Below are 110,756 nucleotides of genomic sequence, written 5' to 3' on the forward strand. Positions count from 1 at the left end.
GTGATGTACCCCATCCACAGCTATGGCAGCGAAGAACAGAAAGAGCGGTGGTTGCCTGACATGGGAACTGGTGACGCCATTGGCTGTTTCGGTCTGACGGAACCAAATCACGGGTCGAACCCGACGGCGATGGAGACGTACGCCGAAAAAGACGGCGACGAATACGTCCTTAACGGGGCAAAAACGTGGATTACGAACTCCCCCATCGCGGACGTGGCAATCGTCTGGGCACGCGACCGCTCGGCCGAAGACACCCCTGTCCGCGGCTTCTTGGTCGAAACTGACCGCGACGGCGTGACGACGAACAAGATCGACGAAAAACTCTCGCTTCGTGCCTCCATCACGGGCGAAATTGGCCTCAGTGACGTGCGCATCCCGGAAGACAACGTCCTGCCGGGCGTCTCCGGTATGAAAGGGCCACTCTCCTGTCTCACGCAGGCGCGCTACGGTATCGCGTGGGGTGCAATCGGTGCCGCCCGCGACTCGTTCGAGACGGCGCGTCAGTACGCGCTCGACCGCGACCAGTTCGGTGGGCCAATCGCGCGCTTCCAGCTCCAACAGCAGAAGCTCGCGGAGATGGCCACCCAGATTACGACCTCCCAGCTGCTCGCGTTCCGACTCGCGGAGCTCAAAGAGCGCGGCGACATGCGTCCCCAGCACGTCTCGATGGCCAAACGCAACAACGTCCGGATGGCCCGCGACCAGTCTCGGATTGCTCGTGAGATGCTCGGTGGAAACGGTATCACGGCGGATTACTCGCCGATGCGCCATATGGCGAACATGGAGACTGTCTACACCTACGAGGGAACCCACGACATTCACACCCTCATCCTCGGCCATGACTTAACGGGTATCGCTGCCTACGAATGACCATCCATGGTTGGTGAAGCAAAGAATCCAGAGACGAACACCGGGCCGTTGGACGGCGTGACCGTCTTAGACGCCTCGCGCGTGCTCGTCGGACCGTTCTGTACGATGCAGTTGGGCGACCTCGGTGCAGACGTCATCAAAATCGAACGCCCTGACGGCGGCGACCAGACACGCGGCTGGCATCCGCCGACATACGGTGACTCAGAAGAGAGTGCCTACTACCTGAGCGTCAATCGCAACAAGCGCTCGATGACGCTCAACCTCGCGAGCGAAGACGGCCGCGAACTGTTCCGTGACCTCGCAAGCGAGGCAGACATCGTGGTCTCGAACTTCCGCGTCGGCAAGATGGAAGACTGGGGTCTCGATTACGAGACGCTCCGAAAGGAGAATCCGGGCCTCGTCTACTGTGCGCTCTCGGGGTACGGCGAGTGGGGGCCAGACCGCGACCGCCCCGCCTACGACCTCATCATGCAGGCAGAAGGTGGGCTCATGAGCATCACCGGCGAAGAAGACGGCGCACCCGTCCGCGTCGGCGTCGCCATTGCGGACATCGGCGCGGGGATGTACGCCACCCAAGCCATCCTCGCTGCGTTGCTCGAACGTGAACTCGGCGATGGCACGGGCCAGAAAATCGACGTCTCGCTGCTCGACGGGCAGGTGGCGTGGATGAGCTACATGGCCTCTAACTACTTCGCCACCGGAACCCCGCCGGGACGCATGGGGAGCAAACACCCGACGATTGCGCCGTATCAAGCGTTTCCAACGAAAGACGGCTACGTTGTCATCGCGGTTCCCTCGCCAAACCTGTGGCCGAAGTTCTGTGCGGCCATCGACCGCGAAGACCTCGTCGACGACGAACGCTTTTCGGACAACGCCTCGCGTGTCGAAAACCGTGAGGTGCTCGATGCGTTGTTAGACGAGGAGTTCGCGCAGTTCACCACCCAAGAAATCCTCGGCACGATGGACGACTTTGGCGTCCCCGCGAGCGACGTAAAGGATATGGAAGACGTGTTCGAAAACCCGCAAGTCGAAGCCCGCGGGATGCATCAATCGGTTGCCCACCCGACCGCAGGCGACGTCGAAATGGCTGGCAGCCCGATGCACCTCTCGAAGACGCCGACAAGTATCCGCCAGCATCCGCCGTTGCTCGGCGAGCAGACCGCAGACATTCTCAAGGAGTACGGCTACACCGACGCGGACGTCGAACGGCTTGAAACCGACGGCATCATCTGAGCGCCACCGTCTTTCTCTTTCTTCGCGCGCGGAAAGTAACATTATTTGATGAGACGAGTACGGCCGACACAGGTTGCCCCCATTATAGTGTTACTGGCCAGTAATACTGCCCAATAACACTGCCCAATATTTGCAGGAGGTTGCGCCCGGTTTGCAGCCTCATTCGAGTGTTACCGTGAACCCCCACTCAGCCGATTCTTGCGCTGCGGTCTCCATCGACTCGGTCGGCACAACGTTGTAGCTGGTGGTGAAGTGGAAGTTTCCGACGGGGAGGCAGCCCTCGCCTTCGGGCGCTCCGTAGAGGTCAACCTTCTCCGAGATGGATACACCGGGGTCTACGGTGCGCGTTCGGTACTCCTCGGTGACGGCGATTGGCTCGTTGAGCCGCCAGCAGCCGGGCTTTGCGTCGTACCTGTCTGCCGCGGGCAGGAGCATCAACTGATTGTCGTCGTCCATTCTGTACTGGAAGAAGATGGCGCGTCCCTCGCCAACGGTGAGTTGCTCGTCGCTCGTGTTCGTGAGCGTGACCTTGAGCTGAGGTGGTGCATCCTCGGTCGCAACATCGTGGGTGACGCTCACGGCGAGTTTGAGCGGGAGGGCCGGTTGTGTATCAGTGGCGTGGAGGAAGAGGCCGGGACCACCTGTCCCTGCAGGCCGGGTTCCGCCTGCACCGTTGTCAGTGGTGTCGTTCGACCCGGGCATGCCGCCGTCGGTGCTGGTCGGTTCGGTCGTGTTTGGGTCAGCGTCGTTCGAGACACAGCCAGCGAAAAAGCCGGTGACTGCAAGCCCGCCAAGGCGGAGCAGCGAGCGTCGTGTTGGGGACATGCTGTATGAAAGGACAGTTTGAGCATTAACTGTCGTGTAGGCTCAAACACCTCTTTGGTACATGGGTCGCCGTGACCAGTACTGTTTTTGCGGTACGAGCAAGAAGCCTGAGTATGCTTCACGCACGCGGGCCACTGCTCTCTGTCGATGTGGGAGCGAAAACGACCGAGGAAGTGAACATCGACGACGCACTCACCCAGTTTATCGGCGGGCGGGGTCTCGCAACGCGACTCTCTCATGAGCGCACGCCGTTCGACGCAGATCCATTCGGCCCCGAAAATCGGCTTTACTTTACGACCGGGCCGATGCAAACCTCGAATATGAGTTTCACCGGGCGGATGAACGCGACCGCAATTTCACCGCTCACGAACGGGTTGCTCTCTTCGAATGCGGGCGGGTTCGTCTCGCGCAACTTCGGCGCAACGGGCTACAGCGCCGTCGAATTCGTCGGTCAGAGCGACGAGTTGCTCGCCGTCCACATCACCGACGAGGGCGTTACCTTCGAGGAGGTTCCTGACCTCGAAGAAGCGACCGTGAGCGAGACGGACGAGTACATGGCCGAACACCACGACCTCGGCGAAGACCAACTCTGCGTCATCGGCCCTGCAGGCGAAAATCGCGTCCGCTTTGCGTCCATCATGACCTCAGAATCACGCGCGTTCGGCCGCGGGGGTCTCGGCGCGGTCATGGGTGCAAAAGGCATCAAAGCCATCAGCTTCGACGGTGACTCCACGCCAGACATCGAGATTTCTGCGACGCAGATGGATATCCACCGCGAGGCCGCCACCTCAGACCACATCATGAAGCGACAGGGGACGACGAGCGTCACCGACCTCGCAAACGAGGTGGGTGCGTTCCCGACGAAATACTTCGCAGAGACCTCCTTCGAGGGAGCGAGCGGCATCAACGGCGACGCAGTCGAGTCAAAAAAGTACAAGAAAGGAACCTGCTCGTCGTGTGCGTTTGCGTGCAAACTCCCGACCAAAGACGAAGAAGCGGGTGTCGAAACCGAAGGCCCGGAATTCGAGACGGTGATGTCCTTCGGTTCGAACGCGCTCGTAGACGACATCGTTGACGTGATGAAATCGAACGAACTCTGCGACGAGTTCGGCGTCGACACCATCAGCGCTGGAGACGCAATTTCCGCGTACCTCGCCGCGAACGACGAGTTTGGCAACGTCTCACTCATCCACGAGTTAGTCGAGAAAATCGCCTATCGTGAAGGCGATGGCGACCTGCTCGCGGAGGGCATCGACCGCTTCCACGAAGAGCTCGGCGTCGAGAACTGGACGGTCAAAGGCATGGAATTCCCCGCCCACGACGGTCGCACCCTGAACGGACAGGGACTCTCCTTTGCCACCGCAAACCGCGGCGCAGACCACATGTACGCGACGTTTTACGCGCTCGAATACCCACTCGTGTCGCATAAGGACGCGCTCCCACCGGAGGGATTCGAGGGCAAACCAGCCGCACTCATCGAAAAGGAGAACGTCATGGCGCTGAACGACAGCGGCATCGTCTGTAAGTTCTCGCGCGGGTCGATGAGTCCAGAGCGCTACGAAAACCTCTTCGATGCGAGCTACGACGAGTTGCTTTCAGTCGGCAGTCGCGTGGTTGAACTCGAACGCCACTTCAACAACCAGCGTGGCTTCTCGCGGGCTGACGACGTACTCCCCTACGAGTTAGACGGCTTCGACGCGGCGCTCTCTGAGTACTACGAACTTCGGGGCTGGGCGGACAATGGCGTCGTGCCCGACGACGCAGTGACCGAATTCGTCGCGTAGAAGCGTGCGTTTTTGTAGTCGCTCGCCCAGAGCATGACCCATGCCTGAATCATTTGCCGATACTCTTCCGAACAATCCCGTCCCGGCGAGCCTCGCTGACGATTTAGAAGCCCTAGACGGTATCGAACAGTGCGTCGCCGTCCGCGGAAATTTTGAGGGCGAAGAGCTCGCCTATCAGTTGCTTATCAACATCGTCGACAGAGGCCTGCTCGCGCTTCATTTTGACGACGACGGGGGGTGGCAAGTGGTGTACGATTCGGCGGATGAAGACCCTGACAGTATCGAATCAGACGAAACCGTGTATCGCCACGCACACAACGCACTCTACGAACTCGCGCCAGCGGATCCTGATTCGAACCACTACGAAACGACGCCGACGTTCTGGTCGCCGCCAGAAGACCAGTAACTATGTCTGTCGCCCGTCCGCAGCCAACCATCCTTCGACTGCGCCTTTGAGGGCGCCAGTCGTGCTCCCAATGTTGAGGAGTTGATAGCCGGTTTTCGCCTTCTCGTTTACGTCGTCCATTCCAAAGCCGAGGCCGCCAAGTGGAACGCCAGCTTCGACGGCTGCTGTGCGGATGGTTTCGACAGCTTCGGTCACGACTGCGTGGTCTATGTCACCGGGATGCCCATAGGCAACTGAGAGGTCGAGCGGCCCGGCGAAGACGAATCCCAACGCTGGAACCGCGAGGATTTCGTCGATGTGTTCGACGGCTTCGCGGGTTTCGATGGTCACGCCAATCACCGTCTCCGTGTCTTCGCTTCCGACGTAGTCCGCTGCAAGTCCCCATCGTGCGGCACGCGGACTTGCAAGTCCGCGCTCGCCCGCGGCGTCGCGGTAGCGAAATTGTGTCGCGCTAACAGCGTCTTCGACTTCTTCGACTGTCTTCACGCGCGAGAGAAACAAGTTTCTCGCGCCGACATCGAGCGCCTTTCGAATCAAGCCAGGTTCCGTCGAAGGAAGGCGGACGAGCAGTTCGGTGTCAACCAATTCCGCCGCACGAAGCAGTTCGGTCAACCGTTCACCGTCCCACGGGCTCGGGCCACCGTGTTCGAAATCAATCCACACGAAGTCAAGGCCGAGTTCGCCGTAGAACTCGACCAGCGTCGGGCTGTATGTGTTATCGAGAATCCCAAGAGCAACGTTCCCCGATTCCAACGTCTTGCGGAGGGTGTTCTGTCGAAGCGTCTCCATACATCCTCCTCGTTGACTGGGGAGAAAACTCTGCGTCTCGCCGTGGATACCAGCGGCTCACTCCCATTGAGGTGCTTGGGCGTAAGGTCGCCCAAGCTGGCTGCTGGTATCCTACGTCAGCAACCAACTGGTCGTTTGCAGTGGCGAGGGAAGTACGTTCTGAAACTCACGCGAATAGGTAAATGGAGACAATCTTGGACGCGACAATTCAATATAGCAAAATACAGTTTATGCGTTGGTATGGGGACAAACCTATTCGAAAAATTTCGCCACTTACAGTCACACCACCGCCAAAATGAGGTGGGCCGAAGAATTTGGGCCAACGATCGCGGCATGGTGAGCGTGTAAAGAACCCACAGTCATTTCGGCGCACCGTTTTGCTGCAATTCGTTCTCCGCGCCTGACAGGCGTTCTGTGCGAATTCTCGGTATGGCTGTACGCTGAGCCGTATTTCCGGCTGTGATAAGATACAGGCCGCCTTGTACGGCCAATTTTCTGCCGTGTTGTCCGAGAACTCGACTCGCCGTCTACGGGTTGCGCCACCCCCTCGGACGGTGCTTTTGCGTATTTTGTGTTCTCCGTGTAGAGCAGCTGGGTTGGATGGCTCTTTTGGAATCGTTTGCTCGTAACCTCAATCTCACAGTCATCCTCCTGCGCCTGTTGTGTGCATTGCTGCTGCGGGTGTGTTGGTAGACGCTGAACCCATTGAACTGCACTCTGGACCACTGTGGCGCTGTGTGTGCCCATCTATAGCGTGTCGACTGGCAAAGCGTCCGTACGCGTCGAGTTCGTTGTAGTTTGCGAGTGGCCACTCGAAAGACCGCGAACCACGTTCACGCGTTCAATAATAGTCTGCAATCGCAGAGTGTAGAACCACTGAGAAAATCCCTTGTCCCATGCTAGCAATACACATGATATGCAAACCCACAACCTTAGTCCACTCAGTGAAATCTCGGCTGGTCGAACACACACAGATGCTGAACGGCTGAGTTTTCGGGTGGCGTGGCTGACAACCCACTTCACAGCCGGGAACTCTAGGACCCCATCCTACGCACGAAACTCCGGGGGTTTGCATGGTGAGAATGCACCTCCGTGATAACCGGCCAATTTCGTCCATTTGAGCCGAAAATTGGCAGTATTTCCCCTTCCCAAAGCCGGCAAATATCGATAGGTGTAAAAATATAATTATTCAGATATATGGGCGGAATTTCGTATTTTCTCAAGAGTATTACGGACGCATATTTCACTCCCCATTTCCTCTAATTTCAGTCCGACAGAAGCAGCTTGTTCAGCGCTCGATTTGGGTGGGCCATAGGTCGGTATTTGTGAATGTATTACCCACTCATCAAGCGGCATACTGTGGGTACAATAGCGACCGGTTTGAACCGTGGTCCCCAGCCAAACTACCATCTATTTGATACAGTAATTTATTTGTGGTGACTGCCACATTTGGGCCAATATACTGATCTGTAAAGCTCGATCAGTTCCACTCTGAATAATTATGTTGGAACGATACCAACGCAATTATAGAATTTATAGCCAGTATTGTGGACCTAATTGAGTGAATATGGAGTCCCAAATATACGGATTAAATCATATTTCGACCTCTATTTGAGTGCCATAGCTCATGATAAGATACTTTATCCAGGTATGTGGGGATACACTGATTAGGGTGGCGTGAGTGTTCAAAAGTAATGACTGATGTCGAGGCCGACACCGAGCGAACGGTGGTCAAAACGTATCTGCCATCCTACCAGAAAGAAATTTGGCAGGAACATGCAGCCGAATTAGACATGAGCCAGAGCGAGTACGTGAGAGCCATGGTACAGGCCGGGAGAAAGGGGTTCGAAGCTGACCCTTCGGAAGCCCGTTCTACACCCTCAAACCCTGGGGGTGATGGGCTCGAAACACGCATCCTCTCGCTCCTCGAAAATGGGCAATATTTGTCGTGGGATGGGCTCGTCGAAGAACTATCAAATTCGTTTGAAGACCGGCTCGAATCGGCGCTCGATTCACTCCAGCAAGCCAATCGAATCCAGTACTCGGGACGCCACGGCGGATACACCATTTCTGGAGGTATGAATGGGCGTCAGTAACCAGACCGACGCGACAGCAGACCCGGTGGGATACTTCCTCCAAGACATGGTCTATCACGGCAAAAGCGAACGGACGAGAAACGCCTACGAACGGGTATTACGGGAGTTTGAGGCGTTTTTAGCCGACGGGTCGCGCAATCCGCGCGGCACGGCCATCACCCCCGCCGACGCAGGCCAACGCGACTGCATGGCGTGGGTACACACCATGCGCGGGCGGCTCGCAGAGAGCACGGTCGCCACCTACGCTTCCTACCTCCACCGGTTTTACGCCTATATGACCCAAGTCGGAGCGTTCGATTCGAACCCCATGACCCTCGTCCGTGAAGAGATGGACGAACGCATCAACAAGGACCCGACGCGCCGCGAGATCACACTCCCCGCAATGCGTGAGTTCGTCCAAGGACTTGGCCACCCGCTCGAACAGGCGGTTGTCGTCACGCTGCTCAAAACTGGGATGCGTGTTGGCGAACTCTGCAACGTCGATTGCAGGGACATTCACATCGAAGACGAATGGGTGAAATCAACATACGATAGCTCGATTCGAGTGGCAATCGAAGCGCGTCCGAACTCGTTGTTCGTCGCCAGTGAGCCGTCTCGCGGACTGGTCGTAAACGGCGAAAAACGCACCGCGTCGAACAAGCGCAAACGAGATACGGTGATACCAATCGACGCGGAGCTGCGTCGCGTGCTGAAACGCTGGCTCGCAATCCGGCCAGACGCGGCGTCTTCGGCCGCTCCACTCTTCGTGAGCACCGGTGACGAATGGGGCAAGCGACTGACTCCCGAGATGGTGCGCGCGATGGTCAAAACCCATGCACGAGAGGCCGGTTGGTACCGCTCAGGCGGCGGTGCAGAAGAGAACGTCACGCCCCACTACTTTCGCCACTTTTTCACCACGCACCTCCGGGACGCAACGGGCGAGCGCGGCGTCGTGAAGTACCTCCGTGGCGACGTCGCAGAAGACATCATCGACACCTACACCCACAACTGGGGCGACCGCGTGCGCGAGGTCTACGCGGAAAACATTTATTCGTTGCTGTAGACACAACACAATTTGACCGTTGGTTGTGCGACGTGTAAAGTGCATGTTGCTATATCGAAACTACCAATGTGGCCACCGCGAAATAGTTAAAATATCAGCATAAGTGGGCGGGTTACTCTCGGTGGGGTTGAGCCAATCTATTTGCGCTGTGTCATTGATAGCCATACAATGACCGGGCGATACCCGACGAAACGACCGATTGACGCGGCGGTTGCGGGGAGCGACACGGAATTTGACCCACCCGCCGAACTGCTCTCGATGCCGTGGATAGACATTCATAACCATGCGCACACGCTCTCGTGGGGAGACCGCGAGAAGTTTGCATTGAGCGGCTGTGAGCAAATGGTGATGATGGCGGCGGCGTACTACTGGCTACCGTACAAACCAGTCGCGGCCGACGACGTGCGATTTCTTTGGGACGACGCGCTCAACCGCCTCGCACAGATTCGCCAGTCGCACCTGTTCGACGCGAAACTCGGGATTGGCATTCACACGGGCACGCGCGTCAAGGATGTTTCCGAATTACTCGACTTGATGCCCGACTACTGCGCGCTTGACGAGGTTGCTGCGGTAGGAGAAATCGGGATTACTGCCTCTCAGCACGTCGACGGCTGGAGGCTTGCCGAGCAAAAAGAGATGATGCGCCGCCAGTTTGAGATTGCTCGGGACGCGAACCTCCCCGCAATCGTCCACACACCCGCAGACCTCGATGGCGTAGACATTCCAGACCGCGTGCGCGGCGGGCTTCCGGGCTACGAATTAGACCTCTCGATGCAACAAGACCCCGTGCTCACCGGGGAGAACGTGAAACTGCAAGCCACTGAACTCGACATTGCGCTCAAAGACGAGGCAGGGTTGCCTGACGACCAAATGGTCATCTCCCACGGCGACCAGCAGATTGCGCCAACTGTGCTCGAAACGACCGATTGCTACCTGAGTTTTACCGTGAGTTACCCGTGGCTCTTGGGTGTCACCGCAGAGGATGTCGCGGCGGTCATCAAAGAGTACGGCTCGGAGCGCGTGCTCATCGAAACCGACAGTGCTGGTATCCTTCGCGGTGACGTGTTCTCGTTCAAGCGGACACTGTTCGAACTCTACCGCCACGGATTGTCTGAAGAAACCATCAAACAGGTTGCTTACGACAACCCGAAATCCCTACTCTCGTGAATTTCACCGGGTGAATGGCTGTATTCGTGCATTTCCGCGACAGCCTTTTTGCGTTCAACTCCCAATCAGTTACAAGTGTTTTTGCGGTCGTTGATTCGTTTTCCTCCGACGAGCGCGCACACGACCTACCCATGAGTGACGTAGCAATTCGCTCGTATTCGAGCGACGAGACACCTGTCTCGACAGAAGTGAAGAAACGCACCGTCGAACTACTCGCCTGCCCCGAATGTGGTGGCCGCCTCGTAGCCGACGCAGAACACGGCGAGACTGTCTGCACCGAGTGTGGACTGGTCGTCACAGAACGCAAGATAGACCCCGGCCCTGAGTGGCGCAACCGAAGTGATGGCGAGCAAACCGACGCAAGCCGCGTCGGCGCGCCAGCCACGAATCTGCTCCACGACAAGGGGCTTTCGACCAAGATTAGCTGGCAGAACGTCGATGGCTACGGCCAGACGCTCAACTCGCGCCAGCGAAAGCGAATGAACCGCCTTCGCACGTGGGACGAACGCTTCCGGACGCGTAACCACGGTGAGCGCAATCTGATGCAGGCACTCGGTGAAATCGACCGGATGGCTTCCGGGCTTGGCCTCAGCAAAGAGGTTCGCGAGACAGCCGCCGCTATCTACCGACGCGCACTCGAAGCCAAACTGCTTCCGGGCCGCTCAATCGAAGGCATGGCAACCGCTGCGGTTTATGCCGCAGCACGCATCGAAGGGAGTCCACGGAGCATCCCCGAAGTAGCGGTCGTGAGCCGCATCGACGAAATGGAGTTCAAGCGGACCTACCGCTATCTCATCCGTGAACTGAATTTGGGCGTCACACTCGCAAGCCCCGACGACTACGTCGGCCGGTTCGCCTCGGCGCTCTCGCTCTCGGAGGCGACCGTCGCACAGGCCCGCGACCTCCTGCGAAGTGGCGAAGAACAGAACCTCCATGTGGGCAAGAGTCCGACCGGCCTCGCCGCGGCCGCGGTGTACGCCGCTGCCCTCCTGACGAACGAAAAACTCACCCAAGACGAAGTGAGTGCCGTCGCAGACGTGAGCACCGTGACCATCCGCGTCCGGTATCAAGAACTCCTCGAAGCGGCCGGGAAGACAGCCTAAGCCACTGGTTCTTGCCATCTCTTTTTGGTCTGTTCTGTCGTATCTACAGAAATGGAACTCTCGGCGGTGGCGGTGGATATCGGGACGCGCTCTCCCACCGTCCTCCTCAATCGGGCTGACGCGGCGGAGATGGGTGTCCGGGCGCTTGATAGGGTACAACTCCGTCACGCAGACCGCACGTCGATTGGCATCGTTGAGGTGACCGACGGCATCGTCGCTCGCGGAACGCTCGGTGTGACGCGCCGTCTTGGCCATATTTCAGGAACTGTTGACGTGACGCTCGCCCCGCGGCCCGATTCAGTCTCGTTCATCCGCAAGAAGTTAGACGACATTGAGCTCGAACACCACGAACTCAGGACAATTATCGAAGATATCGACGCAGACCGACTGAACGACGTAGAACTCGCTGCCTACGTCGCGGCGACGTACACCAACGGGCTCTCGCTCGCAGAGACCCTCTCGCTCACCGAACACATGGCAGCCGTGGGCGAATCGCTCGCGTGGGACGACGCAGTCATCGCGGACAAACACTCGATTGGCGGCGTTGCCGGGAACCGTATCACGCCAATCGTCGTCTCCATCGTCGCCGCCGCGGGCGTGAAAATCCCCAAAACCTCCTCACGGGCGATCACCTCGCCTGCAGGTACAGCGGACACGATGGAGGTGTTCTGCCCGGTCGAATTTTCGCTTGCAGAGATACAGGAGATTGTCGAGCAGACGAACGGCTGTCTCGTCTGGGGCGGGGCAGTGAATCTCTCACCCGTGGACGACAAAATCATCCGCGTTGAGACACCGCTCGCCATCGACCCACCCGGCCAGATTATCGCCTCCGTCCTCTCGAAAAAGAAGAGTGCCGGCTCTACACACGTCGTCATCGACATCCCTTACGGCGAGGGAGCGAAAGTGCGTGACCTTCCGGACGCACGCGAACTCGCAGAGGATTTCAAACGAGTGGGCGAACACATCGGTCTCACCATCGAATGCACCATCACCGCCGGATCTGCACCAATTGGTCGGGGAATCGGCCCTGTGCTCGAAGCCCGCGACGTACTCGCTGTTTTGCAGGGAAACGGCCCTGAAGAACTCAAACTCAAGAGCCTCAGACTCGCAGAAATCCTGCTTGGATGTTGTGAGTGTGACGAGAGTGCGAGCGAGTTACTCGACTCTGGGGCCGCCCTCACAAAATTCCGTGAGATTATCGGCGCACAGGGTGGCGACCCAACTATCGAAAGTGCCGCCCTCGTTCCCGGCCAAGAAACAGTCGAGGTGCGGGCAGACCGCTCCGGCGTCGTGACTCACATCGACAACGCGCTCGTGAGCGACCTTGCACGCCGTGCGGGTGCGCCAAAAGACGTCGGTGCGGGCATCCGCCTCGATTGTGCCGTCGGTGACACGGTGACCAAAGGCCGGTCGCTGTTCACCATCTACGCAGAGCGTGGCGAAAAACTGGCAGACGCGCAGCGACTCCTTGCACACAGCGAACCGGTTCGCGTGCGGAGTCGAGAAGAAGCGTTGGTCGAACGAATTTAACCGAGAGAACCGTTCTGTCTGCATTCTGCCACTCTTTTTGGCAAACCTAAACTTCAAGTCTGGGTAGCGATTCCGGCTAGCCAATGAGTACACACGAAGCCGAGGCGTTCACCTTCGACGACCTCGCCGTTGTGATGGGATCGTACAACGAAGCTGACGCGATTGCGGCGGTCTGTCGCGACATCAACGACGTCACCGACGAACGAGCGGAAATCGTCTGCGTCGACGGTTCGTCAGACCGTACCCCTGAAATCGCCCGCGAACACGGCGCAACCGTCGTCGAACAGGAGCCACAGGGCTACGGCATCGCCGTGAAAGAAGCGGTCGAAACGCCAGACAGGCCCGTCGTCGTCACAACCGACTGCGACGACACGTACCCAATGGCCAGATTACCGGACTTCCTCGACAAAATCAACGAGGGCTACGACGTGGTCAGCGGCGACCGCCTCTACTACGGCGCAGACGCGATGCCCGCGTTCAATCGCTTTGGCAATGAGGCGTTCGCGCTGCTCGCAAGTACGCTCATGGGAAAGCGCGTCCACGATACGACGACTGGCATGCGCGCCTACCGCCGCGACGTGATTCAGCAAATCGAGTGGACCGAGAACACCGGCCTCTCCGCAGAACTGCTGATGCGCCCGCTCATGCGCGACTACCGAATCTACGAGCTGCCCATCGAGTACCACGAACGCGCAGGCGAGACGAAGCTAGACCCACTCTCTGGCGGGGCAGCGATTGCAAAATCCATCGTCAAGGTCGCGGCCGAAGAACACCTGCGGTAATCACGCGCTCGTCGCGTTCGTCTCGAAGGAGACGCCAGCGATGTAGTCGTCCGCGCCCGGCAGATACGTGCCCTCGTACCCGCAGTTTGCCTGCAGGCGACAGACGCGCTTTTCGGGCGGCCAAATGAGTTTGACGGAGTCCTTTTTCGGGTCTGCAGCAATCGACACTGCCTGCCGGTAGGTCACGGTCGAACCGCCGGGCTGGACGAACGTCACCGAGAGCACGACCTCGTCGGTGTCGGCGAGGGCGACCGTGTTGTTTTCGCCCCCACCGAACCGCCGGAGCTGTTCGTTTTGGATGCTTGCGTTCTCGGGCGTTATCGTCCAATTGAGTGCGAGCGTGCCGTTCAACTCGCCCTCGTAGGCGTATTGGACGACTTCGCCGTCGGATTCGAGGCGCACCGTTGCTGACTCTGCGGCGGTCACCACGCCCACAGCAGTTTGGAGGCGGTGTGCAGAGCCGTTTCGAACGGCGAGGGGCTGAATCGCCGGGGTCACCGGTTCAGGGTCAGCCGTCCAGTCACCGCGGAAGGTGTAGCGGTAGAGGTTCCGGTCTGTGTACCGCCCGATGACCGCGAAGTCGTCTTCCGGCGCACTGTCGATGGCGTACACCGCATTTCCGTCGAGGTGGGGCTGATTTCGCAGCGACTGGAACGGGTGGTTGAGCCAGTCGCCGTACGGCGTGGCGACGAACACGAGCGCGTTGTCGAACTGCTGGGTTTCGAACGGTTCGTAGGCTGACTCGTAGCGTTCGGTGTAGCCGCGATTCTCCGAGACGGGGTCTGCGAGAACGGCCATCTCGGCGGAGGCGACGACGGGCACACAAATGACGAGCGCGGTGAGAAGTACGGCGCGGGCCGTCTTCGCATCGAATCGAGAGCGGACTGTTTCGCGGGCGAGGTCTGCGATGAACAGTGCGCCTGCCGCCCCGAAGACGGCAATCGGGAGGAGCAAGTCGAAGTGATAAAACGGCCCGAACTGTGCGATGAGGCCGTCCGTAGGCGTGTCCATTCGCCCGAGGATGTTCAGGTTGCCCCAGAAAAAGACGTTGCCAGCCGTAATGCTCACGAACAGCGCAGCGAGCATCCAGCGAAGCGTCCCGTCGGTGAGACTCCACGGATTCACCGAAATATCGTCTCTGCCCACGCTTGAGCCGACGCCGAGCGCGACGAGCGCCGTGCCGAGAATACCGGCGGGGAGCCAGCGCGTGGCAAACTCCCAGAGGACGTGGGCGTTGGCTTCGATGGCGAGCGAGGGGCTGTAGATGCGCTCGTAGCCGAGCAGTTCCTTGCGGCCAAAGCCGATGCCGTCGAGCGGCGCGAACGCCTCGAACGGGAAAATGAACGGCGAGCCGGTGACGTGGGCGTTGTAGGCAAGCGCGAGCGCCACGCCAGCGCCGCCGAGGACGCCGATGACGGCGTTTCTGAACGTGACGGTGAGCAGGGGTTCACCAGCAGGCAGCGAGACACCGATGGTTGAAATCGCGTGGAAGATGAACGGCGCGGCGAACAACATCGCAGTAAACGGCCGTGAGAAGAAGGCGAGGCCGATGGCCACGCCAGCGAGGGCGGCGTAGGCGTAGCTTCGGCGGCGAATCGCGCGGACGTAACCGAAGGCGAACAGCAAATTCAAGAAAAACGTCGGCGCGTACGGCAAGAACACCGACGAGGAGATGAGAAACAGTGGGCTTGCGAGGAGGACGACGATGGCAACGAAGCTCGTGCGCGTATCGAACGCTTCTCTCGTGAGGAGGGCAACGAGAACTGCAGAGCCAACGGCAATCAGTGCGAGACTGATGCGTGGCTCGCCAAGCGCCATGCCGACCGCGAACATTGCGGCGGGGACGGGGGCGTATTTGGGGTACAGTCGAAAACCGTCTTGGACGAAAAACCACGGGCGGAAGGCGTCAGGCAGCGGGGTGGCGAACCAGAGTTCGCCAGAGAGCAGGAGCTGCGCCTGTTGGAGATACACACCTTCGTCGTGGTTCGACGAGTGGTACGGAAACAGGTCTGTGGCGATGGCGAAGATGACGACGCCGACGAGCGCACTGAGGAGGGCGAGTGCGAGGGACGTGAGGACGGCCCGTTTCAGTTCGGACGCATCTGCGTACTTCCCTGGGGGCGCATCGGGTTGGGAATCGTCGGCTGGTGTCGTATCGTGGGGGGACTGGGTTCGGGGCTCCCGGTTAGTCATCCGCCGGACTATCGACCCTCCAGCGGCTGTCAGGTGGGAACCACGCGAGGTCGTGGTCAGCCGCGAGCGAGACGGTTACCGGCATCCCGAGAGAGACGCGGGCATCGTGATTATGCATACACTCAAGTACGTCTCCCGTTTCGAGTTCCACCCGATATAGCACTGTTGGCCCAAGGTAGCGACGGTAGACGATATGACCGCCCGCCTGCGATTCGCTCGCTGGCCGGGCGACGAGGTCGTCGGGACGTACGAGCACGTCGATTTCCGTCTCGTCGTACTCCGTGACGAGGCCGTGGATTTGGTCACGTGGAATCGTCCCGATACCCGTCTCGACGCTGTCGCCGGAGACGGTTCCAGAGAGGAAACTCGCGTGGCCAAGGAAGCCCGCGACGAACCGCGACTCTGGGTGCTGGAACACCTGTTCAGGGCTGCCGATCTGTTCGAGTTTCCCGTCGTTCATCACCGCAACGCGGTCTGAGATGGAAAAGGCCTCTTCCTGGTCGTGGGTGACCGAAATCGCAGTGACGCCCGCCTCTTTGATGATGCGTCGGACTTCCTCGCGCATCTCGACACGGAGGTCTACGTCTAAGTTCGAAAACGGCTCGTCTAAGAGGAGGATTTCTGGTTCGGGGGCGAGCGAGCGCGCGAGGGCGACCCGCTGTTGTTGCCCGCCTGAAAGCTGGTCTGGCGTGCTCTCGCGGTGGGTGGTGAGGCCAACGAGGTGGAGGAGTTCCTCGACACGCTTCTCGCGCGCCGCTTTCGGCATGTCCTTGAGGCCGAAGGCGATGTTCTCTGCGGCGGTGAGGTGGGGAAAGAGGGCGAACTCTTGGAACACGACGCCAATGCCGCGCTCTTCGGGTTCGAGGAATCCGCCGTTTCCAGCGACGACCGTGTCGTTTAAACGAATCGTCCCGTCGTCCGGGCGGGCGAGTCCAGCAATGAGGCGGAGCGTTGTCGTCTTCCCACACCCCGACGGGCCAAGTAGGGTGAGGATTTCGCCTTCGCGGACGGAAAACGACAGGTAGTCTAAGACGCGCTCGCTGCCGAAGGACTTGCCCACGTCATTGAGTGTGAGCACGGCCCGGTCTGAAGGTTCATCGAGTGGTTCATCGACTGAGATATTTCTTGGTGCAAAATCGCTATTTGACATCGTATCCCTCCATTGCGAGCATCACGAGCATCGACAGCGCCGAGACGACTACGAGCACGAGCGCGGGGATGGCCGCGTGCCCGAAGTGACCGGAGGCCTGTGCCGACCAGATGTGCGTGACGAGCGTCTTGAAGCCCGTTGGCCGCAAGAGCAGCGTCGCGGGCAGTTCCTTCATCGTCGTCAAGAAGACGAGCAACGCCCCGCCAAGTAAGCCGGGCGCGACGAGCGGCAACGTCACCTCGCGGAACGCGGCCACCGGTGAGCGTCCGAGCGTGCGGGCGGCGTCAGAAAGCGTCGGGCTGACTTGTAAGAACCCAGCGCGCGTCGAACCGACGGCCTGGGGCAGGAAGCGCACGACGTAGGCGAAGATGAGCAGCGGGAACAAGATGAGTTCTTGCTGGTAGAATTGCCCGCCGTAGCGCGCGCCGAAGTAGACGAGCGCGAGACCCATCACGACGCCCGGGACGGCGTAGCCGACGTAGGAGGCGCGTTCGATGAGCCACGACGCCCGCGAGCGGTGGCGCACGGCGAGATAGGCAATCGGGAGTCCAGCGAGCCCGGCAACGAGTGCGGCCACCGCCGAAACGCCGACTGAGTTAAACGCGTACTCCCACTGGAACGCAAGCGAGGCAGCAGCAGATTCAGAGCCACCGCGAATCAGCCACGCCGTGAGAATCCCGACGGGGACGACGAGCGCGAGGCCCGCAACGCCGAGACAGAGTGCGAGTGCGGGCCATTTCCACGCGCCAAGGTGAACGAGCGCCCCGCGCGTCGAGGTACCACTCGTCGAGATGGTGTCGCTCCCACGCACGCGTGACTCGATTGCGAGAATGACGAACGTCACGACGACGAGTTGGAGCGACAGGAGTGCGGCGAGGTCTTGGCCGAACGTCGAAAGCGAGTTCTGCTCTGCGTAAATCACCTTCGTGAACACGTCAAAGCGCATGATTGCGGGCGTGCCGAAATCAGAGAGCGTGTAGAGAGCAACGAGGAGCGCACCGGCGGTGACCGCCGGACGAATCTGTGGAATCGTTACCCGGCGAAACGCCTCCGTGCGTGAGTGTTTGAGGGTGCGCGCGGCGTCCACGAGGCGGGCGTCCATCGTCTTCAGTGACGCCCGCGTGGAGATAAACACGTAGGGGTAGGTGTACAGCGTCATCACGAGCGCCGCGCCGGTAAACCCATAAATTTCGGGGAGTTGTTCGATGCCGAGCGGGGCGAGCAACGATTGGAGTTCTCCTCGTGGCCCGAACGCGGAGACGAAGGCGAACGCGCCGATGTAACTCGGAACCACCAGCGGCATCGAGAGTGCCACCGTCCAGAAGCGTTTGAACGGCAGATTCGTCCGCACCGTGAGGTACGCGAGCGGGACGGCGATGACGATAGAAGCTGCCGTGACGACGGCAACGAGCAGCGTGCTGTTCAGAAACACCCGGAGGGTCGTTTCACGGGTGAGCAAGTCGAGTGCAGTCGTGCCGCCGACTTCGAGGGCGTTTGCAAGAATCCAGACGAGCGGGAACACGACGGCGGCCGCGATGGCACCAGAGAGCAGCGTGAGGCCGAGCGGTAGTGACGACTCACCGCGCTGCGAACTGGGGAAGAGCGAATCTGTCTCTGGAGCCATAAGCTGGTTAGACGCTGATGCCGACTTCGCGCATCAAGTCGAGCGTTGGGCGAATGTCGGACAACTGCGTGAGGTCAAGGTCTGCAGGTGGATTGAGTTCGTCGATTGTTGGGAGGTCGCCGACCGGTTCGACGTCGGGGATGAGTGGATACTCGAACGTCGTGGTTGCGAAGTACGCTTGGGCTTCAGCAGAGAGCAGGTGGCGCACGAAGTTCGCGGCCAGTTCCGTGTCTTCTGCGGTGTCCACGACCGCCGCGCCGGCGACGTTGAAGATGGCTCCGGCGTCACCTTCGGTGAACGCGGTTGCGAGTGGGGCGTCTTCGCGGTCTGCGAGCACGCGCTGGATGTAATAGTGGTTCGTAAAGCCAGCGTCAATTTCACCGTCTGCGACGGCGAGCGCGATGGCGAACTCGTCTGTGTACTCCTCGACACCGAGGTCGACCATGCCCTGAAGCCACTGTTTCGTGGCTTCCTCGCCGTTTAAGATGCGCATGGCCGTGACGAACGCTTGGAACGAGCCGTAAGACGGAGCCCAGCCCATGCTGTCGGCCAGTTGTTCTTGGTCGGGGAACGCCATAATGTCGGTCGGAATGTCCGATTCGCTGAGCGACTCCGTGTTGTACGGAATCGTCCGCGCGCGCCCAGAGGTGCCGACCCAGTTGCCGCTCGGGTCGTGGAACTCTTCGCGCACCATGTCGGTGACGTCGCTCGGGAGGGGCTCGGTACGGTTTTCGTCCGCGAGGAAGCCAAGCGACCCGGCGTTGACGGAGAAGAACACGTCTGCGGGACTGTTCTGGCCCTCGTTTAGAATCTTCTGGACGAGCTGGCTCGACCCTTCGTACCGTGGCTGAATGTCGAGGTCGGGGTAGAGGTCTTCGATGTAGGCGATGAGTTCGCCAACGAGTGCCTCGCCGCGCCCGGAGTAGATAGTGAGTTCGCCAGCAAGGTCTGGCATGTCCTGCATCGACGTGCCGCCTTGAATCTGGTCGCCGATGCGCCCAGAGCCGATCTGGCCGAACTCGGGAGTTTCGGTGGCGTTCGCGTCTTCACCAGAAAGGAACTGTGTACAGCCGGCGAGCGAAGCGACCCCGACGGCCGCACCAGCAGACTGCAAGAATCGACGTCGGGACGTGCCCAGTGTTCGACGGCCAGCACCGCCGGCGTCGGACGTGTCTCTCGAATCCATTATTACTAATTTAGGGCCGCCTAAATCACTTTAACCTGCCGGTTCGGGGTCAGTCGTCTGCGACGGCTTCGACGGCCTGTTTTGGGTGGGACTCGCCGAGTTCTGCGAGGCAGTCGAGCCAGTCGTGCATGTACTCGCCGACGAAGTTGAGGAAGTCGCCGTTGTTCCACTGGTCGAACTCGCCGTCTGCGAGAGTGTCTGCCATCGCCTCGAACGCTTCTGCGTAGGAGTCTGCGTCCTCGCCGACCTCGTCTACGAGTTCCCAGACGTGCTCGTTGAGTTCGAGCGCGGGAACTTCGTTGTTCAGGTCGTCGAACGTCGAACGTGGCGCTTTGTTGTGCTCGCACAGCGGGAAGCCGTTGTAAATCTCGGTTCCCATGATGTCGCAGGCGCGCTTGAGGAAGACGCCGCTCCAGATGTCGTCAAAGCGCCCGACGTTCCACTCGTTGTCGTCCATTGGGAGCTGGTAGAACGCGGGGATAACCTCGCGGCGGAAGGCGAGATTCATCGAGCAGACGGTGAGGTAGTTGTCGCGGGCGGCAACAAAGTCGTTGGAGAAGTCTGCATGCCCGGTTCGCGTCTGGGCTTGCCCTTGTAGGTCACCGTCCATGAGGATGCGCACGGCGTCTAAGTCAGGGACGTTCGTCCAGAGGCCTTGTGAGGCGACGACGTCTGAGATTTCGGTGGTGTCGGTCTTGACCGTCTCGTTCATCGCGGCGTACGGGTAGCCACGCGGGTACAGGCCGTGTTCGTCCGCGTTTTGGTAGAGGACGTTTACCCACTGGGTGTCAGACTGGACGCGCTCGATGTCGCCCTCGTAGTCGAGGTTGGCCAGGTGGCGACCGAAGAAGTCCTCCTCCGGGTGTGGGAGGGTGTCGTCGTCGATGAAAAAGCCGAGGTCGTACTGCGGGTTCGCCCACATGTAGAGCAGGCCAAAGCTCGTCTCTGCGTGGCTCGCAGCGGGGATGATGTGTGAGTAGTCACCGATATCGTGGGCGTCGTACCACTCCTCGCGGCGAGAGCCGTCGAACACGTCTCCGGACACGCCTTCGTCTTCGAGCATCGCTTCCATGGCGTCAGTGTCACAGAAGTCCTCTGTGACGAGCAGGAGATGGAGCCTGTCTATGTCGAACTCGTGTTCGCGTGCGTTGTCAAGATACGCCCGGACGCACTCGTACTCGCGGATAGTTGGGATGATGACACAAATATCGGTGGTCATTGGTCGGTTGAATCTATCTTTTTAGGTCGCCCTAAAGTACCTATCGTTTACTCGCGTCTTAGTATGTCATCACTTAACATGCTAGACGAAATGTGAAAAACGACGAGTTTTCCTGTGATAGACCGTTGCTTGGTGAACAAACCCATACTATTCTGACACACTCCACATATATAATCCCATATTAGGATAATGCTTATCCCTCTATCACGGAACGCTTTGAATAAGGGGAACGGGAGTGAGGAACAATGATAAATAGATGGTTCCAATTTGGAACGTCTCCCGTATCAACCCACCTGGAGATTACAAAATGGATCTGGAACACCAAACATGCGTTGTAACCGGTGCCTCTCGGGGTATCGGCCGTGGGATTGCTGTTGAATTAGCCAGCGAAGGGGCAAACGTCGTCGTGAACTACCGCTCTTCAGAGGGCGAGGCGTACGACGTCGTCGAAGAGATTGAAGAAGCCGGTGGGACGGCCATCGCCGTCCAAGCAGACGTTGCGAACATCGACGAGGTCGAAGCCATGCGCAAGAAGGTCACCAACGCCTTCGGTCCGGCGACGGTGCTCGTGAACAACGCGGGCATCACGGTGGACAAGAAGTTCACCAACATGACCCGCGAAGACTGGGACCGCGTCATGGACGTGAACTTAGGCGGAATCTTCAACTGCACGAGCGTCTTCTTCGACGACATCACCGACTCCAAAGACGGCCGCCTCATCAACATCTCAAGCGTCGTTGGCCAGCAGGGGAACTACGGCCAAGCGAACTACGCGACCACGAAAAGTGGCCTGTTCGGGTTCACCCGGACGATTGCCCTCGAAATGGCGCGCTCGCGGGCCACCGCGAACTGTGTCGCACCTGGTTTCGTCAAGACAGACATGCTCGAAACGGTTCCAGACCGTGTCCAAGAGAAAATCATCCAGCGCATTCCGCTTGGGCGCTTCGCCGAAGTAGAAGACATCGCGGGAATGGTTTCGTTCCTCGCGAGCCCGAAATCCTCGTACATGACGGGCCAGATTCTCGGCGTGAACGGCGGCATGGAGTGGTAGGCAATGAGTGGGGACGAGGGATCTGGGGCTGGGGAGCTTCAGAAACGACGAGAGCAGGCGGAAAACGGCGGCGGTAAAGAGCGCATCGAAGCCCAACACGAGAAGGGAAAGCTCACCGCACGCGAGCGTATCGACTACTTCCTAGACGACGGAACGTTCCACGAGTTTGACCAGTTCGTCGAACACCGATGTACGAACTTCGGGATGGACGAGCGGACGCAGGCCGGAGACGCGGTCGTGACGGGCTACGGCGAGGTTGATGGCCGGAAAGTGCTCGTCTTCGCCCACGATTTCACCGTGTTCGGTGGCTCTGTGAGCGAAGTCGTTGGCCAGAAAATCGCCAAGGCGATGGAACACGCCATCAACAACGGCGTTCCCATCATCGGCCTCAACGACTCCGGCGGCGCACGGATTCAGGAAGGCCTCGACGCACTCGTGGGCTTTGCGAAACTCTTCAAACTGAACACGAAGGCTTCGGGTGTCATCCCACAGATTTCATCGATTATGGGGCCGTGTGCGGGTGGAGCGACCTACTCGCCTGCACTCACCGACTTCACTGTCATGGTGCAGGACACGAGCCACATGATGATTACCGGCCCCGAGGTCATCAAGACCGTCACGGGCGAGGACATCACGATGGAAGAACTCGGCGGGGCAGGAGCTCATTCAACGAAAAGCGGAGTTGCTCACTTCGTCTGCGACGACGACAAAGAGGCGCTTGACCACATTCGCGCACTGCTCTCGTACCTCCCGTCGAATCACTTAGAAGACCCACCGCGCGTCGAGTCATGGGACGACCCAAACCGGACACTCGATGACATCCTGGACATCGTTCCCGAAGACCCGAAAAAACCCTACGACGTGCGCGACGTTGTAGACCGCGTTGTAGACGAGGAGTCGTTCCTCGAAGTCCAGCCTGCGTTCGCGCGCACGGTCGTCACCGGCTTTGCGCGCATGGACGGCAAGCCAGTCGGCATCGTCGCCAACCAGCCAAAAGTCAACGCGGGCACGCTCGACATCGACTCGAGCGAGAAGGCAGCCAGATTCGTGCGCTTTTGTGATGCCTTCAACTTCCCCATCATCTCGCTCGTAGACGTGCCCGGATTCATGCCGGGAACCGAACAGGAGCACAACGGCATCATCCGTCACGGCGCGAAACTCATCTACGCATACGCAGAGGCAACGGTGCCGCTGCTCACCGTCATCACGCGCAAAGCCTACGGCGGCGCGTACATCGTGATGGCCTCGAAGTTCCTCGGCGCGGACGTGAACTACGCCTGGCCAGAAGCTGAAATGGCCGTGATGGGGCCACAGGGCGCGGTAAACGTCCTGTTCAGAAAGCAGATTGCGGCCGCAGACGACCCGGATGCAGAACGCGAACAGCTCATGGAGGATTTCCGCGAGGAGTTTGCGAACCCGTACGCCGCTGCGAAACGTGGCTACGTAGACGATGTGTTGCACCCGCGCGAGACGCGAACGCGGCTCATTGCCGACCTCGACTTACTCGAACGCAAGCGCGTTGACAGCCCGGACAAAGCACACGGAAACATCCCACTATGACCACGCAAATACTCCAACACCCAGCGGAACTCGAACTCCACGGACGCGACAACCCGCGTCCTGAGCCAGCACCAGTAGAACAGCAACCACCGAAACCGGAACTGCCGCCCATCGAGCTTGAAGATGGACGGACGATTTCGGTCCCGGACAACGCCACGGATGCCGAGATGGCGGCGATTGCAGCCGCTGTGAGCGCACACCTCTCAGCAGAGGATACGGCTCGCACCGAGGCAGAACAGCCGACGTCGGAGAGTAACTGGTCGGTTGCCCGGCGGCTCACGGTGGGCCGTGAAGCACGCCGGTTGCCACATGCAGCGAGCGGTGATGCGTGGAAACTTGCGGGCCGTCTGCACTGACCACGTCACCGAAACACACACAGTAATTCACTGATTCAGTCACATACATGGACGTCGCAGTAATCGGGGCGTCGATGACCCAGTTCGGGAAGCGCGAGGGCTGGATCCGCGACCTGCTCGCGGAAGCCGGCGAAGCGTGTCTCTCTGACGCGGGCGTCGCCCCCACAGACGTAGACCACCTGTACGTATCGAATATGGCGAGCGGCGAGTTCGAAGGCCAAACTGGCGTTCCGAACATGCTGGCCCACGACCTCGGCGCGATGCCTGCCTACACCGCACGCATCGACCAGACCAGTTCCTCTGGCGGCGCTGGTATCTACCACGCGTGGCAGTCGGTTGCCTCGGGTACAAGCGAGATGACGATGCTCGTTGGCGGCGAGAAGATGACCCACCGTTCGACGGCCGAATCGACGGACATCATCGCCTCAATTACGCATCCCGTCGAGTACAAACACGGCCTGACGCTGCCGAGTTTCGCCGGTCTCACCGCCCGACTCTATCTCGACAAATACGACGCACCGCGCGAGAGTCTGGCGAAGGTCGCAGTGAAAAATCACAAAAACGGCGTGGACAACCCCCACGCCCAGTTCAGGAAGGAAGTCGATTTGGAGACGGTCATGGAGTCGCCACTCGTGGCCGACCCGCTCCGTCTTTACGACTTCTGTCCCATCACCGACGGCAGCGCCGCGCTCATGTTCTGTCCCGAAGAGGTCGCCAAGGAGTACACCGACGAGTACGTCGTCGTCTCCGGTGTTGGCGGCGCGACGGACACGCACGTCGTCCACGAACGCGACGACCCGACCGTCATGGGCGGGGTCGTCGAAAGCGGAAAACAGGCCTACGAGATGTCCGGCTACGGCCCGGAGGACATCGACGTGGCCGAACTCCACGACATGTTCACCATCCTCGAATTCCTCCAGAGCGAAGGCCTCGGCTTCTTCGAACCCGGCGAAGGCTGGAAGGCAGTCGAAGAGGGCGTCACCGAACGCGACGGCGACCTCCCAGTCAACACCTCCGGTGGTCTCAAATCGAAGGGCCACCCGCTCGGTGCATCGGGCGTCGCGCAGGGCTATGAAATCTACAAACAGCTCATGGGAGAGGCCGGAGCACGCCAGGTCGAAGCCGATGTCGGCCTCTGTTGTAACGTCGGCGGCTTTGGAAACTGTGTTATCACCACGATCATGGAGGCCCGCCAATGAGCTTCGACGCCTACCGTTGTCCGAATGGGCACATCACGTACCCGAGCCACCCACTCTGTCCGGAGTGCGGTGAGAAACAGACGGAAACGGTGGACCTCACCGAGGAGACGGCGACCGTCATCACGTGGACGACGAGCACGGCAACGCCACCCGGTGTCGAGGCGCCGAACACGATTGCCGTCGTGGAGTTCGACGTCGAGGGCGAGACGGTTCGCGCCATCGGACAGGCCACGACCGACGAAATCGAGATTGGCGACGAAGTCCGTCCCGTCTACGCAGACCAACTCCGCGAACCCGGCGCGGGTATCCGTGAGCCGGAGAGTCAGGAGTGGGATGGGTACCGATTCGAACCTGTCCTGTAAGCGACGCTTGTGTTGCGGAAGACAGGTTTGAGTCGGAGATTTCGAACCTGTCCTATAAGCGGTTCTCGTCTGCACTGACCACTATTTCTTTGCCGTCGTCCGTCGTCTTTGAGTCCATGGAGCCACGTCTCAGTGTTGTCACGCTTGGCGTCGAAAATCTCGACCGTGCAATCGAGTTCTACCGCGACGGGCTTGGTCTGCCACTCGAAAACCGCGACCCAGACAGCGACATCGCGTTTTTCACACTCGGTCCGACGCGACTCGCGCTCTACCCGCGTGAGTTGCTCGCAGAAGACGCGACCGTGTCGCCAGCAGGCGAGGGATTTTCAGGGATAACGCTCGCGCACAACGTGCGGTCTGCGGAGGCAGTAGATGCGCAACTCGAAGAGGCAGTCGATGCAGGTGCAACGCTCGTCAAACCCGGCCAAGAGGTGTTTTGGGGTGGCTATTCGGGCTACTTTGCTGACCCTGACGGGCACCTCTGGGAAGTCGCGTGGAACCCGTTTTTCGACAGCGACTAACTCAGGTTGCGGGTTGGTGTGGCTGCGCAGATTCGTCGCGGTCGAGGTCTGCTTCGAGTCGGTCGATGAACTCACTGATGGAGACGGCGTGGTCGCCTTCCGTATGCGGGAACACGTCCACCAACTCGTCGCCATCGTACACGGCAAGACACAGCATCGGGAAGATGAGTTCGCTCGTATCTTCGCCGGTGAACCAATGCGATTCGTGAACGTTGAAGTATGGAGCGAGGCTCACGTTATGGTCGTGCGCCCAGCTATCGAACTCGGCGTAGTGCGAAAGTGCCTCGCGTGCTCGCTCGTCTTCATCCGTGTCGAGCCCGACGCGCATGGGCCACTCGTGGAGATCTACGTGCGTCCCGTTCATCCGTTCGAGTTCGGAAAGCCGCTCGAAAATGTGGTCTTGTGAACGGCGCGCTTCGTCCGGCGCTGGCGCTCTGTAATACAGTGCTAATCGGTGGGGGGGTAGGTTCTTCATACTGCGCTCCTGAAACCGGTGGTTGTTCGACGTTGACTTGCAAATGGTAACACACCCCGTAGTTATGAAGATTTTTTCTCCGACAGCAGTCTATCCGTTCAGCTATCAGTTTTCATCATCTTCGTCATCGACGGCGTCTAACTCTTGGCGTATCGTTTCTAGCTCCGACTCAATTTCCTCGTCTGCGAGGGCATCCTCTAGGTCGTGTGGCCCCTCGTCCGGCTCTGGAGCGTCGTCCGATTCGACCGGGATGACGATGGGCTGGTCGCCGGCGTCTCTCGGTGAGGGTTGTCGCGGCGTTGGTTCCGTGCGTCCGGAGTCTGCCAACCGTTCGTCGATTTCGTCTCTGAGCGCGCGGGCTTCAGTGAGCAGCTTTCTCGCTTCTGGATTCTCGGGGAGTGCGCCCTCTTCGAGGGAGACTTGAATCTCAGTTAGCGCGCGTTCGAGGCGATCTATCGCATCTTGGCTCACGTCACGAGCACGCGACGATGCATCTTGCGTCGAGTCGGACGCCTCGAGCCCACGGTTCGTGACGTGGATGAGTTCTTGGACGAGTTCAAGCGCGCGGATGTTCGCTTCGAGGACGGCAATCGCCGTCGGAATCGCAAACTCATCGGTAAACGAGAGAAGTCGTCGCGGCGACGGTGGTCGTGGAAGGCCGCGTCGTGTGGTTGGTTCGAGAGCGGTTCTGAGTTCTGCAAGCGTCGCTTCGAGGTCGTCAATCAGGGGGGAGACCTCGTCCCGAGCGTCGTATGACATACCTTCTCATATGGCGTGCACATGGAAAAAGGTGGCAACTCGGTGAATCGCTTCTGAAACGCTCCCACAATCTTTATTAGCAACTAATTCCACTTAATATGAAAGATGTCGAGAGAGGGAGGAACTGGTCTGACGGAAACCACTGCCATCACGCAGGCACTTGCCGCGCTCAAGCGCAGAGGGAGCAGCATTTTGCTCGTCGGATCGGGCTGTGAAAGCGCCCACCACCACGCGTGTCAGCGCCTGCTGGGTGACGATCCCACAGCATCCCGTCGCAGACTGTTCGTATTCACAGACAGCCCGATTGATGTAGACCGCCGCCTCCCAAGTGGTAACTGGGGACCTGACTCGCTCAAAGTCATCGACTCTGCGGTGCTCACCCGGAGTGCAAGCACAGCGACGGCAAGCACTTCTACGCCCGTTTCGACGACAACGGTTGATGAACGCGACCTCGCCGGACTTGGCCGCGCCATCTCTGAGGACATCGAGACGTTCGAACTGCTCTCTGATGGCCTCGACCCGGCTGAGTTGCGCCTCTGTGTGGACTCGCTGGTCCCGCTGCTCGCAGACCACGACGACGAATCCGTCTTCTCGTTTCTCCACGCCCTCGAAGGCGAACTCCATCGCGTTGGCGGCATGGGGCACTTCCACCTGCCGCTCGCCTACGATTCTGAGGCCGTCCAACTCATCGAACCACTGTTCGATGCGGTCATCGAGACACGCTGTGAGGGCGACGTCGAATATCAGCGCTGGCACTTAGAAGACGGCAGCCTCTCGACCGACTGGCTCGCACTGTAATCGGCGCTGTTCTGTTCTCCGTACACTATCGCGTTGAGCGCGAGGTCTCCGTGCTGGTGCCTTCAAAGCACCGTAGAGGGTTCGCCGTCGAGCTCAGTCATACTCATCGAAACCTTGGAGCGAGAACTCTTCTGGTTGGTAGCCCGCCCGGTCGACGACGGCGTCGGAGACGATAATCGGGCAGTCAGCGCGCAGTGCGATGGCGATGGCGTCACTTGGGCGAGCGTCGAAGACGAGTTCTCGACCCTCGCCGCCGACGTACTGTTCTGCGTCGATTTTCGCAAAAAAGGTGCCATCCGCGAGGTCGTCGATGCGCACTTGGTCGATTGCGCCACCGAACTCAGCTATCATATCCACGAGGAGGTCGTGGGTCAGGGGGCGTTCGAACTGCCGCCCGCGCATGGCGAGTTGCATCGATTGGGCTTGGTCTGCGCTCACGTAAATCGGGAGCAACTCGCCTCTCACTTCGAGGACCACCGCAGGTGCGCCGGGACCTTCATTCCCCACACTGACCCCGACGCCCCGAACGACGGCTCGATGAGTCATACCTCGTGATACGACTCCCACCGTCAAAAGCGATAGTGGTTGTCTCACACAATGTATCCGCTGTGTCACCGTTTGCCTGACTCCCCTGTTTCCCCGAGAACTGTCCGGTCACGAAGGCTCTGCCGCCAAGGCAGTACCTTTAGGAGTTGCCTCCCACATCACGAAATATGCACGAACGCGCCGCCCAGTTCGCGGCTCGCGCCGCAGAGGAGTACGGGTTCGAGGTTGATGTTCACGAGTTCCCCGAGGGGACGAAAACGGCCGCGGATGCGGCAGATGCCATTGGCTGTGCCGTTGCCCAGATTGCGAGCAGTATCGCCGTCGTCGCAGACGGCGACCTGATTGTCGTCGTCACCTCTGGCGCAAACCGCGTCGATTTCGAGAAAGTCGCAGACTTACAGGAAGTGCCAGAGGGAACGGTCCGGATGGCAAACGCAGACGAAATTAAAGACACACTTGGCTGGTCTATCGGCGGCGTGCCGCCATTTTGCCATTCGACGCGTGTCCCGGTGTATCTCGACGAGACGCTGCTCGGCCATAACGAGGTGTGGGCGGCGGCGGGGACGCCAGAGACGGTGTTCCCAATCGACCCAGACACGCTGTCTTCATTTTCGGACGCCACGGTCGCAGACGTGCGAACGTAACCACCACCTGCGCTTATTTGCCCGCGCGTCAAATTCCCAACCACTAGATGGGAACGCTATCGACACTGTTTGCACCAGAGCGAATCGCCGTGGTTGGTGCGACCGAACGCACTGGGTCCGTTGGCCGCGCCATCACCGAAAACTTGCTCGCAGCGTATCGCGGTGAGACCGTCCCGGTCAACCCGCGCGCCGACACCGTCTGCGGCGTAGAAAGTTACGAAACAATCGCAGCCGTCCCCGGACAGATTGACCTCGCGGTCGTCGTCGTGCCGCCAACCATCGTCGTAGCGGTGGTCAGAGAGGCCGCCGAGGCGGGTGTCGAAAACGTCGTCGTCATCACCGCAGGCTTCTCTGAAACCGGTGGCGAGGGTGCGGCGCGCGAAGGAGAGCTCACCGCAGTCGCAAACGAGTACGACCTCAACCTCGTCGGTCCGAACAGCCTCGGCATCATCTCGACCGGCGTCGGGATGAACGCCACCTTCGGCCCGGATAACGCGCTTCCCGGGTCGATTTCCTTCATGAGTCAGTCGGGCGCGTTCATCACGGCTGTCCTCGACTGGGCAAACGACCGCGACATCGGCTTTCGCGACGTGGTTTCACTCGGGAACAAAGCTGTCCTCTCAGAGGCGGACTTCATCCGCGAGTGGGGCGACGACGCGGGAACGGAGGTCATCATGGGCTACTTAGAAGCCATCGAAGACGGTGAGGGGTTCATTCAGGCCGCCCGCGAGGTGACCCAAGACACACCAATCGTGCTCGTGAAATCGGGACGTACCGAGGCAGGCGCACGCGCCGCCTCCTCGCACACCGGCGCGATTGCGGGGAGCGAGCGCGCCTACAAAACCGGCCTTGAACAGGCGGGCGTTCTCCGCGTCGAAACCGTCCAGGACTTGTTCGACTTTGCGGGGATTTTGAACGGCCAACCGCTCCCCGAACGCGGCGATGTGGCGATTGTCACGAACGCTGGCGGCCCCGGCGTAATGACGACCGACGCGGTGGGCGACTCGTCGCTCTCGCTCGCCTCGTTCACGCAGGACACGCTTTCCGCACTCACGGAAACGATGCCTGCAGAAGCGAACATCCACAACCCAATCGACGTGATCGGCGACGCCGACATCGGGCGCTTCGAGACGGCCATCGACCTCGCGCTCGCAGACGACCGGGTGGGCTGTGCGGTCATCCTCACCTGTCCAACGGCCGTCCTCGATTTCGACGCGTTCGCAGAAAGCGTCGTCTCGCTGCAAGCAACCCACGAAACGCCGATTTCCGTCTGTTTGATGGGCGGCGATTCGACACGCGAGGCTGCGGCGCGACTGAACAGTGCAGGGATTCCAACGTACTTCGACCCGGCGCGAGCCGTCCGCAGTCTCGATGCACTTTGGCGGTATCGGCAGATTAGCGAGCGCGAGTACGTCCCACCGAAGACGTTCGACGTAGACCGCGAGCGCGCCCGTGAAATTCTCGACGCGGCGGCCGAACGCGGTCAACCACAACTCGGAATCGAAGCGATGGAGTTGCTCTCTGCCTACGGGATTCAGACGCCTGCTGGCGCAGTCGTGGACTCGCCCGCAGACGCCGTCACCGCCGCACAGGACATTGGCGACCCCGAAGTCGTCATGAAAATCGTTAGTCCGGACATCCCGCACAAATCCGACATCGGCGGCGTGAAAGTCGGCGTACCGCTCGAAGACGTGTACGATGCCTACGAAGACCTCGTCACCCGCGCCCGAGAGTACCAGCCGGATGCGACGATTCTCGGCGTTCAGGTACAGGAACTGGTGGCGCGCGAGGAAGCGACCGAAACCATCGTCGGAATGAATCGCGACCCACAGTTCGGCCCGCTTGTCATGTTCGGGCTTGGCGGTATTTTCGTGGAGGTCTTAGAAGATGCCACGTTCCGGGTCGCCCCCGTGAGCGAGCGCGATGCAACCGCCATGCTTGACGAAATCAAGACGGCACCGCTCTTGCGTGGCGCTCGCGGCCGAAAACCCGTTGACCAGCAGGCGCTCGCAGAGACCATTCAACGGCTCTCACAGCTCGTGACCGACTTTCCCGAAATTCTCGAACTGGACGTTAATCCACTGCTCGCCACGCCCGAGGGGGCAACGGCACTCGACCTCAGACTCACTATCGACCAATGAACTCACTGCTCATCACGTCAACCGAAGAAAGCACCGGCAAAACGGCCATCGCCCTCGCGCTTGCGACACTCGCGTCCGCGCAGGGTGCGTCCGTTGGCTACATGAAACCCAAAGGCACACGCCTCCAGTCGAACGTCGGGAAAATCCTCGACGAAGACCCGATGCTCGCGCGCGACCTGCTCGATTCAACGGACGACCTCGCAGAAATGGAGCCGGTCATCTATTCGCCAACGTTCATCGAAAACGCCATCCGCGGGCAAGAAGACCCGGACGCACTCAGAGACCGCGTCGCGGAGAACTTCGCCCACCTCGCCACAGATCGCGACCTGATGGTCGTCGAAGGCGGCGGGAGCTACACGACCGGTGGTATCATCGGACTGACCGATGCCGACGTGGCAAACGTCCTCGATTCGAAAGTGCTGTTGGTCGCGACCTACCGCGAACCGGGCGACGTAGACGACGTGCTCGCGGCGGCTGAAAGTTTCGGTGACCGACTCGGCGGCGTGCTGTTCAACGCCGTCAAGGACGCAGACTACGACCGCGTCTCGACGGACGTGGTGCCGTTTCTCGAAAGCCGCGGGATTCCTGTTTACGGTGTGCTCCCACGAAAGCGCGAACTCGCCGGGCTCACCGTTTCAGCCCTCGCCAAAGAACTCGGCGCACAGCTCGTGACGCCAAACGTGCCCACCGACGGCTACATCGAGCGATTCGTTGTCGGTGCCATGGGTGCAGAGGCCGCGCTCAGTCAGTTCCGACGGACGAAAGCCGCGGCGATGATTACGGGCGGCGACCGCACCGACATCCAAACGGCGGCCCTCGAAGCACCGGGCATCACGTGTCTGCTGCTGACTGGCGGGTTCCAGCCCCCGGGAGCCGTCGTTGGGAAGGCCGCAGAGCGCGGCGTTCCTATCTTGCTCATGCAGACGGACACGATGACGACCATCGAGCGCGCAGAAGACGTGATTCGCTCCGGGCGCACCCGCGACGAGGAAACCGTCGCCTCGATGCGCGAGTTGTTGGCTGCGCACGCAGACGTAGACGCGATACTTCAGTGAGAGCGCTACTCGCGTTTTTCTGCCGGAACCGCTAACACTGGAATCGAAGATTGTGAGAGGACGCGCGTCGTCGTACTGCCAAGCACCTGTTCGATACCGCGTGCGCCGTAGGTTCCCATGACGATGAGGTCTGCATCCGCGCGCTCTGCCGCCGAGACAATGGCCTCGTTGATGTGAATGCCGCGGACGATTTCGGTTGTCGCTTCGACGCCCGCCTCCGTCGCTGCGATTACAATTTCTTCGACAGCCTGCTCACCGGCTTCAGTGAACGCTTTGAGCATGTCGCTGAGCGGCTGTGAACTGAACAGCAACGTTGCCGCGCTTTCGTCTACGACGTACACCACGTGGAGAGTCGCACCGGTTTCGATTGCGAGGTTGATGGCGTACGTGCCCGCTCTGCGTGCCGCGTCGCTTCCGTCAGTCGGCACGAGAATCACGTCATACATACCGTACTGTACGCGGGAGAGAACCAAAAGATACGACGGTGCTCCGTGCGTGACGTTCCCAGAAAATGGGAACTGGCGTGCGTCTTAAGCCCAAAACCCGCCTTTTTACAGACGAGAACTGGGGGATATTCATGTACAACACCATTCTTGTTCCGACCGATGGAAGTGAGCAGGCAGCCCGCGCCGTCGAGTACGGTATAGAGCTGGCAAAACAGTACGGTGCAACGCTCCACACGATGTTCGTCGTCGATACCCGACGCTACGGCGACCCGGCACTCAGTAGCACCGAGCTCATCTTAGAAGAGATGGAGGATGTTGGAACCGACCTTCTCGCCGATGTTGAACAGCGCGCCACCGACCGCGGGCTTTCGGTCGTCTCGCGCGTCTGTCACGGCGTGCCCGACGAAGAAATCGTGACGTACGCCACGGAGGTCGATGCAGACATCATCGTTCTTGGGGCACACGGAAAAAAGCGCGCGAATCGCATCCCGATTGGGAGCGTCGCAGAGCGCGTCGTCCGCACCGCAGACCGCCCGGTGCTCACGACGTAGCGTCTTTGTCGAGTGGGTCTTCTAAGTCGCCCGTAATTGCCTCGAAGGCGTCCGTGGCCGTGACTAGTCCGACCACGGAGCCGGTCACGTCGGCTGCGTCCGCAGCGGCGTCTGGAACCTCCGTCACGAACGCGAGTTCCTGATTTTCTGCTTGGAACGTGTCGATAACCTCGCTCACAGCGGTTCGGCCGTCGATAGAGAGTGGCTCTGCCGCGACCGACTGGAGGCTGACCGACCCCTCTGTCACAGCTTCTAAGTCCTGTAACAATGCGGGGGCGTAGACGATGCCCTGGAAGTCTTCGAGCGAGTCACCAACGAGCGGGAATCGCCCGTGTGGATTCTCTGCGATGATGTCGAGATTTTCCTCGAGCGAGTTTGCAGTCGAGAGCGTGACGATGGAGTCGCGAGGAACCATCACCTCGTAAACCGGCGTCGTCCCGATTTCGAGGGCGTTCATTACCTCTTTGCGACGCTCGTCAGTCAGGTCGCCTTCGTCCAACATATCGCCGACGCGACTGCGAAGTTCGCGGCGCGTGCTCGGACCGTCGCTGCCTTCTTCGTCGGTCCACGAGCGGCCGATTTCGACGCCAAACAGCCCGAGCAACCCTTTTGCAATCTTGTCAGAGACGATGATGACCGGCGACATCACCTTCGTCCACCAGTAGAGCACCGGCGCACAGTAGCGGGCGACGAGCTTCGTGCGCTCGACGCCGAGGTACGTTGGTGCTTGCTCGCCGACGACGATGTGGGCGATGTTTATCATCCCGAGGGCGAACGCAACCGACAGCGCCGTGTGCCCGCCGCTGGTGATGCCAAGAAGCCCAAATGCGCCCGAGAACACCGTTGCCACTGCTGGCTCTGCGACGACGCCGAGGCCGACGCTCGAAATAGTGATGCCGACCTGACACCCGGAGAGATAAATCTCCATTTTTTCGGTCATTTCCCACGCTTTGTCGAGGCCGGCGCCAGAGAACTCCTCGCGAGAGAACTGCCGCACTCTCGTCAGGGAGAACTCAGTCGTCACGAAAAAGGCGTTTGCCAGTAACAATACCAGTCCACCGACCAGCCGAAGGGCCGTTGTGAACTCACTCATCTGGCCGGTGGTTAGAACTAGGTACCTGTAAGCCTACGGGCCGTTAGGCAACTTCCTCGATGAGCGAGGAGAGCGTTGCCTTGTCCTGGACGCCAACGAGGCGCTTTGCCTGCTCGCCGTGAGCGTACAGCAGGAGCGTTGGAATCCCTTGGACGCCATTCGATTGGGCGAGGTTTTGGTGTTGGTCTACGTCCACCTTGACGATGGTCGCAGCGCCTTCTGCGGCGAGTTCTTCCATCGTCGGTTCGAGCATCTTACACGGGCCACACCAGTCTGCATAGAAGTCAACGAGCACGACGTCGTGGGTGTCTACGATCTCTTGTAAGTGCTCGGTACTCTCTATGTGAATCGGTTCTGCGGGCGTTTCTGGGGCCTGTGTTTTCGCCTGCAACTCTTCTGCTTTCTTCTGCCGAATGGCGTCGATGTCGTCGGTACTTGAGGAATCGCTCATGCCCCATCATATTACGTGGATGGCTTTAATCACATTGCCCGTGTGCCGACACGATACACAACCGGTTGCGGACAGTATTTTGGGCGCGAGCACGTAGTGTGGATGTGACCGCTCCCGACGCCGTGCTCATCTACGACGGCGAGTGTCCGTACTGCTCGATGGCCGCGCTTGCGCTCAAGCGCCTCGACACCGTCGTCGCCATCTCGTGGTACGACGACGCTTCCCAGCAGTTTCTCGAGGCCCAATTCGGCACGACGCCGTTTGCGATGGTGCTCGTAGACCAACAAGCGCGACGGGTGTACGCAGGCAAAGCCGCAGCAAAAGAACTTGCCTCGCGAGCGGGGATGCCGAAACTCGCGGGGACCCTCGTCCGTGACAATTACGAAACAATCGCCGACCTCGTTGGCCGCGCGAGCGGTCGGGGACGCGACCCGGACGACTATCACGAACAGTATATGTTGGCTGCAAAAGCGAGCAACCTGTTTACCGCGCTTGCCGCGGCCGCCGCAGAACGCCCCGCAGATGTGACCGCTTAGGCAAAGCGGATGACCGTTGGCTTCACCACAACATCTCCGAAGTCGAGGGTAACCCTCTTTCCGACGTAGATGCGCTCGCCGTTGTAGTAGCGCAACTCGTCTTTCATCGTGAGCGTGGTTTCGACCGTCAACTCAGCCGTGACGGTTTCGTTTGTCTCTGAAATGATATCGATGTCCTCGACTTCCACGAGCGAGTCGGTGGCGTTGACCGGCCCTTCTTCTATCGGTTCGAGCAGATATTTCGGGACGCTTTCGAGCCGGTAGACGACGCTCACGTTCTCGGTCGGTGGCGGTGCCGTCGTGTTGTTCGTCTGATTTTGTGGCGTTGCTGTTGGCGTTGGCGTCGGTGTGGCGGTGGTGTTGTTCGCGGCGGGTTCTGCAGCGTCGTCGCCCAGCACGAACGCGCCACCCGCGCCGACGACCGCAATCACGAGCAAGATAACGAATGCGTCGATGATATTCACGAGACCGAACAGGTTCCCGTCCGAATCGAGAAGTGGCATTACTCAAACCGTTGGCAACCCCGGTTACAAACATGTCGGTTTTGCTGCTTTGTGTGACAGGAAAATAGCGATGGGTACGGAGCAGTTAGGCGTATTCGAGGTCGTCGGTGTACCAGTCGAGCGCCAACACGGCCGCCCCGCCGACGATGGCGATAAGCACGACCGTGCCAATCGAGAGCGCCGACTCGAACGTGCCGTTTGCGAGCACCCGTTCGGCCGGGAGGCGAAGCGCGCCGACCATCAAACTCACGAGGAACGTGAGCGTCGCGGCGCGGTAGTGGGTGAGCGCCCACCGGATGACGTGCGCGATGGTCAACAGGCCAACGACCGCGCCCACGCCGAACACGACGACGGTCGTGGCAGGTTCGATGACGGCAGCTGTTGCACCGCCGCGGACGACGACGAGCAGCGCGTCGATGAACCGGCGGAGGGTCCCGAGCATGAACTCATATTGGCCCATGAGCAACAGCAAGAACGACCCCGAGATGCCGGGGAGAATCATCGCAGTGATGGCGACGGCCCCGGCGACGAACGCGAATGGGAGCGTGTTCGGCAGGCCGCCACTGCTCGATGCGCCCGAGATGAGAAACGCGAACACAAAGCCGACGACGGCGACGGCAAGGCGCGCGGGTGTGTTCACGTTGACGTGGTTGTAGAGCACGATGGCCGAGGCGGCAATCAGCCCGAAGAAGAAGGCGAACGTGAACGCAGGGTACTCGACGAGCGCGGTTTCGACGATGCGCGAGAGCGTGATGAGCGCCGTTAGAATGCCCGCACCGAGCGCGGCGAGAAAGACGACGTCCATGCGAAGCAGGTCGTCACGGAACGCTGTGCGGCCCTCTGCGGTGTGGAGCCGGAAGACGTTCGCAATCGCCGCAGCGTCGAGTTCGGTGATGGCGCTGATGAGTCGCTCGTAAATTCCGGTGATGAGCGCAATCGTGCCGCCCGAAACGCCGGGAACGGTGTCTGCAGCACCCATAAAAAACCCTTTCAAGTAGATTGAAAACAGCTCCCCACCGGGAATCCGAGAGTCACTCATTAGGCAACTCGTGGGAGAGCCGCAGGTATAGTGGCTACGGCCGGGGCGTCAACCGCCTGCCACGAGAGCGCGGCGGGCGGCGTCAGCGATGCCGAGGTGTTGGAGTCGTTCGTGGTGTTCGTGCCGTTCGGCGCGTCCGTGCCGTTCGGTGCGGTTGTGTTAGTCGAGTTCGTCGCGTTGCCGTCGTCCGACCCGTTCTGTGCGCCTTCGGGGATGTCAACGGTCTCTTCAGAGAGTGTGACCGAGACGGCCGACGAATCCTCACCGAGGACTTGGCCTTCGGTCACGTTCGCCGAACCCTGCCACTGCGTGCCGGTCAGGTTGTCGTCGCGTTCGAGCGGCGACGTGAACGTGTACGGGCCGGTCGCGCGAACGCTCACGTTCGTGTAGCCTTCATCGAGGCCGTACTCCTCGTAGCCCGTCGACGAGTACGGCAGGGTCATCGTGAACTCGCCATTCTCGTCGGTTTGAGTCTGCTGGGTGTAGGTGAACGTCGAGTTCGACGTTTCCATCCGCATCTCGACAGCGGCCGTGATGGTCGTGTTCGCAGGACCGGTGCCGGAGACGGTCGCACCCGGAACCTTCTCGAACGTCTTGACCCACGCCGGAGGCGTGTTGAACAGCGCGTTCGTCGAAAGTCCGCCCTGACCGAGCAGCTGGGCGCGCGTGAAGAACGCCTGCTGGAACGATGGCGACGAGAGCGCAGACGTGTTCGAAATCTTCACGAGCCGGTAGTGCTGGAGTGCGGGAACGCGTTCGCTTGGGTACTTGCCGATGCCACCGATTTGCGAGGTGGCGTCGTTGTCGACGTACTCACGCGCTTCGTCCATCGTGTCGAACCGCTTGACTGCCGAGGCGTTTTGCCCGCTTGGCAGTGCCGGGAACGTCACCGTGCCACGGTTGGTCTGTACCGAACTCGTGTCCCAGTCGGAGACGACTGGCTCGACTTCGATTGAGCTGCCGTGGTGGTAGTAGAGCCGTGTCCGCATGCTCTCGTAGTAGCGCTGGGACTGCACGGTGTAGACGAGTTGCGTCCCCTGCTGGTTGAACACGGGCGTGATGATGTCCCGCGAGGTCAGGTTCTCGCGGTCGTAGAACACCGTCGGCGCGGAGAACTTGTTGGAGCTTGGGTCTGCGAGTTTCCAGTCGATCATGACGTAGCGCGTCTCTTCGCCCTCTGGGCTCACGAGCTGTTCGTTCGCTTCCGTCTCGTTGGTCGAGAGCAGGAAGTTCGCGGCTTCGGTTGCGCTCTGCTGGAACGGGTTGGCGGCAGGGATGCGCTCGCCTTTGACGGTGATGAAGTGGCCGTAGTCCCACCACGACATCACGCCGTAGGAGCCCTCTGGATACTCGAAGTTGTCCGTCTGTCCGTAGGTGCCGTAGAGGTCCATCTGGTTCTGTGCGCCACCGTAGGTGCCTTCTTTCGGCGTCTCGTTTGCGAGCCAGTCGAGACTGTCGTCCCACTGGGTGACTTCGCCCGGCTGGGAGACCTGCCCGGCGTAGGAGATGGCGTTCGTCCCGCGCAGCGCGAGCGGGCCGGTGACGACGAGCAAGATGGCGACGACGGTGAGCACCTGATAGAGTTCGATGTCCCGCACCGAGCGAATCGCCTTCTCGGGGCTGACGTAGCGGAGGATTCCGCCCGCGAGGAAGGCGTTGAGCGCGACAATAGCGAGAATGAGGTAGTAGTTAAAGCGCACCTGCGTGAACGCGGCGGCCGTCATGAACACGGCCCACGTCAGGACGAACAGGTACTCAGCGCGCGACTTGCCCGCGTAGAAGTACTGGACGAGCATGATGGCCGCGCCGACGACTGCCGTGTAGAACGTCAGCCCGTAGGAGAAGGAGAGGTAGCTCTGTGCTTGTGAGAGTTGGAGGGGTTGGGCCTCGCCAACGGTTTGAGCGGTGGCGCTCGACCCGAAGCCAGCCACCCGGGAGAACTGCGAGACGAAGAAGTTGAACACGTCCGGCACGGTGACCATCAAGAGAAGCGAAACGACCGCGATGGAGCCGACGATGACGCCAGGGAACGCGAGACGTGGGTACTCAGTCTCGTCGAGTTTCCGCGCAAGGAACGCGAGGAAAACACAGCCACCCGCAACCGCGAAAGCAAGGAGTGGCTGGATGAGCGTAAACTGGGTTGGGCTGAGTGCGAAGGAATCGAACGAGAGGAGCGTGAGTATACCTGTGACGCCCATCATCACCGCACCCGTGATGGCGAGGTGTTCGGGGCTCTCGCCGCGCACGTAGACGATACTGAGTGCAAGCGCGAAGAAGACGCCGAGGATACCAACGAGGAAGACACCCGGCGGCCACGTCCAGATGTACAGCGAGACGGCGACGCCAGCGAGCGCGGCCCACCCGACGGGCGTTCTGAGGGCGTCCCAGTCGCGTTCTTGGAACTGTTCGTACACCGGTTTCTCGCGCTCTGCGACGGAGAGCGCGACCATCACCGCGAGGACGGCAATCGACTGGAACAGCGCCTCTGCAACGTGGTGGTCCGAGAAGCCAACGAGGCTGCGGCGGAGGAGCTCACTCGGCGCGAGTGCGAGAATGAGCACGGCGATAACGCCGCCAAAGCGGCCGCCGAGGCGCTTGCCAATGAAGTACGCTGGAATCGCCACGAGCGTCCCGAACACCGCGGGGGCGAACAGGAGCGTCATCCCAATCGTGTGCTGGTCTGGGCTGCCGAGGCCGACGATGAGTGCGACGGTGGCCACGAGCTGGTCGTACAGTGTCCCGAACTGACCGACACTCGTACCGACCGGGAAGTGCGTCCACGGGTCAAAGGGCATGGTCGACGGCCAGTTTTGGACGGTGTAACTCACCTGTCGGAAGTGGTACCATGCGTCGTTTCCTGAGAAGAAGACGTCGCCATTGATGACGAAATTTTTCCAGCCCTGAACTCGGGTGTACAGCATCACGCCGAGGAGGGCAACGAGGAGCGGAATGTGATACCACTCCTCGATGAGGTCGGCCACCGACCCGGAACGACGGGTCTGTGCCGACGGCTGTTTATTGCGTTTGCTCATTGTCTGTCCTGACTAGGAAAACGCGCATAAACCTTGTTATCTACGCGCCAACACCAGCAAGGAACCGAAAGGAAAACGCCTTTGGACAAACGTCGCCTTCTTCTCGAAAATGCGGGTCTCCGTCGTCCTCTGTACGTATTCACTCGACCTCTATGACGCCTTCGAGGAAGCAGCAGAGAGCATCCTCGCCCAGACGCATCCGAACCACGAACTCATCATCGTGGTCGATGGCACCCCCGAGGTGTACGAGCGCGTCCTCGAAGACTACGGCGCGCGCGACGACGTACGCATCCACCTGAACAGCGAGAATCGCGGTCTGCTCGCGAGCCGAAACACGGGCGCAGAACTCGCAGACGGTGATGTCGTTGCGTTCATCGACGACGACGCGGTCGCAGACCCAGACTGGCTCGCAGAACTCGTCTCGGTATACGAAGACCACGACGCACTCGCCGCGGGCGGACGCATGACTCCCGAGTGGGTCGCGGGCAAACCCACGTTTCTCCCCGCCGAATTTTACTGGCTCATCGGCGTCACCCACCGCGGCTTCGCAGACGGCCCCGGCGAGGTGCGAAACACCTTCGGCTCGAACCTCTCGTTCAAACGCGACGTGTTCTCGGAACTCGGCGGCTTCGACACCGCCATTGGCGGGCGTAAAGGCGACAAGAATCTCCAAGGCGGCGAGACGGAACTCTGTGCCCGCCTGCGCCAGCGGTACGACTCTGGCGTCTACTACACCCCCGACGCGCGCGTGGCGCACAAGGTGTTTGCCTACCGAACCGACCCGGAGTGGCTGGTTCGCCGGGCGTTTTGGCAGGGCTATTCGAAGCGCGCGATGGAAGTGTTGGTTCCTGAGTCAAGTGGCGAGGAGTCCGATTTCCTCGGGAAACTGCTCACCGAGTTCGCGCCAGAGCGGGCGAAGCGGCTCGTGTTTCACCCGTCGCTTTCCGGGCTGTTGCAGTTGGTGATGCTAGTCGTGTTAACTGGTACAGTGGGACTTGGGTACGTGTACGGGATGACGAAGTGGTAGTGTCGATAGTCTTTTGGGTGCAACTTCAGTTTTGACGAGTATGGGAGACGAGCGACTCGGAACAATCGAGGACCTCACGGTGGCAATCGCCCATTGGCACGTCAATTCGTGGGGCGGTGCCGAGTACCTCGTCACGAAACTCGCGGAGGTAGTGGGGGCACAAACTGTGTTCACGCTCGGCGACCCAACCCCGGACACCACGAACCCCTATGGTGACGTCTCGTTTACCGATTTGCTTTCAGGACTCGATTGGACGCCTCTCCGACGTCTCCAGGGACGAGTTGGTAGAGTCTTCGAGTACGCGCTCTGGGAAGACGTTGATTGGCGTGATTACGGCGACCCAGACGTGCTTATCACATCAGGAGCGACCACTCGCGCGGTCATCACACCGGACGACACCTTACATGTGAACTACTGTCACTCCCCTCCGCGGTGGTTCTACGACCTCTATCACGACAGAAAAGGAACACTGAGTGGGAAAGTCGCTCGCCCTCTCGTCCGCTATCTTCGGACGCGAGACATGACGATCGACCCACGGGTGGATCATTACTTCGCAAATAGCCCAATTATCCAGCGTCGCCTCTGGAAGTACTACAAGCGAGATGCGGAAGTACTCTACCCACCGCTTGATTTGAGTAAATATCGTAACGATGGTGACGAAGAATTCTACCTCCACCTGGGACGGCTTGATGTCGAAAAAGGCGTTCCCGAAATCGTCGCCGCATTCGAACGGTTAGAAGAAACACTTGTGTTGGCTGGCGGTAAGGGTGATGTTTCAGACGAGATGGTGGAACGCATCGAACGTGCACCGAATATCGACTATCGAGGATTTGTCTCTGAGGAAGTGAAGTATAACTTGCTGGCGACGTGTCGAGGGGTAGTCTTCAATGGCCGAAACGAAGATTTCGGTATCGTTCCTATCGAGGCTAATGCGAGCGGGAAGCCGTGTCTGGTTCCGAACGAGGGGTTCCCGGAAATGTTCATTGAAGACGGAGTAAACGGACTCATTCACGATGGCTCAGCTACAGGGATTATGAAAGCAATTGGCAAATACTCAAGTAGTTCTTTCGAGAAGGATTTACGAACTCGCGTACTTGACATGTCGGTACCAGAGTTCAAATCAAAACTCACTCGAGACGTGTCTGAAAAAATAATTTCTCATATTGGAATTCGAAGATGAATATCGGTATTTACAACCCTCGTGCCGGGTTCGCGACAAGCGGAGGTACTGAAACATTCATTCGAGAATTGTTAAAACGCACATCTCAAAGACATACGGTTCAACTAATTACTGGAGCAGGACCGTTATCCGAGGAGTTACAGCAACTCGACATTGAGATAATTCAGATTCCGTTCGTGAAGAAGGAAGACACCCTCAATCGGTATCTGTCAACCTATACGCCATTGTTACCTGCAGAAGTTGAATCATTGACTATGTTTTGGTCAATAAAAAGACGAGGCTTACTTGATTCATTAAGTCAGAAAGTAGACGTCTTTTCAACCCATTATTACTTGGACGACTTGCTAATCAGTAATTCATCACCTCTCCCGTCCGTATTCCGTTTCCCCGGTGTCAAATCAAAATCCATCCGATGGAAATTGCTCGTCAACCACTCTAAGAGTCGCTTTGTGGCAAATAGCAGCAGCACAGAACGCAGAATAAAGAAGTGGTTCAATATTGAAGTTGATGATGTCGTTTATGCAGGGGTCGATTGTAATCTCTTTTCTCCAACAGTACCTCCCGCATTTAGTACAGATCACCAATCGATTCTATATGTCGGCCGGTTGGATGAAGGAAAGGGGCTTTTTGAGTTACTTGCTGCACACGCCAATTTAGAACCAATCCCAGAATTGTATATTATTGGTGGTGGTAGATTAGAGAAGTCTCTAAAAGAAAAATCGAAATCATTAGAGACTCAGGATAATGTTAAGTTCATCGGTGAAATAAACCACGAGAACTTGCCAGGGTATTATACTGCAGCAGATATCTTTTGCCTCCCATCTCACCACGAAAGCCTTGGTCTCGTAAATTTGGAATCAATGGCTTGTGGAACCCCTGTTGTGAGTACTCAAATTGATGCGATAGAGGAGTATCTTACAAATGGAGAGAACGGCTTCTTGATCGAACCCGGGAATACTGAAGAACTTACGACTACCTTACAACGATTGATTTCTAATCCGTCTGAAAGAGAGTCAATTGGTCTAGCTGGCCGAGAAACAGCGAAGCGCTTTGACTGGAGTAAGCAAACTTCGAGAATGATAACCAATTATGAACGAGCCATCTGTTTCAATAATCGTCCCAACGCTCAATAACGACCCACTCACTCTCCAATCCGTTCCTTCGAACGTTGAGGTTTGTGTCGTAACTGAGGGTAACCGAGCAGAAGCACGAAATATCGGCGCTTCTCGTACTAACGGCAAGATACTCGTCTTTTGTGATGACGATATTCGTTTCAGTGAGAATTTTTTCTGGGAGCAGGTGCTAAATTTAGAAGAACGAACAATATGTGGTCTACTCGACTTCGATTTCAATCTCTTGCTCACTCGATTTTTTGTTGTTCACCGAGATGCGTTTGAAAAACTGGGAGGCTTCGATGAGCGATTAAATCACATGGAAGACACCGAATTCTGTTTAAACGCTCTGACAAATGGATACAATCTACAATCGATCCCCAGAGACTCTGTCTACCATAAGGAACATGAAAGCCGGGGTCAGGGCCGGTGGACGACACTGAAGAGTATACTATACTTATCTGCCAGATATCCAAAGTTTGCACTACGTCTATTCAAGGGCATAATAAAGGAAACTTAATCAAGTCAATGTCTAGAGACGACAACATCGTACGAACACTCTTTTCAGGAGGTAGTTTAATCGTATTCGGTCTTGCCTTCGAACTCGGACTCTCCTTTGTTGCAAAATTGTTTATCGCACGGGTTCTCGGACCCACCGACTATGGGGGAATTTCAATCGGAATTACGATATTGACTATGCTTTCGACAGCGGTACTTATTGGTCTCAACACTGGTGTAGCGAGATATCTCCCCAGATCCAAAGATGAATCGTTTCGTAGAGGGGTTCTCATCTCTGCATACCGAATTGTTATCCCATTTGCTATTCTCGTCTCACTATTGATAGTCATATTAGCTCCGTGGCTGGCTAATGACGTCTTTCATAACCCCTCGATTACTGACATCCTCCGTCTTTTTGCCGCGATGATTCCACTAGGTGCAATTATGAAATTGTCAGTTGGTACGGCGCAGGGAATGAAACAAACGCTGCCAAAAGTTTACATTCAACACATCACGCTCCCGCTCGTGAGATTTACAGGAATAATCGTCGTCATATGGCTCGGGTATGGGGCAATCGGTGTTGCTGGAGCATACGCCCTCGCCTATCTCCTTGCTTCAGTAATCGGCGTTTACTACGTAATCAGCCACACGCCGTTGCTTTCCTCTGTTCCACCAGTGAGAATGGATAGAGAATTGCTCTCTTTTTCAGCTCCGCTCCTTATCACCACGACGATGGTTCTTATTTTTTCTGACATCGACACATTCATGCTAGGTGCGATAGCCTCCACCAGCGATGTAGGCATCTACAACGTGGTGTATCCAGTTGCACAGTTGCTAACCGTGGCTACAGCATCATTTGGTTTTATTTTCATGCCAGTTGTTTCCGAGCTACACGTAGACGGTAGGGTCACAGAAATGCGACGTCTCTACCAATTGGTCGTGAAATGGGTGTCAATACTGACATTCCCCTTGTTCACACTCGTTGTCCTCTTTCCTGAGATGACTATATCGAAAACCTTCGGCCCCGAGTACGCCTCCGGAGCATTGGCACTTTCGATACTATCCATTGGCTTCTTTACACACGTCGTGGCGGGACCAAACGGTAATACACTTACTTCAATTGGTGAAACGCGCCTCATCATGTACGATAATATACTCGTCGCGGGCGTCAACCTCGGGTTAAACTTCCTGCTTATCCCCGAATACACGTTCCTCGGGGCGGCAGTGGCAACGGCGGTCGCGTACGTCCTCTTGAATCTACTCTACTCGATACAATTGTACACCCGAACTGGCATCCAACCCCTCTCTCAATCACTCGTCAAACCAGGTGTCATTGCGATCACCGTCGCGGGTGTGCTCTATCTCATCGGGACTGCGATATTCCCAATCACAGTGGCGTTTCTCTTTGGGTACCTCTTAGTATTCACCGCTGTGTACGCGTTTGCTGTCATCCGGTTCGGTATCGAAGAGGAAGAGGTGATGTTGGTACTCAGCTTCGAAGAGCGATTTGGTGTCAACCTCGGCCCAGTTAAACAAATTGCCCAACGATTCATTGAGTGAGAAGTCAGTAGGAGAAGGCTTTTGCAGGCCCGGGAACGACCAGAAAGCAATGGAACCCCGCGACGACGTGTGTGTACTCATTCCAACGCTCAATGAAGCCGCGACCATCGGGTCGGTCGTAGACGGCTTTCACGAGCAGGGATTGACGAACGTCCTCGTCGTGGACGGCCACTCCTCCGATGGCACGAGAGCGGTCGCGGCCGACCACGGTGCGCGGGTTATCACGCAGTCTGGAAGCGGGAAAGGGCAGGCGGTTCGCGAGGCGATTCGGAAGATCACTGCGCCGTACATTCTGATGGTTGACGGCGACGGTACCTACCGGCCGGAAGACGCAGAAACGATGCTCGAACCGTTGTTGTGGGGCGATGCACAGCACGTCATCGGGGACCGGTTTGCGCACATGGAGCCGGATGCGATGTCGCGGGTGAACCAGACCGGCAATCGCGTCATCAATGGGGCATTTTCGTTCATTCACGGACGCGACCTCAGAGACATTCTGAGTGGGTATCGGGCGTTCACCCGCGAGTCGGTTGAGGCGCTTGGGCTCTACGCAGACGGGTTCGGGATAGAGACAGAACTCGCCGTCGAGTGTGTCAAACACGGGGTGACGACGGCCGTTGTGGATATTCACTACGGCTCGCGTCCAGCGGCTTCGGACACGAACCTCCACCCGCTTCGTGATGGTGGCATCATCCTGATGACGCTGTACAAGCTTGCGAAAACCAACAACCCGCTCTTTTACTTCGGGAGCGTGGCGGGCGTGAGCACGATAATTGGCGTTATCATTGGGCTGTATGTGGGTGTCGAATACGTCACGCTCGGCATCTCTCACGAGGCGATGGCAGTCGTGTCTGCCTTTTTCATCCTCTTTGGGATGCAACTGCTGATGTTTGGCGTGCTTTCGGACCTTATTGTGACGCTCAACCGCGAGCAGACGAGACGGCTCGAAGAGATTGCCCGACAGCGACGTGAACCCGCAGCCAAATCTTCGGAGCCACGGCGCGTCGAGTCAGCGTCACCCGGCCCCGACGAACGGGCGTAATACCTATTTTTCGTGAACCCCTCGCGCCACACATGACGAAGTACACCTCGGTCTCTATTTCGAAAGAGCTCGCGGATAAGGTCGAAGAGACAATCGAAGGGACGAGCTTTTCGAGCACGGGCGACCTCGTCCGCTTTTTGCTCCGGAGCATCGTGGTCCAACACCAGCGCAAAGGGGAGTTGACCGAAGCCGAGTTCGAAGAGGTCACGCGCCAACTACGCGAGCTTGGCTATCTCAAGTAGCGAGCGTCACGGAAGCGGGTCTTCTGGCGGTTCTGCATCGACGATGGTGAGCGGTTGTACGGTTCCTGTTGCGTCGTAGACGCGGATTGCAGCCTCGTTCCACGGGGGTGTCGCGATGAAAACGGTTTCAGAGCGTTCGCGACCCGTGGGTGAGTCACTGAAGCCATCGGGAGCGGAGATGAATCTACCCTGCGACTGTTTTGCTGGGCTGTTCAGGTCAACACCGAAGACCGCTGAGACTGACGTACCAGAATCAGCGAGATAAAAGTGTGAAAATACCGGCGTTTCTGCGGGGAGGTCTAAGTGGTCGGTGAACGACTCGGCCGGGGTGGTCGCAAGGACGAATACAACGGGCTCTGGGGCCGCCCCTTTCGCGTAGTCACGAAGGACTGTGAGGAGTCCACGAGTCGCATAGACCATACCGGAGAACACGGGAGCGCCTCCATTAAGAAATTCGGCTGAATTGCTGTCTTATGCGTTGGTTTCTTGCGCGCTGTCGGTGCCAGCCACACGCGACCCTCCTGTGGCGAATACACAAGCTCATGTAGAAATAATCATATCACATATGTGTAAAAAATTATATGTGTAGGACATGCTTTGTAGCAACTGTAATGTCTAAAAAATCAGTAAAAGAATACCTTGCAAAGAATCCGCGGATGATGGGCATTCTGTTCACAATCTTCCTCTTGCTCATGCAGGCAGGCAACGTCATCGCCGGTGGTGGAACGTCTACTCCAGGCCCCTGAAGCGGTTGCATACGCTCTCTTGTTTTCTCGCGAACGCTCGACACAGGGCGGCGCGTGATTAAAACTCAGCCGCGATCTCCGAACTCCAAGTGAACGTGCCATCGAAGATGACTGGCGCTTCTTCAAGCGAGAGGAACGCAATGAGTTCCTCGCGCCCAACACTAAACGTTTTCAGATGGCCCGAACTCAGGAACTGGTCTTCGTTGTCCCCGATGTGTGGCCGAAAGAGTGTGCCAATCCCCATGTTGCTGGTTGGATAGGTGCGAATACTCACGTCGTAGTCGTCACCCCGCGACCGCACGTCACACAGATACGGTGTCAGGCTCTCTGCGTGCGCGATATCGACGTTACCGTCACCGACGACGAGGTACTTACTCCCGATGATACTCTGGTCTGAGGCGATGGTGAGCGCCGCACGGAGCGGAAAGCCACGGTTAAGCAAGCGCGCCATTGCACTCCCGATTCTGAACGCCCCGCTGTCGATAACGTCGTCTAAGGTCACAACGCCGCCAACACTGCCCGCTTCGATGAGGTGCATTCCTTGGGTGTACGACCGGCACGCATTGAGCAAGAAGGCGTCTACACCGACCGAATCAAGCGTCTGCACGTCGAGTTTGCCGTCGGTACACTGGAAGCCGTCGTCGTCGATGTGGCCAATGTAGTGGACAAAGTCCACATCCGATTCGAGGATGGCCGCGAGTTCGGAAACACTCAGATCTGAGGTGAGGGTGACGTTGAACGGAAGCGCCTCGCGCGAACCGTACACGTCGGCCGCCGCGTGGTGCTCGTCGAGCATCGCCTCGTCGTTACAGACCACCGTGATGTCAACATCCTGTCCCGTCACATCGCGGCGGAGTCGATTGCGGTACGCAGCCACCGTTGCCTTCGTGGCTCCGAGCGGCGCGTCGTCACCGACCCACGCCTGCTCGAGGGAGTTCGCAGGCTCTGGCTGGACGACTGAAATCGGTGACCGCTCGCCGTCCGTCGTCGCCCGCATAAACTCGTCGCGCAAAAATTCGTCAACCGCGGCGGTTTGGCCCTCCGGTTGGGGTACCGTACTTGCCTTTGGCGTTCGAATGACGGCAAGGTCGTTTACGAGAAACGGAAGGATTTCGACGTTTTCGGGCGTCGGTGAGATGTGCGTCGTCAGCTTCCACTCCGGCAGGTGGGGTTCGATGTGGCGAAACGGTACTTCGAGGTCGGCTTTGAGTTGCTCGCCGACCGACTGACTGTACCGGTTTTCGAACGAGAACGGAATGCTGTCTTCGACCGCGCTGCGCTCGTGAAGCGACACCTGATAGTAGCCTTCAGTCCGGGTCAAACAGTCTAAAAAGAACGTCTGTTTGAGCAGACGCTCGACTTCTCGTTCAAACGTTTCGCCGGTACCAAGCGGGTGGGTGTAGCCGGTTTCGGTGACGATGCGCGCCGCTGGGCCCGGTTCAACGTTGGCACCGAGATAGTAGGCGAGAGGGGCAATAACGTAGAGCGTCCCCAGTTCCGGTGGCAGTTCGATAGTCACCCCCGTCTCCGGTGGGCTGAGTGCGTCTGGAATGTCGAGTTCATCGCCGAGTTCAATCATCGGCGGGTGGCCTCGAAGCGTCGGGTACGACCGTTCACAAGAGGTCGTCTTGAGCGCAGAACTGAGGGCGGATATGGCCGCCATCATATCGTGTGGGTCTTCGGTCGTCGTGATAGTAGTCGCTGGGTTGTCGTGGTACGACCGGGCTCCAACGAGCACCTCCGTTTCGGCGTCGAATTCAAAGGTCATCTCGGTTGCACCGGCGGTGACCGAAAACGGCGCTTTGACCCGAATGTAGAGTTTGATTGGCCCGTTGAGTTCGATGCTGTACGTTCCCTTGGGAAGTTCGTGAAACGCAAAGTGCTCTGCGTGCACGACCATGTCGCCGTCATCGGTACGGATGTAGGTCGCGACGACTTGCGGAAGAACGAGTTCTGAAGTGGTAATCGCAACGGCGGTGTCGACTGGAAACGTAAACCGGTCTGTGTCCACGGGACGGGGCGTTACCGCACTGTCGCTGGTGAGGGCACACTGTCTGCGTTCAATGGGGTCTGCAATCTGTACTCCATGAGCAGTAGCGCACGCCTCAATCGTGACGTGCATCAGGGACAGACCTCCCGAATCGAATTCCGGTACCCGTGGACGGCAGACATACGTATACACCCGATACAGAATGATTTATTAAAAAAGTATCGTCGAAAAAACCTGTCCACTCGCGGAATCATATTCGACGACGATGCTCCGAGACAGATCCGACGATGACACGCTGAAAACCGGGTTTCACCCGCCACATCTAGAACGGGAGAACGTTCCGAAGATTTTGCACGTAGAGTTTTGGCATGCGCTTTACTGCTCCTTCGAGCGCATCTCTGAGCGCCTCCGGGGCATCCTCGGTGATTCCTGCACCGTGGCCAACGAGAATTCGCTCTGGCCTAAGTCCCCGGAACGGACGGCGCGGTGGCGTCAGGCGCATCGCCGGATGGACGCCCAACCGCTCGTTGTTCGTACAGTAATAGGAGATGGTTCCAAACGCCTCTGGGACGACGAGCGTTCCGGTGGTATCGTCGTATAGTGCCCCTTCGTTCCAGAAGGAATTATTGTATACTTTCAACAGGGTGTACCCGGTGTCGGCAAGCGTCCCCTCGAACAGCGTTGTCGGGGCGTCAAGGTCGGCTGAAACGCCTTCCATCCACTTCGGGAGGTAGACCGACACGTCGTGTCGTCGCGCAATCGCGGCCGCGTCGCGTTTGTGGCGGTCGAGCAACAGCACCACTCCACCGACGGGACCGTGTTCTGCGAGCTGGTCGTCTAACCCTTCGAAATCGACCGGGTCAACGAGCCAGACGCGACCGGCGGCGACGAGCGCGTGGCTGGCGCGTTGCATCCCCTCGTCTGGATGGGCAATCCAGCCAAAGCCACCTTCCCACTCATCGATTCGTTCCGGCTCACGTGCCGTGCCGGAGGCTTTCATTGTCATACCACATCTCACGGGCGCACGCCGGATAAACGGAGGGCCTACCCGGTTCGGGAACCGCTTAAGGACAGCCCCGTCGTAGAGTCAGTTATGTTCTCGTCGCTCCGCTGGCTGGCACTCGAAGTGAAATATCTCGCCCCGGCCGTGTCGTTCTACCGCGAGCATCTCGGCCTCTCCGTGAGAGGTGAACGCGAAACAGAAGTAGCACTCGCCGTCGGCGACGCCGATCTGATTCTCCGTGCGCCAAGCTCCGTGCCCCGTGGCGGCCTGCACACGCACTACGCCTTCTCGACGCCAGCGGACGAGTACGACGACTGGTGGAACACACTCTCCCAGCACTTCGACCTCACCGAGTTTCAGTTTGGGGCGGCAAAATCGCTCTACTTCTACGACCTCGAAGGCAACTGTGTCGAGATTGGGCAAGCAACCGACGAAGGGGCGGGCATCACCGGTATTTTCGAAATCGTCCTCGAAGTCGAAGACTTAGACCGGGCGGTGTCGTTCTACACCGACCTCGGGCTCTCGATTCGCGACCGCGGCGACAATCGCCGTCGGGTACGCCTCGATGCAGGCCCCTTCGACATTGAACTGTGGGAGCCACAGCTCGGACTCGCAGACGCACGCGGCGGCGTCCACGTAGATATTGGCGTGACTGCCGCAGATGCAACGACAAAGGTAGAATCCATCACAGACCAGGCACTCTCGGTACGAGAAACAGAGACAGGGTACGTCATTCGTGACCCAGACGGGCACTATCTCACGATTGCGTGAGCTTCAGAGCCGTTCGGTGTTGATGCCAACGCCCGGTGGTGTGACGACGAGGAAATCACGAAAGTGCATGAGTTCCCCCTCTAAGTCGCGGATGTCACGGGCGAATCCAGCGGCAAGACTGTTCAGGTCGCCTTCGATGGCGAGAAACAGCGTTTTCCCCTCTTTGACGGCGGCGACCCACTCGTCCGGTGGCGTCTGCCCGTCTAACACGCCGAGTACAATTTCGCCGCTTCCCTTTCCTTCTTCTTCGAGTTCACTTTCTGCGGCTCGTAAATCGAGGTCGAAATCGCCCATATTGTAGGCTCGAAGGCAGGCGAGAAAAATATACTGTCGGTTGTCTGCGAGTCTGGACGTCCATCAGAGCGACGCCAAAAGAAAACCGTCCTCACTGACGCGCGGAGGTCAGTCCTTACGGTACTCTTTGCGGTAGCCGCGGAACTCCGTGCGGTGGGCTTCTTCGTCCGCGAGAATGGTGACGGCGAGGTCTTCGGTCACGGGGTCGTCTGCTTTCTCTGCGGCCTTGATGAGCTTTCGGTACGTGTCGATGGCGTCGATCTCTGCTTCGAGGACGCCATCGATGACCGAGAGCACGTCCGTGGAGTCTTCCGGCGGCTGGAGGTTCTGCTGGCGGGCTTCGAAGTCGTAGGAACTCGGCGGTCGCTCGTCGAGCTGTTTCAGGCGTTCGCCGAGCAGGCGCGCGTGGGAGAGTTCCTCGTTGATGTCCGCATCGAGGCTCTCTTTGATTTCTGCAGCGCGGACCCCATCCAGTACGATGGCGTTCGTGAGGTAGTTCATGACCGTTTCAATCTCGTCGGAATATGCGCGACGCAGGAGGCGGGTTACTTCTTCAGACATCACCTAAAACAACGTGCGCGAGCCTCATATCTTCTCGGGCCAACACGATAGGTTGCTTCGTTTTTCGTGAGCGTGATTGTCTCGCGCGACCGACCATCCGTCCAGTCGCCAGCCTCCCAGAGCGCGCGCACAATTTATTCCATTGTTTTGGGTGGAAAAGTTACTTTTTCATGATTATTCAAGCCTGCATTTGACGAGATAGCATACCACAGTGTATAAGGATGTTTTGAGAATATTGAGGCGTCGCAGTCATGCGGTTTTCAAACATTGCCGCTTTTTATCTGAGTTGTCAGCGTGAACGGATGAGTTGATCGAGCGACACTGTTATATATCCGGTAGATTGTTGGTTGCGATACAATGTCTCACCGACATACCGAGGAAACGTCGTCTCAGACGGCGGGTCGAGTTCTTCGAGGGCACGCTAACTAACACCACCGCCCCCGAGATTGACACGGTACGGATTTTCGACACCACGCTCCGCGATGGGGAGCAGACACCACGCACGTCGTTCTCGTATGAAGACAAACGCGAGATAGCGGCGGCGTTGGACGAGATGGGAACCCACGTCATCGAGGCTGGCTTCCCGGTCAACTCGGACGCCGAGTTCGAGGCCGTCCGCGACATCGCAGAGAGCACGCGCACCACGACGTGTGGACTGGCGCGGGTCGTCGACAAAGATATCGAGGCTGCACTGGACGCGGGCGTGGAGATGATTCACGTCTTCGCGAGCACCAGTGACATCCAGCTCGAAGACTCCATGCACGCCACTCGTGCGGAAGCGAAACAGCGCTCCGTCGAGGCAGTCAGGCGCGCAAAGGAGGCAGGCGTCACGGTGATGTACTCACCCATGGACGCGACGCGCACGAACCACGAGTTCCTCATCGAAGTCGTGGAAGCCGTGAGCGACGCAGGAACGGATTGGATTAACATTCCCGACACCTGCGGGGTTGCGACGCCCACGCGGATGGCCAAACTGGTCTCTGACGTGGTCGCGCACACGGACGCCTACGTGGACGTCCACGCCCACGACGACTTCGGGCTGGCAACGGCGAACGCCATCGCCGGGTTCGAGGCCGGTGCCCACCAGGCACAGGTTTCAGTAAACGGCATCGGCGAGCGCGCCGGAAACGCCGCCTACGAAGAGGTCGTCATGTCCGCAGAGAGTCTGTTTGGCGTCGATACCGGTATCGACACCACGCAGATAATGAAAATCGCAAAAATCGTCGAACAGTGCAGCGACGTGCCGATTCCGGCGAACAAACCTGTCGTGGGCAAGAACGCCTTCGCCCACGAGAGCGGGATCCACGCCGCGGGCGTCATCGAGAACGCCTCGACGTTCGAGCCGGGCGTCATGACCCCAGAGATGGTCGGTGCAACCCGTGAACTGGTCATGGGGAAGCACACTGGTACCCACTCAGTGAGAAAGCGCCTGCAAGACGAAGGGTTCGACCCAACCGAAGAGCAGGTGCGCGCAGTGACGCGGAAGGTCAAGGACTTCGGCGCAGAAAAACAGCAGGTCACCGATGACGTGCTCACGCGTTTTGCCAACGAAGTCGGCGTCAAAGAGAAGTCGGAGGTCAAAGCCTGAATTATGACTTCCGGCGTTTTTGCTCGTGACGAGCCTTGCGTGAACGATGTTCGAATGAGCAAGGTTTGCACGACGCACAACAGTTATAATGGGCGCGTCACATATCCGTCTACTAATGCAGACACTTGCCGCTCTCACGCGCTCGCAGGCGACGAGCGGTGCTGCGGTTCAGCTCATTATTGTAGGGGTCTAGCTCCCCTACCTACCCCCATTTCCACCGATTTTTGCACTGACCACAAAGCCACGGCACTTGCGATACGACACCCTGCGACCACGACCAAACCGATGACCACCCGACCCACACCAACGGAGGCCCGAACATGAGCGAACGGGCAACCTCCACCTATCCAGATTCGACCGAGGAATCGACCGACGAGAAACCCACACGCCGCCCCGTGACCAACGGCGCACAGTCCGTTGTCCGGGCGCTCGAAAACGCGGGCGTCAAACACCTGTTCGGCGTCCAAGGCGGCGCCATCATGCCCGTCTACGACGCGCTCTACGATTCGGAGATGACGCACGTCACGATGGCCCACGAGCAGTCTGCATCCCACGCCGCAGACGCATACGGCATCGTGTCAGGCACGCCCGGTGTGTGTCTCGCCACGTCCGGACCGGGCGCGACGAATCTCGTGACCGGTATCGCAGACGCGAACATGGACTCAGATCCAATGATCGCGCTGACGGGACAGGTTCCGTCGGGCATGGTCGGCTCTGATGCGTTCCAAGAGACCGACACCACGGGCGTCACCGCGCCAATCACCAAGGCGAACTACTTCGCTTCAGACACCGACACCGTTGGTGACATGGTCGGCGAAGCGTTCGCCATGGCCGCGAGTGGCCGACAAGGGCCAACGCTCGTTGACCTGCCAAAGGACATCACGAACGCGCCGACCGACCGAGAGCCGGGGCCGGGTCGCACGCCATCGACCTACAACCCGCGGACAGACCCTGACCCAGAGGAAGTGTCTGCGGCCGCAACCGCGCTCGCGGGCGCGAAAAAGCCCGTCATCCTCGCCGGGGGCGGCGTCATCAAGGCAAACGCGACGGAGCAACTGCGCGAGTTCGCAATCGAACACGAAATCCCCGTCGTCACGACGATGCCTGCCGTTGGCGCGTTCCCCGAAGACCACCCACTCTCGATGGAGATGGCTGGCATGCACGGGACGGGCTACGCCAACATGGCCATCACCCACTGTGACGTGATGTTGGCCGTCGGCACGCGCTTTGACGACCGACTGACCGGCGGCATCGACACGTTTGCGCCGGAAGCCGAAATCATCCATATCGACATTGACCCTGCGGAAGTTTCGAAGAACATCTTCGCAGACTATCCAGTCATCGGCGACGCCGGAACGGCGCTCACGCGCCTGTACGACGCGATGGCACACGAGCCGGACGCAGACGAGTGGCGCGAACGGTGCCAGACGTGGAAAGACGAGTATCCGATGGATTACCAGACGCCCGAAGACGAGCCGCTCAAACCGCAGTTCGTCGTCGAGGCGTTCGACGCCGTGACCGACGATGACACCATCGTCACCACGGGCGTTGGCCAACACCAGATGTGGGCTGTCCAGTACTGGACGTTCAAAGAGCCACGGACGTGGGTGTCTTCGCACGGACTTGGCACGATGGGCTACGGCCTGCCCGCCGCCATCGGCGCGCGACTGGCCGCCCGCGACGACCAAACCATCATCAGCTTCGAGGGAGACGGGTCGTTCCTGATGACCCTCCAAGAGCTGTCGGTGGCCGTCCGTGATAACATGGACATCACCGTCGCCGTGCTCAACAACAAGTACATCGGCATGGTTCGCCAGTGGCAAGACGCCTTCTTCGAAGGCCGCCACTCGGCGTCTGAGTACGGCTGGTGTCCCGAGTTCGACAAGCTCGCAGAAGCGTTCGGCGCGAAAGGGTTCCGCGTCGATGAGTACGACGAAGTTGCAGACACCATTGAGGCCGCGCTGGCCTACGACGGCCCGTCGGTCATCGACTTCCACATCGACCCCGGCGCGAACGTCTACCCGATGGTTGCAAGCGGCGCAGCAAACGGGCTGTTCGCCCTCTCGGAGGACCAACTATGACGCAAGGACTGCAAGGCCCCCGACCAGAAGAACGCCCTCATCCGGAGGGACGGCGTAACGCACAGGGGAAACGCATCGACCCGGTTCAGGAAGCAGAACAGGAGTCTCGACGAGCCACCGTTTCCGCGCTCGTCAAACACGAACCCGGTGTGCTCTCGCTCGTTTCCGGGCTGTTCAGCCGCCGCCAGTTCAACATCGAGAGTTTGACCGTCGGACCGACGACGGTTGACGGTCACGCACGCATCACGCTGGTGGTCGAAGAAACCGACGCGGGTATCGACCAAATCAAGAAGCAGTTGGCAAAGCTGAAACCCTCTATCGCCGTTGGCGAACTCAGTTCGGACGCCGTCCGCGCAGAACTGGTCTTGCTCAAGGTGCAGGGCCACGAGCCGGACAAAGTTCACGCCATCACGCAGATGTACGAGGGTCAGACGCTCGACGCCGGGCCGCGCACCATCACGGTGCAGATTACGGGTGACCAGCGGAAAATCGACGACGCCGTCGATGCGTTCCGTCAGTTCGGTATCATCGAAATCGCCCGGACGGGTCAGACCGCCCTCGCGCGCGGCGACACGCCGACGACGCCGGGCGAATCGCCTGCCGCATCTGCAGAGAGTACCGCTTCAGAAACGCAAGACAGTTCCAATACACACCAATGACAGACGAAGACGAATTTACCACGACCGTATATTACGACGATGACGCAGACGACGCACAGCTCGCAAACAAGACGGTAGCCGTCCTCGGCTACGGGAGTCAGGGCCACGCCCACGCACAGAACCTCGCAGACAGCGGGGTTGACGTGGTCGTTGGCCTCCGCGAGGATTCCGCGTCCCGACAGGCTGCAGAGGCAGACGGACTGCGAGTGCGCAACCCCGTACAGGCCGCAAAAGAGGCAGACATCGTCTCCGTGCTTGTTCCGGACACCGTCCAGCCAGCCGTCTACGAGCAAATCAAAGACGAACTCGAACCCGGTAACACGCTCCAGTTCGCCCACGGATTCAACATCCACTACAGTCAGATCGAGCCAAGCGAAGGCATCGACGTGACGCTCGTCGCCCCGAAGAGTCCGGGCCACCTCGTCCGCCGCAACTACGAGGCCGGACAGGGAACGCCGGGGCTCGTCGCCGTCCACCAGGACAGCACGGGCGAGGCAAAACAGGAGGCACTCGCCTACGCGAAGGCAATCGGCTGTACGCGCGCCGGGGTCATCGAGACCACCTTCCGCGAAGAAACCGAAACCGACCTGTTCGGCGAACAGGCCGTCCTCTGTGGCGGCGTGACGAGCCTCGTCAAACAGGCGTACGAGACGCTGGTTGACGCGGGCTACAGCCCGGAGATGGCGTACTTCGAGTGTTTGAACGAACTCAAACTCATCGTCGACCTGATGTACGAAGACGGCCTCGGCGGCATGTGGGATTCGGTTTCCGACACCGCGGAGTTCGGCGGACTCACCCGCGGTGACGAAATCGTAGATGAACACGCCCGCGAGCGCATGGAAGACGTGTTAGAGCGCGTCCAGGATGGCACGTTCGCCCGCGAGTGGATCGTCGAGAATCAGGCGGGTCGCCCGAGCTACAACCAGCTGCGTGACGCAGAGAAGAACCACGAAATCGAACACGTCGGCGCGCGTCTGCGCGACCTGTTCGCGTGGAGTGAAGCTGAGCAAGAGGACACAAGCGAGAAGAAACGGGTGAAAACCGATGCCTGAAAAGGGCACGATGAAAGATGTGAGTCACACGAACCCCTACACGGGGGAGGCCTTTGGCGACAGTGTGGTGTACAAACGAGGCGTCGTCATCACCGACGGTGGCCACGACCCAGAGCGAGAAGGCGAGGCAGAGACGATGGAAGACGTAGATCATGAGCCGCCGAACGGCGAGGGTGCAAACCCCGTCTTCGAGCGAGGCCCTGACGTAGAAGACGATGAGTAAGGGAACGCTGTACGACAAGGTGTGGGACCGGCATAAAGTCACGACGCTCCCGAACGGGCAAGACCAGTTGTTCATCGGACTGCACCTCATCCACGAGGTGACGAGTCCACAGGCGTTTGGGATGCTCCGCGAGCGCGACCTCGAAGTCGCCTACCCGGAACGCACCTACGCGACGGTTGACCACATCGTCCCGACGGCAGACCAGTCGCGGCCCTACGCCGACGACGCTGCAGAGGAGATGATGAGCGAACTCGAACAGAACGTCCGCGACGCGGGCATCCAGTTCGCAGACCCGGACTCCGGGAATCAAGGCATTGTCCACGTCATCGGACCAGAACAGGGTATCACCCAACCCGGCATGACCATCGTGTGTGGCGACAGCCACACCTCGACCCACGGCGCATTCGGTGCGCTCGCGTTCGGGATTGGCACGTCGCAAATCCGCGACGTGCTCGCCACCCAGACCGTGGCGATGGAGAAAAAGAAGGTGCGGAAAATCGAGGTCACTGGCGAACTCGGTGACAGCGTCACGGCAAAAGACGTCATCTTGACCATCATCAGCAAACTCGGCACCGACGGCGGCGTCGGCTACGTCTACGAGTACGCGGGCGAGGCCATCGAGAGCCTCGACATGGAAGGCCGGATGAGCGTCTGCAACATGTCCATCGAGGGCGGTGCGCGTGCGGGCTACGTGAACCCGGACGAGACCACCTACGAGTACCTGCGCGAGACGGACGCCTTCGCGGACGACCCCGAGAAGTTCGAGCATCTGAAGGAGTACTGGGAGTCGATTCGCTCCGACGACGACGCCGAGTACGACGACGTGGTGACCATCGACGGCTCCGAAATCGAGCCAACCGTGACGTGGGGAACCACGCCCGGGCAGGGTGTCGGCATCAAACAGCCGGTGCCCGCCCCCGAAGAGCTGGCTGCAGACAAGCAGGACACCGCACGCATGTCGCAGGCGCACATGCGCGTCGACCCCGGCGAGACGATGGAAGGCTACAAAATCGACGTGGCCTTCCTCGGCAGTTGTACCAACGCCCGACTGCCAGACCTCCGTGCAGGGGCGGCAATCGCCAAAGGACGGCAGGTTCACGAGGACGTTCGCGCAATCGTCGTCCCCGGCAGTCAGCGCGTGAAAGCCGCGGCCGAGGCAGAAGGTCTCGATACAATCTTCACCGAGGCAGGCTTCGAATGGCGCGGTGCGGGTTGTTCGATGTGCCTTGGCATGAACGACGACCAGTTAGAGGGCGACGAAGCCTCTGCGTCCTCGTCGAACCGGAACTTCATCGGCCGACAGGGGAGCAAAGACGGGCGCACCGTCCTGATGAGCCCCGAGATGGTCGTGGCAGCGGCGGTGACTGGCGAGGTCACTGACGTTCGCGAACTGAAGGAGGTGGCCCAGATATGACCGACGTTCCAAGCGTCACCGACGCCTCCGGGACGGGCATCCCCGTCCGCGGAAACGACATCGACACAGACCAGATTATTCCAGCGCGGTTCATGAAGGTCGTCACCTTCGAAGGACTCGGTGAGTTCGCGTTCTTCGACAAGCGGTTTGACGAAAACGATAACCAGAAAGACCACCCGTTCAACGAAGACCAGTATCAAGGTGCGTCGATTCTCGTGGTCAACAGCAATTTCGGCTGTGGGTCCTCGCGCGAACACGCCCCACAGGCGCTCATGCGCTGGGGAATCGATGCCATTGTCGGCGAATCCTTTGCCGAAATTTTCGCGGGCAACTGTCTCGCGCTCGGCATCCCGACGCTCACCGCAGACCACGAAGCGGTTACCGAGATTCAAGACTGGGTCGAAGCGAACCCGGACGAAGAACTCGACGTTGACGTGGCCGCAGAGACCGTGACCTACGGCGGAGAAACCGTCTCCGTCACTGTAGACGACGCCCAGCGACGGGCGCTCGTCGAAGGCGAATGGGACACTACGGCGTTGCTCAAATCCAATGCAACTGCCGTCGCAGAGACTGCAAACGCCCTGCCGTACATGGAGAGCGATGACTGAACAAATCGCGGTGATTCCGGGCGACGGAATCGGGCAGGAAGTGACGCCCGCCGCCGTGGACGTCCTCGACGCCCTCGACCTTGGTTTCGAGTTCGTCTCCGGCGACGCTGGCGACGCAGTGAAAGCAGAAACTGGCGAGGCACTACCGCAAGCGACGAGCGACCTCGTCGCCGCCTCCGACGCCACGCTGTTCGGCGCGGCAGGCGAGACCGCGGCGGACGTGATTCTCCCGCTTCGTGCGCAGGTCGAATCCTTTGCAAACGTGCGCCCGGCAACGGCGTATCCCGGCGTCGAAGCGCTCAAACCGGACACCGACCTCGTGTTCATCCGCGAGAACACCGAAGGCGTCTACAAGGGCATCGAATCGGAGATTGCCCCCGGTGTGACGACGCTTACGCGCGTCATCACCGAAGAAGCCTCCCGGAACATCGCGGAGTTCGGCTTCGACTACGCAGAACAGAACGGCTACGACACCGTCACCATCGCACACAAGGCAAACGTGATGCGCAAGACGGACGGGCTGTTCTTGGAGACGGCGAAACAAGTCGGCGATGAGCGCGATGTAGACTACGACACGGCGCTCATGGACGCGCTCGCAATGCACCTCATCCTCCGGCCGGAGGAGTACGGCGTTGTCATCTGCCCGAATCTCGCGGGCGACATGCTCTCTGACTTGTCTGCCGGACTCGTTGGCGGCCTTGGCCTCCTGCCAAGCGCCAACGTCGGCCACGAAAACGCATTGTTCGAACCGGTTCACGGGAGCGCCCCGGACATCGCCGGCCAGGGCATCGCCAACCCGGCGGCGACGATTCTCTCGGGGGCGATGTTGCTCGACCACCTCGACTACGGCGAAGAAGCGGGACGGGTTCGCAGTGCTGTTGAATCAGTGCTCGAATCCGGCCCGCACACGCCGGACTTAGGCGGCGACGCGAGCACGGAAGACGTGACGGCGGCAATCATAGAACGCCTGTAACGCCCCCTGATTTTATCTTCTGGGGCGTGCTATTTGTTGCTATGCCCCGCGTGCATTTAGACGAGAAGACGCTCGAACGCTTAGATGGGCTTCGTCAGGAAGACGAATCCTACGACGAGATCATCACCGAACTCATCAACATTTACCAAGCAGAAGAGCTGACGCTCCACTACAGCGGCGAAGAACTCTAAGCCTGCTCTGCGGCCACGCGGCGAATTTCGTCCCAGCGCCCATTCTCTTCTAAGTGACGCTGGAGGGTTTCTGCGTACTCGTTTGCGAGGCGTTCTGCGGCACGGATTTCTGCTTCGTCGACTTCCGGCTCGTTACTGCCGAGTCCGAGCGCGTTTTTCACCGACTTCATCATCCCGCCGGACTGCTTTTTCTGCGGCGGGCCGCCCATCCCGCCTTGCATTTGCTGGCGGATGTTGTCGAGTTCAGGCACGATGTCTGGCAGTTTCTCGGTGTTTGCGACGAGTTTCGCTTGCTCTGGGTCGGCTGGATGCTCTATTTCCAACTCGACGGCCATCATAATGAGCCCCCACTCCTGTCGGGTGAGTTGCGATTCTGCGATGCGGTCTGTGAACAGGTTATCGACCGTCATGCGTGCGCCGACGATGCGGTCAGTCCAAGGGCGCTCTGACATACACACTCCTAAAATAAGCGAACGTATCAGGGTTTCCCCGCTCAGACGAGCGCGGCGTTCATCTCAATGTCGATGGCACCGAGCGCCCGCGAGATGATGCAGTTTTCTTTTGCCCCGGTCGCAATTTCGAGGAACTCGGCTTCGTCAACGTCGGGAGCAGAGCCTTCGAGGTCAACGACGATTTTCGTAATTGACTGGGCGCCATCCACTTTCTCTAAATGGACGTTCGCTGTCGCACTCACTTTCTCCGGGTCGTAGCCCGCACGCTGGAGGTCCGCAGCGACTTGCATCGCAAGACAGGCGGCGTGGGCTGACCCGAGCATCTCTTCTGGGTTCGACTCACTCCCATCTTCAAAACGCGACATAAACGTATAGGGCGCTTCGATGACGCCACTGCCGGTTTTGACGGTTCCTGATCCTTCACGGAGCGTTCCCTCCCACACAGCCTCAGATGAACGTACTGGCATGGTACGTCAGGTACAATGGTGAGACGACAAAATAACTGTGGCGTGTGAACAGGCCACAAAAAGGTGTGGTGGGTTACTGGGCTGCGAGGTCGAACGTTTCGTCGCCGTCGAGGACGACAACCTCCGTGCCACTTCCGGTCGCCGTCACTTCTTTCTTGAAGTCTTTCGGGTCCTGTTCGATTGGGGGGAACGTGTCGTAGTGCATCGGGAAGGCGTAGTCAGCGTCGAGCCAGTCTGCGGCGATGGCCGCCTGCCACGGGCCCATCGTAAAGTGGTCGCCAATCGGAAGCGCCACGGCGTCGGGTTCGAGATACGGGCCGATAACGTCGCGCATCTCGGTCATGAGGCCGGTGTCGCCTGCGTGATAGAACGTGTAGCTGTCTTCGTCTGCGACCTGCGTTGGCAACGTGTCACTGATGATGAACCCGCCGGGCATTCCGCCCGAGTCTGCGTACTCGGACATGAGGCCGTTGGTGTGGTCTGCGCGGTGCATCGTGACGAAGGCGTCACCGCACTCGACGGTGCCGCCGATGTTCATGCCAATCGTGTCCTCGTGGCCGAACTCGTCTGTGATGTAGGCGGCGAGTTCGGGCGTGGCGACGACGGTTGCGTCAGTAAAGGCACCAGCGTCTGCGATGTGGTCTGCGTGCCCGTGTGTGAGCAACAGATAGTCCGGAGACGGAACGGCTTCGGGCGATTTCTCCGTCTTTGGGTTGTCGAAAAACGGGTCGATAAGGAGGCTCGTGTCGCCTACGTCCACCTGCCACGTCGAGTGTCCGTACCAAGTAAGTTTCATGCCACATGTGAGTTGTGAGCAGAGCCACTTAACGACTGAGGAGAGTGCACGACTCACCGGAAATAGCGCAGATAGTATCCGGCGGCGAGCGCTGCACCGAGGGTGAAGCCACTAAAGGGCTCGTCAGTAGCGACGTGGGTTGCTTCCGTCGTCGCGGCGGCCACAACGCCCGGAACCACCGCGGTGAGTGTGACTGCACACCAGAGCAGACACAGCCCCGCAACCGGTCGGTTTCGCAGAGTTAAATGTTCTCTAGGGCGTGACCTAAGCGTTCTGCCGCGACGATGCAGTTTTAACATGCGGGAGACATGTTCCAGACTGAATGGTGCGAGACGGCTGGAAGCAGACCGCTCCAGACGTGCAGATAGTTCTCGATACGTTAGACGACTCTGTCTGTCAGTCGTTGCTCAAAGAACTCACGTCCACGAAAACGGTACAGGAACTCGCAGAAACGGCAGACGTTCCGCGGTCGACTGCGTATCGGAAAATCAATCAGCTTGAAGCGGCGTCGCTGGTAGAATCGTTTATTGAGGTTCGAACCGACGGCCATCACACGACGCGCTACCGGCTTGCCTTCGAGGACGTAACGTTCAGTCTCGATGCGAACCGCGAGTTGACAGTCGCCATCACGCGCCCACCAGACGCCCCAGAAGACCGGCTGGCGTCGCTTTGGAACGAACTGAGGAAAGAAACATGACCGAACTGATCACCGTCGTCGTTGCACTCAAAACAATCACACTCGTCCTTGGTGGGCTCATCACCTACTTTGCGTACAAAGCCTACCGTCGGACGAATGCCCCCGCACTGAGAGCACTTACTATTGGGTTCGGTATCGTTACAACAGGATCGTTGCTCGCTGGTATCGCAGACCAGATAATGGGTGTCGATGCGAGTCTCGTCGCCGTCATCGAAAGTGGGCTGACGGCCGTTGGCTTCGCTGTGTTAGTGTACGCACTCTACGTCGAGTAAATACCGTAGAAAAAGGCGTGATTCAGCCGAAGATGTACTGGAGGCGTGGGTAGCGCTCGATGAGCGGTTCGCCACGGACCTCGATGCGTTCTAAGTAGGTGTCGAGGCCGAGGATGCGGCCTGCACCGAAGGCGGCCACGGCGAGGAAGACGAGCATGTACGCGAAGTCGCCGTTGATGACGCCGTGTTCGATGCTCCAGTTACCGAAGTAGAACATGAGCATCATGAACGCGCCGAAGAACGCCGCGAGGCGGGTCAGTGCGCCGACGATGAGTCCAAGACCGATGAGGAGTTCACCCCACGGGACGGCGATTGCGAGGAAGTCAGCGAACCATGCGGTCTGTCCCATCCAGAGGAACATCCCTTGCAGTGGGTTGCCGTTGGTCGCCGCGACGTTCAGCAGGTAGCCCTGTGCGCCCCAGCCAGCTTCGAGCACCTTTTCGAGGCCTGCGTTCAAGAACGCAACCCCCATCATGAGTCGGAGTGCGAGGACGAACCACGCGCTCAGGCTGTGTGCTTCACCGCGAACCGTAATGCCACCGAGGTGGCTTTCGAACGTGTTTGCTCCTTCGAGGGTTGGTCGAGTAGTTGCCATTTTTATCACCTTACAAGTAATGCTACGCAAACAACCAGTATATAAACCAAAGCTGAGTCTCAACCCCTGGGAATCGACCCACTGTGAGGGTTTGCCACAGCACAAACGCTTAACCAGCCACAGACACGACCGGACGTATGCGACACGTTCGATTCCGCGACCCGGCAGGGTCGGTACGAACTGGTGAGTGGACCGACGAAGGCATTGTTTTCGCGGGCGAAACCTACGACCCAGACGAGGTGGACGTCCTTCCCCCGTGTGAACCGTCGAAAATCGTCTGTGTCGGACTCAACTACGCAGACCACGCCGCAGAACAGAACTCAGAGATTCCAGACCGCCCACTTCTGTTCCTCAAACCGCCGAACACACTCGCTGGCCACGGCGACGAGGTGACGCTTCCGTCGGGTAAAGAGCGCATCGACCACGAAGCGGAACTCGGCGTTGTCATCGGCTCGCAAGCGAAAAACGTCGATGCCGAGGACGCGATGGACTACGTGGCGGGCTTTACGTGCGTAGACGATCTCTCGAACCGCGACGACCAGCGCAAAGAACAGAATTGGATTCGCGGCAAGGCGTTCGACAACGCCGCGCCAGTCGGCCCGGTCGTGGCAACGCCCGACGAAGTCCCGGACGATGCTTCGGTCAAACTCTGGGTTAACGGTGAACTGCGCCAAGAGTCCTCGCGCGCTGAGTTCATCTTCTCGATTCCAGAACTCATCGAGGAGATTACGTCCTATCTAACGCTCGAAGAAGGCGACATCATCTCGACGGGGACGCCAGCGGGCGTCTCGCCGCTCGAAGACGGCGACGTGGTCGAAGTCGAAGTCGAAGGCGTTGGCGTACTCGAACACGCCGTTCGGATTCCCTAAGCCCGCGCGTCGCTGACCGCTTCGATCTTTTCGAAAAATGCTTCGAGTTCAGTGGCAACGCGTTCTGGCGCTTCGAGTTCCAATTGTAACCCGATAGCCGCGCCGCTCGACCACCCGACGACGTGGATGAGGCCAACGTTTATCGCGTCGAGAAATGCTGCAATATCGCCAGCGAAATCTGCGAAGAAATCGACCGGTTCTGCATACGATGAGTCGCCACACCCTCTCAAGTCCACGGCGAGGAGGTGATAGCGGGGGTCGATCGCGTCAAAGACGAGTTCCCAGTGAATCGACGACGAACAGTTCGAATGGATGAACAACACTGGGTCTGTCTCACCCATGCGTTCACGATAGGCGAGTTGCTCGCCGCTCGGCAGTGTGACCACATGGGGTGCGGATGACAACGCATAAATTTAGGGTGGCCTAATTCTGCGCCAAGATGGAGTTGACGCGTCGAGACGCACTTAGTGCGCTTGCGAGCGTTGGAATCGTCGCCGGTGGCGGGTCGGCGTTCCTCGCAAGTGGCGACGACGGAGCGGACGTGTCACGTAGACAAATTGTCGAAACCATGGGCGCTGCTGCAGACGTACTCTACCCCACGGAAGTGACCGGGATTCATGCATTTGTCGAGACGTATTTGACGAGGAAGATAGATGGACGACCGGCGTACAGAAGCCAACTCGGGCGTGCGGTGGTCGAGCTGAACGAGACGGCACAGGACTGGTACGACGCACCGTTCGCAGAGTTGTCGGTCGAACTCCGAACGCAACTCCTTGTCGAGATGGGGATTCCCGAAGCCGACCCGAGTGCAGACCCAGGCGAAACGACGGCGCGGCGACTTCGATACTACATCTGGAACGACCTTCAGTATGCCCTCTACTCGTCGCCAACTGGCGGCCGTCTCGTCGGCATCGAGAACCCACAGGGACACCCCGGTGGGTTAACCTACACAAAGCAACCATGACCCACACCGGAATCCCCCGCACTGACGTTTGCATCATCGGTGCTGGCCCTGCGGGAGCCCTGCTCGCAGATACGCTCGCGGCGGCGGGCCACGACGTGGTGGTACTCGAAGCCGGACCGCGCTTCGACCCAACGGACAGGCTCGAACGGATGGAACGGTCGATTCGACCGGGTGACAGCGGTCTTTCGGTGTGGGACATGGGCGGAAAACGAGATGCCTACACGTCTTCCGGTGAGAACTTTTACCCGCTCAACCACGCTCGTGTAAAGGGCGTGGGCGGAAGTACGCTTCACTGGCAGGGGATGGTGATGCGGTTGCACGAATCTGACTTCGCCGCGACCGGGCCAGCGGGCGGCGAGTGGCCAATCGACTACGACGATTTACGCTCGTACTACGCGAATGCAGAGCAAGAACTCGGCGTCGCCGGGGCAGTGGATAATCCGTTCTCTCCGCCGCGAGATGAACCGTATCCGATGCCCGCCTTCGCCCCCTCGCACTCGGACTCGATTTTCGCAGAAGCGTGCGAAGCGCTCGAAATCACGACTCACTCGGTAGGGAACGCCCGCAACTCAGTGGCGTACGACGGCCGTTCTCAGTGCGTTGGCTACGGGACGTGCAATCCCGTCTGCCCGTCAGGCGCGAAGTACTCTGCCGACACAACCATCGAGAAAGCAGAAGCGAAGGGCGTTCGCGTCGTGACCGAAGCCCCCGTTCAACGCCTCGAAACCACTGCAGCTGGCGAGCGAGTCGAAGCCGCCATCTACGCGAAAGACGGGCGGACGTACAGACAGGAAGCCCGCCAGTTCATCCTTGCCGCCGGTGGTGTCGAAATCCCACGACTGCTCTTACTGTCTGCATCAGACGAACATCCGGACGGCCTCGCGAATTCGAGCGGCGCAGTCGGGCGCTATTTCATGGAACACCTGTTTGCGGGGATGGGCGGCGTACTCTCCGGCCGTGAAACCCGACAGAACCACGTGGGATTCATGACGACCGAAAGTCACCAGTTCTACGACAACGACGAGCCCGGAATCGGCCCTATCAAACTCGAATTTTTGAACTACGCTGGGCCATCGCCGGTCGAAATTGCAATGGACTCAGCCGAGTATGGCGACGACTTGCTCGAAACCCTCAAAGCCTCCTACGGTCACAATCTCGCGATGGGCGCACTCGTCGGCCAAGAACCCCGAAAGGAGAATTACATCGGCCTCGACCCCTCCGAGACTGACGACCACGGAAACCCCGTCCCTGATGTTCATTGGCGGATTGGCGAGCAGGAGAAACGGACCATTGCCCGTGCGAATGAGATTCAACAAGCCGTCTTGGACGAACTCGGCGTAGACATCAGGTGGAAAATCGGGCCAGAGAACACCGGGCCGACGTACCACCACATGGGCACGACGCGAATGGGAACGGACCCGGAGACGAGCGTCGTCGATGCGCGCTTGCGATGTCACGACGTGGCGAATCTTACGATTGCGTCGAGCAGCGTGTTTGTCACGTCAGGGGCGATGAACCCGACGCTCACGATTGCGGCGTTGGCACTCCGTGCTGCCGACTTCGTCGATGAATCGTTAAAACAAGCGTAAGGGGAAGACGAGGCGACCGTGACTAGTCGCGGTCGTCCCAGTCCTTGTCGTCTCGGTCGTCCCAATCGTCTTCGCCGCACGCACACATCTTGCCGTTGTTGTAGGCGTCTAAGACCTTGTAGAGACATTCGCCGTTTGCTTCGAGTTTGTCCCACTCACCGGTGCACCTGTTTGGGAGCATTATCTTTGCATCCCACGTTCTCATGGGTGTGTACTTCGGCGTCCCGAACTCAGCGAAGCCAGCGGCGTAGAGCCACCGAACTGCCACGCCCGGCACACCGTAGTAGCAGCGGCCGCCGCCGATACACTTGTCTGCGGTGCCGCGATACCGGATACACGAGTCTTCTGCCCCGGCGTACTGGTTGAGCTTCGCCGCGACGAGCGCTTTTGCGAGAATACGGTTTTTGTCACCTCGAACGGGCTGTTTCAGGAGGTACTCAATCCAGAACTCTTTGCGGGCGCGCTTGTTGGCGATTTGCAGCACGTCAACCGGCCACGCTTCGGGATGGTTCTTCCAATACCCAGGTGACCGTGCACAGACTTTCCGTCGGTCTCTGTCACCTCGTGCTGCGGCTTTGCCCGGAATGGCAAGCGACGCCGCTCCTGCGATGAGCGCACCGCGTTTGAGGAGCGTCCGTCGTGAAGTACGTATGTCAGTCATGAGTTTTCACCTGAATTGAAATTCTCTACCAATTGACTTTGTTACATGTCTGTTACCTCAGTTTTGGTTGAACTACCAATCAGTATGGGGACCATTTCAGTGTGAACGTTCAGCTTAGCAACTGGAGCGAATCGTGAGCCGAGAGACGTGTCACTCGTGAACCAGTGGTTAGCCTGTCGTGAACCTCGTGTGCAGAAAAGAAATGGGAACTCAGTCGGCCTTGCAGGCGCAGAGCATGCCGTTGTTGTACGCGTCGAGGATTTCGTAGAGACATTCCCCGTTCACCTTAACCTTGTCACGTTCGCCAGTGCACTCGTTGTTGAGCATAACCTCGAGCTTCCACGTGGTCTGTGGCTCGTAGCCGTTTGCGAACGCTGGGAACCCAGAGGTGATGAGCCACTTGTCTGCCACGCCGGTCACGCCGAAGTAGCAGCGGCCGCCGCCGATACATTTGTCTGCGGTGCCGCGATACCGGATACACGAGTCTTCTGCCCCGGCGTACTGGTTGAGCTTCGCCGCGAGTAGCGCCTTTGCGAGGATGCGGTTTTTATCGCCTTGAACGGGTTGTTTCAGGAGATACTCAATCCAGTATTCTTTGTCCTTTTCGAGGCCGCCAACTTTGACGGTCTCAACTGGCCACGCCTCGGGGTGGTTCTTCCAGTATCCCGGCGATCGCGCACAGACAACTTTTCCACAACCGGCCGCAGAAACTGTTCCCGGTATGCCAACTGCCGCCGCACCCGCGATGAGTGCGCCGCGCTTTAACAACGTTCGTCGTGAGGTTTGAAAATCTCTCATTTTTGGGATTCCCCGGTGACAAGAACGCAAGAAATGTATATTGTTATCAATAAACATCCCTTTGAAAGCGCATTTTACCAGAAAACGGAATGAGGGGATTAAATCGTCACACCACTTGCCCGAGGTGGGTGCGTTTAAGGGCGCACGCCGATAGCAGACAGGTATGCAACCACGGGACCTCTCCTCGCACACCGCCTACCGCGCGGGGCGTGGCATCGAGGAGGTCGCACGCGAGTTGGGCATCGACCCAGCGAATCTAGTAAAACTCTCTTCTAACGAGAACCCACACGGACCGAGTCCGAAGGCCGCGGCCGCCGTCGAAGCCGCCGCGCCGACCATCCACACCTATCCGAAAACGTCGGCCGCAGACCTGACCGACGCCCTCGCAGAGAAGTGGGACGTCACTGGCGCACAGATCTGGCTCGCAAACGGCGGCGACGGCGCACTTGACTACCTCTGTCGGGCGATGCTCGAACCCGGAGACGAAGTACTCGTCACGAAACCCGGCTTCGCCTACTACGCGATGAGCGCGCGATACCACCACGGCGAGGTGAACGAGTACCCCCTCAAGAAACGCGATGACTTCGCCCAGACTGCAGCCACAGTGCTCGACCACTACGACGGCGAGCGCATCATCTTCCTCACGAGCCCACACAACCCAACTGGCTCTGTCATGGCACTCGATGAAGTCGTGACGGTGGCAGACGAAACCGCAGAGGAAACGCTCGTCGTCGTTGACGAGGCCTACGGCGAGTTCGCGGAAATGGACAGCGCCATCTCGCTCCTCTCCGACCGCGACGACATCGCCGTTCTCCGGACGTTCTCGAAGGCCTACGGTATTGCAGGACTTCGGCTTGGCTACGCTGTCGTCCCCGACGACTGGGCCGACGCCTACGCCCGGGTGAACACGCCCTTTGCCGCGAGCGAACTCGCCTGCCGGGCCGGACTCGCCGCGCTCTCTGACGACGAACACGTCGAGAAATCCGTCGAAACCGCCGCGTGGGCACGCGAGTACATCGCCAACAATCTCGACGCGAAGACGTGGAATAGCGCCGGAAACTTCGTCCTCGCGGACGTCGGCGACGGCTCTGCGGTTACGCAGGCCGCCCAGCACGAGGGCATCATCGTCCGCGACTGTTCGAGCTTTGGGCTGCCCGAATGTATTCGAATCACCTGCGGAACCAAGGAGACCACGAAGCGCGCCGTGGCCGTGTTGAACGAGGTGCTCACCGCATGAGAGTCGTCGTCACGGGCACGCCCGGGACGGGCAAGACAACGGCCACAACCCTCATCGACACCGACCTCGATGTGGTTCACCTGAACGACGTGATTCGAGACGAGGAGGGCCTCTATAGCGAAATTGACGAGGAACGCGATAGCCTCGTTGCCGACCTCGACGCCGTCCGCGAGTGGCTCGCAGACCGCGACAACGTGCTCGTGGATTCGCACCTCGCCCACCACCTGACGGCGGACAAAGCAATCGTGCTTCGCTGTCACCCAGAACAGCTCGAACAGCGGCTGCTCGACCGTGGCGAAGCCGCGCAGAAAGCACGCGAAAACGCAGAGAGTGAAGCGCTCGACGTGATTCTCTCAGAAGCCGTCAACGAACACGGGCTCGAATCCGTCTACGAAATCGACACGACCGACCGAACGCCCGAGGCGGTTGCCGCGGACGTAGAAGCCGTCATCGCCGGTGACCGCGCACCGTCTGCGGGCGAGGTTTCCTTCATCGACTATCTATAATGCTCGACAAATTCAGACCCGTCGCAGACCGACTGCTCGCCCCCTTCGTCACCGTCGCCGCCCGACTCAATCTCACCCCTGACAGCGTGAGCGTCGTGGCGTTCGTCCTCGCGGTCGCCGCCGGTGGCGTCTATTATCTCGCCGGACAGACACCCAGCTACTACCTCGTCGGCGCGGTGCTTGTCTTCCTGAACGGCTGGCTCGACCTCGTAGACGGCGCACTCGCCCGCGAATTGAACGTTGCCTCGCGCTCCGGAGATTTGCTCGACCACGTCCTCGACCGTTACGCCGACATCGTCGTGATTGCGGGCCTCATGGCTGGCGTTGGCGAGTACGCGATTGGCTTCGCCGCCATCACGGGCGTGCTCATGACCTCGTATCTCGGGACGCAAGCACAGGCGGTTGGCTTAGACCGCGTCTACGGTGGCCTCGTCGGGCGAGCAGACCGGCTTGCGCTCATCGGCCTCACGACCGTCGTCGCGGCGTTCATCCAGCAAGTTGGCGGCGTGTCACTCGTCGTCGCGCTCCTCGTGTTCTTCGCGATTATCGGCCACGTGACGGCGCTCCAACGCTTTTACTACTCGATGCGGGCGCTCACGTAAACCGCCTGCAGGCGGCCATCCGGCGTGCCATTTATACACGCCCCTTGCTAAGTGGGGCTATGGCTCAATGTGAGATGTGCGGAGACGAGTCTGGTTCGCTTACGACCGTTAAGGTCGAGGGAGCTGAACTCCAGCTTTGCGACAGCTGTTCGCAGTTCGGGACGGAGGTTCGGACGCAGAAATCTTCTTCCAGTTCGTCCACCAAGTACTCGACCAGCAGTTCGTCTGGCAAGTCGTCGACGAGTGGCAGCACGTCGAGTTCATCGAGTAGCGGCTCGACACGCCGTCGCCGGGACATGTTCGACGATATGGACGAGGTCGCAACCGACTACGACAACCGCATCCGCGAGGCGCGCGAGGACAAGGGATTGAGTCAGGAAGAACTCGCAAAGAGTCTCAACGAGAAGGCGAGTCTCATCCGCAAACTCGAACGCGGCGACATCCTGCCAAACGATTCCGTCCAGAAGAAACTCGAACGCGCGCTCAACATCAGCCTCTCTGAGAGCGCTGACACGGATTCAGAGTGGGAGGGAAGCGCCTCCACGACCACGACGCTCGGTGACGTCGTAAAGCGCAAGGACAAGTAACGCAACTACTGCGTCTCGCAATCTATTTGTCGCCGGGGAATCGCCTCCCGGTATGTTCGTTCTCGTAAACCTGAAAGCCTACCCCTGTGACCCGGTCGCCGTCGCAGAGGCCGCAGCAGCCGTTGCTACAGACACAGACGCCCGTATCGCCGTCGCGCCGCAGGCCGCACACCTTTCTGCGGTCGCAGCGACCGGCGTCGAGACATGGGCACAGCACGTGAGCCCCGTCGAATACGGCAGCAACACCGGCAGCACGCTCGCTGAAGCCGTCGTAGACGCCGGCGCAGAAGGGACGCTCATCAACCACTCAGAAAAGCGCCTCAAACTCGCAGACATCGACGCAAGCGTCCGCGCGGCAGAGCGCGCCGGATTAGAGACGATTGTCTGTGCGAACAACCCCGCACAGGTCGGTGCCGCCGCCGCCCTCGGTCCCGACGCGGTGGCCGTCGAACCGCCGGAACTCATCGGCACGGGCACGCCCGTGAGCAAAGCCGACCCCGGCATCGTAACCGGTGCAGTGGACGCGGCGAACGCAGTTGACGAGTCGGTGTCCGTCCTCTGTGGTGCTGGCATCTCGACCGGCGAAGACGTAATTTCCTCGCGCGACCTCGGCGCAGAGGGCGTCCTCCTCGCAAGTGGCGTGGCAAAAGCAGACGACCCGCGTGCCGCACTCGAAGACCTCGTCTCCGGGCTCTAAGCGCGCTGGAGGTCGGGCAAGAACTGTGCTTCGATTACGTCGATAATTTCTTCGAACTCTGCGTCGCTGAGTCGGCCGTCGTGGGCGGCTTCGATGAACTGCGGGACGCTGTAGTCGTAGTGGCCACGTCCAAGGTGGGTGACCACACCAACGTCCTTGAGCGTAGCGTTGCAATTGTACGCAATCGTCCGGTCTGCCTCTCCGCCCGTGGCGACGTAGGCGTCCATGGGCTCAGCCGGGCCATGCTCGCTGTAGTAGGCGAGCATTCCGCGTTCGATGGTGTCGAGTTCGGCTATCGAGCGACAGAGCTGTTTGACGAGCGGGCGATTCCCGCCAATCTGGAGTTCGTCAAAATCAGGTTCAGGACTCGGTGTTTCCGGTTCCGGTTCCGGCTCAGGGTCGGGTTCCGGCGCGTCGTGCTCGTAATTATCGAGCCCCGATTGTTCTGCATCGCGCATCCGCGAGGGCTGGGTAGTGTCGAGCATCGCTTGGGCGAACTGGTCTGCCATCCGGCTCATGTCGCGGGCGTCCGCGAGTTCGGCTTCGAGTTGCGAGATATGCTGTTCTTTCTTTTCGAGTTGGGCTTTGAGCCGTTCGACCTCGTCCTCGTGCTGGGCGCGCTTGTCGGTAATCGTCTTCAACTCGGAGACGAGCGAGTCGCTCACCGATTTGAGGTCGGGGCGCTCGAAGTCGTCTAAGCCGGGGGTCGCACCCGCGTCGAACGTCGTCTTGCGCCTGAACTGGACGCGACGAATGCTCTCTGCCCAATCGGTCATCAAGAACGCCTCGCCGTCACCCATGTTCTCGATGGCGTTTGCGTACTCGGTGCCGATGACGCGTTTGACGACTTTGGTGTCGTTGCCCCACGTCAGGCGGTGCCAGACGAGCCAGTCACACTGGGTGATAAAGTCCTTTTTCACGTCGGCCGGACGTTGGCTGATACCGGTGATGCCGAGTCCGTGTTTCCGCCCGCGTTTCCCGATTTTGATGAGCATGCGGCCACACTCGTCTAAGCCCGGGCCTTCGGGGAGGTACTCGTGGACCTCCTCTACGAGCATCAAGAAGGGCTTTTTCAGCTTCTTCTCTTTTGCGAACAGTTGCTTCGTGACCGCAGTGAGGAGGTCTTTGGCTTCGCTCTCATCGAGATAGCCAGACACGTCAAGAATGATGGGAACGTTGCCTTCGAGGGCGAGCGACGCGATTTTCTCTGCGTGCTCCGGGCCGACCATGATGTCACACTCCTCGTCTGCGCCGACGTGGAGCAATTCAAATTTCTCCTTGAGCCCGTAGTACTCGCCGTCGGTGTCAACGATGAGGATGGGGAAGTTGTTCGAGAGGAGTTTCTCTGCGACGACGCTCGCCGTGTTCGATTTCCCCGACCCCGATTTACCCGTGATGAAGCCACGACCGGTGAGCACCTCGACGACGGGCAGGGAGACTTTCTCCCCGACAGTGCCCTCGCCTCCTGGGCCGTCGCTCACGTCCGCGACTGTGATAGTTTCTACATCTGCCATGTGCGCGTATCACACTGGTCGCAGGCCTGCCCTATATACTGTTGGCTGTCGGTTTCTGAAAAATCAGGCGCGGATGACGAAGTGGCTGTCACCTTGGTCCTCGAGGGTTGTAGACTCGAACATTCTGACGATATAGCCCGTTTGGGTCTGGCTGATGTCACAATCTGCGTCCACGCGCACGAGGTGGCCAATGAGCTGGGCTGACGGCGGTTTTTGGGCCGCACCGCAGTCGTAGATGGTAAGGAGTTCGTCGCCTGCCGGTGACTCGTAGACGATGATGTAGGCGTGCGGTGCGAGTTCCCAGCAACCCTCACCTGCGCCCGCGAGTTTGTTCATGCCGAGAGTTCGTGCGCGTTCAGATAAAACACCCCTCTCAGCTCCACAAACATTATTTTGTTCGGATAGGTCTGTGGGTGCATGGATGATGCTGTGAACCACCCGCCCGTAAATGGTATCCCCGCACTCGGACTCGGAACGTGGCAAAACACCGACTTCGGTGCGTGTGTGGCGAGCGTCCGCAACGCACTCGACGTGGGCTTTCGCCACATCGACACCGCCCAGTACTACGAGAACGAGGCGGCCGTTGGCGAAGGTATCAGCACGTCTCCAGTTTCACGGGAATCGGTCTTCCTCGCGTCGAAACTGTGGTTCGATGACCTCGCCTACGACGACGTGGTTCAGACGGCACGCGAGAGCCTTGACCAGCTGGGCGTCGACTCACTCGACATGCTGTACGTCCACTGGCCAGCCGAAAGCTACGACCCAGCGGAGACGCTTGCGGCGTTCACCGACCTCAAACGCGACGGCCTCATCGACCACATTGGCGTGAGCAACTTCACCCCGGAGCTACTCAGAGAGGCCCAAGAGTGCTGTGACGCCCCCATCAAAGCAAATCAAGTCGAGATGCACCCGCTGCTCCAACAGGAGGAGTTGCGGGCTTACTGCGACCGCCACGACATCACGCTCGTCGCCTACTCGCCGCTCATGCGCGGCGAGGTTGGCGAGGTACGGGAAGTATGCGACGTGGCAGAAAAACACGAGACGACGCCCGAACAGGTCACGCTCGCGTGGCTTCTCGAGAAAAACGTCGTCCCCATCCCGAAGGCAACGAGCCGTGACCACATTCTGTCGAATTGGGAGAGTCAGTTTGTGGAGTTGGACGACGAAGACATCGCGCACATCGGCGGCATCTCACAGGAACGACGGCTCGGCGACCCGGTGTTCGCGCCGTGGTAAGTTAGAAATCAGTTAGTGACTGTTGGCCCTGTCGGGCTGCTTCGTGGTCGAGCGTCGGTTTTTCTCGTGGCTCATCAGGAACCTCGTCACCACCACTCCAACTATCGAGACTCGCCTGTTCTTCGTCCGCAAACGAGAGCTTCGAGACGCGAACGCCGAGTTTGCGCGCCGTTTCGCCTTCGAATTCGGTGAGCAACGAGCGCGCCACCGACTCGACGAGGTCCGGGTCTTGGACGGGGCCGGGCAACGACCGCGCGCGTGTGTGTACATCGAACGGCGGCGTCACCACCTTGATACCAATCGTTTGGTAGAGCGCGCCTTCACGGTCTGCGCGCTCGGCGACCGCTTCAGCGAGCCGAGAAACCGTCTCTTGGTGCTCGCTCGGTTCCGCCGTCGGCGGAAACGCAGACTCTCTGGAGAAACTCTTTGGCTTGCCAACCGGTTCGACGACGCGCGTGTCTCTCCCGTTCGCTCGCTCGTAGAGTTCGCGGCCGCGTTCCCCAAACCGGTCTACGAGTTGGTCGCGGTCTGCGTCAGCGAGGTCACCCGCCGTCTCGATGCCGAGGTCACGTAGCGAGCGCGCCGTGACTGGGCCAATTCCGTGGACTGCTTCGATGGAGAGCGGTGCGAAGAAGTCGCGGACGGTTCCCGGCTCAACGACGGTCAAGCCGTCCGGCTTGTCGAAGTCGCTTGCGACCTTGGCTGCGCTCATGTTTGGCGCGACGCCGATGCTCGCGGTCACGCCCACCTCGCGTTCGATGCGCTGTTTGATGTAACGGGCGTAGCCTTCGGCGAGCGTTCTGCTTCCATCCGGGGTTTTATCCCATGCGGTGCGGTCGGTCACGTCGAGATAGGCTTCGTCGATGCTCACTTCTCTGAGCGTGTCCGCGCAGTCGCGCAGAATGGCTTTGACCGCTGCGCTCACCGACTTGTAAAAGTCGAGGTCCACAGACCGATAGTACCCACCAGCCTCGCCGTCGTCAACGTCTTCGATGCGCGGGAGGGTGTCGAGCGCCTTTGAGATGGCTTGGGCACTTTCGATTCCGAACGCGCGTGCTTCGTAGCTCGCCGTCGCCACCGCGCCAATCGTCTCGCCGGGTTCGTAGCCCATGCCGACGATGACGGGCTTGCCGACCAGTTCAGGCTCTCGCAAGCGCTCGCAGGCGGCGTAAAAACAGTCCATATCGACGTGCAAGATGATGCGCGCGGGGCCGTCCTCGTCGGGAACCCCAGGCAATCGGACACCATCTCGATTGGCCATACTGGTAGTACACAGTGGAAGCGTGTTAAGGTTCCTGAAGCGGGTGGGTGGACCGAACGGTGATGCATGCAGGTGACACACGCTGGAATGTGACGAACGGGCGAGCGCTCTCCGGCCAATACGAAGGAGCCCAACTCACAGCCATCGCCACCGCTCTCGGGATGTACTGGGTGGTTTGGCTCGACTTCTACCCCCGAACGGACGTGTACGGGCGCGACGCCGGGCCAAATTGAAAAGGTGTTTCGATTACAGGCCGACGTCTTTCCACCGAACGCTGCTCGCGTGCTCGGTGTGGCCGTACGTCGTCCCCGCGTACTTCTCTAAGTCGGTAATCGTGGTACAGCTCAAGCACGCATACACTTCATCGTTGTTAGTACCGAACACTCTGACAAAGTCTGGCGTAACGAACCCCCCACAGTTTGAACATTGTTTCATGTTAACTTCCCCCTTACAACTCTAAACTGATGGATGGACTGACTATTAAGTGTATCTATCGTTTACTTTCGTTATTAGGCGACTACTCGCTAAAATTGAATGAAGAAACAATTTCTCGTAGAATATACAGACAATCGGAAACAATATTCGCAACAGCGTACCATTTTCACTCAGCGTTTGCGCCGCCCGTCGATTTTATATCAAAAATACCAACAGTGCGCATTCTTTGACCATCGCTCTCCTGACACTCGCGGAACGAAGAGTTACTTAATAATTATTACAAATTGTGTGGATGAATTCAAAAGTGTGGCCTATAATCGTAATGCGATAGTTCGGTAAGCTAATCCTAACTTACGAAACAGATATGCACTGATAGAAACATTATACTCGTTGGTGTAAAACTGTGAGTGACTTGTTCATACTTCAAGCGGGAACTATTGGGGATACGCTGACGAGCATGCTAAACGAGATGATTGCGTTCGTGCCGAATCTGGTCGGCGCGATTCTCATCTTGCTCATCGGTTGGCTCGTCGCCAGAGGAGCCATGCGGCTGGTTGAATACGTCTCAGACCGCATCGAACTCGACCGCGTCGTCCTTGCGACGCCGCTCGGGGACATTCTCGGTGGCACAGAAAAAGCGATCTCCCATTCGTTCGGGTTGCTCGCCTATGCATTCGTGTTCGCGCTCTCCGTCCTCGCGGCCGCAGAGGCACTCGCCATTCCACTCCTGTCGCTGTGGATTTCAGAGGCCGTGTCCTACTTGCCGTCGCTGATCGCCGGATTGCTCATCATCGTCCTCGGCTTTGTCGTCGCTGACTTCATCGGCGACGCCATCCAGCGCACCCGCGCGGCGACCGAGACGATGTACACGAGCTGGTTTGCAACGGGCGTTCGCCTGTTCCTCTACTTCACTGTCGTCGTCATCGGTCTCGATACGATGGGCGTCGACGTGGAACTGCTCTACATCCTCGCAACCGCCTTCGCTGGCGGGGTGGCAATCGCGCTCGCCCTCGGTGTCGGTATCGCGGTTGGCTGGGGTGGCAAGGACTACGTTGCCCAGAACATCGCCAGCTGGATGAGCGCCGCACGCGGTGGCATCACGCCCCGCTCTGACGGCCCAATGACCGGTGGCGAAACCCCGGCTGACGACGACTAATCAGATCCGATTTTCGAGTTTTTCGAGAGAACCAGTGACGCCTAGCGACGGCGATACCACCACACCGCCGCCGCGACGACGACAACCACAGCGAGGCCAATCGCCTCTGTTGGAATCTGTTGGGGCGCGCCTTCGATGACTTCCACGGGAACTTGTTGTGTCTCTGTGCGCCTCGTGCCGTCCGCCTGCTCGTAGTCAATCGCGAGCGTCACCGCTTTCATCTTTGGAATCGCGTCGTCTGACACTTCGAGGTCGAACGACACCGTGGTCGATTCACCGGCATCCAGCCGGGAGACGAACGTTGAGGCGTCTGCACTTGAGACGGGCTCTTCTGCGAGCAATCTGACGTTGACGTTTCTGATTGCTTCCGCCCCGTCGTTCGTGAGGCGAACCACGAGCACACCCTCAGAATCGACTTCGAACGTCGCGTTCACGGGGTCGACGCTGAACCGGTCTTGTTTCTGCGCGACGGCGACCGCAAGCGAGAACGGGTCGGTCGTCTGTCGGCCGGTTGGCGACTGGTACTCAACCGTCGTCGAAAGCCGCCGCACTCCCGCTGTGGCGTTTTGTGTCACCGTAATCGGGTACTCGAACTGAGCGCTTTCTCCGGCTTCGAGCGAGCCAACTGGCACCGCAAGCGACTGCGCGATGAGCGGCGGAGAGACGGGTTGGAGCACGACCACCACGTCGGTCGCCGTTGTCTGCCCGGTGTTCGTCACCGTCCCCGTGACTGTTCCACGGTCACCGACGCTGAGCGTGCTCGACACGTTATCGATGGCGAACTGCTGGCCCGACTGTGGGCGAATCCCAATCGAAAGCGGGTTCGAGCGTTGGGTCAGCCCGTCTTCGTTTTTGTATTCGACCACGGCTTCTGCGGCGTAGTCACGGACGAGTGCGTCGGTCGCAACGCCAACACGGGCGGTCACGCGCTTGGTCGTACCCGGCTGCCACGTTCCGACGAAACTTTCTGCGCTCTGTGCGCCCGTCCCGAAGGTGAGTTCGCTGTCGGCCGATTGGATGAGGAGCGTGGCGTCACGGGCGGTTTCCGTTCCGTCGTTTCGAATGTTGAGCGTGACCGATCCGGTTTCCCCGACCGCAACGTCAGAATCAACGGAGAGGACGGTGAATCGAGGCTGGTCTTCGACGACGACTGTCACCGGAAGTTCCTGCGTGCGAGTGCGCTCGGTGAACCGAAGCGAGCCGTCTTCGCGGGTAATGACCTTCGAGGTGTACTCATACTCTACCGCCACGGTCAGGTCGTAGGTCCCCGGCGCTGCATCCTCGGCAACGGCGAGCCGTATTGGATACGGACCCGCAACACCCTCTGGAACCGTCCCCGCGGGTGTGGTTGCGGTTTTTACGGTGATGGGGCTGTTCTCAGGCGCAGAGACTGAAACCGTGGTCTGGCGCGCTGTCTGTACCAACTGCTCGAACTCATCGTCACCGGTTATCTGTACTACGCCGTTGTTCACGAGATACAACGACACGGCACCATCAGTTCCCGGCGCGAGGGTGTTTTCTGGGATGAAAGCGGTAAAATCAGGGCGACCGGCGACGCTCGTGTCCTCTTGCAGGCCCGCGACGGGGCCAACACTACAGGCAAGGAGCACGCAAAAGACACCGATAACCCGCAAAACGTCCATATCGATATGTAAGTCAAGAAAATAGATAACTGCTTTTACGATTCTCAGCGTCGAGCGTTGGTCTCGCCTGCGAGAACGCCCCTGCGATGCTATATGTTCGGATAGCTTACTGTCACCTGTGACTGCGCTTATCGAAACCGATGGGCTCACCAAATTCTACGGCGAGGTACGAGGCATCGAGGACTTGTCGTTCTCCGTAGAGGAGGGGACGATTTTCGGCTTTCTCGGGCCAAATGGGGCCGGAAAGAGCACGACTATCAGGACGCTCCTTGGCCTGCTACACCCGACGAGCGGCGAGGCGCGCCTCCTTGGTCACGACGTGACCGACACGAACGCGCTCACGCAGGCCAAACAGGAAATCGGGCACATCCCCGGCGACTTCCACTTTTACCGGAACACAACCGGCGAGAAGGTACTCGATTATTTCGCGCGACTCCGCGGCGACGACCGACGCGAGGAACTCCTCGAACTGTTTCCCGTGCCCGCAGACCGCAAGGTGAAAGCCTACTCGCGGGGGAATCGCCAAAAACTCGCCATCGTCCAGGCGTTCATGCACGACCCGCGGCTCGTCATCATGGACGAGCCAACCTCCGGCCTCGACCCGCTCGTCCAAGAGACGTTCTACGACTTCCTGCTCGCAGAACAAGAACAGGGCGTCACGACGTTCTTCTCGACGCACATCCTGAGCGAGGTTCGGAAAATCTGTGAGCGCGTGGCCATCATCCGTGACGGCAAGCTCGTCGCGCTCGAAGACATCGACACGCTGCTCGAAAAAAGTGGGAAAGTCGTCCGCGTGTCGCTTGCAGAGGACGTAGACCCAGAGACGTTCATGATGCCCGGCATCGCCCGAACCGAGCTAGACGAGGCGGGCTACCTCCGGCTCATCGTCACCGAGAACTACGATGGCCTCATCGACGAACTCGCAAAGTACACGGTACAGGACGTAGACATCCGTGAGACCTCCATCGAAGACGTGTTCTTACACTTTTACGACGGTGATGTCCATGCTTGAAATCGCCCGCTTCGAAGCCCGTCGGCGTACCCGGAGTGCGGCGGCACTGACGCTCCTCATTCTCGCGCTCATCGCGCTCACGATTGGGTTGTATCCGTCGATTTCCGATACCGGCGTCGATTTGGACGCCTACTTAGAAACGCTCTCGCCGGAACTCCGACAGAGCTTCGTGGGGAGCGTCACGTCCCTTACCTCCATCGACGGCTACCTCGTCTCGCAGTTGTACGTGCTCGTCTGGCTGCTCATCCTCGGCATCTACTTCGCCTACGCTGCCGCGTCGCTCGTCTCTAGTGAAATCGAACACCGGTCTATCGACCTGCTGCTCGTCAACCCGATTTCACGAACCCGGTTTATCGTCGAAAAGTTCCTCGCACTCTTACCGGTGAACATCGCCGTCAACGGAATCGCGCTCGTCACCGTCTACTTCGGCATCCAATTTGTAGGTGAATCGCTCCCGCTCGAAGACTTACTCGCGCTTCACGGATTGTTCGTCATCTACCTCGCGGCGTGTTCAGGCCTCGGTCTCGTCGCCTCCGTGGCGTTCGATGACGTCCGGCGAGCACAGGGAGTCGGCATTGGCCTCCTGTTTGCGACCTACTTCCTCGACTCGCTCACCCGCGGGACGGATTACGAGTGGGCTGGGCAGTTTTCGTTCGCGCGGTATCTCGACCCCGCAGACGTGCTGTCGCTCGGTGAAATCGATTGGCTCGGCACGGCGATTCTCCTCGCGGCGACAATCGGCCTCGTGGTGCTCGCCGCAGAACTGTTCGAGCGAAAGGACATCAACGGCTAAGCTGACAAATTCCTCGGAACAATTACATCTGCGCCGGGAGTACGTACCTGAAATGGCGACACACGACGAGAGGCCTGTGGTTGCGGTGTCGGGACTCTCGAAGGTGTTTTCCCGTCGCGGGAAACAGCCGGTGACGGCGGTTGATGATGTGTCGTTTGCCGTTGGACAGGGGAGTGTGGTTGGCCTGCTCGGGCCGAACGGCGCGGGCAAGACGACGACCATCAAAGCCATCCTCGGACTCGTAACGCCGACTTCCGGGAGTATTCGAGTGGGTGGGGTTGACGTACAAACCAATCCCCGTGAAGTCTACCGAAACGTGAGCGCCGTGCTCGAAGGCTCGCGCAACATCTACTGGCGACTCTCGCCCAGACAGAACGTCGATTTTTTCACGAGCTTACAGGGAATCCATCCGAAAACCGTCAGGCAAGAGCACGACGACCTGTTCGGCTGGCTCGGCCTCACGGAGAAGGTTGACGACCCGGTCACGAACCTTTCGCGGGGGATGAAACAGAAGACGGCGCTCGCGTGTGCGATTGCACGGAACACAGATGTGTTGTTTCTCGACGAACCAACGCTCGGTCTCGACGTCGAGACCTCGCTCGACTTACGGCGTGAACTCAGGCGATTGGCCAAACACGACGGGAAAACCATCCTCATCTCCAGTCACGACATGGACGTTGTCCAAGACGTGTGCGACCGCGTCATCATCATGAACGAGGGGCGAATCGTCGCAGACGAACGCATTGCTGACCTGATTGCGCTGTTTCGCTCCCAGACCTATCGCATCGCGGTAAGCCACGACGAGGCCGCGCTCAGGGCACACCTCCGCGAGTTCGAAGTGACCGACTGGGCGAATCGAGATGGCTTCACCGAGTTCGATGTCGTTCTCCGAGACGGCGACCGATTTTACGAGTTGATGGAGACGCTCCGGACAGAACGCGTGGCGCTCGAATCGGTCATGGCGATTGAACCTGACTTAGAAGACGTGTTTCTCACCGTCACCGATAACGAGGCTGCGCGATGAGGCCAACGCTCGTCCTCTTTCGGGGCATCTTCCTGAAAGCGATCATCCTCCTGACGCGGTATGCGTTCAACACGGTGAGTGAACTCGTCACCATCTACCTATTTTTCGCGCTCATCTTCTTTGGCGGGCAGGCGTTCATCGGAACCGCGTTCACGGACTCGCTCGAAGGCATCATCGTCGGTTTTTTCGTGTTCACAATTGCGGTCGGCGCGTATTCCTCTGTGTCGTGGGACATCATCCGCGAAGCGCAGTGGGGGACGCTTGAACAGCTCTACATGTCGCCATTTGGGTTTGGCCGCGTGACGTTGGTGAAAGTCTGCGTGAACGTCCTCATCAGCTTCCTGTGGGGTGGCACAATGCTTGCACTCATGCTTCTCACGACCGGGGAAACCCTCGCGCTCGACCTCGTGACGATTCTACCATTGCTCGTGCTCACGCTCGCGTCTGCTGTGGGGGTTGGCTTCATCACTGGCGGCCTTGCGCTTCTGTACAAGCGCATCGAGAACCTGTTTGCGATCATCCAGTTCACGTTCATTGGCCTGCTGGCGGCCCCCGTTGACGCCTACCCCGTGTTGAGATTTCTGCCGCTCGCGCTCGGTGGCGATCTGCTCGGCGCGGCGATGGCCAGAGGTGTGCGACTCTGGGAACTCCCGACTGGCGACCTCTTGTTGCTCACCGCCAACGCCGTGGGCTACGTCGTGGTTGGCTACGGAATCTTCCAGTATATCAGCAAGAAAGCGCGTGACAGGGGCGTTTTGGGCCACTACTGAATCTGCCCAGCTTTCTCGCCAAATCAACTTGCTTTTTCCACTCCACCTCGCTCCTCTATCGGCAATTCTGCAAAGAGAAGCCTCAAAGCGGGAAAACACACAATATTAAAGGTCGTTAGTATGCTAATAAGTGTTATTACCACACCAACGAAATGGTTAAGTAAAGGAGGTATGTTACTCAGTAACACCATGTCAAAACGAAGCCGACGACCGACAATGAAAGATGTTGACCACACACCGCCAGCAGGCGAGTCTGTGACAAATGTGTGGAATCGAGGGCGAAAACCGGAACCAGAATCCAGCGATTAAGCAGCCAGCAGTTCTTCTGAACAGTCTCAGTTTGGAGCCAATAGAGGCAGCATTTTCCGCTCAGCGTGCGTTCTAGACTCCGTTGCACCCCGCGCAACGGTGAGGGAAATGAGCAGTGAGTATCAACAAATCGTAGACGACGCAGAACACGAGTGGCGAACCAGCTTTGACCAAGGGCCGACGCGAACCAGATGGACAGTGCTCCCCGTCCAGATTGGCGACAATGCCCCCGACTTTACGCTCCCAGACCAGCAGGGAAACGAGCGCACGCTGAGCGAGTTCTGGACAGGCAGCCCCGCACTCGTCCTCTTTTGGCGGCACTTTGGCTGTCGGTGTAGCATCGAGCGCGCCGCTCGCTTGAAAGCCGAACTGGCGGCCTACGATGCAGCAGGTGGAACCGTCGTCATCGTTGGGCAGGGCGACCCCGAGCGAGCCGCCGCCTACGCCCGCGAACACGACATCGTCTGCCCGATTCTCTGTGATACCTCGATGCGCGCGTACAGCGAATACGGCCTGCTCGAAGGCCAGCCGTCGCAAATCATCTACGGCTTAGACGAAGCCGTTCGCAACCGTGACCCGGCGGCCACAGACGCGCTGGTCGAAGCACGCAGACGCGAAGGGCGCCCGCTCGTGGATAATCCGTGGCAACTCCCCGGCGAGTTCATCATAGCAGAGAACGGACGCATCCAACTGGCCTACCGCTACCAGTACTGTGAGGACTTCCCCGACCCGCGAATCCACGAGACAACCCTTCAATCGCTCACCCGCACAGAGAGCGATAGCTAAACCCTCAGCGCGCGTATCTCTCTCATTCCAGTGGCCATCGCGCCACCAGCGAAGTCAGCCATGTACATAGAACTCGAACGAGACGACGCAACACGCTCTCCGGTTGCCGGTGACGAACCTATCGTGCCCGGTGCGACCATGTCGTGTCGCTCGCATCTCGTGACAACCGTCTACCGAAACATCTGGGTCATCACCGTCACGTCCATCGAGGACCTCGAAAAATTGATTCCAGAACCGGTTTCGGTACTTCCGGCGGAGCGAAACGGCACCGACGCAAAAGTCGTCATCCACGCCACGCCAGAGCGACCCGCAGAACCAAAAGAGCGCGAGCCGATGCCAGCTGCGTAACCGGTCACCTATTTTGGGCGACTTCCCAGAGCGGGTTCACCACTTCGCCGTGTTCTGCGGCGTGCGGGCGGCCACCGTCGTCTGCGTAGCCGTCTTGGAGGAGGCGATTGCGATTCAGACACAGTTTCGTGAGCGTCGGCCGCAGTAGGTCAAACAGTTCGAAGCGGTCCTGTAGCTCGGGGAACTGTGCTTGGTAGTCGATAACGGCTTCACGAACCTGTCTCCAGAACTGCTGTTCAGGATAGTCGTGGTGTTCGGTGAGGACGTTCGAGAGGTAGCGAAGCACGCAGACGAACAGGCCGGTGAAGATGAACTGCGTGAGGCCTTCCGGTGGCTCAGACCGGAGAATGTCTGTGACGTCCTCGGGGAGCGACTGGAGTTCCGGGAACGGCTGGTCGCTCACGTTCACGTCGTCTACGAAGTCCTTGACCGCGATGCGCGTCGGCACGCCGTCTTCGACGACAAGAATGGTGTTCTGGCCGTGGGGCGAAAACACCGTCCCGTAGCGATAGAGGTAGTGCAGCAGTGGCGGGAGCATGGCCGAGAACAGTTCGTCCAGCCACGTTTCGACCGAGAGTCCGGATTCCTCAATGAGCTGTGAGACGAACGGCTCGCCATCCGAGACGTGGAGCAGCGCGGCGAGGGTAATCGGCTGCTCAGTGTCTCGCACGAGGTCTTCGATGCTCTCGCGCCAGACGACGCCGAGCAGTTCGTCGTATTGGTACGGTGCGCCCTCGATGGCGGTGAAATCGGGGTGGTCAAAGTTGACGCTCGCCACTTCGCCCGGCAAGAGCAATTCACACTCGTCGCGGAGGAACGGGTCTTCGTCGCGGATTCGCGTGACGTACTCGGTAACGAGCGGAGCGACTTCCGTCCGCTCGCCGGGCAGGCCGCGCCAGACGAGCGTATTGAGAATCCGCATCGGAACTTTGACGTTGTGTTTTTTCTCGTCATCGACGTTCACGAATGTTCGCACCGACTGCATCGGCCGATAGCGGTCGTTTCCGGTTCCGAGCAAGACGATTTCGTCGCGGGCAATCGCGCCGGGATACAGTTGGGTGATACTGCTGTTCCACTGGTATTCGTGAACCGGGACGAACAGGTAGTCTGCGGGGTCAAGGTTCTTCTCGGTGAGGGTGTCACAGAAATCGTCGTACTGGTGGCCGAGTTCGGTGCGAACGAAGTCGTCGTGGCTGAGTCCCGCGACGCCCGAGAAGGAGGCGTGGTCGCGCGACAGCGCCACCCAATAGAACTGCGTGTTCGCGCCGAGTTCGGGGGCGAACTTTCGGTACTCGTCGTAGCCCCAGCCAACGCGGCCTTTGTTGTAGGTGATCCATGGATGGCCAGTCATCTCGCCCTCTATTTCGGCGTACGACAGGTCGGTTATGGACGCGGTTCCGAGGTGGTCGTCGCGGGCGTAGATATGCGCATCGGCCAGTTGCGTGCGCTTGTACTCACGGATGAGGTGGCCCGCCGTGAGGTCATCAATGCCAATCGTGTTTTGCGCGTCACGCAGGAAGCGGACCGGGTCGGTCGCTGACTCTGTCTCGCCGGCCTCGATACGAACGATTGACGCAGCGTCCACGAGCAGGCTGTCACAGAGTCTGTCCTGTCCGGCGAATTCGTAGGTCACGTCGCCAAGTGGGAGACGGTAGCCTGTCTCCGTCTCCTCGGGGTCGATGAGGGCTTCGTAGGTGAACTCCGCGAGCATCTTTGCGAGGAGTTCTGTGCCGGTTTGTTCCCACGCCTCCTCGGTGAACGCGCGGTTATCGAACGAGACGGTCGCTGGTGGTGTCGTGGTCATTGTGGTGAGTGGGTCTGCGTACGGTTTGCGAACGATGCGGCGTCGAACGACTGGAAGACGGTGTCCGTGTCCTCGGGATACACTTCCCGTCCGGCAAGTCGGTTCACGATAATCGAGTTGCGATACGCGCCAAGGCCGAGGTCGGGCGCGCCAATGCCGTGGCTGTGGAGGTCCATGTTCTGGACGAACAGGCCACCCTCGCCGTCGAAATCGAGTTGGTAATCTTTCGAGACGCAGAATCGGCCCTTGTCATCACGGGCAAGGGCTGGTTCGAGCGGGGCGAGAAACACCGGCTCCGGCCGGGTGTACCCCGTTCCGAGCACGACAACGTCGGCTTCGTAGGCGAACGACACGGCTTGCTCGCGCTGGTGGCAGTCGAGGACGAAGCGGTCTTCGGCTTCGGCGAGGTCGCGGATTTCGGTGTTTGCGAGCAGGCCAACGTCCGGCTCAGCGCGAATCGACTGGCGGTAGAGTTCGTCGTAGATGTCGGCGCTCGTGTTCTCGTCAATTCCCTTGTACAGCAGGTCTTGGTTCGCCCGCGTCTCGTCTCTGACTTCTTGAGGCAAGTCGTGGAAATACCGCGAGTATTCGGGGGTGAAAAACTGGAGGCCGAGTTTCGAGTACTCCATTGGGAAGAAGCCCGGCGACCGGGTGAACCAGTCTAAGCGCTGGCCGGTGTCGGGGCGGTGTTCGAGCAGGTCTAAGAACACCTCGGCGGCGCTCTGTCCGCTCCCGACGACCGCAACGTTGTCTGCGTCGAGACACCGCTCGCGGTTATCGAGGTAACTCGCGGTATGGAACACGTCGGGTGAGTTCACCTGCAACGGTTCGGGGACGTGCGGGCGCGACCCGATGCCGACGACCACGTTTTTGGTGAGATAGTGTTCTACGTCGCCGGTTTCGGGGTCGATGGTTCGCACGCGGAAATGGTCGCCTTCTTCGCGGACGCTCGTGACTGCCTGTGAGAACTGCGTGTTCGAGAGTTCGCGCGACACCCACTGGCAGTAGGCGTTGTACTCACGGCGGGGAATCTGGAACGTCTCGAAGAAGTAAAACTCGTAGAGGCGGTCGCGTTCGCGTAGGTAGTTCAGGAACGAGTAGCGACTCGTCGGGTCTGCGAGCGTGACGAGGTCTGCAAGGAACGGCACTTCGAGCGTTGTGCCTTCGATGAGCATCCCACCGTGCCACTCGAACTCCTGTTTTTGTTCGACAAACACGGCGTCTAAGTCCTCGTCTGCAGATTCGATGAGCGCTGCCAGTCCGAGGTTGAACGGCCCGAGACCGACGCCGAGAACGTCGTAAACGCGCTCATCGTCGCTCATTGGCTCACCGCCGGTGCGTCGATGAACGAGTCGCGGGTACACTCCATCAAGAGTGCATCCTTTTCGTCCATCTCGATTTCGCGGATGGGCGAGAAGCCGACGCGCTCGAAGACGTGAATCACGGCGTCGTTTCGCACGTCTGGTTCGGTCAGGATACGGTTCGTTTTCGGGTGTGTGAACTGAAACGCGGTCATGGCTCTGAGCAGTGGAATCGCATAGCCACAGCCGAGGTACTCGGGCGGGCCAATCAGGAGGTGAATGCCTTGGTCTGTGGATGACGGGTCACAGTAGTCCGCGAGGACGTCGTCTGCGGCCCAGTAGGACTCCCAATAGCTCATCGGCACGCCGTCGAGACAGCCGATGTAGGGCGTCATGTGGGCTTCAGCTAGCTTTTCTTCGAGATGATTCTGGAACGTTGGGAGCGGGTCGTTGAGTTGCCAGTATGGCAGGACGTGGTCGTAGTTGAGCCACGCATGGAGGCGTTCTAAATCGTTTTCAGTGACCTGCCTGAAGCCGATGGTGCGCGAAATCGACGCATCGTGTCGCCGGAAGTCGTAGGGGGCGGCGACGACGCCGGATGGTCCAGTCATTCTCCCACCACCAGTGGGTTGTCGATGTCGGTGTACACCGACTGGTTTTCGAGCGACCCGACGAGCTCGTCCATGTCGTGGAATCGCGTGAGGAGGTTCGCTTTACACGGCAACGTTGGCGATTCGAGCAGGTCAGTCAGCAGCGACGAGTCATCATGGTCGAACGCCCGACAGTGCTCCAGTCCTTCCCGGAGAATCGAGAGCAAGTCGCGCTCGTTACAGAGTCCCGCACAGCCAAAGGCGTTCACAAGGCCGAACGCGTTGTTGAGGATGAGATAGTAGCGAAGGCGCTCGTCTGCCACCTCGTCCGGGCAACAGGTTCCGAGGCGTTCTGCGGCATCCGGAAGCACCGACTCGACGGCCGCTTGCTTTGATTCGGGCAGGTAGTAGCCCTGATTGTCGCGGTAGTAGAAGGTGTCAGGATACCCGGCTTCGTCAAGCGCGAGCACCGAGTTTTGCTGGTGGGCTTCTACACCGAGCCCCTGTTCGAGATAGAGCCACAGCGCCGGGCGCACAGACCGGCTGAGATACTCACAGAACCACTCCTTTGAGACGGCGTCCGTCGAGCGACTCTCGCGCGCTGCAATCTCACGGATGAGTCGTCCTAACCGAGAATCTGTGGCTCCCGAGGGCGCGTCCTGACAGAGCGCGACGAGCGGCGTCACCCGCTCTGGGTCGCCGGGGAATGGGTTTTCTCGCAACACCGTCTCGAAGCCGGATTCACCCTCGCCGAACGTGACCGTGAGCGAGGCGGGGTCTCTGATGATGTCGAAATCGGGAAACGTCTGATTCAGCTCGTCGCCGACCTCCGTGTCGAGTAGGTCGGCGACGGCAACCCCACGCGGAAGTTCCTCGCGGGTGTTCGTCCGCAGTGAGTTCGTGATGCGAACCGGCAGCGAAGTTTTCACCATGAACGGCGCATCCGGCGCGTAGAGCGTCCGAACTGACGTTGTTGGGTAGAACTCGCGGCCGAACGGGCCGAGGAACTCTATGGTTCCCGCAGCAACCTGTTCTTCGACGTCGGGTTGCCGTTCGAGATAATCTGCCTGCCGCGGATGGAGTGGCACGAACACGTCGTCCGTGTCCACGAGCGATTCGTAGCCGGTTGCCGCCAAGTCGGCTTTCACCCAGTCGCTTGCAGAGTGAGAAAGTGCAGCGTAGTCCTCGGTCAGTTCGGGGACGACCCGCGCATAGTGCAGTTGAAACGAGCCGCGCAACTCCGGCGCGAAGGTGGGGTTGTCGCCCATTCCCTGACGCGATTTCGGCGTCGGATGCATGAGGTGGCCAAAGAGCAGCGACTGTTCGGCCTCACTGAAGGTCGCCGCCGGTTTCGTCACGTCGTCGTCGCGTTCACGGACGAATCGCTCGATGGCACGCCGCGAGAGCGTCGCACGGTGGGTGAGTTCGCCGGGGTCACCGTCTCGGGACAGCGAGAGTTCTTTCACGCAGAGTGCGACGAGTGTGTGAGCGTCGAGCGGAAGGGTTCCGTTTTCCCCCTCGTAGAAAAAGCCTGCAAAGCAATGTCGGCCTGTCGGGGATTCGTACTCGAAGGGTGCGTAGAGCGTGAGTCCCTGCTGGTCGAGCGAGACACGGACAACGCGGTCTGCGACGGTTTCGACCGGGACGGCATCTGCTGACTCAACCACGCCAGCGCCCGTCTCACGGAGGTAACAGTTAAGGAACGCCTGCATCGAAGCGTGGTCTGCAATCGCCGCCGGGTCGAGTTCAACCGGCGTTTCGAGGTTGGTGCTCATGCGACCACCTCCGGCGTTACGGCAGCCTCACAGACGTACTGGAACAGCGTTTCGAGGTCGTTCCGAGTGATTTTCGGGTTGAGCAGGGTGAACTTGAGGTACACATCGCCGTCCACCTCTGTTCGCGCGAGGACGGCATCCCCGGCGTCAAAGAGCCGCTCGCGGATGGTTTCGTTCAGTGCATCAGGATTTGTGTCTCCAGTGTGGCGGAACACGACCGTCGTGAGCTGTGGTTCCGCGGCGAGTTCGAGGTCGGGGTTCATCCGGACGATGTCGCCCGCCTCCGCGGTCAGCGCGATAGTGTGGTCAACGAACGACGCGATAATGTCACTGCCAAGCGCGCGGAACGTCAGATACGGCTTCAGCGCGTCGAATCGGCGGCTCGTGCGAAGTGATTTTGCGACGAGGTTCGGCGGGCCGTCGCCCTCCGGGTCAAGGTAGGCCACGTCGCGGGCGAGCATCTCGAAGGACTCGGATTCCTTGACGAGGAATGCGCCACAGCCGAGCGGTTGGTAGAGCAGCTTGTGGAAATCGACGGAAATCGAATCGGCACGGTCGATGCCAGTGAGTTTGTGCTCGTGGCGTTCCGAGAAGGCGAGTGCGCCGCCGTAGGCCGCATCGACGTGAAACCAGAGGTCGTACATGGCTGCTCGGTCCGCGAGTGCGGCGAGAGGGTCGATTGCACCGAAGTCGGTCGTGCCCGCAGTTGCGACGAGTGCAATTGGCGTTTCGTCGGATTGCTCGAACCCTTCAAGGATATTATCGAGCGCGTCGAGCGACATTCGGTCGGTTTCGTCGGTCGGCACTTCGACCACGGCCGATTCACCCAGTCCGAGGATGCGAGCGGCCTGTGCGGCGGTAAAGTGTGCGGCTTCAGCGCACAGGATGCGGAACTCTTCGGCCCCAGCGAGGCCGTCTTGGCGAGGGTCATTTCCGCGAGCGTCAAGCGCCATGTCGCGGGCGAGCAGCAGGCCTTGGAGGTTCGATTCCGTGCCACCGCTCGTGAACACACCGTCACCCTCGGTGAAGCCGAACACCGAACAGAGACGCTCGACCATGCGCTGTTCGAGCACCGTGGCGGCGGGCGCTTGGTCGAACGAATCGAGCGACTGGTTGGTCGCGGCGACGAGTGCTTCTGCGGCGATTGCCGGGGCCACCGGCGGACACTGAAGGTGGGCGATGCACGCCGTGTCGGTCACATCCACGGAATCTGCGAGCACCTGCTTTGCTTCGGCGTAGGCAGCGTCGAGACCAGCTCCGGATTCGGGAAGCGGGTCGGTGTTCGAGATTTGTGTTTCGAGTTCATCGTAGGACGCACCCGTGTATGGGCCGTCGAACTCGGGGAGCGCGTCGATTGCGGCGCGGAAGGCGTCGCGGTAGGCCGCATGGCTGAACAGTTCTTTGGGGTCGGGGTTCATGCTGCGGCCTCCTGTCCGTCGACGACCGCGTGGACGGCTTCGGTGAACCGTGCGGCCATCTCGTCGACCTGTTCGCGGGTGACAATGAGCGGCGGGAGGAAGCGGGCGGTCGCGGAGTTATGGCCGCCGGTCTCGATGACGAGGCCACGGTCGAGACACGCCTGCTGGACGGTGGCGGCAAGGTTGCCGTCTGGCGGATGTGGCCCTTTTGACTCGTCGGGCGTGACGAACTCAACGCCAAGCATCAGGCCGCGGCCGCGAACGTCACCGACGCAGTCGTAGCAAAGCAGGTCGCTGAGTGCGTCGCGGAGTCGAGCCCCCATGCGAGCGGCGTGGTCGTCGAGGTCATTTTCAAGGATGTAGTCGATGGTCGCTGCTCCGGCGGCCATGGCGAGTTGGTTCCCGCGGAAGGTTCCGGCGTGCGCACCGGGTTCCCACTGGTCGAGCGATTCGTCGTAGAGGACGACGGCGATAGGGAGGCCGCCGCCAATTGCCTTCGAGAGCGTCACCACGTCGGGGGTGATGTCTGCCTGCTCGAAGGCGAACATCGACCCCGTACGGCCAAGCCCGGTCTGGATTTCGTCGACGACGAGTGGGATGTCGTGTTCACGGGTGAGCCGCCTGACCTCGCGCACCCATTCGTGGGGCGCGGGCCGCGACCCGGCCTCGCCTTGGACGACTTCAAGCACCATGCCCGCAGGTGCCGTGAGTCCCGATTTCGGGTCTTCGAGCAAGTTTTCGAGATAGTCGGCGTTTGCACGCCACTCGGCTTCGCTGCCGAGGCCAAACGGTGGGCGGTAGTTCGCGGGGAACGGAAGGTGATGAACGTAGGGCAGCAATCCGCCGATGTCGTCTTTTGCGCCCCGGTCGCCGGTGAGCGAGAGCGCGGCCTGAGTCATCCCGTGGTAGCCACCTTGGAACGAGAGCATTCCCTCGTTGCCGGTTGCCGTTTTGACGAGTTTCATTGCGGCTTCGATGGCGTCGGTTCCGGCTGGGCTACAAAACTGGACTTTGGCGCGGGAGGCGAATTCTGGTGGCAGACTGTCGTAGAGGGCGTCTACGAACCGCTCTTTCGCGGGAGTGGTCACGTCGAGGGTGTGCATCGGGCTGTCGCGGGCGAGGTGGGCTTCGATGGCCTCAGTCACGACGGGATGGTTGTGCCCGAGCGCCAGCGCCCCTGCCCCGGCGAGACAGTCGAGATACTCGTTTCCGTCCATGTCTTCGATGACGGTTCCGTGCGCCCGCTTGATGGCGAACTTGAGCGAGCGCGGATACGTACGGGCGTTCGATTCGCGCCGTTGTTGCTGGCCCAACAGCGCGGAGTTGGGGCTGTCGGCGTAGGTCATGCTCCCACTCCACGGCTGCGTGTTAGCGCGGTTACATCTTTTTTCCAGTTGGTCTGCATACGAATGTTTAGGGCGACCTAAACATAGTAAACGCTTCGATTTTTAGGTAAGCCTAAAACTAGGATCTTTCACGCGAGGGCGTGCGAAAACAGACGTCGCGAGCCGAGGTGGACAGAATGACCCTGCTGAGTATGACTACGGAGAATCTGAACCACTCGATTGGAAATACCATAAATTTATGGTAATACAAAATTTTTGTGTGTTGGTTCGGTACATTTCGCGACATTTGTGTGGAATTTGGGTGAGAGTTTGGCAAACCCCTTTCAAGCAATTTGCCATCGCTTTGAGTGGAGTTACAGACAATGACTACCAACTCGCCCGAAAACGATTCCGTGTCCGCGATGCAGCAAGCAATCTCCGCGGTGAACGACCGCTTTACCTCCCGGCGGGACTTCATCACGAAGGGAACGGCCGCCGGTGTGGTCTTACTCGGCATGGGTGGTAGCGCCGTTGGTGGTGCCGCAGGCCAGGAAGACGACGAAGAGCCAACCGACGTGGACGTTCTCAATTACGCCCTCACCCTGGAACACTTAGAAGACGCCTTCTATCGTGAAGGCATCGAGATGTTCTGCAGTAAGGATTTCAAAAGCTGCAAAACACTAAACGGCTTTAGCGACCGCGTCCGCACCGACGTGTATGACAATATCGTGGACATCGGCGACCACGAATCGACGCACACGGAGGTCCTCACGCAGGTCATCACCGACCTCGGTGGCGACCCCGTTCCCGAACTCGAATACGAATTCGGCTTCGAAACCGCAGCCGAGTTCCTCGCCATCGCCCAAGTGTTAGAAAACACTGGCGTGTCCGCCTACGACGGCGCAATCAACCGCATCGAGACTAAAGAACTGGTCACTGCTGGCGCAACCATCGCAACGGTGGAAGCTCGCCACGCCTCCTACCTGAACCTCTTAAACGGCGCAGACCCCTTCCCTGCTGCCTTCGACGAGGCGAAGTCCCAAGAGGCGATTCTCGAAGCCGCCGGTGGCTTCATCATCCAAGAGTAACGCGGCTTTCTCACCCTCCGTTCATCTTTTTCGGCTGCTTCGCGCGGTAAGTGGCGGTAATCTTGTTGGCAGAATGAAAAAACTATTTCCCAGTCGTTCTTGAACGTGTCGTATGGCCGGAATTAGTATCCACATCTCGGGGCCATTCGCACTCGCTATCGCGCTCGTTGGCGCGGTTTTGATTTACCGAGACGGAAAGTCACGCGGGATGGACACCGCTGACATGTGGGCGGTTGGCTTCTTCATCGGATTTTTCATTCCGCCGCTTATCGGCGCAATCGTCGTCCTCGTGTTCTATTTCCAGAAACGAAAGCCCAGACGGAGCGTGCCGTATGCGGTTCCGCCTGAGTAGCCATCGAGAGTGTACCCACCTTTTGTTCGGAGCAATGTCGAATCGGTGAGTGCGAACCCTTATCCCAACACGACGGGTAGAGCAGATTGCTTCGGCTTCATCACCGAAGAATTGCAGTCTGCTATGATACGCAGATTCGCTAAGTATGGTGGATTTCTCCACCGATACTTCTTACAATCCGTGAGTCGTGACGCTGTAACGCAATGCAGCAGTCCTCTTGTCTGCGTTCGAAGTACGTCACCGAATGGCTACACTCGTCGCCGTCAGGCACGGTGAAATCACGTGAAACCGTGAACAGCGGATGCAGCGCAGAGACACAAGTTTTTACCGAGATTTGTGCAAGAGTGCAGATGATGGAGCCGATCGTCATCGTCGGTGGGGGCATCATCGGAGCCAGCATCGCCTACCACCTCAGAGACGAAGCGCGGCCTGTGATTCTATACGAGAAGAACACCGTCGGCTCTGGAACGTCTGGCGAGTCGGTTGCAGTTTTCGTCTGGCACCAATCGACCCCCGACCCGCTGAGCCACCGACTCAGAGAGCGAGCGTGGGACATCTACGACCAGCTCATTCGAGACGGGACACTCAGTTTCGAGCAAACCGGCACGCTTGACGTTGCATTCACTGACGAAGCCGCTACAACGCTGCGAGAGGTCGCCACGACACTCGATTCGTACGGCGTTTCTGCCGAGTTCTTGGCCCCCGAATCGTTGGCGGTGCACGGACTCGAACCAGCGGCCCTCTCGGGCGCCCTCTCCACACCCGACGACGGCTATCTCGACCCTTCAGAGATTATCCAACACTTCCTCAAAGAAGCCAGTTCACAGGGCGTCACCGTCGAGACAAAGACTGCAGTCACTGGTATACAAACCACGCCGGATGGCGTGACCGGCGTCGAAACGGAAGCCGGGTTTCAACCAGCACACGCCGTGATAAACGCTGCTGGCCCGTGGGCATCCACAGTAAATCGAATGGCGGGAGTTGCGCTCCCGCTGCGGCACAATCTCGGGCCGGTCGTCGTCCTCCAGAAAGACACGCCGTTTACGCTCCCGTTCATCGAATTCGAAGACGGCCTCTACGTCCGGGGCGAAGGCGACAGGCAGGCGTTTGCTGGCCAGTTCGGCGCGAGCTACGAGGACGCAACCGAGCTGCAGCCAGACGAGGCACGTTCCGTCGCCCACGAGTTCTATCTGGACACAGAGGCCCGAATCGAGGAGGCGATTCCTCGACTCTCCGGGGCTGAACTCGTAACCGAGTGGGTTGGGATGCGAACGCTCACGCCCGACGGGGTGCCGTTCGTCGGTGAAACTGCCGTTTCGGGTTTCTACGTTGCGTGTGGCATGAACGGGCTCGGGGTGACGCTGGCACCGGCGATTGGGGAGGTGCTTGCGGCGCAGGTTACTGGTGGAGAGTTAGATTCGGGGCTTAAGGAATATCTCAGTCCGGGGCGGGTATCTGAGACAAGCTAAATTTGCGAGCAGTCAAAAATTCATGAGACCAATCGAACTGATTAGCGTATTTGTGGTCGTGGAGTTCGTGGTAATGTCCTCAGTAGTGCTGCTCTTGGTTCCGCTGGAAGCCGCAGCACCGCTCATTCCGCTTCTATTGTTCTTCTTGATTGTCCTGCATCTGTATCGTTCGTGAACTTGTGATATAGAACGCTGGTGAACGAGCTAATGTTACGTCTTTGATGAACACTACGATGCGCAGAGTGAGAGCGAACGTGAGTGTAGACGTGCTGGATAAACACGATGACGCGCGCCGCGAAGCAGCGCGAGCACACACGAGAAAGGAGTATCTGGATAACTTGTAATAATCTGTTCAGAAATTTTTTATTGCAATCCTCGAACGGTGATAGATTTCAGAGACCGTGCTGAATAGAGAGCGCAAGTCGACATGTGCGGCGTGAAATAGGTGCGTGTAGAGTGTATACCATTCAAGCGTCTCGGTTGAATCGTTATTCCACTCCCTCCCGAATGACCATCGCCTTCACCCGACGCACTCCATCAAAGTCACGGAGTTGGTAGATTAATCTGCGAACTCGCCCGGCTGGCCCTCGACAGAACAGGGCTTCGAGACACCACTCTCCTTGATGCGTGTGACTTGTATTGAGAATAACCTCCTGATACTCGTGTTGAACAGCGTGGAGTTCCCCTATCACCTCGTGGTGGCGATAATCGAACGCAACGAGAGCGACAACTTCACCGCTCGTTTCTTCGAGACGAGAGTGAGACTCGATGTATTCTAGCATCGCTTCTCTGACTGCCCGTGACCTGTTTTCGATTTCTTGTTCTTGCCACACCCGGTCGAACTCCGCCACGACTTCATCGGGGATATTGAAACTCGTTCTCATGAGTACCGAAACGTCGTGCCCCTACAAGAGTTTCCTCGTATGACGATTCACCCATTTCGGTATTAACAACCGTTATCCCCGTCGTTAGCGGAATCTCTAATATATAGATGTTACACAACGAAGCTCTTGGGCTTCTCATCGGTGCCGTCGCTCTCGGTGCAGTCCACGGTATCGAACCCGGGCACGGTTGGCCAGTCGCTGCGTCGTACGCACTCGACCAAACGAACAAGTGGGTGTACGGGTTCGCGGCGAGTTTCATCCTCGGCGTAGGTCACCTTATCAGCAGTATTGCGATGGTTGGAGTGTTTTTCTACGCGAAGGAGTATTTCAATCTCACACAGGTCAACGAACCGATTACGATACTCGGTGGTATCCAAATCGGCGGGCAGATTAGTCTCGTGGCCGGTGTCTTGCTCATTGCACTCGGTATCCGCGAGTACTTCCAAGGGCACTCTCACGGAACTGACAACGACGGCCACGGTCACGACCACAGCCATGAAGACGAGCACTCACACGACCACAGCCACTCGCACGGCGATGAATCTGGAGGAGTCCTCTCACGCTTGAAAGAGTTTATTCCCTTCGTAGGCGGGCACTCACACGACTACGGCGACCTCGAAGATGCCGCCGACCGTGGCCTCCTCGGAATCGCGTGGTTCGCGTTCGTCCTCGGATTCGCACATGAAGAAGAGTTTGAGATTATCGCGCTCTGCACCGGGTCTGACTACTGTCTCGAACTGATGAGCGCGTACGCCCTTACCGTCATCATCGGTATCGTCGGACTGACAATGCTGATGGTTGCAGGTTATCAGCACTACGAAGAGAAATTTGAGCAGTACACGCCGTACCTCCCAGCGTTTTCCGCCGCTGTCCTCATCCTCATGGGCGTCGGGTTCATCACCGGACTGTTCTAACCCATCCTAACGGTTTCCATGAGTTCCGAGCGGCAGTTTCGTCAGCGAGACGGTGGAAACACGATGGTCATTTGCTGAGTACACCCTTTGTATCTCCCGGTCGTTCACCATAATGTAATTCATATACCATTTCTAAAAATATGGTATGTTTGTCATTATTGGGCCAGTGGTGTTCCTCTCGATGTACTCCCTAAGAAAATCCAAAAAAGTATTTCACTTCCACTGAGGTCTACTAGTTGTAATCAACCGGTGACGCTGTCCACCATTCGATAAGTGGTTGAAATCAAACGGCGAAAATCAGCTAAGAACTTAATCGAAGCTCCGCTGTCTGTCGATTTGAGTCCGGTAAAAGCGCGAGTGGGGTCGGAGGGATTGTGAACCTCGGTCGCTCGCATTGCTCGCTCCCTGGTTCAAATCCTCCTCGGTCATAATTACACGCGCCGCTCAGCAGTTAGCGGCGCGAGAAAGTTAGTGGGGTCGGAGGGATTTGAACCCCCGATCGACTGATATCTCCGGTACGCCTCGGTACTCCAGAGGGTCGTCAACGCACCCAATGATCAGTCAGGTGCTCTGTATATCAGTTCTGGAGTGTCGTCACCGTGCGTGTTACCTCTGGAGTCAGTCGCCATGCCGGGCTTGGCCACGACCCCGCGCATCTCTTCGTTGGACAATGCTACCTAAAGTGGTTTCGATTCGGGAGCGAAAAACACGCCGCGTGCGTTGGGTTTGTCCGGTTGGATCCATCACCCCGGTAACTCGTCGTGGCTCCTCAGAACGACGCAGAAACGCTCGCGGCGTCGCATGGAGATATCGTGAGTTCGAGACCGTGGTCGCTCGACACGGAGACGACGATGTTCTCCACCGCACGCACGTACTCGCTCGTGTGGTTTCCCGAGAGTGACAGGCGCGTTCGTTCTTCGAGGAGGCCGACATCGGTGAGTTGGTTGACCTTCCGGTAGGTCGTCGAGACGGGCAAGTCACAGGATTCTGCAATCTCGTGGGCTGAGAGCGCCGCATCCTTCGTTGCCATGAGGACGGCCCGGCACGCGGCGTCATCAAGCGCCTTGAGCAGTGGTTCGACGTTCTCTTGGGCGACGGTGGTGGATCCGTTCGAGCGACCGGGAGCGAAAGAGAGTGCAGTGGACATGGTGATTCTCTATTCTGTACGAGGGACGCTATGGGAACCAATGGACTGCCCGGATAACACGGGTGGTTTATATACTCCCGTGCGATTGCGTGTGATGCTGGAGCTACTGTTTCTCGACGAACAGTCCGTCTACCCGTCGCGTTCGAGAAGCTGGTCGAACACTTTCGATTGCGCGGCAGCGAGGTGTTGGGCAAACGTTGACTGGCTGATGCCGAGCGTCGACGCAATTTCGGTCGCGTTTGCGCCTCGTGGCTGGGAAAAATAGCCCATCTCGTAGGCAGTTTGGAGGACTTCGAATTGCCTCTCAGTCAATCGACTTCTATCGACGAACACGTTGTCTTTTGCCGTCCCTTCGGTCGGTGAGCGAACAAGCCGTTTGATGTCGATATCAGGAAACCGGTCGCGGAGGTCGGCGATAACTTCCTGTAAGTGGTGAAAGTCGGTCGCGTGAAACACGATGGTGAACGTTCCGTCGTGGGCGAAATAGCGCTCGATTGGGCAGCCAAAGAGCCCGAGACACTCACAGGGACAGGTGACGCCGCGGTCGTGGGTGTACCGGTAGAGTCGGGTCGGACCGTAGGCAAAGATGGGTTCGATGTCCGGGTCGAGGTCTGGAACCTCACCTTCCAGCAAAAATTCGGTGACGCTGTGGGTCGAATCGAGCGGCGAGATTGACGTCGACCGTGAATAAATCGGGTGGTCGACCTCGTTCGAAAGGGTGGCAATCGGACACGTTTCGGTTGACGCAAACTCGACCGTTGCGCGGATTCCCGACAGCATGGGCCTATGCGTCAGCCGTTTGGTCGATTTCGACTCGGCGACCGCCGATGTCGTCTGGGTCGAGTTCGTACAGCTTGATATCGAGGTTGTCTTTCGTCTGTCCCCAGATTTCGAACAGCGGGCGCTTTGCGTTGCCGTACTGAACGATGTGTTCGACGGTCACCTCCGCTGGCGAGATCTCTTTGAGTGTGCCGACAGCGACCGCGCTGCGATACACCGAGTCGTCCTGGTCGTGGACGACGATGCGAACCATCGGTGCAGAAGAGAGAAAGCGTCGCTTCTCGCTTTCGGGAGTCGAGACGAGACGCATGAAAAATCGCCGATTGGTGGCGTCGTAGCCATACGAAATTGGGATGGCGTACGGCGTGTCATCGTCTGCGAGAGAGAGAACAGCTGTTTCGTGAGCGCTTAGAAGAGCGTCGGTCTCTTTCTCGCTCATTTTGGTCTGCTGATCGAGCACCATAGTTCCTACTTGTGTATCTTCTGTGAACGACTGTATAGTTATTGTTGGAGACTGCACACCTCAGACGGCATCTCGACTCTCTGCGTACACCGAAGGCAGTGGACGATTGAGAACAACACTCGGCAGGTATCAGACGGACGAAAAGGCGTTAGAAGACACCGCAGACCCACAGATGACGCACCCGTTGTTGATGAGCGCATCGCGCATCGATGCGTTCACAACCAGCGATTCTCCGCACTCGGGGCAGGAGAAGGTGAGGTCATTTTCAATACTCATCATTGGTCACTAGTACGCTCGTTGAAGATAAATGAAACCCCTACGGTTCTCAGCCAGCGAGAATTTCTCTCTGTGGGCTGGTTTTTACAGAGAAGCGTCCGTCGCAAGCGACAGAATACCCGCGCACTCATTTGAGCCGACGCCAATTAGCTCTCAATGCTCGATTGGCGTGCCATCGGCCTCGGCATCCTCGCACAGATGAGCTATCTCGGGGTGCTCTACGCCGCGTGGCCACTGCGAGGAAAACTCATCCAAAGCCTCGCGCTCGTCGCGCTCACGGGCGTCCTCGGTGGCGTCGTCGCCGGGCGGTTGGCTACCGAACACGGCTTCGACCGAATCCGACATGGATTGATAAGTGGTATCGGTGGTGGTGCGGTGTTCGCACTTTCATTTTTCGGCATCAAATCCACGCCCGGGCTGGCACACGGCGCGTACTGGAGCGTCGGGTTTGTCATGGCAACGAACATTCCGTTTCCCGGCCTCATGCTCCGCGACGGCGGGCTATGGCTCGTCGTCGGATGGAGTTTACTTGGCGGGGTGGTCATCGCCGGACTCGGCTTGCTCGCGGGCTATCTCACACCGCCCGCGAGCGAGGGACTCGTGTTCATCAGAGAATAGTCAGTCGTCGCGGTCGTCGTCGCTCCACTCGCAGTCTTGGCACTTCCACCCGGTGACGAACTCCATCACCGAGGGCATGTAGCCGACTTCGAGGACGTTGCCGCCACAGTCGGGACACGCACGGTCTGCGTCTCGAATCGGTTCTGCATCCATCACATCAGCGCCTTCGATGAGCGCGGCGAGTCGCTTGGGCGTGACCATGCGGCCCTCTACGACGCGATTATCAGCCATAGAAAAGCGCAGGGCCGCCGTCCCCTAAGTATTAGCGCTCTCGGTCAGAGCCACGGCGCGCGGCTGTCGGGTTCGCCGGGGTAGCCGTAGGCCCCCGAGTCGTCTTCTTCGTCGTCGCCGCCATCAGTGACCGCCTGTGCGGCCACGGGCTGTTGGTGGGTTGCCGTTGGTTCAGGCATTGGTTCTGGGTCTTCTGGAACCGTCTTCGTCCGCTTTGGAATCGTCGCGTTGTCCGGGTCGAACGCGAGGATGGTCGCGATGCCGAGGACAGCGAGCGCGATTGGTGCGTCGCTTGGGACGCCCGGGACGTGCAGGATGGAGAGGGGCAACATCCCGAGGGCGACCGCACTGCCGAAGCGGAAGCGGTCGATGTCAACCACGCCGCGCAGCCATGGGCCGAGCAGCGCAATCGAGAGTGCGAACGCAACGCCCACGCCTGCGGCCGCCGCAGACCGCATGATGAGGTCTGGGTTGAGCGAGAGGGCGAGTTCGAAGCCGGACACGTCGAGGCTTGCGAGCAGGCCGAGGCCGATGATGACACCGGGCCGTGGCAGGTACTCGCCAATCGTCGCGCTCGCGGTTTTGGCCGCGATGGCGAGGATGACGAGCGCGGCGAAGCGCTCGAACGTCGCGAGATTCAACACGCTTTCGATGGTCGGGGCGAACGCCGCCTCTGCGGCGGCGAGTGCGATGAGTGGAACCCCGACGAGCAGAATCGTCTGTGCCTGTTCGCGCGGGTTTCCGTCCATTTCAGCGAGGATGACCGCGACGGTCGCAGAGCCACCGAAGACGAGGAGGCCGACTTCGAGGATGCCGGTGATGCTGTCGAGTGCGCCAGCGAGAACGAGCGCAGGAAAGATGCCATCGATAAGTGGCAACGCCATGACCGTGACGAGAAGCTTCGCCGCGCCGCCTACCTGTTGCTCTAAGCGGAGTGCGATTGGGTGTTGGGAGCTACTCATTTCGGACTACTGATGGCCGTCACCTTCGGCCAAACGGCGATAGTGGAGACGATACTGGCGAGCGCTGTGGTCACGTTTTCGCCAGAGGCCTACCGACGGGAATCCTGCCAGTGTAAAAATGGGTTTCATCGCGTTAAAGAGTGTCAGCTCGTCGGAACGGGTGTTCTGACCGACCGTACTCCGTGCGATGGGACTGGCAGCGTCCATACGCTCACAACAATAGTTATAGACATAAACGTTGTGTGAGAGACGGTTCCATGGCTCTCGAATATCGAACGTGAAACGTTCCCACAGCACGGGAAGCCACACTTGTGTACAGAATTGGTGGACAATTGTCTACACCTGGCCGTAAACTATATTGGGTTATGTCGGAAGTTTACCAGTCGAGTGGTGGCGAATGCCGGTCCCGCCGGGTGGCGTGACACGTTCCACCACGCAGGCGATATCTCGCAACGTTTTTGAGGAACCCTTTCCGACGGTTTATATGGCGAACGACGTTCCCGAAGACGACCCATTCTCCCAGAAGTTGAGAGTCCCAGAGGCGCTCACTTTCGACGACGTATTGCTCAGACCCAAAGAGAGCCGTGTCGAACCCGACGACGCGGACGTGAAGACGCACGTCTCGAAAAACGTCAGCATCAACGTGCCCGTGCTCTCTGCGGCGATGGACACGGTCACCGAGAGCGACCTCGCAACCGCGATGGCCCGACAGGGCGGCATTGGTGTCCTCCACCGAAACATGGACGTCGAGACGATGGTCGAAGAAATCAACCGCGTGAAGGCCGCAGACGACCTCATCATCCGCGAAGTCGTCACCGCGAGCCCGGACATGACCATCCGCTCCGTTGACCAACTCATGGAACAACGCGGCATCAGTGGCGCACCCGTCGTGGACGACGACGACAAGGTGCTCGGCATCATCAGCGCGACGGACGTGCGCCCGTACCTCGAAGTCGGCGAAGGCGACGAAGTCCGCGAAGCGATGACCGACGAAGTCATCACCGCAACGGAAGCCGTCACCGCACGCGAGGCGCTCGAACTCATGTACGAGCACAAAATCGAGCGTGTCCCAATCGTGGACACCGAGAACAAACTCATCGGCCTCGTGACGATGCAGGGCATCCTCCACCGTCGTGAGTACGACAACGCCGCCCGCGACGAGACCGGCAGCCTCGTCTGTGGCGTCGCCGTCGGCCCGTTCGAACTCGACCGCGCGCAAGCCGCGGACGAAGCCGGTGCGGACGTCCTCTTCATCGATTGCGCCCACGCGCACAACATGAACGTCATCGACAGCGCCCGCGAGATTCAGGAGACGGTCTCCGCGGACGTTGTCGTGGGCAACGTCGGGACCCGCGAAGCCGCCGCGGAAATCGTGGACTTCGCAGATGGCATCAAGGTCGGTATCGGCCCCGGCAGCATCTGTACCACTCGCGTCGTCACGGGTGCTGGAATGCCACAGATTACGGCCATCGCGCAGGTCGCAGACGTGGCGTCGAAACACGACGTTCCCGTCATCGCAGACGGTGGGATTCGCTACTCCGGCGACGCCATCAAGGCACTCGCCGCGGGCGCAGACGCCGTGATGCTCGGTTCGTACTTCGCCGGAACCGACGAGGCACCGGGCCGCGTCATCACGATGAACGGCAAGAAGTACAAACAGTACCGCGGCATGGGCAGCGTCGGCGCGATGCGCTCGGGCGGCGGCGACCGCTACCTCAAAGACGAACCAGAGGACGAAGACGACTACGTCCCCGAAGGCGTCGAGGCCGCAACGCCGTACAAGGGCAGTCTCGCAAGCGAACTCCACCAGCTCGTCGGTGGGATGAAAAGCGGGATGGGCTACGTCGGCGCATCGACGGTGCCGGAGTTCAAAGCACGCGCTGAGTTCGTCCGCATCTCCTCGGCTGGCCAGACGGAAGGCCACCCACACGACGTGATGATTACGGACGAAGCGCCGAACTACAGCCCACAAGAGTAACCCCGCAGGGAACGTTTTTTCGCGGTTTAATAGGCTACTGCGCGGACGCTTTTCGCCACTCAGCTTCGAGCAGGCCAAAGTAGTGTGTGTCGTGGTACTCGCCATTTATGAACACGTCCTCACGGTGGACGCCTTCTGCGGTGAAGCCGAGGCGTTTCAGCAGGCCCATCGACGCTTCGTTGAACGAAAACACGGCAGCCTGAATCCGGTGCATCCGAAGCTGGTCGAAGCAATACTCGATGGCGAGTTCGACGGCGGCTTTCGCGTAGCCTTCGCCTTGATAGTCGGGTACGAGCCAGTAAGCCAACTCGACTTGCCCCGTCTCGCGGTCGATGGGGTCTAACTCGACCACGCCGACGCGCCGGTCGTTGCTGACGATGAGCAGTTGGAGACTGTTATTGTCCGTGCTCATCTCCTCGAAGTACTGGCGCTCTTGATAGCCGTTCGTTGGGAGTTGTTGGCCAACGGGCACCCGCACGGCAGGATGGTTGACGTTGTCGCGAAGAAAGTCGAGGTCTTCTGCTTCGACGGTCGCAAGCGAGACGCGCTTCCCTTCGAGAACGATGGCCCCGGGCATGGTACGAACGACTCTACAGAGCCTGAAAAACCTTCCTTGCACCGACCTGCGCACCGAGAACTGGCTTATCCACTCGCACAGCCTATGAGCGCCATGGTTGTGTCCCCTACCATCGAACGCCTTCTCTCGTCCGGGCGTGCAAGCGCCCACCTTGCGACCTCGCACGACGACCGCCCGCACGTCGCGCCCGTCTGGTACGTTTACGACAATAGCAAACTGTACCTGATGACCGGCGGGCGAAAACTTCGGAACATCGCGGAAAATCCGCGGGTTGCAATATCAATCGAAAACACGCGTGAGAGCTACTGGGCGGTCAGCATTCTCGGGATGGCCCGCATCGTCACCGACCGCGAGAAGGTGACAGAGATACGGCGGAAGCTGAACGCGAAGTACCGCACAACGGCGACCGACGGCGGCGAGTCCGGCTACGAATACCGACTGGTCGAAATCGAGATTGGCAGCGCGACGCGTGCTGGCGGATAGCGACCACCCGAAATCTTCAGCCTTATTTTCCGCCCGTGAGTTCACTCAGAGAGCGCATGCCTCTCTCGCAACTCGAATCTCCCGAACCGAAAGCGGTCGTCGAAGCTGCGAAGGCAGCCGCTCGCGACGGCTCGATGCTCACCGTCGAAGCGCGCTGTGAAGTGACCTACGAAGGGCGAACAAGCGGCTATCTCGCCGCGGGCGACCGCATCCTCGTCGCCAAACCCGACGGCACGTTCCTCGTCCACCAGCCAACGGGTCACAAACCAGTGAATTGGATGCCCGGCGGCGGCAGCGTCTCCGCCCGTCTCAGTGATGGCGACGCCGTTTTGCTCGCGCGACGAACCAATCCGAGCGAGCGCGTCGAAGTTCGCATCGAAGAAACCTACGGGGTCACGCGGTTCAACGCGGTAGACGGCGCAACATACGAGGATTCGGGCACGGAAGCCGAGATGCACGAGTTCATCGAGCAGAACCCGAACGTGCTTGGCTCCGACATCCGCATCGTCGAACACGAACGCGAGTCGAAGTACGGCTACATTGATTTCTACGCCGTAGACGATGACGGCGTTCCGGTCGTTATCGAGGTCAAACGGATTCAGGCAACGCTCAATCACTTCGACCAACTCCAGCGCTACGTCTCGCTCTACGAGGACACGAACGAGGACGTGCGCGGGATGCTCGTCGCGCCCTCTGCTTCAGAGCGCGTGAAACGGGCCCTCCGGGACAATGGACTGGAGTTCGTCGCGCTCTCTGAGTTCGGCCGCGACGCAAAAGGCGCGACAGAGGCGAAGTTGAGTGATTTTTAAGACGAACGGAAAGCGACGGGCAGTTTATCTGGTAATCAATCCACACTTCGACTATGGTTTCCCGTGAAATTCTCTCGCGTCAACCCTTACGATGAATTGATATCTTTTGCATGTGAAATAGTATCACAATATGGCTCCGATTGACGAACTAACGATTCTTGTTCCGGTCGATATTTCGGAGTCAGAACTCCCACCGCTCCAGATTCTCGACCTCCTCAAACCAATCGAGGTCGTGTTGCTCGGCTACTTTCCGGTGCCGGACCAAGCAGAACCGGCACTCATCAAAGACGAATACGAAGCCGAAGCGGTAACCAGACTGAACGCAATCGCTGACGGCAGGCGTGACCTAACCGACGTGCTCGTTTTCACCCACGACCGAGAAGCCACAATCGACCGGATTGCTCACCAGCACGGCTGTGACGCGGTCTTGGCGGGTGGTGACACAGCCGTCATCAATCGCATTCTCGTCCCACTCCGTGGCGATGTAAACCTCACCCGCATCATCTCGGTCGTTGCGAACCTCGTTCGCGCAAGCGACGCTACGGTCACCCTGTTTCACTCGGTCACCGAAGACACGAACCGGAGTCACGGTGAATTTCTTCTCCGTGGGGCGGTCGAGCGCCTGACTGAATACGGAATCGACGAATCACGGATTGAGTGGCGACTCGGAGAGGGAGGAAGTCCACAGGACGAAATCATCGCACTGTGTAGCGAGTACGACATCGTGATTCTCGGTGAAACAGAACCCTCGCTTCGAGAACGCATTATCGGCGACGTGCTCTCACGGATTATCGACAGCATCGAAATTCCCGCGCTCATCGTCCGGGATGTCGAGTGATGATCGCTCTCGTGTCGTGTGAAATTCTTGCGGAGCGGCCATGAGCACCGGCGGCGGTGAGTTAGAGCGAACCCTCGGCTTCCTCGAAGCGATGACGCTCGGTGGCGGCACGATGATTGGTGCCGGAATTTTCATCCTCCCCGGCATCGCAGCGGAACTCGCCGGACCGGCAAGTTCTGTTTCGTACGCCATCGCTGGCTTCGTCGCGTTGCTCGCGGCGCTCTCACTCTCCGAGTTGGCGACGGGGATGCCGATTGCGGGCGGGAGCTACCACTACGTCAATCGCGCGCTTGGTGGACTGTTCGGCGCAATCGTCGGCTGGGGCATGTGGACCGGCCTGATGTTCGCAAGCGCCTTCTACATGGTCGGCTTTGGGCAGTATCTGGTTGCACCCATTCCGTTCCTCGATGGGCGCGTGTTCGTCATCATCCTTGGACTCATTGGCTTGGCGTTGCTCATCGGGGTCAACTACTACGGCACGGAGGAATCGAGTTCCCTCCAGAACGTCATGATTCTGGCAGAGACGGCAATCATCGTCGTCTTCGTCGCCGTTGGCGTGTTCTTTATCGTCCCGGAAAATCTGGAGCCATTTGCGCCGACCGGCCCCAGCGGAATTCTCGCCACGACCGGCATCGTTTTCATCTCGTTTCTCGGATTCGAAATCATCGCCACCGTCGCGGGCGAAATCAAGAATCCAAGCCGAACGATTCCGCTGTCGATGATTCTCTCCGTGGTGCTCGTAACGTTCCTCTACGTCCTCGTCATGCTTGTCAGCACGGGCGTCATCCCGTTCGAATCGCTTGGGCAGTCACCCATCCCCGTCTCTGACGTTGCCGCAGTGTACCTGGGTTCGGTTGGTGGGGTTGCCATCGTGTTCGCCGCGATTATCGCCGCGATTTCGAGTTCGAATTCGTCGATTCTCGCCGCCTCGCGCGTCGTTTACGCCATGGGCCGAGACGGTCTCGTGACCAACTGGATGAACGTGAGCCACGCGCGCTTCCGGACGCCCCACCGCGCCATTCTCGCGACCGGCGGGCTCACGGCTCTCCTCATACTGGTCGGCCTCAAAGTTGACGCTATCATCGCCCTCCTCGCTGAAGCGGCGAGTTTCAGCTTCCTCGTCTCCTACTCACTCGTTCACCTCGCGCTCATCGTCTTCCGGCGGGCCGACCCCGACGAGTACGACCCGTCGTTCAGGCTCCCCTTCCCGCTCTATCCGGTCGTTCCCATCCTCGGCGTGCTCCTCTCGTTCGTCGTCATCTCGCAGATGGCGCCCGTTATCATCCTCATCGGGTCAAGCATCGTCGCGCTTGGCGTGGTGTGGTATTTCGTCTACGCGAGAAGCCGCGTCGTGGGCGAGGGACTCATCGGCGAGGCACTCCGGCGCGCACCAGCCGAGGTGTACCGCGTTGTCGTTCCCGTCGCCAATCCAGCCACGCAACGCGGGCTTCTCAGACTCGCCGCCGCCAGCGCGCACGCGAACGACGAACAAGGGACGCCGGAACTCGTTGCGGTCAATGTCGTTCAGGTCGAACACCCCTCGCCGTTACAGAACGTTGAATCAGATCGCCTCGACCACCAACACGAACTGCTCGAAGCCGCCCACGAAATCGCCGCGACCGAAGACGTCCACCTCCGTACCCGGGCGATGGTCGCCCCCACCATCGACAAAGCGGTGCTCGACGTGCTCAAAGCCGAACGCGCAGACCACCTCCTCCTCGGCTGGGACGGGACGCTTGGCGATGCTGATTCGCTGTTCGGTCACACGCTCGATTCGATAATCAACGACGCCGACTGTCCCACGTCGCTCGTCACGCTCCGAACCGAGACGATTGGGTCGCCAGTGGCGCTCGTCGCACCCGGGCCGAACGCCCCGGTCGTCGCCAGACGCGCCGTGGAGTTTGCCTCCGTCGAAGGAACCACCCCAACCCTCCTGAACATCCAACCGCCACAGGCGGACGAAGCAGACGCGATTCAACGCGGCGAGACATTCATTGAAGAAGTCGCAGAACGTGCGGGGCTTGAACCCGATGAATACAACGTCGAGGTCATCGTCAGCGACGACGTCACTGCCGCGATTCTCGGCGCACTCGGCCGATTCGACACCATCTGTGTTGGCTTGTCTCAACGAACCGACGGTGCTCAGATTCCGTTCGGCACGATTACGCAACAGGTGGTCGAGCACGGCGTCGGAAACGTTGCGATGATACGCGGGTCGTGAACAACCGTGAGCGCTCCTTTAGCGGGAAAGTTCGAAAAACTCGCACGGCAATCTGCCGATGGCGGAGCTATTGATCTGCGTAGTGGCGAATGAGCCCACACTCCGGGCAGACTGCAACGAGGGTTTTGACCTTCTCTTTGACGCCGAGTCCGCCGAGAAAGCCCGGCTTTGGTTCGTTCGTGACGAGATAGAGTTTGAAGCCATCGTCGGTTCGCATCTCCATCTCTTCCATCGTGACCCCACAGTCAGGACACCGCCGAATGGTCGTCATATCCTCTGTAAAATGTTCGTTGCGTGCGATAAAGGCGATGCACCGCTCAAATTCTCACCAGACTTTATACTGTTGACAATTTAATCACATTATCGTGGATAAGACTGTGCTCGCTGTCGTATTGGTGCTCTTGGCCGGGTGTGGCGCCAGCCCTGTCGATACCGCAACCCAAACGACACCAACGCCAACCGAAATGGCGACGACTGAGACGCCGTCAGTCACTCCGTCTACGACGGTTGAATCCACCACGTCTCCCGCAACGACCACAGCCCAGCCGACGGCTCAACCAACCACCGAGGCTCCACCCATCAATCCGTGGAACAAGAACCCGGTGACAGTGGCCATCGAGAAACCAGAACAGGATTCCCGCAACTACACGCCGCTCGTCGAAGCGGCGCTCGACTACTGGGAGACCAACAGTACGCAGTACACGGCTGCTGAAGTTGAGTTCGAGATCGTCGAAAATTCGAGCGAGGTCGACGTGATACTCAGGATGAGCCCAACGATTCAGCGCTGTGGTTCACTCACCTCCGAAGACCTGCTCGGGTGTGCGCCACGATACTCACCCGAGAACGAACTCCCCTCGCCAACCGTCGTCTACATCGCCACTGGCTTCGTGAACGAGACGACCGTGAAAACCATCAAGCACGAACTCGGCCACACCCTCGGCTTGGGCCACGAGACGCCACCGGCGTTCATGACGGCGTACACCAACGCCACCTCCCTCTCGATTCCGAACGCGACTGAGCGACGAATCCCGTTCAACCAGGCCACCCTCACCGTGTTCGTCAACTACTCGAACGTGGACGACGGCATCGACTACGCCTACGAGACGAAGATCGAGCAAGCGCTTGACTACTACAACAACGGCGCAGAAGGAACGGAACCCGACCAGCTCGAGTTGGTCGTCGTGGACACCCGCGAAGAGGCGGACATCGTCATCAACGTGGGCGACGAGCGAACCGAACCCTACACCGACATCAGCGTGTTCGGCTACGACACAGACGACGACCCGGCGTTCGAATACTACTCAAATGCTACGATAACTGTGGCTGGGTACGACTCAGGCGACACCGGCTGGATTGTTGGGTACTACCTCGGCTATGCGCTTGGGGCCGAATCGAACGAGGAACTGCCTCGGCCGTTTAGAGACGGGGAGATTGACGACCCGAAC

Annotated in this window: 118 protein-coding genes and 1 tRNA gene (1 of these 119 running past the window's edge); 69 read left to right on the forward strand and 50 right to left on the reverse strand. The window is 59.2% G+C overall.

The window, feature by feature from the left end; all coding sequences use genetic code 11:
- Both V5N47_RS00005 and V5N47_RS00010 read left to right on the forward strand, forming a co-directional pair.
- Nucleotides 1–870, forward strand: an 870-nt coding sequence (locus V5N47_RS00005) for an acyl-CoA dehydrogenase family protein (RefSeq protein ID WP_338728671.1), incomplete at its 5' end; no start/stop codon positions are given.
- 6 nt (nt 871–876) lie between these two features.
- Nucleotides 877–2,103, forward strand: a complete 1,227-nt coding sequence (locus tag V5N47_RS00010; RefSeq protein WP_338728673.1) for a CoA transferase — start codon at nt 877–879, stop codon at nt 2,101–2,103.
- 159 nt (nt 2,104–2,262) lie between these two features.
- Here the strand turns inward: V5N47_RS00010 and V5N47_RS00015 are convergent, their stop codons facing one another.
- A complete protein-coding gene (locus V5N47_RS00015; protein ID WP_338728674.1) occupies nt 2,263–2,928 on the reverse strand; it encodes a hypothetical protein in 666 nt (221 codons plus the stop codon).
- A gap of 113 nt (nt 2,929–3,041) precedes the next feature.
- Between V5N47_RS00015 and V5N47_RS00020 the strand changes: the two genes are divergently transcribed.
- Complete coding sequence (locus V5N47_RS00020) at nt 3,042–4,712, forward strand: aldehyde ferredoxin oxidoreductase C-terminal domain-containing protein (RefSeq protein ID WP_338728675.1); 1,671 nt, start codon at nt 3,042–3,044, stop codon at nt 4,710–4,712.
- A gap of 40 nt (nt 4,713–4,752) precedes the next feature.
- Nucleotides 4,753–5,118, forward strand: coding sequence for a hypothetical protein (locus V5N47_RS00025; protein WP_338728677.1), 366 nt, complete (start codon nt 4,753–4,755; stop codon nt 5,116–5,118).
- On the opposite strand, the gene V5N47_RS00030 is transcribed toward V5N47_RS00025, so the two are convergent.
- Complete coding sequence (locus V5N47_RS00030) at nt 5,119–5,907, reverse strand: aldolase/citrate lyase family protein (RefSeq protein ID WP_338728679.1); 789 nt, start codon at nt 5,905–5,907, stop codon at nt 5,119–5,121.
- Nucleotides 5,908–7,601: 1,694 nt separating this feature from the next.
- On the opposite strand from V5N47_RS00030, the gene V5N47_RS00035 reads away from it, so the two are divergent.
- From V5N47_RS00035 to V5N47_RS00060, 6 genes are all read left to right on the forward strand, one after another.
- Nucleotides 7,602–8,003, forward strand: a complete 402-nt coding sequence (locus V5N47_RS00035; protein WP_338728680.1) for a DUF5805 domain-containing protein — start codon at nt 7,602–7,604, stop codon at nt 8,001–8,003.
- On the forward strand, nt 7,990–9,045 hold the full coding sequence (locus V5N47_RS00040; RefSeq protein WP_338728681.1) for a tyrosine-type recombinase/integrase: 1,056 nt from the start codon (nt 7,990–7,992) through the stop codon (nt 9,043–9,045). The genes V5N47_RS00035 and V5N47_RS00040 overlap by 14 nt, the downstream gene beginning before the upstream one ends.
- 168 nt (nt 9,046–9,213) lie before the next feature.
- A complete protein-coding gene (locus V5N47_RS00045) occupies nt 9,214–10,212 on the forward strand; it encodes a TatD family hydrolase (protein WP_338728682.1) in 999 nt (332 codons plus the stop codon).
- 131 nt (nt 10,213–10,343) lie between these two features.
- Complete coding sequence (locus V5N47_RS00050; RefSeq protein ID WP_338728684.1) at nt 10,344–11,315, forward strand: TFIIB-type zinc ribbon-containing protein; 972 nt, start codon at nt 10,344–10,346, stop codon at nt 11,313–11,315.
- 51 nt (nt 11,316–11,366) lie between these two features.
- The gene (locus tag V5N47_RS00055) at nt 11,367–12,845 is read left to right on the forward strand and encodes an AMP phosphorylase (RefSeq protein ID WP_338728686.1); all 1,479 of its coding nucleotides are present in this window, start codon (nt 11,367–11,369) and stop codon (nt 12,843–12,845) included.
- Nucleotides 12,846–12,928: 83 nt separating this feature from the next.
- The gene (locus V5N47_RS00060) at nt 12,929–13,627 is read left to right on the forward strand and encodes a dolichyl-phosphate hexose transferase (RefSeq protein WP_338728687.1); all 699 of its coding nucleotides are present in this window, start codon (nt 12,929–12,931) and stop codon (nt 13,625–13,627) included.
- On the opposite strand, the gene V5N47_RS00065 is transcribed toward V5N47_RS00060, so the two are convergent.
- From V5N47_RS00065 to V5N47_RS00085, 5 genes are read right to left on the reverse strand one after another with little or no spacing between them, the layout of a single operon-like run.
- Entirely contained in the window at nt 13,628–15,820 is a 2,193-nt protein-coding gene (locus V5N47_RS00065) for a glycosyltransferase family 39 protein (RefSeq protein WP_338728688.1), read from the reverse strand.
- The gene (locus V5N47_RS00070; RefSeq protein ID WP_338728689.1) at nt 15,813–16,970 is read right to left on the reverse strand and encodes an ABC transporter ATP-binding protein; all 1,158 of its coding nucleotides are present in this window, start codon (nt 16,968–16,970) and stop codon (nt 15,813–15,815) included. The genes V5N47_RS00065 and V5N47_RS00070 overlap by 8 nt, the downstream gene beginning before the upstream one ends.
- Nucleotides 16,960–18,594: an iron ABC transporter permease gene (locus V5N47_RS00075; protein ID WP_338728691.1), complete on the reverse strand. Its 1,635-nt coding sequence runs from the start codon at nt 18,592–18,594 to the stop codon at nt 16,960–16,962. Before V5N47_RS00075 ends, V5N47_RS00070 begins: the two co-directional genes overlap by 11 nt.
- Before the next feature lie 7 nt (nt 18,595–18,601).
- Nucleotides 18,602–19,780, reverse strand: a complete 1,179-nt coding sequence (locus tag V5N47_RS00080; protein WP_338728692.1) for an extracellular solute-binding protein — start codon at nt 19,778–19,780, stop codon at nt 18,602–18,604.
- A gap of 49 nt (nt 19,781–19,829) precedes the next feature.
- Nucleotides 19,830–20,999: an alpha-1 4-glucan-protein synthase gene (locus V5N47_RS00085; protein WP_338728693.1), complete on the reverse strand. Its 1,170-nt coding sequence runs from the start codon at nt 20,997–20,999 to the stop codon at nt 19,830–19,832.
- A 307-nt stretch (nt 21,000–21,306) separates the two neighbouring features.
- On the opposite strand from V5N47_RS00085, the gene V5N47_RS00090 reads away from it, so the two are divergent.
- The 6 genes from V5N47_RS00090 (at nt 21,307) to V5N47_RS00115 (ending at nt 26,048) form a co-directional block, all read left to right on the forward strand.
- A complete protein-coding gene (locus V5N47_RS00090) occupies nt 21,307–22,050 on the forward strand; it encodes a beta-ketoacyl-ACP reductase (protein WP_338728694.1) in 744 nt (247 codons plus the stop codon).
- 3 nt (nt 22,051–22,053) lie between these two features.
- Nucleotides 22,054–23,610, forward strand: a complete 1,557-nt coding sequence (locus tag V5N47_RS00095; protein ID WP_338728695.1) for an acyl-CoA carboxylase subunit beta — start codon at nt 22,054–22,056, stop codon at nt 23,608–23,610.
- Nucleotides 23,607–23,966: a hypothetical protein gene (locus V5N47_RS00100; protein ID WP_338728696.1), complete on the forward strand. Its 360-nt coding sequence runs from the start codon at nt 23,607–23,609 to the stop codon at nt 23,964–23,966. The genes V5N47_RS00095 and V5N47_RS00100 overlap by 4 nt, the downstream gene beginning before the upstream one ends.
- Nucleotides 23,967–24,013: 47 nt before the next feature.
- Nucleotides 24,014–25,165: a thiolase family protein gene (locus tag V5N47_RS00105; protein ID WP_338728698.1), complete on the forward strand. Its 1,152-nt coding sequence runs from the start codon at nt 24,014–24,016 to the stop codon at nt 25,163–25,165.
- On the forward strand, nt 25,162–25,527 hold the full coding sequence (locus V5N47_RS00110; RefSeq protein WP_338728699.1) for an OB-fold domain-containing protein: 366 nt from the start codon (nt 25,162–25,164) through the stop codon (nt 25,525–25,527). Before V5N47_RS00105 ends, V5N47_RS00110 begins: the two co-directional genes overlap by 4 nt.
- 116 nt (nt 25,528–25,643) lie before the next feature.
- Complete coding sequence (locus tag V5N47_RS00115) at nt 25,644–26,048, forward strand: VOC family protein (protein ID WP_338728701.1); 405 nt, start codon at nt 25,644–25,646, stop codon at nt 26,046–26,048.
- Between the two features lies 1 nt (nt 26,049).
- Here the strand turns inward: V5N47_RS00115 and V5N47_RS00120 are convergent, their stop codons facing one another.
- Both V5N47_RS00120 and V5N47_RS00125 read right to left on the reverse strand, forming a co-directional pair.
- Nucleotides 26,050–26,523: an HTH domain-containing protein gene (locus V5N47_RS00120; protein ID WP_338728703.1), complete on the reverse strand. Its 474-nt coding sequence runs from the start codon at nt 26,521–26,523 to the stop codon at nt 26,050–26,052.
- Between the two features lie 105 nt (nt 26,524–26,628).
- On the reverse strand, nt 26,629–27,282 hold the full coding sequence (locus tag V5N47_RS00125) for a hypothetical protein (protein WP_338728704.1): 654 nt from the start codon (nt 27,280–27,282) through the stop codon (nt 26,629–26,631).
- Nucleotides 27,283–27,387: 105 nt separating this feature from the next.
- Between V5N47_RS00125 and V5N47_RS00130 the strand changes: the two genes are divergently transcribed.
- A complete protein-coding gene (locus V5N47_RS00130; RefSeq protein WP_338728705.1) occupies nt 27,388–28,080 on the forward strand; it encodes a hypothetical protein in 693 nt (230 codons plus the stop codon).
- Between the two features lie 93 nt (nt 28,081–28,173).
- Here V5N47_RS00130 and V5N47_RS00135 read toward each other — a convergent pair whose 3' ends face one another.
- Nucleotides 28,174–28,626, reverse strand: a complete 453-nt coding sequence (locus tag V5N47_RS00135) for a bifunctional nuclease family protein (protein WP_338728706.1) — start codon at nt 28,624–28,626, stop codon at nt 28,174–28,176.
- Nucleotides 28,627–28,793: 167 nt separating this feature from the next.
- Between V5N47_RS00135 and V5N47_RS00140 the strand changes: the two genes are divergently transcribed.
- The 3 genes from V5N47_RS00140 to V5N47_RS00150 are packed head-to-tail and all read left to right on the forward strand — an operon-like array spanning nt 28,794 to nt 32,466.
- Nucleotides 28,794–29,270, forward strand: coding sequence for a YbaK/EbsC family protein (locus tag V5N47_RS00140; protein ID WP_338728708.1), 477 nt, complete (start codon nt 28,794–28,796; stop codon nt 29,268–29,270).
- 47 nt (nt 29,271–29,317) lie between these two features.
- On the forward strand, nt 29,318–31,411 hold the full coding sequence (locus V5N47_RS00145; protein WP_338728709.1) for an acetate--CoA ligase family protein: 2,094 nt from the start codon (nt 29,318–29,320) through the stop codon (nt 31,409–31,411).
- Nucleotides 31,408–32,466, forward strand: coding sequence for a phosphotransacetylase family protein (locus V5N47_RS00150; RefSeq protein ID WP_338728710.1), 1,059 nt, complete (start codon nt 31,408–31,410; stop codon nt 32,464–32,466). The genes V5N47_RS00145 and V5N47_RS00150 overlap by 4 nt, the downstream gene beginning before the upstream one ends.
- A 5-nt stretch (nt 32,467–32,471) precedes the next feature.
- On the opposite strand, the gene V5N47_RS00155 is transcribed toward V5N47_RS00150, so the two are convergent.
- Nucleotides 32,472–32,912, reverse strand: a complete 441-nt coding sequence (locus V5N47_RS00155; RefSeq protein ID WP_338728712.1) for a universal stress protein — start codon at nt 32,910–32,912, stop codon at nt 32,472–32,474.
- Between the two features lie 131 nt (nt 32,913–33,043).
- Between V5N47_RS00155 and V5N47_RS00160 the strand changes: the two genes are divergently transcribed.
- Entirely contained in the window at nt 33,044–33,463 is a 420-nt protein-coding gene (locus V5N47_RS00160) for a universal stress protein (RefSeq protein WP_338728714.1), read from the forward strand.
- On the opposite strand, the gene V5N47_RS00165 is transcribed toward V5N47_RS00160, so the two are convergent.
- Together V5N47_RS00165 and trxA are read right to left on the reverse strand one after the other, a co-directional pair.
- A complete protein-coding gene (locus V5N47_RS00165; RefSeq protein ID WP_338728716.1) occupies nt 33,453–34,556 on the reverse strand; it encodes a hemolysin family protein in 1,104 nt (367 codons plus the stop codon). The two genes, V5N47_RS00160 and V5N47_RS00165, sit on opposite strands and share 11 nt — an antisense overlap.
- A gap of 43 nt (nt 34,557–34,599) precedes the next feature.
- Nucleotides 34,600–35,007 (reverse strand): thioredoxin, encoded by a 408-nt coding sequence (gene trxA, locus V5N47_RS00170; protein WP_338728718.1) that lies wholly within the window; start codon nt 35,005–35,007, stop codon nt 34,600–34,602.
- 104 nt (nt 35,008–35,111) lie between these two features.
- Between trxA and V5N47_RS00175 the strand changes: the two genes are divergently transcribed.
- Nucleotides 35,112–35,543, forward strand: coding sequence for a DCC1-like thiol-disulfide oxidoreductase family protein (locus V5N47_RS00175; RefSeq protein ID WP_338728720.1), 432 nt, complete (start codon nt 35,112–35,114; stop codon nt 35,541–35,543).
- Here the strand turns inward: V5N47_RS00175 and V5N47_RS00180 are convergent.
- The 3 genes from V5N47_RS00180 to V5N47_RS00190 form a co-directional block, all read right to left on the reverse strand.
- A complete protein-coding gene (locus V5N47_RS00180) occupies nt 35,540–36,046 on the reverse strand; it encodes a DUF4330 domain-containing protein (RefSeq protein ID WP_338728721.1) in 507 nt (168 codons plus the stop codon). The two genes, V5N47_RS00175 and V5N47_RS00180, sit on opposite strands and share 4 nt — an antisense overlap.
- Before the next feature lie 85 nt (nt 36,047–36,131).
- Nucleotides 36,132–37,085, reverse strand: coding sequence for a DUF368 domain-containing protein (locus tag V5N47_RS00185; protein WP_338728722.1), 954 nt, complete (start codon nt 37,083–37,085; stop codon nt 36,132–36,134).
- Nucleotides 37,085–40,117: an oligosaccharyl transferase, archaeosortase A system-associated gene (locus V5N47_RS00190; RefSeq protein ID WP_338728724.1), complete on the reverse strand. Its 3,033-nt coding sequence runs from the start codon at nt 40,115–40,117 to the stop codon at nt 37,085–37,087. The genes V5N47_RS00185 and V5N47_RS00190 overlap by 1 nt, the downstream gene beginning before the upstream one ends.
- A gap of 109 nt (nt 40,118–40,226) precedes the next feature.
- On the opposite strand from V5N47_RS00190, the gene aglG reads away from it, so the two are divergent.
- From aglG to V5N47_RS00220, 6 genes are all read left to right on the forward strand, one after another.
- On the forward strand, nt 40,227–41,144 hold the full coding sequence (gene aglG / locus V5N47_RS00195) for a glucosyl-dolichyl phosphate glucuronosyltransferase (RefSeq protein WP_338728725.1): 918 nt from the start codon (nt 40,227–40,229) through the stop codon (nt 41,142–41,144).
- A 40-nt stretch (nt 41,145–41,184) separates the two neighbouring features.
- Entirely contained in the window at nt 41,185–42,324 is a 1,140-nt protein-coding gene (locus V5N47_RS00200; protein ID WP_338728726.1) for a glycosyltransferase, read from the forward strand.
- Entirely contained in the window at nt 42,321–43,457 is a 1,137-nt protein-coding gene (locus V5N47_RS00205) for a glycosyltransferase family 4 protein (protein ID WP_338728727.1), read from the forward strand. Before V5N47_RS00200 ends, V5N47_RS00205 begins: the two co-directional genes overlap by 4 nt.
- 507 nt (nt 43,458–43,964) lie before the next feature.
- Nucleotides 43,965–45,494 carry an oligosaccharide flippase family protein gene (locus V5N47_RS00210; protein ID WP_338728729.1) on the forward strand — a complete coding sequence of 510 codons (1,530 nt, stop codon included), beginning with the start codon at nt 43,965–43,967 and terminating at the stop codon, nt 45,492–45,494.
- A gap of 49 nt (nt 45,495–45,543) precedes the next feature.
- Nucleotides 45,544–46,536, forward strand: coding sequence for an S-layer glycoprotein N-glycosyltransferase AglJ (gene aglJ, locus V5N47_RS00215; protein WP_338728731.1), 993 nt, complete (start codon nt 45,544–45,546; stop codon nt 46,534–46,536).
- A gap of 32 nt (nt 46,537–46,568) precedes the next feature.
- Complete coding sequence (locus V5N47_RS00220; RefSeq protein WP_276247388.1) at nt 46,569–46,778, forward strand: CopG family transcriptional regulator; 210 nt, start codon at nt 46,569–46,571, stop codon at nt 46,776–46,778.
- Nucleotides 46,779–46,784: 6 nt separating this feature from the next.
- On the opposite strand, the gene V5N47_RS00225 is transcribed toward V5N47_RS00220, so the two are convergent.
- Entirely contained in the window at nt 46,785–47,198 is a 414-nt protein-coding gene (locus tag V5N47_RS00225; protein ID WP_338728735.1) for a hypothetical protein, read from the reverse strand.
- A gap of 191 nt (nt 47,199–47,389) precedes the next feature.
- On the opposite strand from V5N47_RS00225, the gene V5N47_RS00230 reads away from it, so the two are divergent.
- The gene (locus V5N47_RS00230) at nt 47,390–47,524 is read left to right on the forward strand and encodes a hypothetical protein (protein ID WP_338728737.1); all 135 of its coding nucleotides are present in this window, start codon (nt 47,390–47,392) and stop codon (nt 47,522–47,524) included.
- A gap of 58 nt (nt 47,525–47,582) precedes the next feature.
- On the opposite strand, the gene V5N47_RS00235 is transcribed toward V5N47_RS00230, so the two are convergent.
- Nucleotides 47,583–49,646, reverse strand: a complete 2,064-nt coding sequence (locus V5N47_RS00235; protein WP_338728738.1) for a hypothetical protein — start codon at nt 49,644–49,646, stop codon at nt 47,583–47,585.
- A 190-nt stretch (nt 49,647–49,836) separates the two neighbouring features.
- Nucleotides 49,837–50,520, reverse strand: coding sequence for a hypothetical protein (locus V5N47_RS00240; RefSeq protein ID WP_338728739.1), 684 nt, complete (start codon nt 50,518–50,520; stop codon nt 49,837–49,839).
- A gap of 87 nt (nt 50,521–50,607) precedes the next feature.
- On the opposite strand from V5N47_RS00240, the gene V5N47_RS00245 reads away from it, so the two are divergent.
- Nucleotides 50,608–51,288, forward strand: coding sequence for a VOC family protein (locus V5N47_RS00245; protein ID WP_338728740.1), 681 nt, complete (start codon nt 50,608–50,610; stop codon nt 51,286–51,288).
- A gap of 3 nt (nt 51,289–51,291) precedes the next feature.
- On the opposite strand, the gene V5N47_RS00250 is transcribed toward V5N47_RS00245, so the two are convergent.
- Nucleotides 51,292–51,582, reverse strand: coding sequence for a DUF5779 family protein (locus V5N47_RS00250; protein ID WP_338728741.1), 291 nt, complete (start codon nt 51,580–51,582; stop codon nt 51,292–51,294).
- Between the two features lie 108 nt (nt 51,583–51,690).
- Nucleotides 51,691–52,146, reverse strand: coding sequence for a ferritin-like domain-containing protein (locus V5N47_RS00255; protein WP_338728742.1), 456 nt, complete (start codon nt 52,144–52,146; stop codon nt 51,691–51,693).
- A 349-nt stretch (nt 52,147–52,495) separates the two neighbouring features.
- On the opposite strand from V5N47_RS00255, the gene V5N47_RS00260 reads away from it, so the two are divergent.
- From V5N47_RS00260 to V5N47_RS00300, 9 genes are all read left to right on the forward strand, one after another.
- The gene (locus V5N47_RS00260) at nt 52,496–53,731 is read left to right on the forward strand and encodes a 2-isopropylmalate synthase (protein WP_338730312.1); all 1,236 of its coding nucleotides are present in this window, start codon (nt 52,496–52,498) and stop codon (nt 53,729–53,731) included.
- A gap of 320 nt (nt 53,732–54,051) precedes the next feature.
- A complete protein-coding gene (gene ilvB, locus V5N47_RS00265; protein WP_338728743.1) occupies nt 54,052–55,812 on the forward strand; it encodes a biosynthetic-type acetolactate synthase large subunit in 1,761 nt (586 codons plus the stop codon).
- Complete coding sequence (gene ilvN / locus V5N47_RS00270; protein ID WP_338728744.1) at nt 55,809–56,471, forward strand: acetolactate synthase small subunit; 663 nt, start codon at nt 55,809–55,811, stop codon at nt 56,469–56,471. Before ilvB ends, ilvN begins: the two co-directional genes overlap by 4 nt.
- On the forward strand, nt 56,468–57,523 hold the full coding sequence (gene ilvC, locus V5N47_RS00275) for a ketol-acid reductoisomerase (protein ID WP_338728745.1): 1,056 nt from the start codon (nt 56,468–56,470) through the stop codon (nt 57,521–57,523). Before ilvN ends, ilvC begins: the two co-directional genes overlap by 4 nt.
- Nucleotides 57,516–57,746 carry a hypothetical protein gene (locus V5N47_RS00280; protein WP_338728747.1) on the forward strand — a complete coding sequence of 77 codons (231 nt, stop codon included), beginning with the start codon at nt 57,516–57,518 and terminating at the stop codon, nt 57,744–57,746. Before ilvC ends, V5N47_RS00280 begins: the two co-directional genes overlap by 8 nt.
- Nucleotides 57,739–59,160 carry a 3-isopropylmalate dehydratase large subunit gene (leuC, locus tag V5N47_RS00285; RefSeq protein WP_338728749.1) on the forward strand — a complete coding sequence of 474 codons (1,422 nt, stop codon included), beginning with the start codon at nt 57,739–57,741 and terminating at the stop codon, nt 59,158–59,160. Before V5N47_RS00280 ends, leuC begins: the two co-directional genes overlap by 8 nt.
- Nucleotides 59,157–59,768 (forward strand): 3-isopropylmalate dehydratase small subunit, encoded by a 612-nt coding sequence (leuD, locus tag V5N47_RS00290; RefSeq protein WP_338728750.1) that lies wholly within the window; start codon nt 59,157–59,159, stop codon nt 59,766–59,768. Before leuC ends, leuD begins: the two co-directional genes overlap by 4 nt.
- Nucleotides 59,761–60,741: an isocitrate/isopropylmalate dehydrogenase family protein gene (locus V5N47_RS00295; protein WP_338728752.1), complete on the forward strand. Its 981-nt coding sequence runs from the start codon at nt 59,761–59,763 to the stop codon at nt 60,739–60,741. The genes leuD and V5N47_RS00295 overlap by 8 nt, the downstream gene beginning before the upstream one ends.
- A 41-nt stretch (nt 60,742–60,782) precedes the next feature.
- A complete protein-coding gene (locus V5N47_RS00300) occupies nt 60,783–60,932 on the forward strand; it encodes a hypothetical protein (RefSeq protein ID WP_332899078.1) in 150 nt (49 codons plus the stop codon).
- Here V5N47_RS00300 and V5N47_RS00305 read toward each other — a convergent pair.
- From V5N47_RS00305 to V5N47_RS00320, 4 genes are all read right to left on the reverse strand, one after another.
- Nucleotides 60,929–61,384 carry a DUF5799 family protein gene (locus tag V5N47_RS00305; protein ID WP_338728754.1) on the reverse strand — a complete coding sequence of 152 codons (456 nt, stop codon included), beginning with the start codon at nt 61,382–61,384 and terminating at the stop codon, nt 60,929–60,931. The genes V5N47_RS00300 and V5N47_RS00305 overlap by 4 nt on opposite strands.
- A gap of 41 nt (nt 61,385–61,425) precedes the next feature.
- A complete protein-coding gene (locus V5N47_RS00310; protein WP_338728755.1) occupies nt 61,426–61,851 on the reverse strand; it encodes an OsmC family peroxiredoxin in 426 nt (141 codons plus the stop codon).
- A 73-nt stretch (nt 61,852–61,924) separates the two neighbouring features.
- Entirely contained in the window at nt 61,925–62,647 is a 723-nt protein-coding gene (locus V5N47_RS00315; RefSeq protein ID WP_338728757.1) for a metal-dependent hydrolase, read from the reverse strand.
- Nucleotides 62,648–62,700: 53 nt separating this feature from the next.
- Nucleotides 62,701–62,826, reverse strand: coding sequence for a hypothetical protein (locus V5N47_RS00320; protein WP_338728759.1), 126 nt, complete (start codon nt 62,824–62,826; stop codon nt 62,701–62,703).
- Between the two features lie 143 nt (nt 62,827–62,969).
- Between V5N47_RS00320 and V5N47_RS00325 the strand changes: the two genes are divergently transcribed.
- Both V5N47_RS00325 and V5N47_RS00330 read left to right on the forward strand, forming a co-directional pair.
- Nucleotides 62,970–63,344, forward strand: coding sequence for a helix-turn-helix domain-containing protein (locus tag V5N47_RS00325; protein WP_338728761.1), 375 nt, complete (start codon nt 62,970–62,972; stop codon nt 63,342–63,344).
- Nucleotides 63,341–63,616: a hypothetical protein gene (locus V5N47_RS00330; protein WP_338728762.1), complete on the forward strand. Its 276-nt coding sequence runs from the start codon at nt 63,341–63,343 to the stop codon at nt 63,614–63,616. The genes V5N47_RS00325 and V5N47_RS00330 overlap by 4 nt, the downstream gene beginning before the upstream one ends.
- Nucleotides 63,617–63,638: 22 nt before the next feature.
- Here the strand turns inward: V5N47_RS00330 and V5N47_RS00335 are convergent, their stop codons facing one another.
- The gene (locus V5N47_RS00335; protein WP_338728763.1) at nt 63,639–64,211 is read right to left on the reverse strand and encodes a DoxX family protein; all 573 of its coding nucleotides are present in this window, start codon (nt 64,209–64,211) and stop codon (nt 63,639–63,641) included.
- Between the two features lie 137 nt (nt 64,212–64,348).
- Here V5N47_RS00335 and V5N47_RS00340 point away from each other — a divergent pair, with 137 nt between their 5' ends.
- On the forward strand, nt 64,349–65,080 hold the full coding sequence (locus V5N47_RS00340) for a fumarylacetoacetate hydrolase family protein (protein WP_338728764.1): 732 nt from the start codon (nt 64,349–64,351) through the stop codon (nt 65,078–65,080).
- Here the strand turns inward: V5N47_RS00340 and V5N47_RS00345 are convergent.
- Nucleotides 65,077–65,466 carry an alpha/beta hydrolase gene (locus V5N47_RS00345; protein WP_338728765.1) on the reverse strand — a complete coding sequence of 130 codons (390 nt, stop codon included), beginning with the start codon at nt 65,464–65,466 and terminating at the stop codon, nt 65,077–65,079. The genes V5N47_RS00340 and V5N47_RS00345 overlap by 4 nt on opposite strands.
- Nucleotides 65,467–65,519: 53 nt before the next feature.
- Between V5N47_RS00345 and V5N47_RS00350 the strand changes: the two genes are divergently transcribed.
- The gene (locus tag V5N47_RS00350) at nt 65,520–66,044 is read left to right on the forward strand and encodes a gluconate 2-dehydrogenase subunit 3 family protein (protein WP_338728766.1); all 525 of its coding nucleotides are present in this window, start codon (nt 65,520–65,522) and stop codon (nt 66,042–66,044) included.
- Complete coding sequence (locus V5N47_RS00355; protein WP_338728768.1) at nt 66,041–67,633, forward strand: GMC family oxidoreductase; 1,593 nt, start codon at nt 66,041–66,043, stop codon at nt 67,631–67,633. Before V5N47_RS00350 ends, V5N47_RS00355 begins: the two co-directional genes overlap by 4 nt.
- A 22-nt stretch (nt 67,634–67,655) precedes the next feature.
- On the opposite strand, the gene V5N47_RS00360 is transcribed toward V5N47_RS00355, so the two are convergent.
- Together V5N47_RS00360 and V5N47_RS00365 are read right to left on the reverse strand one after the other, a co-directional pair.
- Entirely contained in the window at nt 67,656–68,294 is a 639-nt protein-coding gene (locus tag V5N47_RS00360; protein WP_338728770.1) for a hypothetical protein, read from the reverse strand.
- A gap of 210 nt (nt 68,295–68,504) precedes the next feature.
- Nucleotides 68,505–69,092 carry a hypothetical protein gene (locus tag V5N47_RS00365; RefSeq protein WP_338728771.1) on the reverse strand — a complete coding sequence of 196 codons (588 nt, stop codon included), beginning with the start codon at nt 69,090–69,092 and terminating at the stop codon, nt 68,505–68,507.
- Nucleotides 69,093–69,255: 163 nt separating this feature from the next.
- Between V5N47_RS00365 and hisC the strand changes: the two genes are divergently transcribed.
- From hisC to tpiA, 5 genes are read left to right on the forward strand one after another with little or no spacing between them, the layout of a single operon-like run.
- Complete coding sequence (gene hisC / locus V5N47_RS00370; protein ID WP_338728772.1) at nt 69,256–70,329, forward strand: histidinol-phosphate transaminase; 1,074 nt, start codon at nt 69,256–69,258, stop codon at nt 70,327–70,329.
- Entirely contained in the window at nt 70,326–70,835 is a 510-nt protein-coding gene (locus V5N47_RS00375) for an adenylate kinase family protein (protein ID WP_338728774.1), read from the forward strand. The genes hisC and V5N47_RS00375 overlap by 4 nt, the downstream gene beginning before the upstream one ends.
- Nucleotides 70,832–71,437 (forward strand): CDP-alcohol phosphatidyltransferase family protein, encoded by a 606-nt coding sequence (locus V5N47_RS00380; protein WP_338730313.1) that lies wholly within the window; start codon nt 70,832–70,834, stop codon nt 71,435–71,437. The genes V5N47_RS00375 and V5N47_RS00380 overlap by 4 nt, the downstream gene beginning before the upstream one ends.
- A 59-nt stretch (nt 71,438–71,496) precedes the next feature.
- Nucleotides 71,497–72,024, forward strand: a complete 528-nt coding sequence (locus V5N47_RS00385) for a multiprotein bridging factor aMBF1 (RefSeq protein WP_338728776.1) — start codon at nt 71,497–71,499, stop codon at nt 72,022–72,024.
- A gap of 52 nt (nt 72,025–72,076) precedes the next feature.
- On the forward strand, nt 72,077–72,721 hold the full coding sequence (tpiA, locus tag V5N47_RS00390) for a triose-phosphate isomerase (protein WP_338728777.1): 645 nt from the start codon (nt 72,077–72,079) through the stop codon (nt 72,719–72,721).
- Here the strand turns inward: tpiA and V5N47_RS00395 are convergent.
- Complete coding sequence (locus V5N47_RS00395; RefSeq protein WP_338728778.1) at nt 72,718–74,235, reverse strand: DUF87 domain-containing protein; 1,518 nt, start codon at nt 74,233–74,235, stop codon at nt 72,718–72,720. The two genes, tpiA and V5N47_RS00395, sit on opposite strands and share 4 nt — an antisense overlap.
- A gap of 63 nt (nt 74,236–74,298) precedes the next feature.
- Nucleotides 74,299–74,571, reverse strand: coding sequence for a hypothetical protein (locus V5N47_RS00400; RefSeq protein ID WP_338728779.1), 273 nt, complete (start codon nt 74,569–74,571; stop codon nt 74,299–74,301).
- An 81-nt stretch (nt 74,572–74,652) separates the two neighbouring features.
- Here V5N47_RS00400 and V5N47_RS00405 point away from each other — a divergent pair, with 81 nt between their 5' ends.
- Nucleotides 74,653–75,471: an aldo/keto reductase gene (locus V5N47_RS00405; RefSeq protein ID WP_338728781.1), complete on the forward strand. Its 819-nt coding sequence runs from the start codon at nt 74,653–74,655 to the stop codon at nt 75,469–75,471.
- Nucleotide 75,472: 1 nt separating this feature from the next.
- On the opposite strand, the gene dinB is transcribed toward V5N47_RS00405, so the two are convergent.
- Nucleotides 75,473–76,732: a DNA polymerase IV gene (dinB, locus tag V5N47_RS00410; protein ID WP_338728783.1), complete on the reverse strand. Its 1,260-nt coding sequence runs from the start codon at nt 76,730–76,732 to the stop codon at nt 75,473–75,475.
- Nucleotides 76,733–76,821: 89 nt separating this feature from the next.
- On the opposite strand from dinB, the gene V5N47_RS00415 reads away from it, so the two are divergent.
- Nucleotides 76,822–76,965: a hypothetical protein gene (locus tag V5N47_RS00415; RefSeq protein ID WP_338728785.1), complete on the forward strand. Its 144-nt coding sequence runs from the start codon at nt 76,822–76,824 to the stop codon at nt 76,963–76,965.
- Nucleotides 76,966–76,978: 13 nt separating this feature from the next.
- Here the strand turns inward: V5N47_RS00415 and V5N47_RS00420 are convergent, their stop codons facing one another.
- Nucleotides 76,979–77,167: a hypothetical protein gene (locus V5N47_RS00420; RefSeq protein ID WP_338728786.1), complete on the reverse strand. Its 189-nt coding sequence runs from the start codon at nt 77,165–77,167 to the stop codon at nt 76,979–76,981.
- Nucleotides 77,168–77,579: 412 nt separating this feature from the next.
- Here V5N47_RS00420 and V5N47_RS00425 point away from each other — a divergent pair, with 412 nt between their 5' ends.
- Complete coding sequence (locus tag V5N47_RS00425) at nt 77,580–78,323, forward strand: hypothetical protein (protein WP_338728787.1); 744 nt, start codon at nt 77,580–77,582, stop codon at nt 78,321–78,323.
- A 41-nt stretch (nt 78,324–78,364) separates the two neighbouring features.
- On the opposite strand, the gene V5N47_RS00430 is transcribed toward V5N47_RS00425, so the two are convergent.
- Nucleotides 78,365–79,966, reverse strand: coding sequence for a COG1361 S-layer family protein (locus tag V5N47_RS00430; protein ID WP_338728788.1), 1,602 nt, complete (start codon nt 79,964–79,966; stop codon nt 78,365–78,367).
- A gap of 118 nt (nt 79,967–80,084) precedes the next feature.
- Here V5N47_RS00430 and V5N47_RS00435 point away from each other — a divergent pair, with 118 nt between their 5' ends.
- The 6 genes from V5N47_RS00435 to V5N47_RS00460 all read left to right on the forward strand — a co-directional run bounded on the left by V5N47_RS00435 (nt 80,085) and on the right by V5N47_RS00460 (nt 85,008).
- Complete coding sequence (locus V5N47_RS00435; RefSeq protein WP_338728790.1) at nt 80,085–80,978, forward strand: ABC transporter ATP-binding protein; 894 nt, start codon at nt 80,085–80,087, stop codon at nt 80,976–80,978.
- Complete coding sequence (locus tag V5N47_RS00440) at nt 80,965–81,771, forward strand: ABC transporter permease subunit (protein ID WP_338728792.1); 807 nt, start codon at nt 80,965–80,967, stop codon at nt 81,769–81,771. Before V5N47_RS00435 ends, V5N47_RS00440 begins: the two co-directional genes overlap by 14 nt.
- A 52-nt stretch (nt 81,772–81,823) precedes the next feature.
- Nucleotides 81,824–82,795 carry an ABC transporter ATP-binding protein gene (locus V5N47_RS00445; protein ID WP_338728794.1) on the forward strand — a complete coding sequence of 324 codons (972 nt, stop codon included), beginning with the start codon at nt 81,824–81,826 and terminating at the stop codon, nt 82,793–82,795.
- Nucleotides 82,792–83,565 carry an ABC transporter permease gene (locus V5N47_RS00450; protein ID WP_338728795.1) on the forward strand — a complete coding sequence of 258 codons (774 nt, stop codon included), beginning with the start codon at nt 82,792–82,794 and terminating at the stop codon, nt 83,563–83,565. The genes V5N47_RS00445 and V5N47_RS00450 overlap by 4 nt, the downstream gene beginning before the upstream one ends.
- A 417-nt stretch (nt 83,566–83,982) precedes the next feature.
- Nucleotides 83,983–84,660, forward strand: coding sequence for a peroxiredoxin-like family protein (locus V5N47_RS00455; RefSeq protein ID WP_338728797.1), 678 nt, complete (start codon nt 83,983–83,985; stop codon nt 84,658–84,660).
- Nucleotides 84,661–84,720: 60 nt separating this feature from the next.
- Nucleotides 84,721–85,008: a hypothetical protein gene (locus tag V5N47_RS00460; protein ID WP_338728798.1), complete on the forward strand. Its 288-nt coding sequence runs from the start codon at nt 84,721–84,723 to the stop codon at nt 85,006–85,008.
- A 4-nt stretch (nt 85,009–85,012) separates the two neighbouring features.
- Here the strand turns inward: V5N47_RS00460 and V5N47_RS00465 are convergent, their stop codons facing one another.
- The 6 genes from V5N47_RS00465 to V5N47_RS00490 are packed head-to-tail and all read right to left on the reverse strand — an operon-like array spanning nt 85,013 to nt 93,242.
- Complete coding sequence (locus V5N47_RS00465) at nt 85,013–86,812, reverse strand: IucA/IucC family siderophore biosynthesis protein (RefSeq protein WP_338728799.1); 1,800 nt, start codon at nt 86,810–86,812, stop codon at nt 85,013–85,015.
- Nucleotides 86,809–88,134: a lysine N(6)-hydroxylase/L-ornithine N(5)-oxygenase family protein gene (locus tag V5N47_RS00470; protein ID WP_338728801.1), complete on the reverse strand. Its 1,326-nt coding sequence runs from the start codon at nt 88,132–88,134 to the stop codon at nt 86,809–86,811. Before V5N47_RS00470 ends, V5N47_RS00465 begins: the two co-directional genes overlap by 4 nt.
- Complete coding sequence (locus V5N47_RS00475) at nt 88,131–88,724, reverse strand: GNAT family N-acetyltransferase (protein WP_338728802.1); 594 nt, start codon at nt 88,722–88,724, stop codon at nt 88,131–88,133. Before V5N47_RS00475 ends, V5N47_RS00470 begins: the two co-directional genes overlap by 4 nt.
- Nucleotides 88,721–90,478, reverse strand: a complete 1,758-nt coding sequence (locus tag V5N47_RS00480; protein ID WP_338728803.1) for an IucA/IucC family protein — start codon at nt 90,476–90,478, stop codon at nt 88,721–88,723. The genes V5N47_RS00475 and V5N47_RS00480 overlap by 4 nt, the downstream gene beginning before the upstream one ends.
- Nucleotides 90,475–91,896, reverse strand: coding sequence for a pyridoxal-dependent decarboxylase (locus V5N47_RS00485; RefSeq protein WP_338728804.1), 1,422 nt, complete (start codon nt 91,894–91,896; stop codon nt 90,475–90,477). Before V5N47_RS00485 ends, V5N47_RS00480 begins: the two co-directional genes overlap by 4 nt.
- Entirely contained in the window at nt 91,893–93,242 is a 1,350-nt protein-coding gene (locus V5N47_RS00490; RefSeq protein ID WP_338728806.1) for a diaminobutyrate--2-oxoglutarate transaminase, read from the reverse strand. Before V5N47_RS00490 ends, V5N47_RS00485 begins: the two co-directional genes overlap by 4 nt.
- Nucleotides 93,243–93,604: 362 nt before the next feature.
- Here V5N47_RS00490 and V5N47_RS00495 point away from each other — a divergent pair, with 362 nt between their 5' ends.
- From V5N47_RS00495 to V5N47_RS00505, 3 genes are all read left to right on the forward strand, one after another.
- Complete coding sequence (locus V5N47_RS00495) at nt 93,605–94,309, forward strand: ferritin-like domain-containing protein (RefSeq protein WP_338728808.1); 705 nt, start codon at nt 93,605–93,607, stop codon at nt 94,307–94,309.
- Between the two features lie 112 nt (nt 94,310–94,421).
- On the forward strand, nt 94,422–94,661 hold the full coding sequence (locus V5N47_RS00500; RefSeq protein WP_338728809.1) for a hypothetical protein: 240 nt from the start codon (nt 94,422–94,424) through the stop codon (nt 94,659–94,661).
- Between the two features lie 350 nt (nt 94,662–95,011).
- Nucleotides 95,012–96,130 (forward strand): FAD-dependent oxidoreductase, encoded by a 1,119-nt coding sequence (locus V5N47_RS00505; protein WP_338728810.1) that lies wholly within the window; start codon nt 95,012–95,014, stop codon nt 96,128–96,130.
- Nucleotides 96,131–96,618: 488 nt separating this feature from the next.
- Here V5N47_RS00505 and V5N47_RS00510 read toward each other — a convergent pair whose 3' ends face one another.
- Entirely contained in the window at nt 96,619–97,014 is a 396-nt protein-coding gene (locus tag V5N47_RS00510) for a CopG family ribbon-helix-helix protein (protein ID WP_338728812.1), read from the reverse strand.
- Nucleotides 97,015–97,121: 107 nt separating this feature from the next.
- Here V5N47_RS00510 and V5N47_RS00515 point away from each other — a divergent pair, with 107 nt between their 5' ends.
- Entirely contained in the window at nt 97,122–97,928 is an 807-nt protein-coding gene (locus tag V5N47_RS00515) for a hypothetical protein (protein ID WP_338728814.1), read from the forward strand.
- A gap of 472 nt (nt 97,929–98,400) precedes the next feature.
- Here the strand turns inward: V5N47_RS00515 and V5N47_RS00520 are convergent.
- The 5 genes from V5N47_RS00520 to V5N47_RS00540 form a co-directional block, all read right to left on the reverse strand.
- A tRNA-Trp gene (locus tag V5N47_RS00520) sits at nt 98,401–98,578 on the reverse strand.
- Between the two features lie 119 nt (nt 98,579–98,697).
- Nucleotides 98,698–99,075, reverse strand: coding sequence for a helix-turn-helix domain-containing protein (locus V5N47_RS00525; protein WP_338728816.1), 378 nt, complete (start codon nt 99,073–99,075; stop codon nt 98,698–98,700).
- A gap of 129 nt (nt 99,076–99,204) precedes the next feature.
- Entirely contained in the window at nt 99,205–99,855 is a 651-nt protein-coding gene (locus tag V5N47_RS00530; RefSeq protein WP_338728817.1) for a helix-turn-helix domain-containing protein, read from the reverse strand.
- A 4-nt stretch (nt 99,856–99,859) separates the two neighbouring features.
- Nucleotides 99,860–100,318, reverse strand: coding sequence for a pyridoxamine 5'-phosphate oxidase family protein (locus V5N47_RS00535; protein ID WP_338728819.1), 459 nt, complete (start codon nt 100,316–100,318; stop codon nt 99,860–99,862).
- A gap of 129 nt (nt 100,319–100,447) precedes the next feature.
- Nucleotides 100,448–100,597, reverse strand: coding sequence for a hypothetical protein (locus V5N47_RS00540; protein ID WP_338728821.1), 150 nt, complete (start codon nt 100,595–100,597; stop codon nt 100,448–100,450).
- A 153-nt stretch (nt 100,598–100,750) separates the two neighbouring features.
- Here V5N47_RS00540 and V5N47_RS00545 point away from each other — a divergent pair, with 153 nt between their 5' ends.
- Nucleotides 100,751–101,212: a hypothetical protein gene (locus V5N47_RS00545; RefSeq protein ID WP_338728824.1), complete on the forward strand. Its 462-nt coding sequence runs from the start codon at nt 100,751–100,753 to the stop codon at nt 101,210–101,212.
- On the opposite strand, the gene V5N47_RS00550 is transcribed toward V5N47_RS00545, so the two are convergent.
- Both V5N47_RS00550 and V5N47_RS00555 read right to left on the reverse strand, forming a co-directional pair.
- On the reverse strand, nt 101,213–101,443 hold the full coding sequence (locus V5N47_RS00550) for a DUF5795 family protein (protein WP_338728826.1): 231 nt from the start codon (nt 101,441–101,443) through the stop codon (nt 101,213–101,215).
- A 44-nt stretch (nt 101,444–101,487) separates the two neighbouring features.
- Complete coding sequence (locus V5N47_RS00555; protein ID WP_338728827.1) at nt 101,488–102,405, reverse strand: DUF5794 domain-containing protein; 918 nt, start codon at nt 102,403–102,405, stop codon at nt 101,488–101,490.
- Between the two features lie 484 nt (nt 102,406–102,889).
- Here V5N47_RS00555 and guaB point away from each other — a divergent pair, with 484 nt between their 5' ends.
- Entirely contained in the window at nt 102,890–104,383 is a 1,494-nt protein-coding gene (guaB, locus tag V5N47_RS00560) for an IMP dehydrogenase (RefSeq protein WP_338728828.1), read from the forward strand.
- Nucleotides 104,384–104,417: 34 nt separating this feature from the next.
- Here guaB and V5N47_RS00565 read toward each other — a convergent pair whose 3' ends face one another.
- Nucleotides 104,418–104,960, reverse strand: coding sequence for a GNAT family protein (locus tag V5N47_RS00565; protein ID WP_338728830.1), 543 nt, complete (start codon nt 104,958–104,960; stop codon nt 104,418–104,420).
- Nucleotides 104,961–105,053: 93 nt separating this feature from the next.
- On the opposite strand from V5N47_RS00565, the gene V5N47_RS00570 reads away from it, so the two are divergent.
- The 4 genes from V5N47_RS00570 (at nt 105,054) to V5N47_RS00585 (ending at nt 109,311) form a co-directional block, all read left to right on the forward strand.
- The gene (locus V5N47_RS00570; RefSeq protein ID WP_338728833.1) at nt 105,054–105,443 is read left to right on the forward strand and encodes a pyridoxamine 5'-phosphate oxidase family protein; all 390 of its coding nucleotides are present in this window, start codon (nt 105,054–105,056) and stop codon (nt 105,441–105,443) included.
- Nucleotides 105,444–105,499: 56 nt separating this feature from the next.
- A complete protein-coding gene (gene nucS / locus V5N47_RS00575; protein ID WP_338728835.1) occupies nt 105,500–106,252 on the forward strand; it encodes an endonuclease NucS in 753 nt (250 codons plus the stop codon).
- 130 nt (nt 106,253–106,382) lie between these two features.
- Entirely contained in the window at nt 106,383–107,090 is a 708-nt protein-coding gene (locus V5N47_RS00580; protein ID WP_338728836.1) for a universal stress protein, read from the forward strand.
- A gap of 40 nt (nt 107,091–107,130) precedes the next feature.
- Nucleotides 107,131–109,311 (forward strand): amino acid permease, encoded by a 2,181-nt coding sequence (locus V5N47_RS00585; protein ID WP_338728837.1) that lies wholly within the window; start codon nt 107,131–107,133, stop codon nt 109,309–109,311.
- A gap of 67 nt (nt 109,312–109,378) precedes the next feature.
- On the opposite strand, the gene V5N47_RS00590 is transcribed toward V5N47_RS00585, so the two are convergent.
- A complete protein-coding gene (locus tag V5N47_RS00590; RefSeq protein ID WP_338728838.1) occupies nt 109,379–109,582 on the reverse strand; it encodes a hypothetical protein in 204 nt (67 codons plus the stop codon).
- Nucleotides 109,583–109,676: 94 nt separating this feature from the next.
- Between V5N47_RS00590 and V5N47_RS00595 the strand changes: the two genes are divergently transcribed.
- Nucleotides 109,677–110,756, forward strand: the 5' portion of a protein-coding gene (locus V5N47_RS00595; RefSeq protein ID WP_338728839.1) for a hypothetical protein. Its footprint extends 15 nt past the window's final position; 1,080 of the gene's 1,095 nt are visible here — the first part of the coding sequence; its start codon is at nt 109,677–109,679; its stop codon lies beyond the right edge, outside the window.

Source organism: Haladaptatus sp. DJG-WS-42 (assembly GCF_037198285.1).
Classification (GTDB): Archaea; Halobacteriota; Halobacteria; order Halobacteriales; family Halococcaceae; genus QDMS2.

Excerpts from the sequence above, each read along its gene's own strand:
- V5N47_RS00010 (WP_338728673.1), top strand. The coding sequence starts at position 877 with ATGGTTGGTGAAGCAAAGAATCCAGAGACGAACACCGGGCCGTTGGAC.
- V5N47_RS00015 (WP_338728674.1), bottom strand. The coding sequence starts at position 2,928 with ATGTCCCCAACACGACGCTCGCTGCTCCGCCTTGGCGGGCTTGCAGTC.
- V5N47_RS00020 (WP_338728675.1), top strand. The coding sequence starts at position 3,042 with ATGCTTCACGCACGCGGGCCACTGCTCTCTGTCGATGTGGGAGCGAAA.
- V5N47_RS00025 (WP_338728677.1), top strand. The coding sequence starts at position 4,753 with ATGCCTGAATCATTTGCCGATACTCTTCCGAACAATCCCGTCCCGGCG.
- V5N47_RS00030 (WP_338728679.1), bottom strand. The coding sequence starts at position 5,907 with ATGGAGACGCTTCGACAGAACACCCTCCGCAAGACGTTGGAATCGGGG.
- V5N47_RS00035 (WP_338728680.1), top strand. The coding sequence starts at position 7,602 with ATGACTGATGTCGAGGCCGACACCGAGCGAACGGTGGTCAAAACGTAT.
- V5N47_RS00040 (WP_338728681.1), top strand. The coding sequence starts at position 7,990 with ATGGGCGTCAGTAACCAGACCGACGCGACAGCAGACCCGGTGGGATAC.
- V5N47_RS00045 (WP_338728682.1), top strand. The coding sequence starts at position 9,214 with ATGACCGGGCGATACCCGACGAAACGACCGATTGACGCGGCGGTTGCG.
- V5N47_RS00050 (WP_338728684.1), top strand. The coding sequence starts at position 10,344 with ATGAGTGACGTAGCAATTCGCTCGTATTCGAGCGACGAGACACCTGTC.
- V5N47_RS00055 (WP_338728686.1), top strand. The coding sequence starts at position 11,367 with ATGGAACTCTCGGCGGTGGCGGTGGATATCGGGACGCGCTCTCCCACC.
- V5N47_RS00060 (WP_338728687.1), top strand. The coding sequence starts at position 12,929 with ATGAGTACACACGAAGCCGAGGCGTTCACCTTCGACGACCTCGCCGTT.
- V5N47_RS00065 (WP_338728688.1), bottom strand. The coding sequence starts at position 15,820 with ATGACTAACCGGGAGCCCCGAACCCAGTCCCCCCACGATACGACACCA.
- V5N47_RS00070 (WP_338728689.1), bottom strand. The coding sequence starts at position 16,970 with ATGTCAAATAGCGATTTTGCACCAAGAAATATCTCAGTCGATGAACCA.
- V5N47_RS00075 (WP_338728691.1), bottom strand. The coding sequence starts at position 18,594 with ATGGCTCCAGAGACAGATTCGCTCTTCCCCAGTTCGCAGCGCGGTGAG.
- V5N47_RS00080 (WP_338728692.1), bottom strand. The coding sequence starts at position 19,780 with ATGGATTCGAGAGACACGTCCGACGCCGGCGGTGCTGGCCGTCGAACA.
- V5N47_RS00085 (WP_338728693.1), bottom strand. The coding sequence starts at position 20,999 with ATGACCACCGATATTTGTGTCATCATCCCAACTATCCGCGAGTACGAG.
- V5N47_RS00090 (WP_338728694.1), top strand. The coding sequence starts at position 21,307 with ATGGATCTGGAACACCAAACATGCGTTGTAACCGGTGCCTCTCGGGGT.
- V5N47_RS00095 (WP_338728695.1), top strand. The coding sequence starts at position 22,054 with ATGAGTGGGGACGAGGGATCTGGGGCTGGGGAGCTTCAGAAACGACGA.
- V5N47_RS00100 (WP_338728696.1), top strand. The coding sequence starts at position 23,607 with ATGACCACGCAAATACTCCAACACCCAGCGGAACTCGAACTCCACGGA.
- V5N47_RS00105 (WP_338728698.1), top strand. The coding sequence starts at position 24,014 with ATGGACGTCGCAGTAATCGGGGCGTCGATGACCCAGTTCGGGAAGCGC.
- V5N47_RS00110 (WP_338728699.1), top strand. The coding sequence starts at position 25,162 with ATGAGCTTCGACGCCTACCGTTGTCCGAATGGGCACATCACGTACCCG.
- V5N47_RS00115 (WP_338728701.1), top strand. The coding sequence starts at position 25,644 with ATGGAGCCACGTCTCAGTGTTGTCACGCTTGGCGTCGAAAATCTCGAC.
- V5N47_RS00120 (WP_338728703.1), bottom strand. The coding sequence starts at position 26,523 with ATGAAGAACCTACCCCCCCACCGATTAGCACTGTATTACAGAGCGCCA.
- V5N47_RS00125 (WP_338728704.1), bottom strand. The coding sequence starts at position 27,282 with ATGTCATACGACGCTCGGGACGAGGTCTCCCCCCTGATTGACGACCTC.
- V5N47_RS00130 (WP_338728705.1), top strand. The coding sequence starts at position 27,388 with ATGTCGAGAGAGGGAGGAACTGGTCTGACGGAAACCACTGCCATCACG.
- V5N47_RS00135 (WP_338728706.1), bottom strand. The coding sequence starts at position 28,626 with ATGACTCATCGAGCCGTCGTTCGGGGCGTCGGGGTCAGTGTGGGGAAT.
- V5N47_RS00140 (WP_338728708.1), top strand. The coding sequence starts at position 28,794 with ATGCACGAACGCGCCGCCCAGTTCGCGGCTCGCGCCGCAGAGGAGTAC.
- V5N47_RS00145 (WP_338728709.1), top strand. The coding sequence starts at position 29,318 with ATGGGAACGCTATCGACACTGTTTGCACCAGAGCGAATCGCCGTGGTT.
- V5N47_RS00150 (WP_338728710.1), top strand. The coding sequence starts at position 31,408 with ATGAACTCACTGCTCATCACGTCAACCGAAGAAAGCACCGGCAAAACG.
- V5N47_RS00155 (WP_338728712.1), bottom strand. The coding sequence starts at position 32,912 with ATGTATGACGTGATTCTCGTGCCGACTGACGGAAGCGACGCGGCACGC.
- V5N47_RS00160 (WP_338728714.1), top strand. The coding sequence starts at position 33,044 with ATGTACAACACCATTCTTGTTCCGACCGATGGAAGTGAGCAGGCAGCC.
- V5N47_RS00165 (WP_338728716.1), bottom strand. The coding sequence starts at position 34,556 with ATGAGTGAGTTCACAACGGCCCTTCGGCTGGTCGGTGGACTGGTATTG.
- trxA (WP_338728718.1), bottom strand. The coding sequence starts at position 35,007 with ATGAGCGATTCCTCAAGTACCGACGACATCGACGCCATTCGGCAGAAG.
- V5N47_RS00180 (WP_338728721.1), bottom strand. The coding sequence starts at position 36,046 with ATGCCACTTCTCGATTCGGACGGGAACCTGTTCGGTCTCGTGAATATC.
- V5N47_RS00185 (WP_338728722.1), bottom strand. The coding sequence starts at position 37,085 with ATGAGTGACTCTCGGATTCCCGGTGGGGAGCTGTTTTCAATCTACTTG.
- V5N47_RS00190 (WP_338728724.1), bottom strand. The coding sequence starts at position 40,117 with ATGAGCAAACGCAATAAACAGCCGTCGGCACAGACCCGTCGTTCCGGG.
- aglG (WP_338728725.1), top strand. The coding sequence starts at position 40,227 with ATGCGGGTCTCCGTCGTCCTCTGTACGTATTCACTCGACCTCTATGAC.
- V5N47_RS00200 (WP_338728726.1), top strand. The coding sequence starts at position 41,185 with ATGGGAGACGAGCGACTCGGAACAATCGAGGACCTCACGGTGGCAATC.
- V5N47_RS00205 (WP_338728727.1), top strand. The coding sequence starts at position 42,321 with ATGAATATCGGTATTTACAACCCTCGTGCCGGGTTCGCGACAAGCGGA.
- V5N47_RS00210 (WP_338728729.1), top strand. The coding sequence starts at position 43,965 with ATGTCTAGAGACGACAACATCGTACGAACACTCTTTTCAGGAGGTAGT.
- aglJ (WP_338728731.1), top strand. The coding sequence starts at position 45,544 with ATGGAACCCCGCGACGACGTGTGTGTACTCATTCCAACGCTCAATGAA.
- V5N47_RS00220 (WP_276247388.1), top strand. The coding sequence starts at position 46,569 with ATGACGAAGTACACCTCGGTCTCTATTTCGAAAGAGCTCGCGGATAAG.
- V5N47_RS00225 (WP_338728735.1), bottom strand. The coding sequence starts at position 47,198 with ATGGTCTATGCGACTCGTGGACTCCTCACAGTCCTTCGTGACTACGCG.
- V5N47_RS00230 (WP_338728737.1), top strand. The coding sequence starts at position 47,390 with ATGTCTAAAAAATCAGTAAAAGAATACCTTGCAAAGAATCCGCGGATG.
- V5N47_RS00235 (WP_338728738.1), bottom strand. The coding sequence starts at position 49,646 with ATGCACGTCACGATTGAGGCGTGCGCTACTGCTCATGGAGTACAGATT.
- V5N47_RS00240 (WP_338728739.1), bottom strand. The coding sequence starts at position 50,520 with ATGACAATGAAAGCCTCCGGCACGGCACGTGAGCCGGAACGAATCGAT.
- V5N47_RS00245 (WP_338728740.1), top strand. The coding sequence starts at position 50,608 with ATGTTCTCGTCGCTCCGCTGGCTGGCACTCGAAGTGAAATATCTCGCC.
- V5N47_RS00250 (WP_338728741.1), bottom strand. The coding sequence starts at position 51,582 with ATGGGCGATTTCGACCTCGATTTACGAGCCGCAGAAAGTGAACTCGAA.
- ilvB (WP_338728743.1), top strand. The coding sequence starts at position 54,052 with ATGAGCGAACGGGCAACCTCCACCTATCCAGATTCGACCGAGGAATCG.
- ilvN (WP_338728744.1), top strand. The coding sequence starts at position 55,809 with ATGACGCAAGGACTGCAAGGCCCCCGACCAGAAGAACGCCCTCATCCG.
- ilvC (WP_338728745.1), top strand. The coding sequence starts at position 56,468 with ATGACAGACGAAGACGAATTTACCACGACCGTATATTACGACGATGAC.
- V5N47_RS00280 (WP_338728747.1), top strand. The coding sequence starts at position 57,516 with ATGCCTGAAAAGGGCACGATGAAAGATGTGAGTCACACGAACCCCTAC.
- leuC (WP_338728749.1), top strand. The coding sequence starts at position 57,739 with ATGAGTAAGGGAACGCTGTACGACAAGGTGTGGGACCGGCATAAAGTC.
- leuD (WP_338728750.1), top strand. The coding sequence starts at position 59,157 with ATGACCGACGTTCCAAGCGTCACCGACGCCTCCGGGACGGGCATCCCC.
- V5N47_RS00295 (WP_338728752.1), top strand. The coding sequence starts at position 59,761 with ATGACTGAACAAATCGCGGTGATTCCGGGCGACGGAATCGGGCAGGAA.
- V5N47_RS00300 (WP_332899078.1), top strand. The coding sequence starts at position 60,783 with ATGCCCCGCGTGCATTTAGACGAGAAGACGCTCGAACGCTTAGATGGG.
- V5N47_RS00305 (WP_338728754.1), bottom strand. The coding sequence starts at position 61,384 with ATGTCAGAGCGCCCTTGGACTGACCGCATCGTCGGCGCACGCATGACG.
- V5N47_RS00310 (WP_338728755.1), bottom strand. The coding sequence starts at position 61,851 with ATGCCAGTACGTTCATCTGAGGCTGTGTGGGAGGGAACGCTCCGTGAA.
- V5N47_RS00315 (WP_338728757.1), bottom strand. The coding sequence starts at position 62,647 with ATGAAACTTACTTGGTACGGACACTCGACGTGGCAGGTGGACGTAGGC.
- V5N47_RS00325 (WP_338728761.1), top strand. The coding sequence starts at position 62,970 with ATGGTGCGAGACGGCTGGAAGCAGACCGCTCCAGACGTGCAGATAGTT.
- V5N47_RS00330 (WP_338728762.1), top strand. The coding sequence starts at position 63,341 with ATGACCGAACTGATCACCGTCGTCGTTGCACTCAAAACAATCACACTC.
- V5N47_RS00335 (WP_338728763.1), bottom strand. The coding sequence starts at position 64,211 with ATGGCAACTACTCGACCAACCCTCGAAGGAGCAAACACGTTCGAAAGC.
- V5N47_RS00340 (WP_338728764.1), top strand. The coding sequence starts at position 64,349 with ATGCGACACGTTCGATTCCGCGACCCGGCAGGGTCGGTACGAACTGGT.
- V5N47_RS00350 (WP_338728766.1), top strand. The coding sequence starts at position 65,520 with ATGGAGTTGACGCGTCGAGACGCACTTAGTGCGCTTGCGAGCGTTGGA.
- V5N47_RS00355 (WP_338728768.1), top strand. The coding sequence starts at position 66,041 with ATGACCCACACCGGAATCCCCCGCACTGACGTTTGCATCATCGGTGCT.
- V5N47_RS00360 (WP_338728770.1), bottom strand. The coding sequence starts at position 68,294 with ATGACTGACATACGTACTTCACGACGGACGCTCCTCAAACGCGGTGCG.
- V5N47_RS00365 (WP_338728771.1), bottom strand. The coding sequence starts at position 69,092 with ATGAGAGATTTTCAAACCTCACGACGAACGTTGTTAAAGCGCGGCGCA.
- hisC (WP_338728772.1), top strand. The coding sequence starts at position 69,256 with ATGCAACCACGGGACCTCTCCTCGCACACCGCCTACCGCGCGGGGCGT.
- V5N47_RS00375 (WP_338728774.1), top strand. The coding sequence starts at position 70,326 with ATGAGAGTCGTCGTCACGGGCACGCCCGGGACGGGCAAGACAACGGCC.
- V5N47_RS00385 (WP_338728776.1), top strand. The coding sequence starts at position 71,497 with ATGGCTCAATGTGAGATGTGCGGAGACGAGTCTGGTTCGCTTACGACC.
- tpiA (WP_338728777.1), top strand. The coding sequence starts at position 72,077 with ATGTTCGTTCTCGTAAACCTGAAAGCCTACCCCTGTGACCCGGTCGCC.
- V5N47_RS00395 (WP_338728778.1), bottom strand. The coding sequence starts at position 74,235 with ATGGCAGATGTAGAAACTATCACAGTCGCGGACGTGAGCGACGGCCCA.
- V5N47_RS00400 (WP_338728779.1), bottom strand. The coding sequence starts at position 74,571 with ATGAACAAACTCGCGGGCGCAGGTGAGGGTTGCTGGGAACTCGCACCG.
- V5N47_RS00405 (WP_338728781.1), top strand. The coding sequence starts at position 74,653 with ATGGATGATGCTGTGAACCACCCGCCCGTAAATGGTATCCCCGCACTC.
- dinB (WP_338728783.1), bottom strand. The coding sequence starts at position 76,732 with ATGGCCAATCGAGATGGTGTCCGATTGCCTGGGGTTCCCGACGAGGAC.
- V5N47_RS00420 (WP_338728786.1), bottom strand. The coding sequence starts at position 77,167 with ATGAAACAATGTTCAAACTGTGGGGGGTTCGTTACGCCAGACTTTGTC.
- V5N47_RS00430 (WP_338728788.1), bottom strand. The coding sequence starts at position 79,966 with ATGGACGTTTTGCGGGTTATCGGTGTCTTTTGCGTGCTCCTTGCCTGT.
- V5N47_RS00440 (WP_338728792.1), top strand. The coding sequence starts at position 80,965 with ATGTCCATGCTTGAAATCGCCCGCTTCGAAGCCCGTCGGCGTACCCGG.
- V5N47_RS00445 (WP_338728794.1), top strand. The coding sequence starts at position 81,824 with ATGGCGACACACGACGAGAGGCCTGTGGTTGCGGTGTCGGGACTCTCG.
- V5N47_RS00450 (WP_338728795.1), top strand. The coding sequence starts at position 82,792 with ATGAGGCCAACGCTCGTCCTCTTTCGGGGCATCTTCCTGAAAGCGATC.
- V5N47_RS00455 (WP_338728797.1), top strand. The coding sequence starts at position 83,983 with ATGAGCAGTGAGTATCAACAAATCGTAGACGACGCAGAACACGAGTGG.
- V5N47_RS00460 (WP_338728798.1), top strand. The coding sequence starts at position 84,721 with ATGTACATAGAACTCGAACGAGACGACGCAACACGCTCTCCGGTTGCC.
- V5N47_RS00465 (WP_338728799.1), bottom strand. The coding sequence starts at position 86,812 with ATGACCACGACACCACCAGCGACCGTCTCGTTCGATAACCGCGCGTTC.
- V5N47_RS00470 (WP_338728801.1), bottom strand. The coding sequence starts at position 88,134 with ATGAGCGACGATGAGCGCGTTTACGACGTTCTCGGCGTCGGTCTCGGG.
- V5N47_RS00475 (WP_338728802.1), bottom strand. The coding sequence starts at position 88,724 with ATGACTGGACCATCCGGCGTCGTCGCCGCCCCCTACGACTTCCGGCGA.
- V5N47_RS00480 (WP_338728803.1), bottom strand. The coding sequence starts at position 90,478 with ATGAGCACCAACCTCGAAACGCCGGTTGAACTCGACCCGGCGGCGATT.
- V5N47_RS00485 (WP_338728804.1), bottom strand. The coding sequence starts at position 91,896 with ATGAACCCCGACCCCAAAGAACTGTTCAGCCATGCGGCCTACCGCGAC.
- V5N47_RS00490 (WP_338728806.1), bottom strand. The coding sequence starts at position 93,242 with ATGACCTACGCCGACAGCCCCAACTCCGCGCTGTTGGGCCAGCAACAA.
- V5N47_RS00495 (WP_338728808.1), top strand. The coding sequence starts at position 93,605 with ATGACTACCAACTCGCCCGAAAACGATTCCGTGTCCGCGATGCAGCAA.
- V5N47_RS00500 (WP_338728809.1), top strand. The coding sequence starts at position 94,422 with ATGGCCGGAATTAGTATCCACATCTCGGGGCCATTCGCACTCGCTATC.
- V5N47_RS00505 (WP_338728810.1), top strand. The coding sequence starts at position 95,012 with ATGATGGAGCCGATCGTCATCGTCGGTGGGGGCATCATCGGAGCCAGC.
- V5N47_RS00510 (WP_338728812.1), bottom strand. The coding sequence starts at position 97,014 with ATGAGAACGAGTTTCAATATCCCCGATGAAGTCGTGGCGGAGTTCGAC.
- V5N47_RS00515 (WP_338728814.1), top strand. The coding sequence starts at position 97,122 with ATGTTACACAACGAAGCTCTTGGGCTTCTCATCGGTGCCGTCGCTCTC.
- V5N47_RS00525 (WP_338728816.1), bottom strand. The coding sequence starts at position 99,075 with ATGTCCACTGCACTCTCTTTCGCTCCCGGTCGCTCGAACGGATCCACC.
- V5N47_RS00530 (WP_338728817.1), bottom strand. The coding sequence starts at position 99,855 with ATGCTGTCGGGAATCCGCGCAACGGTCGAGTTTGCGTCAACCGAAACG.
- V5N47_RS00535 (WP_338728819.1), bottom strand. The coding sequence starts at position 100,318 with ATGGTGCTCGATCAGCAGACCAAAATGAGCGAGAAAGAGACCGACGCT.
- V5N47_RS00540 (WP_338728821.1), bottom strand. The coding sequence starts at position 100,597 with ATGATGAGTATTGAAAATGACCTCACCTTCTCCTGCCCCGAGTGCGGA.
- V5N47_RS00545 (WP_338728824.1), top strand. The coding sequence starts at position 100,751 with ATGCTCGATTGGCGTGCCATCGGCCTCGGCATCCTCGCACAGATGAGC.
- V5N47_RS00550 (WP_338728826.1), bottom strand. The coding sequence starts at position 101,443 with ATGGCTGATAATCGCGTCGTAGAGGGCCGCATGGTCACGCCCAAGCGA.
- V5N47_RS00555 (WP_338728827.1), bottom strand. The coding sequence starts at position 102,405 with ATGAGTAGCTCCCAACACCCAATCGCACTCCGCTTAGAGCAACAGGTA.
- guaB (WP_338728828.1), top strand. The coding sequence starts at position 102,890 with ATGGCGAACGACGTTCCCGAAGACGACCCATTCTCCCAGAAGTTGAGA.
- V5N47_RS00565 (WP_338728830.1), bottom strand. The coding sequence starts at position 104,960 with ATGCCCGGGGCCATCGTTCTCGAAGGGAAGCGCGTCTCGCTTGCGACC.
- V5N47_RS00570 (WP_338728833.1), top strand. The coding sequence starts at position 105,054 with ATGGTTGTGTCCCCTACCATCGAACGCCTTCTCTCGTCCGGGCGTGCA.
- nucS (WP_338728835.1), top strand. The coding sequence starts at position 105,500 with ATGCCTCTCTCGCAACTCGAATCTCCCGAACCGAAAGCGGTCGTCGAA.
- V5N47_RS00580 (WP_338728836.1), top strand. The coding sequence starts at position 106,383 with ATGGCTCCGATTGACGAACTAACGATTCTTGTTCCGGTCGATATTTCG.
- V5N47_RS00585 (WP_338728837.1), top strand. The coding sequence starts at position 107,131 with ATGAGCACCGGCGGCGGTGAGTTAGAGCGAACCCTCGGCTTCCTCGAA.
- V5N47_RS00590 (WP_338728838.1), bottom strand. The coding sequence starts at position 109,582 with ATGACGACCATTCGGCGGTGTCCTGACTGTGGGGTCACGATGGAAGAG.